92 protein-coding genes, 1 other RNA gene and 1 pseudogene are annotated in these 115,343 nt (G+C 72.9%); 58 read left to right on the top strand and 36 right to left on the bottom strand.

Going from position 1 to position 115,343, the window contains the following annotated elements:
* The first annotated feature begins 171 nt into the window (after positions 1–171).
* Positions 172–528, top strand: a complete 357-nt coding sequence (locus IEZ20_RS00475; protein WP_229895824.1) for a hypothetical protein — start codon at positions 172–174, stop codon at positions 526–528.
* 216 nt (positions 529–744) lie between these two features.
* On the opposite strand, the gene IEZ20_RS00470 is transcribed toward IEZ20_RS00475, so the two are convergent.
* Complete coding sequence (locus IEZ20_RS00470; protein ID WP_189294037.1) at positions 745–1,836, bottom strand: ATP-grasp domain-containing protein; 1,092 nt, start codon at positions 1,834–1,836, stop codon at positions 745–747.
* A 251-nt stretch (positions 1,837–2,087) separates the two neighbouring features.
* On the opposite strand from IEZ20_RS00470, the gene IEZ20_RS00465 reads away from it, so the two are divergent.
* Positions 2,088–2,681: a helix-turn-helix domain-containing protein gene (locus IEZ20_RS00465; RefSeq protein WP_189294036.1), complete on the top strand. Its 594-nt coding sequence runs from the start codon at positions 2,088–2,090 to the stop codon at positions 2,679–2,681.
* A gap of 108 nt (positions 2,682–2,789) precedes the next feature.
* Here IEZ20_RS00465 and IEZ20_RS00460 read toward each other — a convergent pair whose 3' ends face one another.
* Positions 2,790–3,815: a Strvi_7410 family MBL fold metallo-hydrolase gene (locus IEZ20_RS00460; protein WP_189294035.1), complete on the bottom strand. Its 1,026-nt coding sequence runs from the start codon at positions 3,813–3,815 to the stop codon at positions 2,790–2,792.
* A 146-nt stretch (positions 3,816–3,961) separates the two neighbouring features.
* On the opposite strand from IEZ20_RS00460, the gene IEZ20_RS00455 reads away from it, so the two are divergent.
* The 3 genes from IEZ20_RS00455 (at position 3,962) to IEZ20_RS00445 (ending at position 6,849) form a co-directional block, all read left to right on the top strand.
* Positions 3,962–5,413 carry an aldehyde dehydrogenase gene (locus IEZ20_RS00455; RefSeq protein ID WP_189294034.1) on the top strand — a complete coding sequence of 484 codons (1,452 nt, stop codon included), beginning with the start codon at positions 3,962–3,964 and terminating at the stop codon, positions 5,411–5,413.
* A gap of 3 nt (positions 5,414–5,416) precedes the next feature.
* Positions 5,417–5,650, top strand: coding sequence for a ferredoxin (locus tag IEZ20_RS00450; RefSeq protein WP_189294033.1), 234 nt, complete (start codon positions 5,417–5,419; stop codon positions 5,648–5,650).
* 122 nt (positions 5,651–5,772) lie between these two features.
* The gene (locus IEZ20_RS00445; RefSeq protein WP_189294032.1) at positions 5,773–6,849 is read left to right on the top strand and encodes an NAD(P)/FAD-dependent oxidoreductase; all 1,077 of its coding nucleotides are present in this window, start codon (positions 5,773–5,775) and stop codon (positions 6,847–6,849) included.
* Between the two features lie 400 nt (positions 6,850–7,249).
* Here the strand turns inward: IEZ20_RS00445 and IEZ20_RS00440 are convergent, their stop codons facing one another.
* Positions 7,250–7,870, bottom strand: coding sequence for a TetR family transcriptional regulator (locus tag IEZ20_RS00440; protein ID WP_189294031.1), 621 nt, complete (start codon positions 7,868–7,870; stop codon positions 7,250–7,252).
* A 220-nt stretch (positions 7,871–8,090) separates the two neighbouring features.
* On the opposite strand from IEZ20_RS00440, the gene IEZ20_RS00435 reads away from it, so the two are divergent.
* The 3 genes from IEZ20_RS00435 to IEZ20_RS00425 are packed head-to-tail and all read left to right on the top strand — an operon-like array spanning position 8,091 to position 11,340.
* Positions 8,091–9,515 (top strand): glycosyltransferase family 4 protein, encoded by a 1,425-nt coding sequence (locus IEZ20_RS00435; RefSeq protein ID WP_189294030.1) that lies wholly within the window; start codon positions 8,091–8,093, stop codon positions 9,513–9,515.
* Positions 9,509–10,273, top strand: coding sequence for a class I SAM-dependent methyltransferase (locus IEZ20_RS00430; RefSeq protein WP_189294029.1), 765 nt, complete (start codon positions 9,509–9,511; stop codon positions 10,271–10,273). Before IEZ20_RS00435 ends, IEZ20_RS00430 begins: the two co-directional genes overlap by 7 nt.
* Entirely contained in the window at positions 10,270–11,340 is a 1,071-nt protein-coding gene (locus tag IEZ20_RS00425) for a prenyltransferase/squalene oxidase repeat-containing protein (RefSeq protein WP_189294028.1), read from the top strand. Before IEZ20_RS00430 ends, IEZ20_RS00425 begins: the two co-directional genes overlap by 4 nt.
* A gap of 10 nt (positions 11,341–11,350) precedes the next feature.
* Here the strand turns inward: IEZ20_RS00425 and IEZ20_RS00420 are convergent, their stop codons facing one another.
* On the bottom strand, positions 11,351–11,644 hold the full coding sequence (locus IEZ20_RS00420; protein ID WP_189294027.1) for a hypothetical protein: 294 nt from the start codon (positions 11,642–11,644) through the stop codon (positions 11,351–11,353).
* Positions 11,645–11,889: 245 nt separating this feature from the next.
* Here IEZ20_RS00420 and IEZ20_RS00415 point away from each other — a divergent pair, with 245 nt between their 5' ends.
* Positions 11,890–12,483, top strand: a complete 594-nt coding sequence (locus IEZ20_RS00415) for a hypothetical protein (protein WP_189294026.1) — start codon at positions 11,890–11,892, stop codon at positions 12,481–12,483.
* On the opposite strand, the gene IEZ20_RS00410 is transcribed toward IEZ20_RS00415, so the two are convergent.
* The 5 genes from IEZ20_RS00410 to IEZ20_RS00390 all read right to left on the bottom strand — a co-directional run bounded on the left by IEZ20_RS00410 (position 12,480) and on the right by IEZ20_RS00390 (position 18,086).
* Positions 12,480–13,490: an LLM class F420-dependent oxidoreductase gene (locus IEZ20_RS00410; protein WP_189294025.1), complete on the bottom strand. Its 1,011-nt coding sequence runs from the start codon at positions 13,488–13,490 to the stop codon at positions 12,480–12,482. The genes IEZ20_RS00415 and IEZ20_RS00410 overlap by 4 nt on opposite strands.
* A gap of 105 nt (positions 13,491–13,595) precedes the next feature.
* Positions 13,596–14,414, bottom strand: coding sequence for a DUF5336 domain-containing protein (locus IEZ20_RS00405; RefSeq protein ID WP_189294024.1), 819 nt, complete (start codon positions 14,412–14,414; stop codon positions 13,596–13,598).
* Positions 14,415–14,497: 83 nt separating this feature from the next.
* On the bottom strand, positions 14,498–15,484 hold the full coding sequence (locus IEZ20_RS00400; protein ID WP_189294023.1) for an N-acetylmuramoyl-L-alanine amidase: 987 nt from the start codon (positions 15,482–15,484) through the stop codon (positions 14,498–14,500).
* 22 nt (positions 15,485–15,506) lie between these two features.
* The gene (locus tag IEZ20_RS00395; protein ID WP_189294022.1) at positions 15,507–16,157 is read right to left on the bottom strand and encodes a class I SAM-dependent methyltransferase; all 651 of its coding nucleotides are present in this window, start codon (positions 16,155–16,157) and stop codon (positions 15,507–15,509) included.
* 183 nt (positions 16,158–16,340) lie between these two features.
* On the bottom strand, positions 16,341–18,086 hold the full coding sequence (locus tag IEZ20_RS00390) for an MFS transporter (protein ID WP_189294021.1): 1,746 nt from the start codon (positions 18,084–18,086) through the stop codon (positions 16,341–16,343).
* Between the two features lie 205 nt (positions 18,087–18,291).
* On the opposite strand from IEZ20_RS00390, the gene IEZ20_RS00385 reads away from it, so the two are divergent.
* On the top strand, positions 18,292–18,831 hold the full coding sequence (locus tag IEZ20_RS00385) for a SigE family RNA polymerase sigma factor (RefSeq protein ID WP_189294020.1): 540 nt from the start codon (positions 18,292–18,294) through the stop codon (positions 18,829–18,831).
* On the top strand, positions 18,828–19,646 hold the full coding sequence (locus tag IEZ20_RS00380) for a hypothetical protein (protein ID WP_189294019.1): 819 nt from the start codon (positions 18,828–18,830) through the stop codon (positions 19,644–19,646). Before IEZ20_RS00385 ends, IEZ20_RS00380 begins: the two co-directional genes overlap by 4 nt.
* Positions 19,647–19,668: 22 nt before the next feature.
* On the opposite strand, the gene IEZ20_RS00375 is transcribed toward IEZ20_RS00380, so the two are convergent.
* Entirely contained in the window at positions 19,669–20,310 is a 642-nt protein-coding gene (locus IEZ20_RS00375) for a response regulator transcription factor (RefSeq protein ID WP_189294018.1), read from the bottom strand.
* A gap of 105 nt (positions 20,311–20,415) precedes the next feature.
* Between IEZ20_RS00375 and IEZ20_RS00370 the strand changes: the two genes are divergently transcribed.
* Together IEZ20_RS00370 and IEZ20_RS00365 are read left to right on the top strand one after the other, a co-directional pair.
* Positions 20,416–21,033, top strand: coding sequence for a TOPRIM nucleotidyl transferase/hydrolase domain-containing protein (locus IEZ20_RS00370; protein WP_189294017.1), 618 nt, complete (start codon positions 20,416–20,418; stop codon positions 21,031–21,033).
* 251 nt (positions 21,034–21,284) lie between these two features.
* Positions 21,285–22,838 (top strand): alpha-L-arabinofuranosidase B, encoded by a 1,554-nt coding sequence (locus tag IEZ20_RS00365; protein ID WP_189294016.1) that lies wholly within the window; start codon positions 21,285–21,287, stop codon positions 22,836–22,838.
* Here IEZ20_RS00365 and IEZ20_RS00360 read toward each other — a convergent pair.
* The gene (locus tag IEZ20_RS00360) at positions 22,816–24,147 is read right to left on the bottom strand and encodes a sensor histidine kinase (RefSeq protein WP_189294015.1); all 1,332 of its coding nucleotides are present in this window, start codon (positions 24,145–24,147) and stop codon (positions 22,816–22,818) included. The genes IEZ20_RS00365 and IEZ20_RS00360 overlap by 23 nt on opposite strands.
* A 296-nt stretch (positions 24,148–24,443) precedes the next feature.
* Here IEZ20_RS00360 and chsH3 point away from each other — a divergent pair, with 296 nt between their 5' ends.
* From chsH3 to IEZ20_RS00345, 3 genes are all read left to right on the top strand, one after another.
* Positions 24,444–25,301: an enoyl-CoA hydratase ChsH3 gene (gene chsH3, locus IEZ20_RS00355; RefSeq protein WP_189294014.1), complete on the top strand. Its 858-nt coding sequence runs from the start codon at positions 24,444–24,446 to the stop codon at positions 25,299–25,301.
* 147 nt (positions 25,302–25,448) lie between these two features.
* Positions 25,449–26,525 (top strand): Zn-dependent alcohol dehydrogenase, encoded by a 1,077-nt coding sequence (locus IEZ20_RS00350; protein ID WP_189294013.1) that lies wholly within the window; start codon positions 25,449–25,451, stop codon positions 26,523–26,525.
* A gap of 13 nt (positions 26,526–26,538) precedes the next feature.
* A complete protein-coding gene (locus IEZ20_RS00345) occupies positions 26,539–27,477 on the top strand; it encodes a 3-oxoacyl-ACP reductase (RefSeq protein WP_189294012.1) in 939 nt (312 codons plus the stop codon).
* Between the two features lie 58 nt (positions 27,478–27,535).
* On the opposite strand, the gene IEZ20_RS00340 is transcribed toward IEZ20_RS00345, so the two are convergent.
* Together IEZ20_RS00340 and IEZ20_RS00335 are read right to left on the bottom strand one after the other, a co-directional pair.
* Complete coding sequence (locus IEZ20_RS00340; protein WP_189294011.1) at positions 27,536–27,694, bottom strand: hypothetical protein; 159 nt, start codon at positions 27,692–27,694, stop codon at positions 27,536–27,538.
* A gap of 96 nt (positions 27,695–27,790) precedes the next feature.
* Positions 27,791–29,050, bottom strand: coding sequence for a hypothetical protein (locus IEZ20_RS00335; protein ID WP_189294010.1), 1,260 nt, complete (start codon positions 29,048–29,050; stop codon positions 27,791–27,793).
* A gap of 186 nt (positions 29,051–29,236) precedes the next feature.
* On the opposite strand from IEZ20_RS00335, the gene IEZ20_RS00330 reads away from it, so the two are divergent.
* Genes IEZ20_RS00330 through IEZ20_RS00320 form a run of 3 tightly spaced genes read left to right on the top strand, consistent with a single transcriptional unit; the run spans position 29,237 to position 32,165 of the window.
* Positions 29,237–30,073, top strand: coding sequence for a Nif3-like dinuclear metal center hexameric protein (locus IEZ20_RS00330; protein WP_189294009.1), 837 nt, complete (start codon positions 29,237–29,239; stop codon positions 30,071–30,073).
* Positions 30,074–30,087: 14 nt separating this feature from the next.
* A complete protein-coding gene (locus IEZ20_RS00325; protein WP_189294611.1) occupies positions 30,088–30,831 on the top strand; it encodes a zinc ribbon domain-containing protein in 744 nt (247 codons plus the stop codon).
* A 20-nt stretch (positions 30,832–30,851) separates the two neighbouring features.
* Complete coding sequence (locus tag IEZ20_RS00320) at positions 30,852–32,165, top strand: bifunctional RNase H/acid phosphatase (protein WP_189294008.1); 1,314 nt, start codon at positions 30,852–30,854, stop codon at positions 32,163–32,165.
* Here the strand turns inward: IEZ20_RS00320 and IEZ20_RS00315 are convergent.
* Positions 32,137–32,817: a bifunctional 4-hydroxy-2-oxoglutarate aldolase/2-dehydro-3-deoxy-phosphogluconate aldolase gene (locus IEZ20_RS00315; protein WP_189294007.1), complete on the bottom strand. Its 681-nt coding sequence runs from the start codon at positions 32,815–32,817 to the stop codon at positions 32,137–32,139. The two genes, IEZ20_RS00320 and IEZ20_RS00315, sit on opposite strands and share 29 nt — an antisense overlap.
* A 78-nt stretch (positions 32,818–32,895) precedes the next feature.
* On the bottom strand, positions 32,896–33,678 hold the full coding sequence (gene yaaA, locus IEZ20_RS00310; protein WP_189294006.1) for a peroxide stress protein YaaA: 783 nt from the start codon (positions 33,676–33,678) through the stop codon (positions 32,896–32,898).
* A 74-nt stretch (positions 33,679–33,752) separates the two neighbouring features.
* Here yaaA and IEZ20_RS00305 point away from each other — a divergent pair, with 74 nt between their 5' ends.
* Entirely contained in the window at positions 33,753–35,186 is a 1,434-nt protein-coding gene (locus IEZ20_RS00305; RefSeq protein WP_189294005.1) for an RNB domain-containing ribonuclease, read from the top strand.
* On the opposite strand, the gene IEZ20_RS00300 is transcribed toward IEZ20_RS00305, so the two are convergent.
* Both IEZ20_RS00300 and IEZ20_RS00295 read right to left on the bottom strand, forming a co-directional pair.
* Positions 35,173–35,739, bottom strand: a complete 567-nt coding sequence (locus tag IEZ20_RS00300) for a hypothetical protein (protein ID WP_189294004.1) — start codon at positions 35,737–35,739, stop codon at positions 35,173–35,175. The genes IEZ20_RS00305 and IEZ20_RS00300 overlap by 14 nt on opposite strands.
* Positions 35,736–36,482, bottom strand: coding sequence for a MerR family transcriptional regulator (locus IEZ20_RS00295; protein WP_189294003.1), 747 nt, complete (start codon positions 36,480–36,482; stop codon positions 35,736–35,738). The genes IEZ20_RS00300 and IEZ20_RS00295 overlap by 4 nt, the downstream gene beginning before the upstream one ends.
* Positions 36,483–36,676: 194 nt before the next feature.
* Between IEZ20_RS00295 and IEZ20_RS00290 the strand changes: the two genes are divergently transcribed.
* The 3 genes and pseudogenes from IEZ20_RS00290 to rnpB all read left to right on the top strand — a co-directional run bounded on the left by IEZ20_RS00290 (position 36,677) and on the right by rnpB (position 38,833).
* Positions 36,677–37,528: an AraC family transcriptional regulator gene (locus IEZ20_RS00290; RefSeq protein ID WP_189294002.1), complete on the top strand. Its 852-nt coding sequence runs from the start codon at positions 36,677–36,679 to the stop codon at positions 37,526–37,528.
* Positions 37,525–38,304 (top strand): annotated as a pseudogene (locus tag IEZ20_RS40645) (DMT family transporter); the annotation flags it as partial. The gene IEZ20_RS00290 and the pseudogene IEZ20_RS40645, both read left to right, overlap by 4 nt.
* 115 nt (positions 38,305–38,419) lie before the next feature.
* Positions 38,420–38,833, top strand: an RNA gene (rnpB, locus tag IEZ20_RS00280) — RNase P RNA component class A.
* A gap of 143 nt (positions 38,834–38,976) precedes the next feature.
* Here rnpB and IEZ20_RS00275 read toward each other — a convergent pair.
* From IEZ20_RS00275 to IEZ20_RS00255, 5 genes are all read right to left on the bottom strand, one after another.
* Positions 38,977–41,997, bottom strand: a complete 3,021-nt coding sequence (locus IEZ20_RS00275; protein ID WP_229895821.1) for a type I restriction endonuclease subunit R — start codon at positions 41,995–41,997, stop codon at positions 38,977–38,979.
* Entirely contained in the window at positions 41,994–43,262 is a 1,269-nt protein-coding gene (locus tag IEZ20_RS00270; RefSeq protein ID WP_189294001.1) for a restriction endonuclease subunit S, read from the bottom strand. The genes IEZ20_RS00275 and IEZ20_RS00270 overlap by 4 nt, the downstream gene beginning before the upstream one ends.
* Before the next feature lie 131 nt (positions 43,263–43,393).
* On the bottom strand, positions 43,394–45,757 hold the full coding sequence (locus IEZ20_RS00265) for a type I restriction-modification system subunit M (protein ID WP_189294000.1): 2,364 nt from the start codon (positions 45,755–45,757) through the stop codon (positions 43,394–43,396).
* An 837-nt stretch (positions 45,758–46,594) separates the two neighbouring features.
* On the bottom strand, positions 46,595–47,116 hold the full coding sequence (locus tag IEZ20_RS00260; RefSeq protein ID WP_189293999.1) for an NUDIX domain-containing protein: 522 nt from the start codon (positions 47,114–47,116) through the stop codon (positions 46,595–46,597).
* Positions 47,113–48,378 (bottom strand): NsdA family TPR-like regulatory protein, encoded by a 1,266-nt coding sequence (locus tag IEZ20_RS00255; RefSeq protein WP_229895820.1) that lies wholly within the window; start codon positions 48,376–48,378, stop codon positions 47,113–47,115. The genes IEZ20_RS00260 and IEZ20_RS00255 overlap by 4 nt, the downstream gene beginning before the upstream one ends.
* Positions 48,379–48,617: 239 nt before the next feature.
* Here IEZ20_RS00255 and IEZ20_RS00250 point away from each other — a divergent pair, with 239 nt between their 5' ends.
* The 4 genes from IEZ20_RS00250 to tgmC all read left to right on the top strand — a co-directional run bounded on the left by IEZ20_RS00250 (position 48,618) and on the right by tgmC (position 51,791).
* Entirely contained in the window at positions 48,618–49,040 is a 423-nt protein-coding gene (locus tag IEZ20_RS00250; protein ID WP_189293997.1) for an ATP-binding protein, read from the top strand.
* A 398-nt stretch (positions 49,041–49,438) separates the two neighbouring features.
* Positions 49,439–49,705 (top strand): putative ATP-grasp-modified RiPP, encoded by a 267-nt coding sequence (gene tgmA / locus IEZ20_RS00245; RefSeq protein ID WP_189293996.1) that lies wholly within the window; start codon positions 49,439–49,441, stop codon positions 49,703–49,705.
* Positions 49,705–50,670 (top strand): ATP-grasp ribosomal peptide maturase, encoded by a 966-nt coding sequence (tgmB, locus tag IEZ20_RS00240; protein WP_189293995.1) that lies wholly within the window; start codon positions 49,705–49,707, stop codon positions 50,668–50,670. The genes tgmA and tgmB overlap by 1 nt, the downstream gene beginning before the upstream one ends.
* A complete protein-coding gene (tgmC, locus tag IEZ20_RS00235; RefSeq protein WP_189293994.1) occupies positions 50,667–51,791 on the top strand; it encodes an ATP-grasp peptide maturase system methyltransferase in 1,125 nt (374 codons plus the stop codon). The genes tgmB and tgmC overlap by 4 nt, the downstream gene beginning before the upstream one ends.
* 660 nt (positions 51,792–52,451) lie before the next feature.
* Here the strand turns inward: tgmC and IEZ20_RS00230 are convergent.
* The 3 genes from IEZ20_RS00230 to IEZ20_RS00220 all read right to left on the bottom strand — a co-directional run bounded on the left by IEZ20_RS00230 (position 52,452) and on the right by IEZ20_RS00220 (position 55,402).
* Complete coding sequence (locus tag IEZ20_RS00230; RefSeq protein ID WP_189293993.1) at positions 52,452–52,742, bottom strand: hypothetical protein; 291 nt, start codon at positions 52,740–52,742, stop codon at positions 52,452–52,454.
* 117 nt (positions 52,743–52,859) lie between these two features.
* Complete coding sequence (locus IEZ20_RS00225) at positions 52,860–55,205, bottom strand: TOMM precursor leader peptide-binding protein (RefSeq protein ID WP_189293992.1); 2,346 nt, start codon at positions 55,203–55,205, stop codon at positions 52,860–52,862.
* Positions 55,202–55,402, bottom strand: a complete 201-nt coding sequence (locus IEZ20_RS00220) for a hypothetical protein (protein WP_229895819.1) — start codon at positions 55,400–55,402, stop codon at positions 55,202–55,204. Before IEZ20_RS00220 ends, IEZ20_RS00225 begins: the two co-directional genes overlap by 4 nt.
* Before the next feature lie 362 nt (positions 55,403–55,764).
* Here IEZ20_RS00220 and IEZ20_RS00215 point away from each other — a divergent pair, with 362 nt between their 5' ends.
* The 7 genes from IEZ20_RS00215 to IEZ20_RS00185 all read left to right on the top strand — a co-directional run bounded on the left by IEZ20_RS00215 (position 55,765) and on the right by IEZ20_RS00185 (position 62,387).
* Complete coding sequence (locus IEZ20_RS00215) at positions 55,765–56,448, top strand: tryptophan 2,3-dioxygenase family protein (RefSeq protein WP_229895818.1); 684 nt, start codon at positions 55,765–55,767, stop codon at positions 56,446–56,448.
* Positions 56,445–57,431, top strand: a complete 987-nt coding sequence (locus IEZ20_RS00210) for an alpha/beta hydrolase (protein ID WP_229895817.1) — start codon at positions 56,445–56,447, stop codon at positions 57,429–57,431. The genes IEZ20_RS00215 and IEZ20_RS00210 overlap by 4 nt, the downstream gene beginning before the upstream one ends.
* Positions 57,432–57,436: 5 nt before the next feature.
* The gene (locus tag IEZ20_RS00205; RefSeq protein ID WP_229895816.1) at positions 57,437–58,144 is read left to right on the top strand and encodes a 4'-phosphopantetheinyl transferase family protein; all 708 of its coding nucleotides are present in this window, start codon (positions 57,437–57,439) and stop codon (positions 58,142–58,144) included.
* 262 nt (positions 58,145–58,406) lie between these two features.
* Positions 58,407–59,966, top strand: a complete 1,560-nt coding sequence (locus tag IEZ20_RS00200; protein ID WP_189293991.1) for an amino acid adenylation domain-containing protein — start codon at positions 58,407–58,409, stop codon at positions 59,964–59,966.
* Positions 59,967–60,083: 117 nt separating this feature from the next.
* A complete protein-coding gene (locus IEZ20_RS00195) occupies positions 60,084–60,305 on the top strand; it encodes an MbtH family protein (protein ID WP_189293990.1) in 222 nt (73 codons plus the stop codon).
* A gap of 42 nt (positions 60,306–60,347) precedes the next feature.
* On the top strand, positions 60,348–61,286 hold the full coding sequence (locus tag IEZ20_RS00190; protein ID WP_189294607.1) for an ATP-binding cassette domain-containing protein: 939 nt from the start codon (positions 60,348–60,350) through the stop codon (positions 61,284–61,286).
* A 78-nt stretch (positions 61,287–61,364) separates the two neighbouring features.
* Complete coding sequence (locus IEZ20_RS00185) at positions 61,365–62,387, top strand: ArsR/SmtB family transcription factor (RefSeq protein WP_189293989.1); 1,023 nt, start codon at positions 61,365–61,367, stop codon at positions 62,385–62,387.
* 97 nt (positions 62,388–62,484) lie between these two features.
* On the opposite strand, the gene IEZ20_RS00180 is transcribed toward IEZ20_RS00185, so the two are convergent.
* From IEZ20_RS00180 to IEZ20_RS00160, 5 genes are all read right to left on the bottom strand, one after another.
* Complete coding sequence (locus tag IEZ20_RS00180; RefSeq protein ID WP_189293988.1) at positions 62,485–65,016, bottom strand: ABC transporter permease; 2,532 nt, start codon at positions 65,014–65,016, stop codon at positions 62,485–62,487.
* On the bottom strand, positions 65,013–65,810 hold the full coding sequence (locus tag IEZ20_RS00175; RefSeq protein ID WP_189293987.1) for an ABC transporter ATP-binding protein: 798 nt from the start codon (positions 65,808–65,810) through the stop codon (positions 65,013–65,015). The genes IEZ20_RS00180 and IEZ20_RS00175 overlap by 4 nt, the downstream gene beginning before the upstream one ends.
* An 88-nt stretch (positions 65,811–65,898) precedes the next feature.
* Entirely contained in the window at positions 65,899–66,423 is a 525-nt protein-coding gene (locus tag IEZ20_RS00170) for a flavin reductase family protein (protein ID WP_189293986.1), read from the bottom strand.
* Positions 66,420–67,712, bottom strand: coding sequence for a cation:proton antiporter (locus IEZ20_RS00165; protein WP_189293985.1), 1,293 nt, complete (start codon positions 67,710–67,712; stop codon positions 66,420–66,422). Before IEZ20_RS00165 ends, IEZ20_RS00170 begins: the two co-directional genes overlap by 4 nt.
* Before the next feature lie 28 nt (positions 67,713–67,740).
* On the bottom strand, positions 67,741–69,291 hold the full coding sequence (locus IEZ20_RS00160; protein WP_189293984.1) for a tryptophan halogenase family protein: 1,551 nt from the start codon (positions 69,289–69,291) through the stop codon (positions 67,741–67,743).
* Between the two features lie 304 nt (positions 69,292–69,595).
* Here IEZ20_RS00160 and IEZ20_RS00155 point away from each other — a divergent pair, with 304 nt between their 5' ends.
* The 12 genes from IEZ20_RS00155 to trpC all read left to right on the top strand — a co-directional run bounded on the left by IEZ20_RS00155 (position 69,596) and on the right by trpC (position 91,517).
* Positions 69,596–70,381: an AfsR/SARP family transcriptional regulator gene (locus IEZ20_RS00155; protein ID WP_189293983.1), complete on the top strand. Its 786-nt coding sequence runs from the start codon at positions 69,596–69,598 to the stop codon at positions 70,379–70,381.
* A 323-nt stretch (positions 70,382–70,704) separates the two neighbouring features.
* Complete coding sequence (locus IEZ20_RS00150) at positions 70,705–71,655, top strand: LysR family transcriptional regulator (protein WP_189293982.1); 951 nt, start codon at positions 70,705–70,707, stop codon at positions 71,653–71,655.
* A 78-nt stretch (positions 71,656–71,733) separates the two neighbouring features.
* A complete protein-coding gene (locus IEZ20_RS00145; RefSeq protein WP_189293981.1) occupies positions 71,734–72,012 on the top strand; it encodes an acyl carrier protein in 279 nt (92 codons plus the stop codon).
* Positions 72,013–72,044: 32 nt separating this feature from the next.
* Entirely contained in the window at positions 72,045–73,316 is a 1,272-nt protein-coding gene (locus IEZ20_RS00140; protein WP_189293980.1) for a beta-ketoacyl-[acyl-carrier-protein] synthase family protein, read from the top strand.
* Complete coding sequence (locus IEZ20_RS00135) at positions 73,316–74,404, top strand: beta-ketoacyl synthase N-terminal-like domain-containing protein (protein WP_189293979.1); 1,089 nt, start codon at positions 73,316–73,318, stop codon at positions 74,402–74,404. Before IEZ20_RS00140 ends, IEZ20_RS00135 begins: the two co-directional genes overlap by 1 nt.
* A 62-nt stretch (positions 74,405–74,466) precedes the next feature.
* Entirely contained in the window at positions 74,467–75,213 is a 747-nt protein-coding gene (fabG, locus tag IEZ20_RS00130; protein ID WP_189293978.1) for a 3-oxoacyl-ACP reductase FabG, read from the top strand.
* Between the two features lie 50 nt (positions 75,214–75,263).
* The gene (locus IEZ20_RS00125; RefSeq protein WP_189293977.1) at positions 75,264–75,968 is read left to right on the top strand and encodes a 2-hydroxychromene-2-carboxylate isomerase; all 705 of its coding nucleotides are present in this window, start codon (positions 75,264–75,266) and stop codon (positions 75,966–75,968) included.
* Between the two features lie 84 nt (positions 75,969–76,052).
* Entirely contained in the window at positions 76,053–87,377 is an 11,325-nt protein-coding gene (locus tag IEZ20_RS00120; RefSeq protein ID WP_189293976.1) for a non-ribosomal peptide synthetase, read from the top strand.
* Positions 87,378–87,552: 175 nt separating this feature from the next.
* Entirely contained in the window at positions 87,553–88,428 is an 876-nt protein-coding gene (locus IEZ20_RS00115; protein WP_189293975.1) for an ABC transporter permease, read from the top strand.
* A 17-nt stretch (positions 88,429–88,445) separates the two neighbouring features.
* On the top strand, positions 88,446–89,693 hold the full coding sequence (locus IEZ20_RS00110; RefSeq protein ID WP_189293974.1) for a cytochrome P450: 1,248 nt from the start codon (positions 88,446–88,448) through the stop codon (positions 89,691–89,693).
* Position 89,694: 1 nt separating this feature from the next.
* Positions 89,695–90,645, top strand: coding sequence for a TauD/TfdA family dioxygenase (locus IEZ20_RS00105; RefSeq protein WP_189293973.1), 951 nt, complete (start codon positions 89,695–89,697; stop codon positions 90,643–90,645).
* A gap of 86 nt (positions 90,646–90,731) precedes the next feature.
* On the top strand, positions 90,732–91,517 hold the full coding sequence (gene trpC / locus IEZ20_RS00100) for an indole-3-glycerol phosphate synthase TrpC (protein ID WP_189293972.1): 786 nt from the start codon (positions 90,732–90,734) through the stop codon (positions 91,515–91,517).
* A 253-nt stretch (positions 91,518–91,770) separates the two neighbouring features.
* Here the strand turns inward: trpC and trpD are convergent, their stop codons facing one another.
* Entirely contained in the window at positions 91,771–92,841 is a 1,071-nt protein-coding gene (gene trpD / locus IEZ20_RS00095; RefSeq protein ID WP_189293971.1) for an anthranilate phosphoribosyltransferase, read from the bottom strand.
* Between the two features lie 144 nt (positions 92,842–92,985).
* Here trpD and pdxR point away from each other — a divergent pair, with 144 nt between their 5' ends.
* Positions 92,986–94,368 carry a MocR-like pyridoxine biosynthesis transcription factor PdxR gene (gene pdxR, locus IEZ20_RS00090; RefSeq protein WP_189293970.1) on the top strand — a complete coding sequence of 461 codons (1,383 nt, stop codon included), beginning with the start codon at positions 92,986–92,988 and terminating at the stop codon, positions 94,366–94,368.
* Positions 94,369–94,373: 5 nt separating this feature from the next.
* On the opposite strand, the gene IEZ20_RS00085 is transcribed toward pdxR, so the two are convergent.
* Both IEZ20_RS00085 and IEZ20_RS00080 read right to left on the bottom strand, forming a co-directional pair.
* Positions 94,374–94,955, bottom strand: coding sequence for an anthranilate synthase component II (locus IEZ20_RS00085; protein ID WP_189293969.1), 582 nt, complete (start codon positions 94,953–94,955; stop codon positions 94,374–94,376).
* Between the two features lie 14 nt (positions 94,956–94,969).
* Positions 94,970–96,514, bottom strand: a complete 1,545-nt coding sequence (locus IEZ20_RS00080) for an anthranilate synthase component I family protein (RefSeq protein ID WP_189293968.1) — start codon at positions 96,512–96,514, stop codon at positions 94,970–94,972.
* A gap of 243 nt (positions 96,515–96,757) precedes the next feature.
* On the opposite strand from IEZ20_RS00080, the gene IEZ20_RS00075 reads away from it, so the two are divergent.
* Positions 96,758–98,119, top strand: coding sequence for a class II 3-deoxy-7-phosphoheptulonate synthase (locus IEZ20_RS00075; RefSeq protein WP_189294606.1), 1,362 nt, complete (start codon positions 96,758–96,760; stop codon positions 98,117–98,119).
* 26 nt (positions 98,120–98,145) lie between these two features.
* Here the strand turns inward: IEZ20_RS00075 and IEZ20_RS00070 are convergent, their stop codons facing one another.
* On the bottom strand, positions 98,146–98,877 hold the full coding sequence (locus tag IEZ20_RS00070) for a thioesterase II family protein (RefSeq protein ID WP_229895815.1): 732 nt from the start codon (positions 98,875–98,877) through the stop codon (positions 98,146–98,148).
* Positions 98,878–99,098: 221 nt separating this feature from the next.
* On the opposite strand from IEZ20_RS00070, the gene IEZ20_RS00065 reads away from it, so the two are divergent.
* From IEZ20_RS00065 to IEZ20_RS00020, 10 genes are all read left to right on the top strand, one after another.
* Positions 99,099–100,178, top strand: coding sequence for a pyridoxal-phosphate dependent enzyme (locus IEZ20_RS00065; RefSeq protein ID WP_189293966.1), 1,080 nt, complete (start codon positions 99,099–99,101; stop codon positions 100,176–100,178).
* A complete protein-coding gene (argH, locus tag IEZ20_RS00060; RefSeq protein WP_189293965.1) occupies positions 100,175–101,641 on the top strand; it encodes an argininosuccinate lyase in 1,467 nt (488 codons plus the stop codon). The genes IEZ20_RS00065 and argH overlap by 4 nt, the downstream gene beginning before the upstream one ends.
* Before the next feature lie 71 nt (positions 101,642–101,712).
* Positions 101,713–102,957: an ATP-grasp domain-containing protein gene (locus IEZ20_RS00055; RefSeq protein ID WP_189293964.1), complete on the top strand. Its 1,245-nt coding sequence runs from the start codon at positions 101,713–101,715 to the stop codon at positions 102,955–102,957.
* Entirely contained in the window at positions 102,954–106,274 is a 3,321-nt protein-coding gene (locus tag IEZ20_RS00050; protein ID WP_189293963.1) for a non-ribosomal peptide synthetase family protein, read from the top strand. Before IEZ20_RS00055 ends, IEZ20_RS00050 begins: the two co-directional genes overlap by 4 nt.
* Complete coding sequence (locus IEZ20_RS00045; protein ID WP_189293962.1) at positions 106,271–107,164, top strand: GHMP family kinase ATP-binding protein; 894 nt, start codon at positions 106,271–106,273, stop codon at positions 107,162–107,164. The genes IEZ20_RS00050 and IEZ20_RS00045 overlap by 4 nt, the downstream gene beginning before the upstream one ends.
* Positions 107,165–107,251: 87 nt before the next feature.
* Entirely contained in the window at positions 107,252–109,456 is a 2,205-nt protein-coding gene (locus IEZ20_RS00040; protein ID WP_189293961.1) for an MMPL family transporter, read from the top strand.
* Between the two features lie 52 nt (positions 109,457–109,508).
* Positions 109,509–110,702 (top strand): sensor histidine kinase, encoded by a 1,194-nt coding sequence (locus IEZ20_RS00035; protein ID WP_189293960.1) that lies wholly within the window; start codon positions 109,509–109,511, stop codon positions 110,700–110,702.
* 57 nt (positions 110,703–110,759) lie between these two features.
* Positions 110,760–111,407 carry a response regulator gene (locus IEZ20_RS00030; RefSeq protein ID WP_189293959.1) on the top strand — a complete coding sequence of 216 codons (648 nt, stop codon included), beginning with the start codon at positions 110,760–110,762 and terminating at the stop codon, positions 111,405–111,407.
* Positions 111,408–111,523: 116 nt separating this feature from the next.
* Positions 111,524–112,753, top strand: a complete 1,230-nt coding sequence (locus IEZ20_RS00025; protein WP_189293958.1) for a sensor histidine kinase — start codon at positions 111,524–111,526, stop codon at positions 112,751–112,753.
* Between the two features lie 80 nt (positions 112,754–112,833).
* Positions 112,834–113,442 carry a response regulator transcription factor gene (locus tag IEZ20_RS00020; RefSeq protein ID WP_189293957.1) on the top strand — a complete coding sequence of 203 codons (609 nt, stop codon included), beginning with the start codon at positions 112,834–112,836 and terminating at the stop codon, positions 113,440–113,442.
* A 69-nt stretch (positions 113,443–113,511) separates the two neighbouring features.
* On the opposite strand, the gene IEZ20_RS00015 is transcribed toward IEZ20_RS00020, so the two are convergent.
* Positions 113,512–114,126 (bottom strand): NADH oxidase, encoded by a 615-nt coding sequence (locus tag IEZ20_RS00015; protein WP_189293956.1) that lies wholly within the window; start codon positions 114,124–114,126, stop codon positions 113,512–113,514.
* Between the two features lie 47 nt (positions 114,127–114,173).
* The gene (locus IEZ20_RS00010) at positions 114,174–114,986 is read right to left on the bottom strand and encodes an AfsR/SARP family transcriptional regulator (RefSeq protein ID WP_189293955.1); all 813 of its coding nucleotides are present in this window, start codon (positions 114,984–114,986) and stop codon (positions 114,174–114,176) included.
* Positions 114,987–115,343 lie beyond the last annotated feature (357 nt).

The raw sequence follows: 115,343 nt of genomic DNA, 5'->3' as shown, positions 1-115,343 counted from the left end.
CCTGCGGAGGCCGAGGGGTGGCTGTGCGCACAGGGGGGTGGTGAGCGGGGTCACGGCCGGGCGGGGCCGGGGGAGGCCCGGCCACCGAGGGCAACGCGCCGATGTTGCCGCCTCCGAGGGCCCCGGTGATGATGGGCTCCGCCCTGCGCCCCCCACGCGGAGACGCACGACATGCACCGGATGTACCGGGAGTTCCTCGCCCCCGGCGACGAAGAGGTCCTCGAAGCGACGGGCAAGTGGCCGGACACCGATGAAGGCGGCGCGCGCGTCCTTACCTGGTGCGAGGGCGGCGGGGAGTCGCTCGTCCTCTCCTACGACGTCCTCGCCAGGTCGGTCAGGGTGCGCTGGTCGCGTGGTGGTGAGGTGCTGCTGGACGTCTTCCGCGAGAGCGCGACACGGTTGTCCTTCACGTCCGGCCCGTCGGCCAGGCAGGCTTCGGTCGACTTCCACATGGGCGCGTGCGCCGGCGTGCTGGAGGTCCAGGTGGCCCCGCACTTCTCCGTGCGGGACCGCCTCCTCTTCCGGTGACGGTGGCGGACGTCCCCGCCACGCCCCGGCCGGCTGCCGCCGGACTCCCCTCCTAGGGGGTTTCGTTTGGATCAGCCCGGGTCCGCGACGCCCGGCACGGCACCTCGCCGCGTTGTCGGACCACCCGAGTACGCCCAGTACGCGGGTGATCCTCCGCCTTGCGATGCACCGCACCGGACGCCGCGGCCTGATCCGACCTGATCCAAACGAAACCCCCTAGGCCGCGTGGACGTCCGGGGCCGGGGCCACCGTCACCGTCAGGTGGCGGGCCAGGCGGCGCAGGGCTTCCTCGCAGGCCGTCGGGTCCTCGCCCGTCGCCACCCACCGGGCCAGTCGGTCGGTGACGTCCGCGTGGGGGGCCGCTGTCACCGGGTCGCCGGGGTGGCGGGTGAGGAGCATGTGGTCGGCGGACGGGTCGTGTTCGGCGGCGGGGTCCAGGTGGAGGTGGGTCAGGCGGCCGGTCACGGTCGGGTAGGCGAACTGCACGGCGGCGGCGCGCTGCCGGGTGGGGGTGAGGTCCGGCTGGTCGCCGGTGGCCAGGGCGGCCGCGGCCGTGGCGAGGTCGACGCCGGTGGCCCGTTCGACCAGCAGCGGGATCAGGTCGCCGGGCAGGTGCGGGGCGACGGCCAGGACGCGGGGGCCGCGGGCGGTGAGTCGTAACGTGATGTGCGCGACCGTGTGGGTCAGGGCCAGTGCGCGTGCCGTCCGTTCCACGCACGTGCGCAGGAAACGGTTGTGCAGGAGCCCGTCGTGGGCGTGGACGTGGTGCCGCAGCGGGCTGCGGGCGGGCGGCGGACCCGGGGTCGTCCGGGTGAGCGCGACGATGTGGACCTCGTCGTCCAGGACGACCGTCTCGGCGGAGACCAGGGGCCCTTCGCCGTCCCGCGCCTGCCCTGTGTTCCCTGCGTCCGGTGTGTCCCCCTCGTCCCGGGGGCCGGTCGTCGGCAGCCGGCTGCGGTGCAGCAGGGTCCGTAACGCGACGGGATCGGCACAGGCCGCGGCCGTCTCGTACGGCAGGCCCGGTAACCCCAGCCGGGCGGTGATCCGCGCGGCGGTGGTCAGGTGCGCTCGGGACCAGGTCAGGACGCCGGCCACCGGATGCCCGGCCGCGTACGCGAGCACCGCCTCGGTCGTGTGCGCCTCCCGCGCCGGGTCGGCCGTGAGGTACCCGGCCAGATACGGGCGGGTCCAGGCGGGCGGATCCGGGTCGACCAGGACCACCGGGCGGACCGCGGCGATCCGCGCCAGCGGGAACTCGTCGCAGGAGTCCCGGCGGCCGGCCCCGAGGAGCACGACGGGCTGCGCCATGGATGCCTGGGCCTTCCTCGGGAGAGGGCGGACAAGAAACACCCCGGGTGCCGCTCCCCCATAGGCGGCACCCGGGGTGGGTCGGATCTTGCTCTCCGTGCAGCGATCCTCACCCACGGCGGCATGAACTGTCAACGATAGCTGCGTAATTAGGCAGGGACCCTTGCCGCATCTGGTAGCCGAAGGGGCGAACGGGTAGCCTCGCGGTCAGCCAAGCCATCGAACGGACGACGCGCCCAGGGGGGACCTCGGTGAGTGACGCCTACGCCTCCCTGGCCGAAGTCCTCGACCGGCTGGGCGAGTTGACCGGCCGACCCGGCCGACTGCCGGAGACCCTCGACGTGGCGGGCCTGTCCTACCGGACCGGCATCCCCGTCGGCGTCGTCGTGGAACTGCTCTCCGGCGGCCGCGCGCCCGAGACCGGCCTGGCCCAACGCGTGCGCCAGCGCCTGGACTTCATCCGGGAGAGCCGGCGCCGGCCGGACGGCAAGCGGTACTCGCTGGACGAGCTGGCCAGGATCGCCGGAACCAGCCGGCAGTGGCTGAGCGAGTGGCGCAAGAGCGGCATGCCGAGCCTGGAACACGCCGACCGGCTGCGGCGGTTCTTCGGCCTGCCCGCGGGTTTCTTCACGGCGGACGAGTCGGAGGCGCTGCACGAGGCGCTGCAACCGGTGCTGCAGAGCCTGGAGGCGGAGGCGGACCCGCTGCTGCGGCTGCGCGAGAGCGGACTGATACGCCTGGCCGCCCGGGCCCCGCAGATGAACGCCCGCCAGCTCGCCACCCTGGCCGACCTGGCCGAGATGATCATCGCCTCGGAGCGGGCGGAGGGCAACGGGGGCGCCTGAACGGTCCGCTGCCATTCCGGCTGCCTGTTCCCCCGGTCGCCTGCCCCCCCCCGGACTGTCTGCCTGACGCCCGTCCGCCTGGCCCCTGGCGGGCCGGCGGCCGGCTCCTCACACCGCCGTGTACGCCACCGGCTCGCTCCCCGGTACCGGCTCCGCGCGGCCCTGCTTCACCAGGCGGCGCAGGTGGGACTCCGCCTCCGACACCGCGATGGTGCGGGAGCCGTAGGGGATGTCGGACCAGGGGCGGTTCCACTCCATGCGTTCGGCGAGCTGCCAGGGGGTGAGGGGCTCGGCGAGGAGGGCGAGGAGGTTGGACAGCCGGCCCTCGTGGTGGTCGAGCAGCGCCCGCACCCGCGCCGGGGCGTCGGTGAAGGGGTGCTGGTGGGCCGGGAGGATCTCGGCGGGGGTGAGCCGGGCGATCCGCTCCAGGGAGTCGAGGTAGTCACCGAGGGGATCCGTGACGGTCGCGTCGTCGGGGTCCTCGTACAGGCCGATGTGCGGGGTGATCCCGGGCAGCAGGTGGTCGCCGCTGAACAGGCGGCCCCGGCCGGGGAGGTGCGCCGGGTGCTCCTCCTCCAGGTGCAGGCAGACATGGCCCGGCGTGTGCCCCGGCGTCCAGACGGCGCGCAGCCGGCGGCCGGGCAGGTCGAGGAGTTCCCCCGGGACGATCTCCCGGTCGGGCAGGGCGGGGGAGAGGCCGGGCAGGGCCCGGGCGCGGGGTGCCCGCAGCGGCGCCACGTGCGCCTCGGGCGCCCCGGCCGCCGTCAGTTTGGCCGCCATGTACGAGAACCAGCGCTCCGGCCGGGTCTCCCGCGCCCGGCGCACGATCGCCGCGTCGGCCGCGTGCAGCGCCACCCAGGCACCGGACGCCTCACGCACCCGCGCCGACAGCCCGTGGTGATCGGGGTGGTGATGGGTGATGACGACCCCGTAGACCTCCCCGACCGCCGTACCGCAGCCCGCGAGGCCCGCCACCAGCGTGTCCCAGGAACCCGGGTCGTCCCAGCCGGTGTCGATGAGCACCGGGCCCCGGTCGGTGTCCACCACGTACACCAGCGTGTGGCCGAGGGGGTTGTCCGGGATGGGCACCCGCACCGACCGCACGCCCCCGCCGTGATCGAACGCCGTCACCATCCGGATCCCCGCCCCTCCACCCTCCGCCCCCACGGCCATTGCCCACTATAACTAGAACTGGTATCAGTTCTGAAACAGCGTCAGAAACCAGTGCCGGGCCGCCGGAAGCGGCGGGTGCGGTGCGGTGCGGTGGGAGGCAGTCGGTCATGACCGAGCTCGTGGAACACGGACAGCTGTTCATCGGCGGCGAGTTGACCGACCCGCTGGGCCGGGACGTCATCGAGGTGGTCTCGCCGCACACCGAGGAGGTCATCGGCCGGGTGCCGCACGCGTCCCGGGCGGACGTCGACCGGGCCGTGGCCGTCGCGCGCCGTGCCTTCGACGAAGGGCCCTGGCCGCGCGCCACGCCGGAAGAGCGGATCGAGGTCGTCACCCGCATCAAGGACGGCATCGCCGCCCGGCACGAGGAGATCGCCCGGGTGATCTCGTCCGAGAACGGCTCGCCGTACTCCTGGAGCGTCCTCGCCCAGGCGCTCGGCGCGATGATGGTGTGGGACGCGGCGATCCGGGTCGCCCGCGACTTCACCTACGAGGAGCGCAGGGACGGTGTGCTGGGCCCGATCCTGGTCCGGCGCGAACCGGTGGGCGTGGTCGCCGCGGTCGTCCCCTGGAACGTCCCGCAGTTCGTCGCCGCCGCGAAACTGGCGCCCGCGCTGCTGACCGGCTGCACGGTCGTCCTCAAGCCGTCCCCCGAGTCCCCGCTGGACGCCTACCTCCTCGCCGGGATCGCCCGCGAGGCCGGCCTCCCCGAGGGCGTGCTGTCCGTCCTCCCCGCCGACCGCGAGGTCAGTGAGTACCTGGTCGGCCACCCCGGCGTCGACAAGGTCTCCTTCACCGGCTCGGTCGCGGCCGGCAAGCGCGTGATGGAGGTCGCCGCCCGCAACCTCACCCGGGTCACCCTGGAACTCGGCGGCAAGTCGGCGGCGCTGGTGCTGCCGGACGCGGACGTCCAGGCGGCCGTGGCGGGCATCGTGCCGGCGGCCTGGATGAACAACGGGCAGGCCTGCGTCGCCCAGACCCGCATCCTGCTGCCGCGCGCCCGCTACGACGAGTTCGCGGACGCCTTCACGGCTGCGGCCGGCGCCCTCAGGGTCGGCGACCCGCTCGACCCCGCGACCCAGGTCGGTCCGCTGGTCGCCCGCCGCCAGCAGCAGCGCAACCTGGACTACATCCGCATCGGCCAGGAGGAGGGCGCCAAGATCCTCACCGGTGGCGGCCGTCCGGCCGGGCTGGACCGCGGCTGGTACGTCGAACCCACTCTCTTCGGCGACGTCGACAACACGATGCGCATCGCCCGCGAGGAGATCTTCGGCCCGGTCGTCTGCCTCATCCCGTACGGCGACGAGTCCGAGGCCGTGAAGATCGCCAACGACTCCGACTACGGCCTGTCCGGCAGCGTGTGGACGGCCGACACCCGGCACGGCATCGACATCGCCCGGCAGGTCCGCACCGGCACCTACTCCGTCAACACCTTCAGCCTGGACATGCTCGGCCCGTTCGGCGGCTACAAGAACTCCGGCCTGGGCCGGGAGTTCGGCCCGGAGGGGTACGGGGAGTACCTGGAGCACAAGATGATCCACCTTCCGGCGGGGGCGTGACCCATGGGCGACCGCTGGCACGTCGAGGTCGACCGGTCGGTGTGCATCGGCTCCGCCCAGTGCCTGCACCACGCCCCGGCCGGCTTCCGCCTCGACACCGCCCGCCAGTCCCACCCCGTCGAGCCGGACACCGACGCGAGCGAACAGATCCTGGAAGCGGCCGAGAGCTGCCCGGTGGAGGCGATCGTGATCACTCTGCCGGGGAGCGGGGAGGCGGTGTTTCCGCCGGAGGAGTAGGGGTGGACGGCGTTCCTCACGCCTGCTTTCACTGTGTGACGGGGGTCACATACGCCTCGTGTCACGGCCCGCGGTGCCTGTCTCGTCCCGGATGCGAAACGTTGCTTCGACAGGAGGCCGAGATGAAGGTCGTGGTGGTGGGTGCCGGTTACGCGGGGACGTTCGCGGCGAACCGGGTGGCCAAGCGGGTGAAGGGTGCCGAGGTCACCGTGGTCAACGAGCGGCCCGAGTTCGTGGAGCGGATCCGGTTGCACCAGCAGGTCGCCGGGACCGCTGTGGCGGCCACGCCGCTCACCTCGATGCTGGGGGCCGGCATCGCGTCGCGGACCGGGACCGTGGAGAAGATCGGCGACGGTGTCGTCACCCTCGCCGACGGGGAGAGCATCGGGTTCGACTACCTCTTCCTCGCCGTGGGCAGCACGGTGCGGCCGCTGCCGGGCACCGTTCCGGTGGGCACCTGGGAGGGTGCGGAGCAGGCGCGGGCCGCGCTCGCCGCGCTTCCGGCGGGGAGCACCGTCACCGTGGTCGGGGGCGGGGCCACCGGCATCGAGACGGCGACCGAGGTGGCCGAGGCCAGGCCCGGTCTGCGGGTGCGGCTCGTCGGGGCGGCGGTCGCCGACTGCCTGTCCGGCCGGGCGCGGCAGCGGGCCCTCGCCGCGCTGCACCGGCTCGGGGTGGACGTCGTGGACGACGGGGTGGAGGAAGTCGTCGCGGAGGACGGGGGGTTCGGCGGTCTGCTGCGGCTGCGGTCGGGGCGGGAGATCGGGTCCGACCTGACCCTGTGGGCGATCGTCGCGGGCGTGCCCCCGCTCGCGGAGCGCAGCGGCCTCCAGGTCGACGCGGGCGGCCGGGTCGTCGTGGACGAGTTCCTGCGCAGCGTCAGCGACCCGAGGGTCTTCGCCATCGGCGACTGCGCGGGCGTACCCGGCACCCGGTTCGGCTGCCAGACCGCCGCCCCGCAGGCCGGTGCCGCAGTCGAGGCCATGGCCCGGCTCGCCGAGGGCCGCGCGCCGGAGCCGTACGCGGTGCGCTATGTGGCCCGGTGCGTCAGCCTCGGCGGCAAGGACGCGGTGGCCCAGTTCACCCAGAGCGACGACACGCTCCGCGACCGCCACATCAAGGGACGCACCGCCCTGCTGTTCAAGAAGGTCGTCTACGTCGGCACGAAGTACGGCACCCGCAAGGCGGTCGGCGCCTGAGCGCGGGGAGCGCCGGCTGCCGCTGGTCGCAGGCGCAGGCGCAGGCGCGGGCGTCGGTCGGAGGCGTCGGCCGGAGGTGAGCCGTTCGTGTTGTTGGCAAATGGTGTGAATTGAACGGTTCCGTCAGGCGTCATCCGTTCTATGCTGGTATCAGCCTACGAGGCGAGTGAGGGAGTCCCACCGGAGTAGCCGACTTGGGCGAGACGCACAGGCATCCGCCCGGGCCGACAGCGACGGTAGGGCTGAGAGGCCGGAAGGCAGCAGTCAGGCCGGACGGCGACCCCCATCACCTGATCCGGACCATGCCGGCGAAGGGAACCCGTCTCGTAGGTCTTCTTCTGCCCTCTTCGCGCTGTGTCCGGGCGCCGCGGCACCGGCGGCGGGGATCGGCGGCGGGGGATCAGCGGCGGGGGCCGGGGGTCGTGAGGTCGATCAGGCGGCACACCGTCTCGATGTCTATCTTCACCTGGGCGATCGAGGCGCGCCCCGACAGCCAGGTGACCAGCGCCGAGTGCCAGGTGTGCTCGATGACCCGGACCGCGGAGAGCTGCTCGGCGGTGGGGTCCGCCAGGCCCATCGCGTCCAGGATGATCGCGGTGGTCTGGCGGGAGACCTGGTCGACCTCCGGGGAGACGCTGCGGTCGGCGAAGGTGAGCGCGCGGACCATCGCGTCGGCCAGGTGCGGCTCGCGCTGCAGGGCCCGGAACGCGCGCATCAGGGTCTCGGCGACGCGCTCGGCCGCCGTGTCGCCCGTGGGCGGCTTCTTGCGCAGGGTGCCGTGCATGTGCTCCAGCTGGTCCTGCATCGTGGCGACCAGCAGATGCACCTTGGACGGGAAGTAGCGGTACAGCGTGCCCAGCGCCACCTGGGAGGACTCGGCGACCTCGCGCATCTGCACCGCGTCGAACCCGCCCCGGCTGGCCAGCTGGGCGCTGGCGTGCAGGATCCTGCGCCGACGGGCCTCCTGCCGCTCGGTGAGAGAGGGAGAGGCCGGACGCGAGGTGCTGGCTTCCGCAGGCATGGGTCCCGTTCCGTGACAGTCGGTGAGGGGGTCTGTAGGGCTCGTGATCGGACGGCCCGGCAGGGCCGTGCGCCGTGGCGCGAATCACCTGATCCACTGCTCACAGCGCCCCTACCTGCCGGTAGATTCAGAGGCTCTTGAACGATCAAGTCTGAAACTTGTTCTAGATTAGCGTCCCGTCGTAGTCTCGCGGGACAGTGCAGGCAGAAGGGGGCACGGAGTGACCGCTGAGGCCCGGGAAGCGGGTGCCGGCCAGGAACCCGCTGCCGACGGGATGCGACCGCTCGACATCGCGCTCCTCACCTATAAAGGGAACCCGTTCTGCGGGGGCCAGGGTGTCTATGTGCGGCACCTCTCGCGCGAGCTGGCCCGCCTCGGCCACCGCGTCGAGGTGATCGGCTCGCAGCCGTACCCCGTCCTCGACGAGGGCTACCCGCGCCTCACCCTCACCGAGCTGCCCAGCCTCGACCTCTACCGCCAGCCCGACCCCTTCCGCACCCCGAAGCGGGAGGAGTACCGGGACTGGATCGACGCCCTGGAAGTGGCCACCATGTGGACCGGCGGCTTCCCCGAGCCGCTGACGTTCTCGCTGCGCGCCCGCCACCACCTGCGCGCCCGGCGCGGCGAGTTCGACGTCGTCCACGACAACCAGACCCTCGGCTACGGCCTGCTGGGCGACATCGGTGCGCCCCTGGTCACCACGATCCACCACCCGATCACCGTGGACCGGCAGCTGGAGCTGGACGCCGCCGACACCTGGCAGCGCCGCTACTCGGTGCGCCGCTGGTACGCCTTCACCCGCATGCAGAAGCGCGTCGCCCGCCGACTGCCCTCGGTCCTCACCGTCTCCGGCAGCTCCCGCCAGGAGATCGTGGACCACCTCGGCGTCCGCGGCGACCGCGTCCACGTCGTCCACATCGGCGCCGACACCGACCTGTTCGCGCCGAATCCGGCCGTGCCGGAGGTGCCGGGCCGGATCGTCACCACCTCCAGCGCCGACGTGCCGCTGAAGGGGCTGGTGTTCCTCGTGGAGGCGCTCGCGAAGGTGCGCACCGAGCACCCGGCCGCGCACCTCGTCGTCGTCGGCAAGCGCCCGCAGGAGGGCCCGGTCGCGCAGGCGATCGAGCGGTACGGCCTCGAAGGCGCCGTCGAGTTCGTCAAGGGCATCTCCGACGCCGAACTGGTCGACCTGATCCGCTCCGCCCAGGTGGCCTGCGTGCCCTCCCTGTACGAGGGCTTCTCGCTGCCCGCCGCCGAGGCCATGGCCACCGGCACCCCGCTGGTCGCCACCACCGGCGGCGCCATCCCGGAGGTCGCGGGCCGTGACGGCGAGACCTGCCTGGCCGTACCGCCCGGCGACGCGGGAGCGCTGGCCGCCGGGCTCGGCCGGCTGCTGGGGGACCGTGAGCTGCGGGCGCGGCTCGGGGCGGCGGGCCGGGAGCGGGTGCTGGAGAAGTTCACCTGGGCCCGCGCCGCCGAGGGCACCGTGGCCCACTACCGCGAGGCCGTCGCCCGCTCCGCGGGCCCCCGCCGCGACGCCCGCTCCGCGGCGGGCGACAGCCGCTCCGCGGCCCCGACCCCCGGCCGCTCCGCGGCTGCGGCAAGTGTTGCAGGCGTCTCCTCCGAAAGCAGGGCCACGTGCTGACCGTCGACTTCTCCCGGTTCCCGCTCGCACCGGGCGACCGCGTCCTGGACCTCGGCTGCGGAGCCGGCCGGCACGCCTTCGAGTGCTACCGGCGCGGCGCCCAGGTCGTGGCCCTGGACCAGAACGGCGAGGAGATCCGCGAGGTCGCCAAGTGGTTCGCGGCGATGAAAGAGGCCGGCGAGGCACCGGAGGGCGCCACCGCCACGGCGATGGAGGGCGACGCCCTCGCCCTGCCCTTCCCCGACGAGTCCTTCGACGTCGTCATCATCTCCGAGGTGATGGAGCACATCCCCGACGACAAGGGTGTGCTCGCGGAGATGGTGCGCGTCCTCAGGCCCGGCGGGCGCATCGCGATCACCGTGCCGCGCTACGGCCCGGAGAAGATCTGCTGGGCGCTGTCCGACGCCTACCACGAGGTCGAGGGCGGCCACATCCGCATCTACAAGGCGGACGAGCTGGTCGCGAAGGTCCGCGAGGCGGGCCTGAAGCCGTACGGCACCCACCACGCGCACGCCCTGCACTCGCCGTACTGGTGGCTGAAGTGCGCGTTCGGCGTCGACAACGACAAGGCGCTGCCGGTGCGGGCGTACCACAAGCTGCTGGTCTGGGACATCATGAAGAAGCCGCTCGCCACCCGGGTGGCCGAGCAGGCGCTGAACCCGCTGATCGGCAAGAGCTTCGTGGTCTACGCGACCAAGCCGCACCTGCCGCGCCTCGCCGAGACCGGTGCCGAGACCTCCGAGGCGGGCGGCCGGTGACCACTCCCCGGACAGAACACCTGGTCCTGCCCGGGGTCCTCACCGCCGAGCAGGCCGCCGCGACCGTCGCCGGCATCCTCGCCGTGCAGCGGGAGGACGGGGCGATCCCGTGGTTCCGCGGGCACCACCTCGACCCGTGGGACCACACCGAGGCCGCCATGGCCCTGGACGCGGCCGGTGAGCACGAGGCCGCCGAGCGGGCCTACGGCTGGCTCGCCCGGCACCAGAACGAGGACGGCTCCTGGTACGCCGCCTACGCCGACGGCGCCCACGACGACGTCACCGACCGGTCCCGCGAGTCCAACTTCGTCGCCTACATAGCCGTAGGCGTCTGGCACCACTACCTGTCCACGGGCGACGACACGTTCCTGGACCGGATGTGGCCGACCGTCTACGCGGCCGTCGAGTGGGTGCTGCGGCTCCAGCAGCCCGGCGGGCAGATCGGCTGGCGCCGCGAGGACGACGGCACGCCGACGGCGGACGCCCTGCTCACCGGCAGCTCCTCCGTCCACCACGCCCTGCGCTGCGCGCTCGCCATCGCCGACCAGCGGGAGGAGCCGCAACCCGACTGGGAGTTGGCGGCCGGGGCGCTGCGCCACGCGATCCGCCGTCACCCCGAGCGCTTCCTGGACAAGGACCGCTACTCGATGGACTGGTACTACCCGGTCCTCGGCGGAGCGCTGACGGGCGTGGAGGCCAAGGCCCGCATCGAGGAGTCCTGGGACCGCTTCGTCGTCCCCGGCCTGGGCGTGCGCTGCGTGGTGCCCAACCCGTGGGTGACCGGCGGCGAGTCCAGCGAACTCGCGCTCGCCCTGTGGGCGGTGGGCGAGTCCGACCGGGCCCTGGAGATCCTCCAGTCCATCCAGCACCTGCGGGACCCGGACAGCGGCCTGTACTGGACGGGCTACGTCTTCGACGACGACGCCGTCTGGCCCCGCGAGCTGACCACCTGGACGGCGGGTTCCCTCCTCCTGGCCGTGGCCGCGCTGGGCGGCCACGAGGCCACGTGCGCGGTCTTCGGCGGCGAACACCTGCCGACGGGCCTGGACCCGGACTGCTGCGACTGATCCGCGCCGCTCAGTGCCGGTGCATCCGGTTGGCTATGGCGTGGCCGACGAAGAGGTAGACGACGGCGGCGAGGCCGTATCCGGCGACGACCCGGGCCCAGGCCTCGTCGAACGTGAAGAGGTCGTGGGACCAGCCGGCCAGCCAGGAGGCCGCGTCGTGGACGAACTGCACCAGGCTGTTGGCCCGGTTGGCGTCCAGCAGGTACATCAGGATCCACAGGCCGAGGATCAGCGCCATGACGTCGGCGACGACCGCGATCACCGTACCGGCCTGATTCGCACCGTTGCGATATCGAGGGGACATACCTTCCGGATTGCCGGGCGGGGTGCGGTGAAACCCCCGATACGGCCCTGACACCCCCCGGAGACGCCCCGTACGGCACCCCGAGAGACGCCCCGTACGGCACCCCCGAGAGACGCCCCGTGGGGGACCGGGGACACGACCCGTACGGGACCCGGACGGTGTCCCCCGAGTGGCGGATCCGGTCGGCTCGGGTGAGGCTGCCGGAGGAAGCAGACCGCTCGGGGAGGACATGTCCGGAGGACCTCGTGCCCGTACCGATACGGCGCCTCTTCGTGGCGCTCACCCTGTGCTGTGCGCTGGTGGCCGGTGCCACCGCCTGCGGCAACGAGAACAGTGCGAGCAGGACGAAGGACACCGCGGCGGTTGAGGCCCAGCCCGCCGCCGACACCCCCAGTCCGACCGTCGGCACGCCCAGCCCGACCACGTCCGCGGAACGCCAGAAGTTCGCCAAGACACGCTTCGTGGCGAACGCGGGCCTCGCCGCCGGCGCGGTCTACCAGTGGATCGTGAAGCCCTGGAAGGCCGGCACCTTCAAGAAGGGCGCCAAGGGCCGCAAGCTGGCCCTGGTCAAGGCCGGCCTCGCCGGAGCCTTCGCCTACAACCGGCTCAAGGCGGCCCAGCGCAACGCCCAGGGCGACCCGCTCCTCTCCAAGGCCCTCGCCCCGCTCAGCTCCGGCATCGACGCCCTGAAGAACCTCCCGTCCAGGCTCCGCAAGGGCGACGAGGGCGCGGCGAGTTCCTTCAACGACGTCATCGGCGACGTCAAGGACGCGGGGCAGAGCGCCGGCGCCCCGGTCAAGGACCAGGTGCCCTCCACCTCCCAGCTGACCAAGGGCTAGGAGTTCAGCTCGGCCAGCACCCGCAGGCTGTGCGGGTCCGGTGACAGGGCCAGCAGGTCCGTCACCGGGCCCGCGCGCCACAACTCCAGCCGTTCGGCGATGCGTTCACGGGGCCCGACCAGGGAGACCTCGTCGGCGAAGGCGTCCGGCACGGCCAGCACGGCCTCCTCCCGCCGCCCGGCGAGGAACAGCTCCTGGATCCGCCGCGCCTCGGCCTCGTACCCCATGCGGGCCATCAGGTCGGCGTGGAAGTTGCGGGCCGCGTGCCCCATGCCGCCGATGTAGAAGCCGAGCATGGCCTTCACGGGCAGCAGCCCCTCCGCCACGTCGTCGCACACCGTCACCCGTGCCATCGGCGCCACCATGAACCCTTCCGGCAACGTCCGCACCGCGTCCCCGTACACCTCCGGCCGGCTCGGCGCCCAGTACAGCGGCAGCCAGCCGTCGGCGATCCGGGCCGTCTGGGCGACCATCCGGAGGCCCTCGGCGCCCAGCAGGACGGGGAGGTCGCCGCGCAGGGGGTGGGTGATCGGCTTGAGCGGCTTGCCGAGCCCGGTGCCGTCCGGCCCCCGGTAGGGGAGGGGATGGAACCGCCCCTCCACCTCCACCGGCGCCTCCCGCCGCAGCACCTGCCGTACGGTGTCCACGTACTCCCGGGTCGCGGTCAGCGGCGACCCCGGGAACGGGCGGCCGTACCAGCCCTCCACCACCTGCGGCCCGGAGAGCCCCAGTCCGAGCAGCACCCGCCCGCCGGAGAGGTGGTCCAGGGTGAGCGCGTGCATCGCGGTGGCGGCCGGTGAGCGGGCGGCCATCTGGGCAACCGCCGTACCCAGCCGGATCGTTGAGGTCTGTGCGGCGATCCAGGTCAGCGGCGTGAAGGCGTCCGAGCCCCAGGACTCCGCCGTCCACACCGAGTCGTACCCGAGCCGCTCCGCCTCCCGGGCGAGCGGCACATGACGGGCGTCGGGACCGCGCCCCCAGTACCCGAGTGCGAGACCGAGCCGCATACGCCTGCCTCCTGACGTACCGTCAGATACCAGCGGTGCGGGCGACTGTACGACAACGGCCCCCCGCCCGGAAGGGCGAGGGGCCGCTTGTGCCCGGCGTCCGGCTCAGCCGCGCTGGATGCCGGAGGTGTCCTGGAGCACGCCACGACGGCCGTCCTGGGTCTGCGCGACCAGCGCGGTACCGCGCTGCTCGACCGCCAGGTACCAGGTACCCGGCGCCAGTTCGGCGATCGGCGTCGGCGAGCCGTCCTCCGCGAACAGCGGGCGGGTCACCGGCACGGCGAACCAGTACGGCGAGAAGTCCGCGGCCGGAGCCTGCGCGGCCGGGACGCCCGGAGCGGGGGTCTGGGCGGCCGGCGGCTGCTGGCCGAACGGCTGGCCCGGCTGCGGCTGCGCACCGTACGGCTGCTGCGGCTGGGCACCCGGGTAGCCGTAACCACCGGGCGGCTGGGCGCCGTAGGGCTGCGGGGCGACCGGCTTGGCGGCCGGGACCAGGGGGGCCTGGAGGGCGGGGACGAGCGGGGTGGCGACGGCGCCCGCGGCCAGCAGCAGCGCGGCGATCAGGCCGAGGATCAGGCCGGCGCCGGCGTCGACCTTGAACAGCTCGTTCTCGTCGAGGGCGCCGAGCGGGTCGACGATCGTCCAGAACGACGTCCAGGCGGCGAAGACCGTGAAGGCGACTCCCACCTGGCCGAGGTCGAGGCCGACGACCTTGCGGGGCTGCGCCAGGGCACGAGCGAGGACGATCAGGACCGCGCCGACGATGCCGCCGACGTACATGCTCATCACCAGGCCCAAGTTGTCCCAGGCGTTGGGGATGTCGCTGCCGTCGCTGTCGAACGTGTCGAGGAACGACGCGATGAACAGCACCACCGCTGCTCCGATCACCACGCCGTCGCCTCTAGTGAGGGAGCGGATATTCACTTCAGGTCCTTCGTAGGTCGTCTCGTCGTCGGTAGACACTACCGTCCGCAAGATCCGGCTGTCCGGCCGGTTCCGCCCGCCGGTCAGGACCGACGCAGGAAACTCACGATTCCCTCAGAGATCCCCTGCGCGGCCTTCTGCCGCCAGGCTCCGCTGGTCAGCAGCGCCGCGTCCTTGCTATCGCGCATGTTGCCGCACTCGATGAACACCTTGGGAACCGTTGACAGATTGAGACCGCCCAGGTCCGTACGCGTGACGAGACCGGTACCTTCGCCCAGGTAGTTGGAGGGCGGTTCGCCGGTCTCGCGGAGGAACGTGCCCGCGATGCGCACCCCGAGGTCGTGGGAGGGGCCGACGATGGGACGGGTGTCGGCGGCACCCGCGTGCACGGACCCCGGCAGGATGACGTGGAAGCCGCGGTTGCCGGGGGCGGAGCCGTCGGCGTGGATCGAGACGGCCGCGTCCGCGCGCGCGGTGTTGCCGATCCGGGCCCGCTCGTCCACGCACGGCCCCCAGGCCGGGCTGTCCCCGTCGCGGGTCAGCTTCACCGTCGCGCCCTGCCGCTCCAGGAGCGTGCGCAGCCGGTGGGCGACGTCCATGCTGAACCGCGCCTCGGTGTAACCGTCGTTGGTGGACGTCCCGGTGGTGTCGCACTCCTTGTGGTTCGTTCCGATGTCCACCTGGCGGTTGATCTCGGCCGTGTGGCGGAAGTTGCCCGGGTTGTGTCCCGGGTCGATCACCACGACCTTGCCCTTCAGCGGGCCGGTGCCGCCCGGCCGGTCCGAGGGGGTACCGGACACCTTGCCGTCGTCACCGGCAGAGGTGTGCGGGGAGGCGTCCGGGGATGCGGCGGTGGAGGCGCTGCCGGGCGCGGAGGACAACGGGGAGGCGCTGGAGGCCGGCGCGGGGGAGGCCGTACGGACCTCGGCGCCCGAACCGCCGCCCACCTCCTCGTACACCAGCCAGCCGAGCAGAGCACCGGGCACCAGCGCGGCGAGCGCCACGGTCAGCGGGCCCCGGCGGGGCCGGCGCTGCTGCGGGGGATCGAATTCCGGTCCTGTGTACGACACGTCTGCGACTCTAACCGGGGCCTCAGATCCCCGCTCCCGTTCGCCGCAGGACACGCAGCGAGCCGGTCGCCGAGACCTCCGTGAACGCCCCGGAACCAAGGGCCCGCAGGTACACCCGGTACGGCGCCTGACCCGTGAACTCGTCCTCCGGATGGGGGAAGACGTCGTGGATGACGAGCAGCCCGCCCTCGGCCACGTGCGGCGCCCAGCCCTCGTAGTCGGCGCCGGCGTGCTCGTCGGTGTGGCCGCCGTCGACGAACACGAACCCGAGCGGGGAGTTCCACACCGCCGCTATCTGCGGGGAGCGGCCGACGACGGCGACGACGTGCTCCTCCAGGCCCGCCCTGTACAGCGTGCGCCGGAAGGCGGGCAGCGTGTCCATCAGGCCGATCTCGGGGTCGACCGTCTCCGGGTCGTGGTAGTCCCAGCCGGGCTGCTGCTCCTCGCTGCCCCGGTGGTGGTCGACGGTCAGCGCGGTGACCCCGGCCGTGCGCGCCGCGTCGGCCAGCAGGATCGTGGAGCGCCCGCAGTAGGTCCCGACCTCCAGCAACGGCAGCCCGAGCCGCCCGGCGGTGACGGCCGCGTCGTAGAGCGCCAGCCCCTCGTCGACGGGCATGAACCCCTTCGCCGCCTCGAACGCGGCCAGGATCTCGGGCTGGGGAGCGGCGGGCATGGGGCGCCTTTCGGTCGTAGGGCAGTCGGAGCGCCCATGCTGCCGCACCCCCGGTCACAGGGGTGACCGGGGGTGCGTACGGTGCCCGGAAGGGGCGTGGGGCCGGGTCCGGCGCGGGGCTCCGCGCGGGCCCGATGGACCGGGACGGTGCCGCGGCCGCCGGACGGCGGGACCAGGCACCCGTCAGGCGTTCACGGACTCCCCGGGCAGCGAGAGATCCAGATCGACGGCCCGCTCCTCACCGGAATGGCTGGCCGAGGAGGCCAGCGGCCCGTGCCCGGCGGCCCGGGCGGCCAGCACGTACGCCCCCTGCGCCGGCACGGCCAGCGCGTAGCTGCCGTCCTCGTCGGAGACCGTCGCACCGGCCTGCCGCCCCCGCCGGTCGATCAGGGTGACCTTGGCCCGGGCGACGGGCGCGCCGCCGGCGTCGAGGACCCGTCCCCGGAACCCCCGCAGCACCTCCTCGGCCCGCTCCAGGTTGGCCTCCTCCTCGCTGCTCGCCCGCAGCTGCGTGTGCTGCGGACCCGGCCGCGCGGCCTTCGGCAGGAAGATCGCCAGGAGCAGGCCCACGGCGACCGCCGCGGTGGCGATGAGGAAGGAGACCCGGAATCCGTGCATGGTCGGGATCTCGACGCCGCCCACGTCGTCCGCGGTGTTGGCCAGCACCATGCCGATGACGGCGCTGGACACCGACGTACCGATGGACCGCATCAGGGTGTTCAGACCGTTGGCCGCGCCGGTCTCCGAGGCCGGGACCGCGCCGACGATCAGCGCGGGCAGCGAGGAGTAGGCGAGGCCGATGCCGGCGCCGAGGACCACGGAGGTGACGACCGTCTGCCAGGCCGCGTCCATCAGGCCGAGACCGCCGCCGTAGCCGATCGCGATGACCAGCAGGCCGGTGATCAGGGTGACCTTGGGGCCGTAGCGGGCGGACAGGCGGGCGTAGACCGGGGCGGTGAACATCATCGTCAGGCCCAGCGGGGCCACGCACAGGCCGGCGACGACCATGGACTGGCCGAGGCCGTAGCCGGTGGCGGTGGGCAGCTGGAGCAGCTGGGGCAGGACGAGGGAGACGACGTAGAAGCTGACGCCGACCATGATCGAGGCCAGGTTGGTGAGCAGCACCTCGCGGCGGGCGGTGGTGCGCAGGTCGACCAGGGGCGCCGGGACGCGCAGCTCGTACACGCCCCACAGCAGCAGGACGGCGAGGGACCCGGCGAACAGGCCGAGCGTCGTGCCCGACGACCAGCCCCAGTCGCTGCCCTTGGTGATCGGCAGCAGGAGCAGCACCAGGCCGGTGGACAGGCCCAGCGCGCCGAGCAGGTCGAAGGAGCCCTCGGCGCGCATCGGGGACTCCGGTACGGCCACGAGGGTGAGGACGATGGCGAGCGCGCCGAGGCCGGCGGCGCCGTAGAACAGGGCGTGCCAGTCGGCGTGCTGCGCGACCAGGGCGGCGGCGGGCAGGGCGAGGCCGCCGCCGACGCCGATCGAGGAACTCATCAGGGCCATGGCCGAGCCGAGCTTCTCGCGGGGCAGCATGTCGCGCATCAGGCCGATGCCGAGCGGGATCGCGCCCATGGCGAAGCCCTGCAGGGTACGGCCGGCGATCATGAGGAGCAGCTGGCTGGTGACCGCGCTGACCAGGGCGCCGACCACCATCACGGCGAGGCTGAGGACCAGCATGCGGCGCTTGCCGTACAGGTCGCCGAGCCGGCCCATGATCGGGGTGGCGACGGCGCCGGACAGCAGGGTCGAGGTGAGGACCCAGGTGGCGTTGCTGGGGGCGGTGTCCAGGAGCTGCGGCAGGTCCTTGATGACCGGCACGAGCAGCGTCTGCATCACCGCGACCACGATGCCCGCGAACGCGAGCACGGGGACCACGGCGCCGCCCGCTCTCCGGGTGGGCTGGTCGGTCGTCGTGTCTGGCATGGGGTGAGGCCTTCCGCGTGTCATAAGTGCCGGGTAAACCTCGTATGCACAGGCAACTATTCCGTTGCTTCGGGCCTCTAACGAATCCTTGACCGTTTCATGGGTTACTGACGCGGCGTCACCGCGCGAGGGGAGAAATCTCCGTGCCGACCGGGGCAACGGTCCGGGCGGTCCATGGACTCCTTTAGACATCTAGGAGGTGCCCATGGGGGACGGGAAGCAGACTCGGAACGAGGAGTTCCAGAGCTTCGTGGTCGGCCGCTGGCCGCGGTTGATGCGTACGGCATTTCTCCTCACGGGGGAGCAGCACGCCGCCGAGGACCTGGTCCAGTCGACGCTCGAACAGGTCTACGTGGCCTGGCGCCGCGTCGGCGGCGCGGACGACCCGGAGGCGTACGTACGGCGCGTGATGATCAACGCGCACGCGCGCAGACACCGCCGCAGGCTCAGGGAGTTCCTGGCGCCGAAGGACGACTCCGGCCTGGTGCGCGAGGTGGCCGACACCGGCGACCGGATCGCCCAGGCCGACGACCGCAGCGCCCTGCTCCAGGCGCTCGCGCAACTGCCCGCCCGGCAGCGGGAGGCGGTCGTGCTGCGCTACTGGGAGGACCTGACGGAGACACAGGCGGCGGAGGCGATGGGCTGCTCGGTCGGCACGGTGAAGAGCAACGCGGCCAAGGGGATCGCGAAACTCCGCGCCATACCGGGACTGGCCGACATGGTGACGCACGGAGGGCGGAAGTGATGAGCGCGGACCGGGAGAACCACGACATGACACAGACGGACATCGCCCTCCTGCTCGCGGACGCGGCGGACGAGGTCGAGATCGGCATAGCCCCCGTCCAGGCCGTCATCCGCGGCGGCCGGCGCCGCAAGGCGCGGCGCTGGGCGGTGGCGGCGGCCACGGCCCTGGTGCTGGCGGGTTCGACGGGGGCCACGCTGGCCTTCGCCGGGCTGCCCGGAGAACACGCCGACCGGGGGACGTCGGTGGCGTCCCGCCCGGCCTCCGCGGAGGAGAGACATGTGTACGCCCCGCAGCGGACGGAGCTGGCGCGGGGGACCGAGCGCGGCAAGGAGTGGCGGGTCTGGGTTGAGGTGTGGGGGGCGCCGCGCGACACGCGGGAGGCGGTCCGGCAGTTCGACGCGATGAGGCGGGCGGGCCTGCGGCCGGCGGTGGACAAGGCCGCCGACCTCGTCGGCAGGACGTCGTACTTCTCGATGCGGTCCTACGGCGACGGCCGCTCCCTGGTGGTCATGTTCGACACGCACCGGAGGGTCGACCGCCTCTCGGGCACCGACCTCATGGCCGCCGCCGTCCCCCTCGAGGAGGTGCGTCCCACGGCTCCCGAACGGCTGGTGGTCGGGCATGTGGCGAAGACCGCCCGGGAGGTCACCTGCCGCTGGAAGGACGGCAGCTCCACCGTGGCCCCGCTGGAGGGCCCCGCCGGCCACGGCGGCACCTCGCTGATCCGCCCGGTGGCCGGCTACCCGGGAGGGAACTGGTTCGTGTGCATCGCCCCCCAGGGAACGGCCTACCAGGACGCCGAGGTGACGAGGTGACCCGCCGAGGGGGCCGTGCCGCTCACAGCCAGCCCTGCTGCCGGGCCTCCCGCACCGCCTCGGCCCGGTTGCGGGTGCCGGTCTTGCCGATCGCGGAGGAGAGGTAGTTGCGGACGGTCGACTCGGACAGGTGCAGCCTGGCGGCGATGTCCGCGACGGTCGCCCCGTCCACCGACGCCTGCAGTACCTCGCACTCGCGGGCCGTCAGCGGACTGGGTCCGGCGCTGAGCGCGGCGGCGGCCAGCGCCGGATCGACCACGGTCTCCCCGGCGAGCACCCGGCGGATCGCCGCCGCCAGCTCCTCCACCGGCCCGTCCTTGACGAGGAAGCCGGCCGCCCCGGCCTCCATGGCCCGGCGCAGATAGCCCGGGCGGCCGAAGGTGGTGAGGATCAGCACCCGGCAGTCGGGCGCCTGGTCCCGCAGCTCGACCGCCGCGTCGAGGCCGCTCATGCCCGGCAGTTCGATGTCCAGCAGGGCCACGTCCGGGCGGTGCGTGAGCACGGCGTCCACGATGCCGCTGCCCGCGCCCAGCTGGGCCACGACCTCGATGTCCGCCTCCATGCCGAGCAGCAGGGCGAGCGCGCCGCGCATCATGCCCTGGTCCTCGGCGAGCAGCACCCGGATGCACTTCGCGGGCCGGTGGTCCCGGGGCATCTCGTTCATGGGGGCCAGCGTACGGCGGGGCCAGGGGAGCGGGCTTCCTCAGGCGCCGGGCTCCCGGCGGTCATTGCCTACCGCGGGGCCCGGAAAGGGCGGAGACTCGGTCCCATGGCTGACATGGGGGCGTTTCGGGAAGCGGTCACCGCGTGGGCGGCCGGTGGCTCCGGCGGGCCCGCGCGGGAGCTGGCGGGGCGGCTGTCCGTCCGGGCGGTCGTGCTGCTCGAAGGGCTGAGCGACGCGGCGGCGGTCGACGCGCTGGCCGCGAGCCGGGACCGGGACCTGGCGGCCGAAGGGGTCTGCGTGCTTCCGATGGGCGGGGCGATGAACGTCGGTCGCTTCGCCGGCCTCCTCGGGCCGTCCGGACTGGGGTTGCGTCTCACGGGGCTGTGCGACGAGCGGGAGCGCGGCTACTACGCCCGCGGCTGGGAGCGGGCCGGTGCGGCACCGCACGGGTTCTTCGTCTGCGCGGCCGACCTGGAGGACGAGCTGATCCGGGCGCTGGGCGTGCCCCGGGTGCGGGAGCTGGTCCGGGCGGAGGGTGATCTGCGCGCCCTGCAGACCTTCCTGCGCCAGCCCGCGCAGCAGGGCCGCAGCGCGGAGCAGCAGGTGCGGCGCTTCCTCGGCACGAAGAAGGGGCGGAAGATCCGCTACGGCCGCGTCCTCGTCGAGGCGCTCGACCCCGACCGCGTCCCCGCTCCGCTCGACGGCCTGATGGCCGGCCTGTAAAGACTCGGCATGGTCCGCTGCGGCGGGGGTTGACGGCACTCGGCGGGGCCCAAACAATCGCCCCTGCGTTTCTCGCAATTCCCGTCCCATTGCGCAGATGAATGAGTTCGGTATTTCGGTCGAACAACGTTCGGGATATCGGACGCGCGCCACGCGCGTGCTGCCCGACCCCAGCCCCACGACGACAAGCCTCCCTCCACGGCAACAAGCCCACCCCACGACGACAAGCCTCGCCCCGCGACGAACCCGAGGTGCCCACCGTGCTGTTGAGAACCCCCCGCGCACTCCTGTCCCTCCTCGCCGTCTGCGCCGCCCTGGCCGCACTGCTCCTCGGCGCCGGCGCGCCCCCGGCCGCCGCCGCGGGTTCGCTGCCCTGTGACCTCTACGCCGCCGCCGGCACGCCCTGTGTCGCCGCGCACAGCCTGGTCCGGGCGCTCTACACGTCGTACAACGGGCCGCTGTACCAGGTGCAGCGAGCCAGGGACGGGGCGAAGACGAACATCGGTCTGCTGTCCGCCGGCGGGTACGCCAACGCCGCGGCGCAGGACTCCTTCTGCTCCGGCACGACGTGCGTCATCACCGAGATCTACGACCAGTCCCCGCGCCACAACGACCTCACGGTCGAGGGTGCCGGCGGGGCCGGGGCGGCCGATGTGGGGGCGCCCGCGGACGCCCTGCCGGTGACCGCCGGCGGCCACCAGGTCTACGGCCTGGAGATCTCCGCCGGCATGGGCTACCGGGACAACTCCACCTCGGGCGTGGCCGTGAACGGGCAGGCCGAGGGGATGTACATGGTGACCTCGGGCACCCACGTCAACAACCGCTGCTGCTTCGACTACGGCAACGCCGAGACCAACAACATGGACACCGGCAACGGCCACATGGACGCCATCAACTTCGGCACCGAGTGCTGGTTCTCACCCTGCTACGGACAGGGGCCGTGGGTGCAGGCCGACCTGGAGAACGGGCTGTTCCAGTCCGACGCCGGCCACAGCAGGAACACCGCCGACACCGGGACCGGACCGCTTCCTTTCGTGACCGCGCTGCTGAAGAACAACGGCCAGAACCATTTCGCGCTGAAATACGCGAACGCCCGGTCGGGCGGGCTGACGACCACCTATTCCGGGGGCGAGCCCACCGCCGGCGGTTACTCGCCGATGCACCAGGAGGGCGCGATCGTCCTCGGCACCGGCGGTGACAACAGCAACGGTTCCATCGGCTCCTTCTTCGAGGGCGTGATGACCGCCGGGATCCCGACCGACGCCGCCGACGACGCCGTCCAGGCCGACATCGTCTCCGTCGGCTACGGCGGCCCGACCGGCAGCACCGGCACGCTCGGCCCCGGCTCGGAGATCTCCCTGCGCGCCACGACCCCCTGCTGCACCGGCGACTACGTCCGCCACCAGAACGACGCGGCCGTCATCTCCCCGGTGACGTCGAGCAGTTCGTCCCTGGACAGGAACGACGCCACCTGGATCGTCCGCCGCGGGCTCGCCGACAGCTCCTGTGTCTCCTTCGAGTCCCGGAACTACCCCGGTGACTTCCTGCGCCACTACGACTACCGGGTCCGCCGGCAGCCCATGGACGGCACCGCACAGTTCCGGGCCGACGCCACCTTCTGCCCGCAGACCGGCAAGAGCGGCACGGGTACCTCGTTCGCGTCGTACAACTACCCGACGAGGTACCTGCGCCACTACGACCACAACCTCTACATAGCGAGCAGCGGCGGATCCAACGCCTTCGACAGCGCCGCCTCCTGGACCGACGACGTCAGCTGGGCGGTCACAGCGCCCTGGGCGCCGTAGCCGCCGACGGCACCGGCTCGTCACCGCCGGCCGGTAGGTCGGCGGTGACGGTGAAGCCGCCGCGCGGCGCCGGGCCGGCCGTCAGGGAGCCGCCCGCCGCCGCGAGGCGCTCGGCCAGCCCCTTCAGCCCGGTACCGCCCACCCCTCCGCCGGGGAAGGCGCCGGAGCCCGTATCGGCGTCCGTGCCGGTGCCGGTGCCGGTGCCGGCGCCCGTGCCCGTGCCCGTGCCGTCGTCCGTGACCGTGCCCGTGCCGTCGTCCGTGACCGTCAGCCGGACCCGCTCGGCGGCCCCCGTCACGGTGATCTCGCAGCGGCTCGCGCGGCTGTGCCGGACGACGTTGGTGACCGCCTCGCGCACCACCCAGCCGAGCAGCGCCTCGGTCTGCGGGTCGAGCGGCGCCCCGGACTGGCGGACCACCACCCGCACGCTCGCCGCGTTCAGCGCCGACCGGGCCCGGGCCAGCTCGGTGGCGAGGCTGCCCTCCCGGTAGCCGGTCACCGCCTCCCGTATCTCGGTGAGCGCCTGCCGCCCCACCGACTCGATGTCCGAGATCTGCGCCAGCGCCGCGTCCATGTCGCGCGGGGCCAGCCGGCGGGCCGCCTCCGACTTCACCACGACCACCGACAGCGTGTGCCCGAGCAGATCGTGCAGATCCCGGGAGAACCGCAGCCGCTCCTGCTCCACCGCGCGCCGGGCCAGCTCCTCGCGGGCGGCCCGCAGTTCCCGTACCGCCTCCGACAGGCTGAGGATCGCGGCGGTCACCATGGCGGAGATGAAGGTGCCGTAGCCGATGCTGGTCGCGTCCTCCCAGCCGTCCTGGACGGCGGAGACGGCACCGGCGTACACCGCGAGCAGGATGCCGGTGCGGCCCAGCCACGGCCCGCGCAGGACGGCGCCGGTGGCCAGGCCCAGCAGCGGGAAGAACATCAGCCAGCTGCCGCCGTAGCCGAGGGCCAGGCCCGTGGTCAGCAGGCCCATCAGGCCCAGCGCCACCCGGGTGGACACCGACTGCCGCTTGGCCCGGTCGAAGGCGCGGAAGGTGACGTAGACGTAGAGCGAGTTGAAGGCCAGCAGGCCCAGGCCGCCGATCCACGGGTCCGGGGTCCGGCCCTGGAGCAGGTTGGAGAAGGAGCCCATGCCCATCAGCAGCCAGGGCAGCAGGGCGAAGCCGGTGGGCGGCGGGCCCGGATGGTCCACGGCCTCGCCGCTCCGCCGGGCCGCCCTGACACGCCGCGTCTCCGCCCGCCACGCCGGCCGTTGGGACTGCAAGGCCGCCGGCCGGCAGCGCAGTCTCCGCCACCACGTCATATCGGTGTCCCCCGTTCGAACCGTTCGTCTCTCCCCGCCCGGTCGCGGCGGGGCAGCACAGCGTACGGATCGAACGGTACGGAACGGGGCCCGGCCCCGGCAGAGACGCATGTGGGGAGTCGGGCAGTACACATGTCCCGAGCTGACGCGGCGTCAGGAGCCTTCACAACTGCGGAGCGCTCGGCTATACAGAGGGCGCCGGACTGGAACGCGTTCTAGATCCGCTCGTGGACGACCTCGGTGCGGCCGACGGTGCGGACGTCCGCACCGAGGTCTTGAGACCCGTCAGGAGCCCCATGCCCATCGACGCAGCCCAGGCACTCGCCGCCGGACCCCGGTCGGGAGAGATCTCCTGGACGCGCAAGGACGTCCTGCTCTACCACCTCGGCATCGGCGCGGGCGTCCCCGCCACCGACCCCGACGAACTGCGCTACACCCTGGAGTCCCGCCTGCACGTCCTGCCGAGCTTCGCCACCGTCGCGGGCGCCGGCTCACCCGGGGTGATCAGCGGACTGTCCATGCCGGGCGTCGACGTCGATCTCGCCAAGGTCCTGCACGGCGGCCAGACGCTCACCCTGCACCGCCCCATCCCGGTCGAGGGCACCGCCACCGCCACCAGCCGCATCGCCGCCGTGTACGACAAGGGCAAGGCCGCCGTCCTCGTCATGCGCACCGAAGTGAGAGACGCCGACGGCCCGTTGTGGACCAACGACGCGCAGATCTTCGTACGGGGAGAGGGCGGCTGGGGCGGCGACCGGGGGCCGTCCGCCCGGCCGGAACCGCCCGCCGGGGAACCGGACCGGGTCGTCGAGCGGCACCTGCGCGAGGACCAGGCGCTGCTCTACCGCCTGTCCGGCGACTGGAACCCCCTGCACGCCGACCCCGAGTTCGCCAAGCCCGCCGGCTTCGAACGCCCCATCCTGCACGGGCTGTGCACCTACGGCGTCACGCTCAAGGCGGTCGTGGACACCCTGCTCGGCGGCGATGTGGGCCGGGTGCGGTCGTACACCGCACGGTTCGCCGGGGTCGTGTACCCGGGGGAGACCCTGCGGATCCGGATGTGGGCCTCCGAGGGCTCCGTGCGGGTCGCCGTGAGCGCCGTCGAACGGGACGACGCGCCCGTCCTCGCCGACACCGTCGTCCAGCACTCCTGAGCGGCCGGGAGACCGCGAGACCGCCGGACCGCGAGACCGCCGGGGACGGTCGGCGGGTGTGAGACCGCGAGCGAGAGACCGCGAGTGGGAGACCGAGAGAGACCGCGGGTGACAGTCCGCGAGTGAGAGACCGCGAGGGGAGCCGCAATGCGCGCAGCCGTACTGCACGAGATCGGCCAGGAGAAGCTGGAGGTCCTCGACGACGTCGAGGCGGTGGGCTTCGGTCCCGGCAAGGTCAGGATCCGGGTGCGCGCCACCGGGCTGTGCCACTCCGACCTGTCCGCGATGAACGGGGTGCTGCCCCAGCCGGCCCCCTTCGTCCCCGGTCACGAGGGCGCCGGGGAGATCCTGGAGGTGGGGGACGGCGTACGGCACCTGAAGCCGGGTGACCGGGTCGTGCTGTGCTGGCTGCCGGCCTGCGGCGCCTGTCCGGCGTGCAGGCGCGGGCAGACCCAGCTCTGCCTGGCCGGGTTCATGAACGCGGGCACCCCCAACTTCCGGCGCCCCGGCGGCGACCTGTTCGGCTTCGCGGGCACCGGCACGTTCGCCGAGGAGGTCGTGGTCGACGCCGGCTGCGCCGTGCCCGTCCCCGAGGACGTGCCCTTCGACATCGCCGCCCTGATCGGCTGCGGGGTGACCACCGGACTCGGCGCCGCCCTCAACACCGCCGACGTGGCGGCCGGTTCGTCGGTCGCCGTCATCGGGTGCGGAGGCGTCGGCATCTCCGCCGTACAGGGGGCGCGGCTGAAGGGCGCCGCCGAGATCGTCGCCGTCGACCCGGTCGCCTCCCGGCGCGAGTCCGCCCTGAGGTTCGGTGCGACCAGGGCGGTTCCACCGGAGGAGCTGGCCGACGCCAGGCAGCAGGTCACCGGCGGCGAGGGCTTCGACTACGTCTTCGAGGTCGTCGGCAGGTCCGCCACCGCCCGCACCGCCTACGAGAACACCCGGCGCGGCGGCACCCTCGTCGTGGTCGGCGCCGGCGCCATGGACGACTTCCTGCGGCTCAACATGTTCGAGCTGTTCTTCGACGAGAAGCGCATCCTGCCGTCCCTGTACGGCGGCGGCGACGTGCTGCGCTCCTACGAGCGCACGATCGCCCTGTGGCGGGCCGGCCGGGTCGACCTGGCCGGCCTGATCACCCACCGGGTGCCGCTCGCGGAGATCGACGAGGCACTGGACCAGATGCGCACCGGGACCGCCCTGCGCACCTGCATCGAGATCTGAGGGAAGCCGGCTGATGTCACTGCCACTCGAGGGACTCTCCGCGATCGTCACCGGCGCCGGGCGCGGGCTCGGCCGGGCCGAGGCCCTGGAACTCGCCCGGCTCGGCGCGGCCGTCGTCGTCAACGACTTCGGGCAGCCCGGCCGGGACGGCTCGGGCGCGGCGTCGGCGGGCCCCGCGGAGCAGGTCGCCGAGGAGATCCGCACGGCCGGCGGCACCGCCGTACCGCACACCGGGGACGTCGCCGACTTCCGGCAGGCCGGTGAGCTGGTCCGGCTGGCGGTCGAGGAGTTCGGCAAGCTGGACATCCTCGTCAACAACGCCGGCATCCTGCGCGACCGCATGGTCTTCTCCATGACGGAGGACGAGTGGGACTCCGTGATCCGGGTCCACCTCAAAGGCCACTTCAACACCACCCGGTTCGCCGCCGCGCACTGGCGGGAGCGGTCCAAGGCGGCCGGGGCGGCGGTGTACGGGCGGATCGTGAACACCTCCTCGGAGGCCTTCGTGGCCGGTTCCGCGGGCCAGCCCAACTATGCGGCGGCGAAGGGCGGGATCGTCGGCCTGACCACCTCCACCGCCCTCGCCCTCGCCAAGTACGGCGTCACGGCCAACGTCATCTGCCCGCGCGCCCGGACCCGGATGACCGAGGACGTCTTCGCGGGTCTGCGGGAGCCCGGCGAGGGCCTGGACCCGCTGGCCCCCGCGCACGTCGCCCCGCTCGTCGGCTACCTGGCCTCGCCGGCCGCCGCCGGGATCAGCGGCCAGCTGCTCGTCGTCCACGGCGGCATGGTGGCCGTACTCGAACGGCCGCGCGTTGCGGCCAAGTTCGACAGCAAGCAGGAGACCTTCAGCTACGACGAACTCGACGCACTGCTCACCCCGCACTACGCCGCCCGGCCGCGGGGCGAGACGTTCGCGGCGGCGGAGGTGCTGGCGCTCAGGCGGGGGTGAGCAGGGGTACGGCGAAGGGGGCGTCCGCCCGGCGAACGCCCCCTCTTCTTCACTGCCGTCAGGCAGCCGCCTCGGCCGCCTCCTGGACCGGCTTACGGTGCCGGCCGTGCGGAGTCGACTCGTTCTCCTGGGCCGCTACCGGACCCCGGTGCCGGCCGTGGCCGGCGGTCTCGTAAGAGTCGGCAGACAGCTGCTCAGTCGTGCTGGTGTCGCTCATCGGACGTATTCACCCCGTCAACATGATCTTTCGTACAGCCGGGCGAGTGTAACCGGCGCACCACGGTCCGAATCCAGGCGCACACGCCAACCGCCACTAGTTCGTTACAAGACGTGCCAGAGGCGCCTGTTGCAACGGAACGGGACGGGTCGCCGCCGGCACCGGAGGATCCGCTTCCGTCACCGGAAGGTTCGCTTCCGTCGCCGGAAGGTTCGATTCCGTCAGCGCCGGACGCGCTGCCGCCACCGCCGCTTCCTCGTCCGCCGCCACGGGGTCCGGGTGCGCAGCCGCCGCCCCCTCCGCCACCCGGGGCATGTCCGCCACGTCGGCCGTCTCGGCGGCGCCGGCGACATCCGTCACCCCGCACGGCGCCGTCCGCGTGGCGTACGGCAGCCGCAGCACCCCGTCCCGGGTCCACACCCCGGCCCCCGCGAGCCAGCCCTCGGGCGCCGCGAGATGGCGGACCCGGCGTTCGGCCGGCCGCCAGGTCCCCACCCAGCTGCCGAACGCGCCGTCGAGCCTGAGGCCCACCGCGCAGTTCTCCGGCATCAGCGCCTGGCCGGGCTGGATCGCGAACGGGGTCACCGCGCACTCCGGCATCCGAAGGCACTCCGGGAACCGCACCGGCAGGGTGCTGCCGAGCACCCCCCAGCCCAATCGTTCCTGCCCGGGGGAGGGCGCGTCGGAGGAGATCAGCAGCAGGCCGCTGTCCGGGTCGGCGAGCAGCAGCCGGTCGTCGCTGCCGTCCGCGATCTGCAGCAGCGGCGAGACCTCCCCGTGCTCCAGGTCCACCACGACCGTCTTGGTGCGCCCGCCCAGTTCCCGGTCGAGCGCCAGCATCCGCCCGGCACCGTCCAGCCAGACCCCGCCGGAGCAGCGCCCCGGCACCTCGGCGAGCCGCTCGGGCCCGAACGCACCGCCCGCCACCAGCCACACCACGCCGGAGCGCGGCCCGGCCGCGAGCGCGTACGCCCGTACACCCCCCGGCGCCGGCGGCAGCAGGGTGAGCCGGGTGCCGGGCTCCGGGCACTCCACCGCCCCCAGCGGCAGCTCCCCGGTGCCGGGACCGGTCGGGTACAGCAGCGAGAAGGCGTGCCGCCCGGCCACCAGCCGGTGGATCAGCACCCGCCCGTCGCCCATCGGCTGCACCTCGGTGCCGGGCTCCTCCGGCTGGTTGCCGGGCAGCGGCACGGCGTACGGCTCGGGGCCGTCCAGGGTCCAGCGCTCCGGGAACCAGGAGTCGCCCTCGCGTGCGAGCCGGGCGGCGTACGCGCCGTCCGCCGTGATCACACACCCCGCCTCCGGCATGCCGTCGGCTCCCTCCGCGGACGGGGCTTCGATCGCACAGGCCGTCATCGCTTCGTCACCTCCGGCGACGAAGCTAGTTTTCGCACGCACAGGCGGGGGACCGGCCCTCTCCGGCTTCACACGTACGGGTGGCGCAGAAGCGATTCTCCTGAGGAACCGGGGCGTGTGTGCTGACCGGGGTCAGACCGGACGCATGCGGTACAGCCCCGGCGAACAGCCAGGTAGCCTTGGGCCGTGCCCCGTCTGTCTGAAGTCATCGCCGCGCTGGAGAACCTGTGGCCCGCTGAGCGGGCCGAGTCCTGGGACGCGGTCGGCACGGTGGTGGGAGACCCCGGTCAGGAGGTCACCCGGGTGCTGTTCGCCGTCGACCCCGTGCAGGAGATCGTCGACGAGGCGGTGAAGCTCGGCGCCGACCTGCTGGTCACCCACCACCCGCTCTACCTGCGCGGTACGACCACGGTCGCGGCCACGCACTTCAAGGGCCGGGTCGTGCACACGCTGATCAAGAACGACATCGCGCTGCACGTCGCCCACACCAACGCCGACACCGCCGACCCGGGTGTCTCCGACGCCCTGGCCGGAGCCCTCGGCCTGAGGGTCGTACGCCCCCTCGTGCCGGATCCCTCCGACCCGCACGGCTGCCGGGGCCTGGGCCGTGTCTGCGAACTCGACCACCCGCTCACCGTCCGCGAGCTGGCCGCCCGGGCCGCCGAGCGGCTGCCCGCCACCGCGCAGGGCATCCGGGTGGCCGGCGACCCCGAGGCCGTCGTCCGCACGGTCGCCGTCAGCGGCGGCTCCGGCGACAGCCTCTTCGAGCACGTCCGCGCGGCCGGCGTCGACGCCTTCCTCACCGCCGACCTGCGCCACCACCCGGCGTCCGAGGCGGTGGCCCAGAGCCCCCTCGCGCTGCTCGACGCGGCGCACTGGGCCACCGAGTGGCCCTGGTGCGAGCTGGCCGCGAGCCAGCTCGACGAGATCTCCGACCGCCACGGCTGGGACCTGCGCGTCCACGTCTCCAAGACGGTCACCGACCCCTGGACCGCCCACGCGGCGTCCACCACCTCTAGCTAAACAGGAGCCCCCAACTGAACGCCGCGCCCGCCGACCAGATCCGCCTCCTCGACGTCCAGGACCTCGACGTCCGCCTCCAGCAGCTCGCGCACAAGCGGAGGTCCCTGCCGGAGCACGCCGAGATCGAGTCGCTGACGAAGGACCTCACGCAGCTGCGCGACCTGCTCGTGGCCGCGCAGACCGAGGAGAGCGACTGCGCCCGCGAGCAGACCAAGGCCGAGCAGGACGTCGACCAGGTGCGCCAGCGCGCCGCCCGCGACCAGCAGCGCCTGGACTCCGGCGCGGTCACCTCGCCGAAGGACCTGTCCAACCTCCAGCACGAGATCGCCTCCCTCGCCAAGCGGCAGGGCGACCTGGAGGACGTCGTCCTGGAGGTCATGGAGCGCCGTGAGGCCGCGCAGGAGCGGGTGACCGAGCTGACCGAGCGGGTCGGCTCCGTCCAGGCGAAGATCGACGACGCGACCGGCCGGCGGGACGCGGCGGTCGAGCAGATCGACACCGAGGTCGCCTCGGTCACCAAGGAGCGCGAGGTCGTGGCGGCCTCCGTCCCCGCCGACCTGCTGAAGCTCTACGACAAGCTGCGCGCGCAGCAGGGCGGGATCGGCGCGGCCAAGCTGTACGCCCGCACCTGCCAGGGCTGCCGGCAGGAGCTGGCCATCACCGAGCTGAACGAGATCCGCGCGGCGGCCCCGGACACGGTGGTCCGCTGCGAGAACTGCCGCCGCATCCTGGTGCGCACGGCCGAGTCGGGTCTGTAGGGGCGTTGGGGGCGCTGGGCGTGCGCGAGTTCATCGTCGAGGCCGACGGCGGGTCGCGGGGCAACCCCGGGCCCGCGGGCTACGGGGCCGTGGTCCGTGACGCGGCGACGGGGGAGACGCTGGCGGAGGCGGCCGAGTACATCGGCGTCGCCACGAACAACGTCGCCGAGTACCGCGGTCTCCTGGCCGGCCTGCGCGCCGCCCACGCCCTCGACGCCGGCGCGGCGGTGCACGTCCGCATGGACTCCAAGCTCGTCATCGAGCAGATGTCGGGCCGCTGGAAGATCAAGCACCCCTCGATGAAGCCCCTGGCCACCGAGGCCCGCGCCGTGTTCCCGCCGGACCAGGTCACCTACGAGTGGATCCCGCGGGAGCGGAACAAGCACGCCGACCGCCTGGCCAACGAGGCGATGGACGCGGGCGCGAAGGGCCGGCAGTGGTCCCCGTCCGAGTCCAGGGCGGCCCTGGACGCCCCGTCCGCCGTCCCGGAGCCGTCGGGTCCGCCGGGGGACGCCGCGGCGGGCGCGGCGAAGGCCCGCGCGGCGCTGGCGGAGGGCCGGTCGGCCGGTCAGGTGAAGCCGGTGGCCGCTGCGGCCGAGGACGATGTCGAAGCGGAAGCGGTACGCGAGACGGAGGCCGCCGCAGCGTCACCTTCCGGCGAGCGGCACCTCTCCAGCACCCCCGGCTGGAGCGCCGCCCCCGACCTCGGCGCCCCCGCCACCCTCGTCCTGCTCCGGCACGGCGAGACCCCCCTCACCCCCCAGAAGCGCTTCTCCGGCAGCGGCGGCACCGACCCCGCCCTGTCCGCGGCCGGCCGGGAGCAGGCGCACCGTGTCGCCGAGGCACTCGCCAGGCGCGGCACGGTCCAGGCGGTCGTGGCCTCCCCCCTCGCCCGTACCCGCGAGACCGCGGAGATCGTCGCCGCCCGCCTGGGGCTGGAGGTGGCGGTCGAGGACGGCCTGCGGGAGACGGACTTCGGTGCCTGGGAGGGCCTGACCTTCGGCGAGGTCCGCGAGCGCCACCCGGAGGACCTGAACGCCTGGCTCGCCGACCCGGAGGCCCGCCCCACCGGCGGCGGCGAGAGCTTCGCCGAGACGGCCACCCGGATCGCCGCCACACGGGACAAGCTGGTCGCCGCGTACGCGGGCCGCACGGTCCTGCTGGTCACGCACGTCACCCCGATCAAGACCCTGGTCCGCCTCGCCCTCGGTGCCCCGCCCGAGTCGCTGTTCCGGATGGAGCTCTCGGCGGCCTCCCTGTCGGCGGTGGCGTACTACGCGGACGGCAACGCGAGCGTCCGGCTCTTCAACGACACGTCCCACCTGCGCCCCTGAGCCGGCCGGCCGGCCCGAGCCCGGCCGCCGCCCGCGCCAGCTCCTCGATCCGGTCCCAGTCCCCGGCGGCCACCGCCTCCGCCGGGACCATCCAACTGCCGCCGACACAGCCGACGTTGGGCAGGGACAGGTACTCCGGCGCGGTCTCCGGCCCGATCCCGCCCGTCGGACAGAACCGGGCCTGCGGCAACGGCCCGGCCAGCGACCGCAGATAGGCCGTGCCGCCCGCCGCCTGTGCCGGGAAGAACTTCATCTCCCGCACCCCCCGTTCCAGCAGCGCGACCACCTCCGAGGCGGTCGACACCCCGGGCAGGAACGGCACCCCGGACCCGCGCATCGCCGCCAGCAGCGCCTCCGTCCACCCCGGACTGACCAGGAACCGCGCCCCGGCCGCCGTACACGCCTCCACCTGCTCCGGGGTGACCACCGTGCCCGCGCCGACCACCGCCTCCGGGACCTCGCCGGCGATGGCGCGCACCGCCTCCAGCGCCGCCTCCGTCCTGAGCGTCACCTCGATCGCGGGCAGTCCGCCCGCCACCAGCGCCCGCGCGAGCGGTACGGCGTCGGCGGCGTCGGCGAGCACGACCACGGGCAGGACGGGGGCGAGGTCCAGGACGGAGGCAGCCGGAAGCGAGGGCAGCGGCGAGGTCATGCCCTCATCGTGCCCAGCGGCAGCGCTACGCGCAATGGTCGTTGCGTATGTTGCAACGCCGCCCGGAGGCGGCCGGTCTCAGTGGACCTCGTCCACCAGCACATCCAGCGCCCACGCCCTGCCCGCCTTCCCGGGCGCCTCCGCCTCCACGACGTACCCCAGCTCGCGCAGCGCCGCCACCAGCCCGGCGGGATCCTCCGGCACGGCACCGGCGGTCAGCAGGCTGCGGACGATGCGGCCCTTGGTCGCCTTGTTGAAGTGGCTGACGACCTTCCGGGTCGGCGCGTGCAGCACCCGTACCGTCGCCGTCCGCCCGGCCACCTCGCCCTTCGGCCGCCACGCCGCCGCGTACGCCGAGGACCGCAGGTCCAGCACCAGCCCCTCCCCGGCCGCCTCCGGGAGCACCTCGGCCATCGGCGTCCGCCAGTGCCCGGCCAGCGCGCCGAGCCCCGGCAGCTTCACGCCCATCGAGCAGCGGTAGGAGGGGATCCGGTCCGTCACCCGCACGGCGCCCCACAGCCCGGAGAACACCAGCAGCGAGTCCGCCGCGCGCCGGCGGGCGGCCGCGTCCAGCGTGGCCAGGCCCAGGGCGTCGTAGAGCACACCGGTGTAGATCTCCCCGGCGGGGCGGGTGCCGGCCGTGCGCAGCCCGGCGTTCTTCGCGACCTCGCCGCGCAGCCCCTCGCTCAGCCCGAGCACCTCGCGCGCCTTCTCCCCGTCGGCGGCGCACAGCTCCACCAGCTCGCCGAGCACGGCCTCCCGGGCGGCGGTCAGCCCCGGCAGGGACAGCGACCGAAGCTCCAGCGGGGCGCCCTCGCCCGGGTTCGCCTTGCCTTCCGAGGGCGGCAGCAGGACCAGCAACACGTACTCCTCACGTAGACCTCCGCGCCAGGGTACGGCGTGCCGCCCGCCCGGCCCCGGCCTACGCTCGCTGTATGCCCCGCCGCAGGATCCGCGCCACCGGCGCCCCCGAGGCCCCGCTCCGGGCCGCGCTCGCCGCGCTCCGTGCCGAGCTGGGCGTCCCGGAGGACTTCCCGGCGGAGGTCCGGCAGGCGGCCGAGGAGGCGGCCAGGGACCCCGCGCTGCCGCTGGGCGACGCGACGGACATCCCCTTCTTCACCCTGGACCCCCCGGGCTCCGAGGACCTGGACCAGGCCGTCCACCTCTCCCGGCAGGGCACCGGCTACCGCGTCCGGTACGCCATCGCCGACGTCGCCGCCTTCGTCGTACCCGGCGGCCCGCTGGACGCGGAGGCGCACCGGCGGGTGACCACCCTGTACTTCCCCGACGAGCGGATCCCCCTGCACCCCGCCGTGCTCGGCGAGGGCGCGGCCAGCCTGCTGCCCGGCCAGACCCGGCCGGCCGTGCTGTGGACGACCGACCTGGACGAGGCGGGCCGCGCCCTTGCCGTGGACGTGCGGCGGGCCCTGGTCCGCAGCCGGGCCCGGCTCGACTACGCGGGCGTCCAGCGCGACATCGACGCCGGGACGGCCGAGGAGCCGGTCGCGCTGCTCAAGGAGGTCGGCCGGGCGCGGGAGCGGCTGGAGGCCGAGCGCGGCGGCATCTCCCTGCACGTGCCCGAGCAGGAGATCATCGAGTACGACCACGCCTACGCGCTGCGCTACCGCGCCCCGCTGCCCGCCGACGGCTGGAACGCGCAGCTCTCGCTGCTCACCGGCATGGCCGCCGCCGATCTGATGCTCGCCCACGGCGCCGGCATCCTGCGCACCCTGCCGGCCGCTCCCGACGGGGCGGTGGCCCGGCTGCGCCGTACCGCGATCGCCCTGCACATCGACTGGCCGCACCACATGTCGTACGCGGCCCTCGTGCGCCGCCTGGACCCGTACGACCCGCACCACGCGGCCTTCCTCCAGGAGTGCACCACCCTGCTGCGCGGTGCCGGGTACACCGTCTTCCAGGGCGGCGGGCTGCCCGCGCACACCCTGCACGCGGCCGTCGCCGCGCCCTACGCCCACTGCACCGCCCCGCTGCGCCGCCTCGCCGACCGCTACGCCTCGGAGCTGTGCCTGGCCGCCGCGGCCGGGCAGGACCCGCCCGACTGGGTGCTCGCCGCGCTGGACGCGCTGCCCGCGCGGATGGCCGAGGGGTCCCGGCGCGCGGGCACGGTCGAGCGGGAGTGCGTCGACATCGTGGAGGCGGCCCTGCTCAAGGACCGGGTGGGGGACGTCTTCGACGGCTGTGTGGTGGACGTCGACGAGCACGACCCGACCGTGGGGACCGTCCAGGTGCTCACCCCGGCCGTCATCGGCCGGGTCGAGGGCGACCGCCTGCCGCTCGGCGAACGCCTGCGGGTCCGCCTCGCCCGGGCCGCTCCGGGCACGGCGAAGGTCCTGTTCACCGTGGTGTGAGGGCCTGGACGAGGGCGCCGGGGTCGTCGGCGTACAGCCGTACCGTGCCGACCCGCCGGCGGCGGCCGAGGAGGCTCGTGTGGACCACGGGCCCGGCGAGTTCGAGCGTCACCGTGGTCTGGGAGCCGACGGGGAGGTCCAGCGCGTCCTCGGCGGGCTCGTGCGTGGTCCGGGTCTCCCGGCGTACGGCGGCGATCCGGTCCAGCGGGATCCGCAGGTCCACGTGGGCGCCGTACCGCACGCGCAGCGCGTCCCGGGTCAGCACGTGCGGGCGGACCACGCAGGCCGCGTGCAGGCCGACGACGAACAGCACGGTGTAGACGTCCAGCACCAGCATCACGTCGTGCGCCACGGGCATGTCGCGCAGCATCACGGCCACGCCGGCCGTCTCCACCACGCACACGAAGGCCAGCCCCAGCATCGTCGCGCCCTGCCCGCGCGCGTACCCGAACGCCCGCCCGCCGGCGGTGCCGTGGGTCCGCCGCGCCAGCCACAGCGCCAGCCCGGCGAACAGCCGCATCTCGTGCCGGGCCAGCCGGTACACCACCGTCATGTCCCCTCCCCGGTGAGGATCTTCAGCGTACGACGGACCACCTGGGCCTGGGCGGGGGCGAAGTCGGCGTAGAGGGCACGCAAAAAGCCGGAGTCGGCAGGTGGTTGACGATCCGTCAGCAGATCGCCGGGTACGCAGTCGGCCAGCGCCCGTGCCGCCCGCTCCACGCGCGGGTCGTCGGGGGAGGCGTCCGCCAGCGCGTCCAGCAGCGCGTACGCCTGCCGGGCCCGCGCCACCGCGTCGGGGTCCTCCAGGGCGCCGCGCAGCGCGGAGAGCAGCCGCTCCCGCTCCTCGGGCGGCGCCCCGGCGTCGACCAGGGCGAGGATCTCCCGGTCCTTGGCGGCCATGGGGGAACCGTCGGCGGGCAGCGCGGCGAGCAGGCCGGCCAGCTGGGGCGACACGGGCCCCTCGGCGGGCAGCTCCCCGGCCTCCAGCAGCGTCCGCAGCCGCCGGCGCCGCTCCCGGATCTCCGCCTCCTGCCGGGCCAGGTCCGCGTCCAGCTCGGTCAGCACCTCGGCGAGGTCCTTGCCGGCCTCGTCCGCGAGCACGTCCCGGACCTCGCCGAGCCCCAGGCCCAGCTCGGTCAGCCGCCGGATCCGGGCGAGGACGACGGCGTGGCGCAGCGTGTACTCCCGGTAGCCGTTGGACAGCCGCTCGGGTTCGGGCAGCAGCCCCAGATGGTGGTAGTGCCGCACGGTCCGCGTCGTGACGCCGACGGCGGCGGCGAGTTCTCCGATCCGCATGGGATCAGTACAGACGTTGACGCTGCGGCAGGGTCAAGGGCGGTCGCGCCGCGGCGGCAGGGCACGGCCGGGGTGGACGGCCGGCGCCGGCCCCCGGCGGGACGTGGCGCACGGCATGGAAGCGGGCCTCGTGGCGTTGTACCCATGGAGGGGAGCACGGCGGGGGCCGTGCGAAGCGAAGGGCGGAGAGGTCGATGGGGGAACAGGCGTCGTGGACGCGGACCCGGCTGGGCCGTTGCGGGCCGCCGCTCGACCTGCTCACCGCCAGCTTCCGCCGGCACGTGTACGCCCCGCACGCCCACGACGAGTACACGATCGGCGTCTGTGTCGGCGGCTCCGAGATCATCGACTACCGGGGCGGTCACATCCGTACCGGGCCGGGCGCGATCGTCGTCCTGGAACCCGGTGAGACACACACCGGCGGCCCCGGCAACGCCACCGACGGCTACGCCTACCGCGCCCTGTACGCCGATCCGTCCCTGCTGGCCGACGGCACCCTCGGCGGCCTGCCGCACTTCCGTGAGCCCCTCATCGGGGATCCCGCGCTGGTCGCCGCCCTGCGTACCGCCCACACGCGGCTCAGCGCCCGCCCCGACGACCCGCTGGAGACCGAGTCCGTCCTGCCCTGGCTGCTGACCGCCCTGACCCACCGCCACTCCACGGCACGCCCGGTCCCCGACCGGGTCCCCGGCGCCGACGCCATAGCCCGCACGGTCCGTGACCGTCTCGCCGACGAACTCACCGACCCGCCCTCCCTCGCCCTGCTCGCCGCGGACCTCGGCCTCTCCCGCTACCAGCTCCTGCGCGCCTTCCGTACGACGATGGGCATACCCCCTTACGCCTGGCTCGCCCAGCACCGGGTGACCAAGGCCCGCGTCCTGCTGGAGACCGGCCTGCGCCCCGCGGAGGTGGCCCCCCTCGTCGGCTTCGCCGACCAGGCGCACCTGACCCGCTGGTTCCGCCGGGTGCTCGGGGTGACCCCGGCGGCCTACCGCAACAGCGTTCAAGACACCCCCGGACCGGGAGGCCGACACTCGGCCGCATGACTGCACGCGGCTGGTTCCTGTTCTCCCTGATGGGAGTGGTCTGGGGCATTCCCTATCTGATGATCAAAGTGGCGGTGGACGCGGTGTCCCCGCCGGTGGTCGTGTTCACGCGGTGCGCCCTCGGCGCGCTCCTGCTGCTCCCGTTCGCCCTCCGCCAGGGCGGCCTCATGGCCGCGACACGCGCCCACTGGCGCCCCATGCTGGCCTTCGCGGTCCTGGAGATCATGATCCCCTGGTTCACCCTCACGGACGCCGAACGGCACCTGTCCAGCTCGACGGCGGGCCTGCTGATCGCGGGCGTGCCGATCGTCGGCGTGGTCCTGGCCCGGCTGCTGGGTGACACGGAACGCCTCGGCGTCCGCCGCGTGACCGGCCTGGCCCTGGGCCTGGCAGGCGTGACGGTCCTCACGCTCCCGCACCTCACGGGCGGCGACGCCCGCTCGCTGGCGGAGGTCCTGCTGACGGTCCTGGGCTACGCCACCGCCCCGCTGATCGCGGCCCGCCGCCTGAAGGAGGTCCCGTCCCTGCACCTGACGGCCGCCTGCCTCACCCTGGCCGCCCTGGTCTACGCCCCCGCCGCCGCGCTGACCCGCCCGTCCGCCGTGCCCGCGCCCACCGTGCTGGCCGCACTGGCCGGACTGGGCGTGATCTGCACGGCGGTGGCCTTCGTGGCCTTCCTGGAGCTGATCAAGGAGGCCGGCCCGACCAGGGCCACGGTCATCACCTACGTCAACCCGGCGGTCGCGGTGGCGGCGGGCGCGCTGTTCCTCCACGAGCCGCTGACCCTCCCGGTGCTGGCCGCGTTCTCCCTCATCCTGGCCGGCTCGGTCCTGGCGACGGCCGCCGGTCCACGGCGGGGCAGCCGCCCGGTACCATGGTCGGCACGGCAGACGAGCCGGGCGGACGGCCGCGTGGAGTCCCCCTAGGGGGCTTCCCGAGGAACGTCCGGGCTCCACAGGGCAGGGTGGTGGCTAACGGCCACCCGGGGTGACCCGCGGGACAGTGCCACAGAAAGCAGACCGCCGGGGATCTCGGTCCTCGGTAAGGGTGAAACGGTGGTGTAAGAGACCACCAGTGCCCAGGGTGACCTGGGCAGCTAGGTAAACCCCACCCGGAGCAAGGTCAAGAAGGGGCCGCCTTTCGCAAGAGGGGCGTCCCTGCGCGGACGATCGAGGGCTGCCCGCCCGAGTCCGCGGGTAGACCGCACGAGGCCGGCGGCAACGCCGGTCCTAGATGGATGGCCGTCGCCCCGGCGTCCGCGAGGACACCGGGGAACAGAACCCGGCGTACAGCCCGACTCGTCTGCCATCGAGGCCCTGACCAGGGGAAACTACCTGGTTAGGGCCCCAGTCCATGCTGTGGGAGTTTCCACCTGTACCTGCGGTTTTCAGAGTTCCCACGTGGTTGCGCGATTGCCGGGACGGCCAGTGCGCCACATAGGTCTTCAATCAGCTTTCCGAGTCGCCGCTAGATTTGGAGGGAATGGCGCTTTCGGCAGGAGTGGGATCGTACGTCTCCCGAAACACCGTCTCCGTCAGCCACCGCTTGAACGCGGGATTGCCCGCGAACTGGCGGTACAGCTCGGTGTCGGACTTCAGGAAGGTGGCGATTGCCCGCTGCACGGCAGCGTCGCTCTCCACCCGGGCGTTCTGCTCGTCGTTGTACCGCTGGGCGTTGATGTAGTCCTTGTCCTCCCGGACTTTGGCTGGGATCTCCACGGCGATCAGGTGCCGTATCCGGTCTTTGTCGGTCCAGGGGATGTTGCCGAAGAGCTGGTTGAACTCTTCCAGGATGATCGAGGCGGGCTTCAGCTCCGGCTCGCCCCTGTGGCCTACGGCGGTGGGGGCGGTGGTCGTCAGCTCGGCGTCCTCCTCCCCAAGGGTGATGCTGATCGCTGCCTGTTGCTCGGCCCGGTAGCTGTCGAGGTCAACCGTTTCCAGGATGCCGCGGGACAGGTCCTCCTCGATCGGGGCCGGAAGCTTGGGGATGAGGAAGGTCAGCATGATCGACAGCTTCAGCCACTCGGGGTTGCGGTAGGGGAGGATGCCAGCCAGGTAGTCGTAGGTGCGGACGAACGCCTTGGCCGTGCCCTTGAACTCGACCTGCTGCTCCTCACTGTCGAGTTCCTGGTAGCTGACAACAAGCTGGTCGAGGAAGGCCTCCAGACGCGAGCGGGGCTCCTTGGCGAGGAACATCTCGACGAACTGGTCGATGTCCTCGCGGTCGTAGACGCCGGCTCCATCGAGGACCGCGCGCAGGTCGTGAAGCGTGTTCGGGTCGACAGCGTCCGCGAGCGTGGTGGTGCGGTACCACTTCGCGAAGGACTGCTGGATCCCGTCTGCCTTGTTGTAGAAGTCGAGGACCGCGACGTCGTGCTTCTCCGGGTGGGCGCGGTTGAGTCGGGAGAGGGTCTGCACGGCACGCACGCCGGATAGGGGCTTATCGACGTACATGGTGTGCAGAAGCGGTTCGTCGTAACCCGTCTGGAACTTGTCCGCGCAGACCAGAATGCGGTAGGGATCCTCGCGGAACGTCGTCTCGATCGCGTTGCTTGGGAAGCCGTTGAGGCTTGGCTCAGTGACGTTCTGGCCGCCGTACTCGTGCTCGCCGGAGAACGCGACAATTGCCCGGTAGGGGCTGCCCAGCTTCTTCAGGTACGCGTTGATGGCGGAGTAGTAGGCCAGCGCTCGCGGGATGCCGTCGGCCACTACCATGGCACGGGCTTTGCCGCCGATCTTCCTGGACCGGATCACATTGTCCAGTAGGTGGTCGACCATGATCGACGCCTTCGTCTCAATCGCGTGGCTGTGCCCTTCGACATAGCGGCGAAGCTTCTTCGCGGCCTTCTTGGCGTCGAATTCAGGGTCGTCCTCGACCGACTTGACGAGCTTGTAGTAGCTCTCGACCGTCGTGTAGTTCTTCAACACATCCAGGATGAAGCCCTCTTCGATCGCCTGCTGCATCGTGTAGACGTGGAAGGGGTGTTTGCGTCCGTCCGCGCCCTCACGGCCGAAGTACCCGAGCGTCCTGGGCTTGGGGGTGGCCGTGAACGCGTAGTAGCTGGCATTGGCGAGGAGCTTCTGGCTGTCGATGATCTTATTGATCTTGTCCTCGGTCGTCTCCTCCTCGGCGTCTTCGGCCGCAGCTCCGAGGGCGCCGCTCATCGCATGTGTGGTCTTGCCACCCTGCCCGGAGTGCGCCTCGTCGATAATGATCGCGAACTTCCGGTCGCGGTGCGTGTCGCCGATGTCCTGCAAAATCACCGGGAATTTCTGGACCGTGGAGATGACGATCTTCGTGCCGTTGGCCAGGGCCTCGCGCAAATCCTTCGACTTGTCGGCATGCTTGACCAGAGAGCGGACTTGCGTGAATGCCTTGACCGTGCGCTCGATCTGCCTGTCCAGGTTGATCCGGTCGGTCACCACGATCACCGCATCGAAGGCAGGCGAGTCGTCGGTACCGAGCCCGACCAGCTGGTGCGCCAACCAGGCGATGGAGTTGGACTTGCCGCTGCCGGCCGAGTGCTGGATCAGATAGCGCTGACCCGCACCGTTCTCCTCGCTGTCCGCGAGAAGGCGGCGAACGACATCGAGCTGGTGGTAGCGCGGGAAGATCTGCCGCCGCTTCTCCCTCTTGGTCTTGGGGTCCTTCTCGACGAGCCGGGCGGCGTAGTGTTCGATGATGTCGGCGAGACTCGCGGGAGACAGAATGTCTTGCCAGAGGTAGGCGGTCTTGTAGCCCTCCGGGTTGGGCGGGTTGCCAGCGCCGCCGTTCCAGCCTTTGTCGAAGGGGAGGAACCAGGACTTCTTGCCCGCCAGCCGGGTGCAGAACCGCACCGAATGCTCGTCGACCGCAAAATGCGCCAGGCAACGGCCGTCGTGAAAGAGTGGCTCGTTTCGGTGGTCGCGGGTGTTCTTGTACTGCTCGACGGCGTCCTCGACGGTCTGCTTGGTCTGGTGGTTCTTCAGCTCGAACGTCGCCAGTGGCAGTCCGTTGACGAAGATGGCCAGGTCAAGTGCTCGCTGGGTCTCGTCCTGGCTGTACCGCAACTGGCGGGTTACGCTCCAGCGGTTCGCGCGATGCCGCTCCTCGGCCACGGCGTTGCCCGGGGAGGGAGTCGCCCCGTAAAACACGACTTCGAAGGAGCCAGCGCTGGTGGAGTGACTCAATCCCTTCCGCAGTAGATCCACGACACCATGCTTGGTGATGTGCCCCTGGACGCGATTAAGGAACAGGGCACGCGTCTCGGACCTCGGGTTGCTGAGTTCGAACGCCGCGGCAACCTGCGGCTGCGTCTTCTCCAAAAACGCCTGGAGCTGCTCCGTGTCGATGGCCCGGCCCCGGTCGTACGCCTTGGGAGACCCCTCGATCCAGCCTCCCGCCTCCGAGGTCATGTCGGCGACGATGTCACGTTCGAGGGCAGCCTCGCTCATATCCGTGCCGCCATACAGGGTTCCTTTGCCGCTCACATCGACTCCTCGGGCAGGTCGTCACCGTCCAGGTCAGCGTTCAGCCCGTCCTCGTCGGCGGCGTACGCCGCCGTCAGGTCGGGGTAGTGCGGGTCCGCGTCGGGCAGCGTGGCTGCGGCGGCACGGACGTCGAGCTTCCCGGTGACCACGTCAGCGGTCAGGCGAGTTTGGTACTCGCGTAGGAGGGAGATCTCGCGCTCGGCGCGAGAGATCGCCGACTCGATTCGACGCGTTTCCTGGGCTGCGTATCGCTCGATTTGAGCCTGGACATCAATAGGAGGGACAGGTACCCGAGTGGACTTCACTTCGGCCAGGCCAAGCCCCTGCTTCGTCCCGCCATACTCGCTCATCTTGAATTGCTGTTGGCCTGAGTGTGAGTGCAGAGCCAGCCCCAGGAAGCCGGAGCTAACCAAGTCTGGGCGTGGCCTGATCAACGCCACGTGCTGGTTCACGTAGGAGGGAAATTCCGGATCCTCTCGCACAAGCCCAACATTTCCGGTCATGGCGCCAGTGATGCAGACGAGCAAATCGCCGACTCGCACCCGTGTGCGTACGCCTTCAGCGTTGTTTGGGATCGTGACACACTGGACCCTGTCCAGCTTGAGTGACAGTCGCTTCCCGATGTTTCCGCTTTGAAGAAACCAGTGCCCAGAGTCGGAATAGTACTTGGCCCATCCGCGAGATCCGGAAGTGACAAGGCTCGTAATTCTGCGGAGCTCCAGCGACTTCCAGTAATCGGGAGACGACGTACCACCAGGGACTCCGCAGGTCACGGCACGCTGGATGACTGATGCCCGTTGCTCGTCCAGCAGACTCACAAGCCTCTGCTTAGCGCGGATCGCCACTCCGACCCTGCGCTCGACGTGCCGCACGTACTTAACGATGGCTTGCTGTTCCTCGAGAGGGGGATGAATCAACGTAATATTGAGGAACTTGTCGGCGTAAAGGCGGAGGCGTGAAGAAGTGACCCCAGTTGAATTGACTCGGTACTCGCTGGCATAGGCTGGAAGCCTGAGGAGACGGTCAAGGTACGCAGAGTCGAACGTCTGCGGGTTGCGTGGCCTGTACACCCCGTATGAGGGGCTGACCAATCCTGTTCCATGCGAGACGCCGAGGGCCGCCATCCAGGCCCACATGGTGTTCACGACCACGTCACCGGGCCGGCAAAGTTTATGCCCTGAGTATGATGCGGCGACCATGGTCACATTTCTGTGGCGCCTAGGCCTCACCCCAGTGAGGTGTGAAACAGAGAGCTGCTCCTCCATGCCAGAGTGGGAGCGCTCATCCACTTCTCGCAGGTAGAACTTTGCGCGACGTTCCTCCCAGTGACTGGGGATATCGCCGAGTCCGGCAACAGCAGAGGATGTGTACTTGGGGTACGGGGACGGACTGCTGTTCACTGAGCGCCCCCTGCGAACAGGTCGCCCAAGAGTCCTTCGGTCTCTTTTTCTAGCGCTACGATGTCCGCCTGGATCTCCTCCAGGCTCCGCAGTACCGGGGGCTTGTAGAAGTACCGAGCGAAGTTGATCTCGTACCCCTTCTTGGTCGCGCTCTTCTTGATCCACGCATCCTCTGCGTACGGCAGTACCTCGCGACGGAAGAAGGCTTCGATCCCGCCCGGTTCCAGCAACGGCACCTGCTCCGTGTCGCGCAGTTCGCTGTCGGGCTCGTACTCGACTACCAGAGACTGGGGCCTTGTCGACTTGGTGTCCCCGATCTCGTACAGCCCATAGAGAGGACGCTCGGTTGTGCCGGCCTTGTGGCGCTTGAGGATCACGGGCTTCGCAGACTCGTTGCGCCAGCTGACGCCCCGCAGGAGGACCTTGCGGTCGGTTGCGCTGAGCTTGAGGCCGAGCCGCCCCATCGCCTCGCCGGCCTGCCGGTCGAACTCGTTGTAGTCATGGAAGGTCTGGTCGCCGAGCTCACTGAGCAGGGCCAGGCCGACGTTGACCAGTTGGCCGTCTCGCTCCCACGTCTTCGCGTTCAGCAGCTTCTTGCGTGCGGCGTCCTTAAGAACCGGCACGTCGGCATCCACATCATCCTCGTCTGAGCCGGCCGTGCGCGCCCACAGCTCCAGCTGTTCGCGCACCTGATTGGAGATGCTCGCAAAGTCTGTGAAGAGGTCGTCGCCGAACTTCTCGTACAGCAGCTCCCTCGCCTCAGCCTCGCCGGAGGCGAAGCGCAGGGCCTCCACGCGTTCCTTGGTGAACTGGCTGCTGAGGCGTAGTGGCCGCTCGACCGTGATCTTCCAGTAGCCGAACTCCTCGTTCGGGAAGATCTTGGACCGTTCCGTGTCCTTGAAGTCCTGGAACGCCTGGGTCACGCGCTCGATGTCCGCAGGGGACAGCTCGCAGTTCTTGCTGCCCAAGTTCTTGCGCAACGGGGTGGACCACCCGGTGGCGTCGATCAGCTGGACCTTGCCCTTGCGGGCCTCGGACTTCCGGTTGGTGATCACCCAGATGTAGGTGGCGATGCCGGTGTTGTAGAACATGTTCAGCGGCAGGGCGACAATCGCCTCGAGCCAGTCATTCTCGATGATCCACCGTCGGATGTTGCTCTCCCCGCTGCCCGCGTCCCCGGTGAAAAGGGAAGAGCCATTGTGGATCTCCGCGACGCGGCTGCCCAGGGGCGAGTCGGTCTTCATCTTGGAGATCATGTTCGCGAGGAACATCATTTGGCCGTCACTGGAGCTTGTGACCAGCGATGATGGTGTGGTTTCGCCGTCAAAGGTGACGTTGAACCGGGGGTCGGTGATGTTCGCCTTCCCGCCCAGTCGCTCCTGGTCGGCCTTCCAGCTCTTGCCGTACGGCGGGTTGGCGAGCATGAAGTCGAAGCGCCGGCGGGGGAAGGCGTCGTTGGAGAGCGTGGAGTACTCAGGGCCGCCCTTGATGTTGTCGGCGGCGTCGCCGTCTCCCTTCAGCAGCATGTCGGCCTTGCAGATGGCATAGGTCTCGGCGTTGATCTCCTGGCCGTACAGCCGGGTGACAATGTCCGTCGCGCCGTGCTGGGCGGACAGCTCGCGCAGAGTCTCCTCGGCGACGGTGAGCATGCCGCCCGTGCCGCACGCGCCGTCGTAGAGCAGGTAGGTGCCACCCTTGATCTTGGGCGCGATGGGCAGGAACATCAGCCGGGTCATGAGCTTGACCACGTCTCGCGGGGTCCAGTGCTCGCCGGCTTCCTCGTTGTTTTCCTCGTTGAACCGGCGAACCAGGTTCTCGAAGATCGTTCCCATCGCGTGGTTGTCGAGGCCGGGCAGCCGTACCCGGCCGTAGGCATCGAGCACCGGCTCGGGGGAGAGGTTGATCTCCGAGGAGAGAAACTTGTTGATCAACATACCCAGGGTGTCGTTACGGGACAGTTTGGGGATCTGGTTACGGAACTCGAAGTTGTCGAGGATCTCCTTGACATTGGGCGAGAACCCGTCCAGGTACGCCTCGAAGTCACTGCGCAACTGCTGGGCGGTGGTCCGCTTTGAGAGCTTCTGCAGGGTGAAGGGAGATGTGTTGTAGAACGCCTCCCCTGCCGCCTCCCGCAGAGGGAAGTCCTGCTCCTCAGGGTCGAGCAGCCCCATGTCTTTGAGGTCCTGGTGGGTCTGGAGGACGGCGTCCTTGGTCTTCTCCAGCACCGCGTCGAAGCGCCTGAGCACCAGCATGGGGAGGATCACATCGCGGTACTTACCGCGCACATACACATCCCGCAGAACATCGTCCGCGATCCCCCAGATGAAGCTTTCAATGCGACTCTGCTGCGCGCTATACACCCTGTGACCGACTCCCCTGGGACCGTGATGGCCCTGCTCGGACCTGCTGCATCACGTGATCTCGACTACCTGGGAAAGGGTAGTGGAGGGCACTGACACTCGGGTCCGAACGTGAGCAGCACGGCTGGCCGTGGGGGCGAGGATGAGTGATCTTTATGCCGCACGCTGCTGAACGAGCAGAACCCGCCCTTCCCGGACCACGATGGCAGCAGCAACATCACGCTCGTCATCGGCGTTCACGAGGTGTGCCCGCGCTCTGACAGACGGCTCCACGTCGGCAAGGTCACGGGAGCCGCGGAGCAGATAGTCTCTGAGGATGGGTGGTCCAACCTCCGACGGCCCGTCGACTGGCAGGACACCAGCTACGAGTGGGAGGAACTGCCCGAGGAGCTTCGGCACAAACTGTCGGTCCAGCACGATGTCGTCGACCTGACCGCCGTACAAGCCCTCATAGAGGGCTCGGGTTGACCGATGAGCAACTGTCCGACGAAGCCGAGGCTACCGTGAGCGCCTCGAGTGCAGAGCTGTCGGCTCGCACCGCCCGTCGGAAGCTGGAACTTACCGAACCGGATCAGGCGCTCACGGAGCGCCTCAATGTGCACAGCGTTTCGTGCCTGCGCGAGGTGCGCGACCTGAGGGGAGGCCGTGAGACGAGAAGCAGCTTGTGTTCTACGGACCGCCTGGAACGGGCAAGACACACCTGGCGCTCGCCCCTTTTCGCGTATTGGCGAGCCTCGCTGGGTCTCGGTCCGCACCGGTTCGAACGGGATCGCGCGGCTACTTACGTAGCTATGAAGGCAGCCATGCCTCGAGGTCAGAGCTGGGCGACACGCATTGTCATATGAGGGGTGCGCCGTCGCGGAGGTACAGGGGCCGTCCCGCGTCCAGTGCCTTCAGAGCGTGCTCGAACCGGCGCCGGGTGCGGTCCCGGAGGCGACCGGCGGCTTCGGCGGCCGTGACGAAGGCTGCTTCGGACAGCTCGTCGTCTCGTGGCCGTAGCCGGTCGGCCTGCTCCTCGTCCAGGGTGCCGCCATCGAAGATGAACGCGAGCTGATCATCCCAGGGACCGTGCGGGGCCACCCAGTCCACCACCAGCAGTCCGAGCAGCGTGAAGCGTATGCCGAGTTCCTCCCTCAGCTCACGGCGTGCCGTGTCCTCCGGCGGCTCGTTGGCCTCCGCCATCCCGCCGGGCAGATCCCATCCCGGTTTGTAGGTGGGGTTCACCAGGAGCACACGGCCGGACGGGTCCCGCAGCAGCACATCGGCCGCCACGCGCTTGCGGGCCTGCTTGGCGTTGCCCTCCGCGAGGTACGCGTTCCACGCGTCGGTGTCGGCGGGATCGGGTGCTGTGGGCCTCATGGGGTGGTGCCTCCCGGGGACGGCGGGATCAGATCAGCCAGCAGGAGCATTCTGGCGCGGCGTGCATCATCGAACCGCGTCAGGTACTCCCGGACCGGCCGGTACCCCCGGTGCGGCTCCAGCAGCCGTCGTAACCTGTCAAGCTGCTGCACCACCCGGACCGAACCGAGGGTCGGGCTCGTACTGAGCAGGTCGTGGCCGACGCTCACTGCGGCGTCCAGGTCACCCCGCCGCACGTGGATGTCCACCAGGCTGATCCGGCTGAGAGCCAGGGACCGCGCCCGCCCCGCCTCGCGCAGCGCAACAGCTTGTTCGGCGTGCAACAGCGCCTCGTCGTACTGCTCCAGGTCACGCAGGATCAGAGCTGACTCGCTGGCCAGCGCGGCGGTGTCGAACGGGCTCAGCCACGGGTGTTCAGCAGCGGGCGAAGCCTCCAGGTCGCGGAGCGCGGCCTCCAGCGCGTGGGCGGCCGGGGTGCGCTGAGACGCGACCGCCAGCGCACGCGCCTGCATGGTGTGCAGCCGCGCTGTCAGCGCGGGAATCCGAGGTCCCTGCGCGGCCAGTTCGAGCCCGGTCCGTGCCCAGCCGACCGCCCTGGCCGCATCCCTGGTCTCAAGGGCAAGGTGGCTGCTGCTCGCAGCGACGTGCGCGGCCAACGGGAGGTCACCAGAGGTGTGGGCCAGAGGGAGAGCGCGGGCGAAGTGCTGGGCCGCGCGGTCATCATGACCGGAGTCGTGAGCCATCCAGCCCGCCATCTCGGTCAGCGCGGCTGCGGCGGCGAACACCTGCGGACCGCTGCCGATGTCGACCAGCCGGGGCGCCACCCGGTCCGACAGGTGCCGGATGACAGCCCCGTACAACCTGCCGCCGCCGGTCTGCCGGTCAGCGCTGCGGAAATGGTCCATTGCCACCAGGTCGTCACCGTCCGGCGGCGGCCGGTCCGTCCGCTCGTGCTCGGCGGTCGCCGGCGCGGGTTCCCACGAGCGTCGAGCCAGCCCCAGCAGATGGCCGGGGATGTGGAAGGCGTCGGCGATCTGCTCGAACAGGGTCAGCTTCTCCACCCGGCTCTTGCCGTTCATGTAGTCGTAAAGCCGCCCCTGCGTGATGTCGACGGCGGCAGCGATGCGCCGCGTACTGACACCGCGCGCATTGAGCATCCGGAACACCGCCCCCATGTCCCGCTCGGCGCACACATGGAGCAGGCGTTCATCCCCGAGCAGACCGGCGACGACCTCACGCGGGTCCGGTGACCGACGGTCCATCTGCAACTCCCGCGGGTAGCGAAGGGAACCGATGGTAAGCCCAACGCCGCTGATTTGACTCCGCGTTGGAGTCACCTTCTGGAGTCTCCCCATCCCCTTCTCCACGCGTTGACTGACTGCCAGCCGCCGGGAGGCGCACCCGTGAACGCACCTCGGCGCCGCACCGCCAGCAGGCTTCTCCCCGAGGCACGCGGTCGGGGCCTCCCTCCAGCCGCCCAGACCAAGGCGTGACGACGACCATGACCAACGAGCGAGTGAGTCCAGGGCAATACCCGCGCCAGAGCGCCACCCTCGCGAGCGAGGCCGCCAGTGTTCCGGTGGCGCGTCAGATAGTCCGCGAGGCATGCGCGGAGTGGGGCATGGACCAGGACGCCGCAGAGACCGGCACGCTCCTTATCTCCGAAATCGTCACCAACGCAGTCCGCCACGGTCACTCTCACAGCGTCCGGGTGATCGCCGAGCAGCCGAGTCCTGACCGGCTCCGCGTCGCCGTGGTCGACAAGTCCCGCCGCGTGCCCGAGCTGCACATCGTCGGACCAGACGCCATCGGCGGCCGTGGCCTCCTCCTGGTCGACGCCCTCTCCGACCGTTGGGGAACCGATCTCCTTCCCTGGGGTAAGCGGGTCTGGGCTGAGATCGCGATCAAGGTCGGTAACCAATGATCGGCCGCCACCGCATGCCTCAAGCCGACGGGATAACCGCCGGCACCGGGCTCCTGGGAGCCGTCGCCATTGGGCTCGGGCTGGTGGTGTCCATGGTCTTCGACGAAGTCCACACGGAGTCTGCCCCGAATACCTACTCCGTTCCCGACAAGGAGCCGCACGGAGTGGCTCTCGCCACACCGGAGCGTCCTCCGTGCTGGTGTGCGCAGCGGTCCCTCAAACGCGAGGGGGACCGCAACGGCCGCCCGCCCTATCCCCTGGGGCGGATGGCCCAACTACCTCTCGGGCCGGGGCACAACGCTCGTTCACACCAACTGCCCCGGCTGAGCCCCTCTCGCCGTCCGGAAGCCCCGGGCGGCGGCTGCCACTGTCGGATCACCTGAGAGACGAGGAGAATCATGCAACAGCCCTTGACGTCACTGGATCAGGCCAAGCCCTGGGGACTCGGACGCATGCGGCCCTACCCGACTGCGGCCGTCCTCTCCGCCGCCCAGCCCGTCCTCGACCCGCACACGCAGGTCCCCGCATGGGTCGGCCCCGACGGCGCACCGCTGACGGCGGAGGCCAAGCACAAGCGGTCGGAGACGTCGAAGGAGACGAGCACGAAGACCAGCCTCGACGGCACCCCGGACCAGGGCAGCGACCAGAACGGGGACTCTGACTGATGGCTGTGGGTGGGCCGCCCGTCCTCGTCGTCACGCGCCTGGACGACGCGACTGCGGACGAAGTGATCACCGAACTGAACCAGCGTCGCGTGCCCGTGGTCCGCCTGGACCCCGGCGACTTCCCCCGCGAGGTGACCCTGTCCGGCACCTTCGCCGGCATCGGGACCGGTGGCATTCTCGCCACCATCTCCCGGAGCGTCGACCTGGGGAACGTCCGCTCGGTGTACTGGCGGCGGCCCACCCCCTACACCGCCGACCTCGCCATGGACGAGCAGACCGGTCGATGGGCCGTCGAAGAAGCCCGCTACGGGCTCGGCGGCATTCTCGCCGCTCTCCCCGGTGCGCACTACCTGAACCACCCATGGCGCAACCGGGACGCCGAGTACAAGCCGGCACAACTGGCCACGGCTGCCGCCTGCGGCTTCTCCGTGCCACCCACGCTCATCACCAACGACCCCGACCGGGCCCGCACCTTCGTCGCCGAACATGGGCCGGTCATCTACAAGCCGCTCAGGGAAACCGAGTACACCGACGACACCGGCCGCGCGCTGACCGTGTGGATCGAGGACGTCACCCCATGCCAGATCGACAGCCATCTACGGCACACTGCACACCTATTTCAGCAGCGCGTCAGCAAGTCCGCCGACATCCGCCTCACTGCCGTCGGCGACCACCTCACCGCCGTCCGTATCGATGGTTCACCTGGCGTGGACTGGCGCCGCCACTACGACCGGCTTGCCTACACCCCCGTGCCCGTCCCCCCGGCCATCGTCAAAGGCGTACGCGCCTACCTCGATGCTTTCGGACTCACCTTCGGCGCCTTCGATTTCGGCTTAGACCGTGATGGCGTCTGGCACTGGTATGAGTGCAACCCCAACGGTCAATGGGCCTGGTTCCCCGACCACATCACTGCTCCCATCAAGCACGCCATCGCCGACCGCCTACAGCATGGAGCACCCGCATGACCGACCCCGCCGACCTGCGCCGCCAACTCGCCGCCGCCGTCCCTGTGGACGACCCGGCATGGCGCACAGCCCTCGAAACGGTGCCCCGCGAACTCTTCCTGGGTAACGGCCTGTTCCAGTTCGACGGACGCCAGTGGACCCCCGTGCACCGCGACCGGACCGATCCCGGAAAGTGGTTGGGGCTCGTCTACCAGGACACCACCTGGGTCACCCAGGTCGACGGCACCACCGCCGTCGACGCCACCGGACCCGTCACCGGCCGCCCCACCTCGTCCAGCACGCTGCCCTCCCTGATCGTGCGCATGCCCGACGTCGCCGGGATCAGCGAGGGTCACAAGGTGCTGGAGATCGGCACCGGCACCGGCTATTCCACCGCTATCCTGTGCAGCCGCCTCGGCGACAAAAACGTGTACTCCATCGAGTACGACCCGGGCCTGGCCGCCGCGGCGGCCGACCACATCCACGCCGCCGGATATCACCCCACCCTGATCACCGGCGACGGCCTCGCCGGACACAAGGACGACGCCGAATACGACCACATCGTGGCCACCTGCGCCGTCCGCCACATCCCCCCAGCCTGGCTGTACCAAGTACGCGCCGGCGGAACCATCACCACGACCATCAGCGGATGGATGCTCGCCTCCGGACTCGTCCGCCTCACCGTCCAGGACGACGCCACCGCCACCGGTCGTTTCCAACCCGACCAGATCAGCTACATGCTCGCCCGTCCCCACGAACGCCCACCCCGACCCACCTTCCAGCAGCATCCCGGTCACACCCGCGCCACCCGCGTGAACCCCGCACTCCTGGAAGACTGGACCGGGCAGTTCCTCGCTCAGCTCGCCGCACCGTCCGCCGAACTCATGACCACCGGCACGGGCGTGATCCTCGTGGACGTCGCCACCGGGTCACAGGCGTGGACCGAACCGGCCGGAGACGGCTGGACCGTGCACCAGCACGGCCCTCTTCGCCTCTGGGATCAGGTGGAAGACGCTCTCACCATCTGGCAGGACGCGGGCTCACCCCCACACTCGGACCTCGGCCTGACCGTGGACTTGGACGGCACCCAACGCGTGTGGCTCGGAACACCCGACGGTCCTTCCTGGAACCTGCCGGTCTGACCTACCCATCACAAGAGCGTCCGTCACCAAGCTGGGGGCGGGTGCCGTCCGGACGGCACCGGGGCTGGGCCACTCGTTACGTAGCCAACAAGGTAGCCATCAAAGCGCCCTTCCTGGACGTTTGTGCAGGTCATAGCGACGTGGTGACTCTCCCCGGCGTACAGCCCGACTCGTCTGCCCCCTAGCGTTACTGGCCGGCGAAACGCAGGCCGGGCGCCCCTTTTCCCGCGTAGGGGCGGGTCTATCCGGCCCCTGGTACACACCGACTCAAGCAGCCATGCCTCGGGCGCCGGATCTGGGCGACACGCATCCTCACGTGAGGGGCGCGCCGTCGCGGAGGTACAGCGACCGCCCCTCGTCCAGGGTGCCGCCCTCGAAGATGAACGCGAGCTGGTCGTCCCAGGGACCGGATCAGAGCGGACTCGCTGGCCGGCGCGGCGGCGTCGAACGGGCTCAGCCACGGGTGATCAGCAGCGGGTGAAGCCCCGAGGTCGCGGTGTGCGGCCTCCAGCGCGTGGGCGGCCGGGGTGCGCTGAGCCCCGACCGCCAGCGCACGCGCCTGCATGGTGTGCAGCCGCGCCGTCAGCCCGGGAATCCGAGGCCCCTGGGAGGCCGGTTCGAGCCCGGTCCGGGCCCAGCTGACAGCCCTGTGCGGGGCCGTCAGCGGTTCCGCTCGTAGTCCCAGAAGCGGCGGGCGGAGCGGCCCTGCCGGAGCTGGAAGACGGCGCCGGCGAGGAGGGCGTGGGCGGCTGTCGACCGTGGCACCGGGTCGAGCTGGGGCGAGTCGACGGTGACCTGCGCCTGGCACGCGAGGTCCGAAGCCGCCTCCAGCGCGGCATGGACGCGTGAGCGGTGCCAGGCGTCCCGGTCCTCCGGCACGGGTCCACCGGAGGTGTTCTCCACCGCCTGGGCGAGGGCGTGCACGGCCTCTTCCAGCGTCGCCCCGTTCATGAACACGTGCCCGTCGCCCGGGTCACCGGCCTCCGTGGGCGCCGGTGCGAGCGCCGTCCCGCCCGGCGTGCGGCCCGACTCGTCCGCCCCTCGTCCCGCCCACGGCCGGTGCCGGCGTCACACGAACAACGGCACCGGATTCAGGTCCTCGTACGCCGTCGGTTCCGTGAGGCGGCCCAGGGTCACCGGTACGTCGAAGAGGCGGCCGGGGGCGAAGCGGGACCAGAAGTGGCGTAGGCCCGGGACGATCACCTTCACCACCGGCAGGTCCAGGTCGGGGCGGCGCTGGTCGAGGACCAGGAGTTCCAGGCCCTTGGCGCGGACCAGGTCGGTGACCGCGTGGACGTCGTCCAGGAGGTCGGGGCGGTGCGGGGTGTGCCAGTGGGCGGGGGTGCGCGGTGCCGTCCGGGGGTCGGGGGTCAGGTAGGGCTGGTTGGCCGCCGTGGCGTGCTGCCACCAGTGGTGTGGTTCGGGGTCGTGGACGCGGTAGCCGGAGCCGTCGGGGCGTGCGTCGCAGACCGCGGGGAGGAGCTGGCCCATCTCGGTGAGGGCGCGGCGCAGGGCGATCCGCGGGTCGAAGTGGGCGCCGAAGCCGAAGATGACGTCCTGGGCCGGCTTGTCGCGGCGGCGGGACAGCGCCGCCATGACCGGGATGCCGAAGTCCGAGGTCAGGTCGAGGACCCAGAGGTCCCGGCGGACGCGGTGGTACCCGTCGCGCAGCCGGTCCACGTACGGCTCGTCGAAGGCGTCCAGGTCGACCGCGGGCTGGCGGGTGCGGTTGTACCACCACAGGGCGACCGCGTCCCGCTCGACCAGTTCGAGGAAGCCCTGCAGGAGCGCGTCCTCGGGGCTGCTGCCGGCGGCGTTGCCGTTGGAGTCGGCCCACAGGCCGTCGTCACCGTGCTCCGGTGCGCTCCCGGCACCTCCGAAATAGAGCAGGGACGTGGGCAGCAGGCGCCGGGTCTGCTGGGTCAGGGACCAGACGGGGGTCCAGTCGGTCGGCCGTCTCTCGTCAAAAGGGGCGCTGACGTGCTGGAATCGGGAGTGCGCCGCGTTCCAGCGCTCCCGCTCGGCGAACTGGCGCCCCGCGTACAGCTGGCAGTCGTTCGGGTGCACGGCCACCGGGCCGAGATCGCGGTACGAGGCCCGTATCACCGGTTCGTCGCCGTGCCGGGTCCCGCTGTAGCGCTCGACCGCCTCGCACAGGGCACTGGTACGGGCCTCCGTCTCGGTCAGGCCCTTGCCGCCGCTGAGCGCGCGCAGCCCGGAGCGCAGTCCGGCGAGCGTCGCGGACCCCATCGCCAGGTTGTGGCCGGAGACGTAGGAGGTCACGAAGTCGGGGCAGCCGCCCGCCGGTCTGATCTCCTTGACGACACCGGTCACCGGGTTCACCAGGTGGCCGTACCGGTCGAGCATCTGCCGGGCCGTCAGCGCCCGGTGGCCGCTGCCGTCGGTGACCGCCTTGGGGCGTGGGGCGGGCCGGAACGGGGCGCGCACCTGCCGGGCGACCAGGCCGGGGTCCCCGCACTCGGGGCACTGGGGACGCCGGCTCACCGGATGGGAGGCGGTACGCAGCCGGGCCGTGTCCAGCGTGCGGATGTGGCCCTGCTCCGGATCGCGCACCCCGGCCAGCCACTTCGCCGTCTCCAGGACGGCCAGGCCGGCGGCCAGGGTGCGGCCGGTGGCCAGGGACGCGACGGGGCGGGGCAGCGGCCCGTCGAGCCCGAGGGCCCGCTGTACCGGCACCTCGGACCGGCGGTGCCCGCGCAGCCGTACGGAAAGACAGTGCCAGCAGGGGCTGTCGGCGTCCGCGGGCCGGAACACCGGGCCGACCCAGGGGTCCGCGCCGCACAGCGCGGCCAGCAGCCAGGGCCGCCCGGAGGCGCGGTGCGCCGCGTCCACGGCGGCGAGCTGCGGCGCCAGGTAGTCGTCGCACAGGACGAGGGACAGGTCGGCGTCGCCTCCGGGCGGGGCGAGGGCGATCCCCTCGGCGCGGCAGGCCTCGATCACGGCCGCCTGGGACACGCCGGGCAGCGCCTCGACCGCGACGGTGGCGCCCGCGAGGGCGGTCGCGGCGCGGACGCCGTCCAGGCCGATCAGGTCCCAGTAGGCCTCGGCCGCCGGGTCCGTGTGCTGCTGCCCGGGAGCGCTCCAGCGCAGCAGGCCCGCACCGTCCAGGGCGCGCAGCGCCGCCTCGGCGTCCTCGTCGCCGAGGACCGGGGCGGCCTCGCTGAGCACGGCGCGCGGGCTGCGCGAGCCGTCGAGGAGCGGTACGAGGACCTCGGCCTGGGGGCCGTGCAGTGCGGTCACGCCGCGGCGTGACACCAGGTAGGTGGCGTCGTCCGGCAGGACCGTGGGGCGCAGATGGCCCTTGAAGCCCACCAGGACTCCGTCCCCCGCGGCGAGCACGGGGGACCGGTCGGTCCGTCCTGACCGGTCCGTCCGTCCTTCGGGGGGCGTCATGCGTCGAGCCGTCCCGCTCTCCGCGCGGGGGCCGGGACGGCGGCCTCGGCCTGGATGCAGAACGTGGAGAGCGCGACCGCGTGGTCCGCCGCCGAGTCGAGGTCCTCGATCACGAGGGCGGCCCGGGCGGGGCGGGAGGGAACGGCGCCGTCGGCGCCGGCGGCCTTCAACTGGATCCCGGAGGAAAGCATGTTCATGACAGTCTTGTCCCTACTGGTAAGTCGTTCCCGGTGGTGAGAGGTGCTGGTGAGAAGTGCTGGCGAGAGGGTGGTTCGGGTGTTCTGCCGTTGCTCGTCGTGCTCCGCGGTGTTCCTGGGAACGATTCTGCGAAGTTGGCGCAACTGCGCCCAGTGCCGGTGTCATCACTGCGAGATGAAGAATTCATGCGGCCGGAACATCGGGCGTTCCCAGGTGGTCCTTTAAGGCTCCGCTTGATCACGGTGATCGGGGGGCGGCCCCGTGGCTACGCTCGCGGGACCACCCCACCCGCCCTGTCCGCGTTCCCTCCCCGGGCTTCGCACGCGAGGAACACGCGAGGAAGAAGGCCCCCGTGAATGCCGTGACCACAGCCCCGCCCTACGGCCAGGTGCTCCGGCTCGACGAGCTGTTGAGCGCCGCCCGCGTCCACGACGACGACGTGGACCACGTCCTCTTCATGGCCACGCACCAGTCCTGCGAGATCCTCTTCGCCGTCGTCACGCGCCACCTGGAGGAGGTGCGCGCGGCGCTCGACGCGGGCGACGCGGACCTGGCCGTACGCCGGGCCGCCCCGCTGCCCCGGATCATGTCCGTGCTGACCGGGCACTTCGACGTGCTGGCGACCCTCACCCCGGCCGCCTTCCAGGACATCAGGACCGCCCTCGGCGACGCCAGCGGGTTCCAGTCCGCGCAGTGGCGTGAGATCGAGTTCCTCTGCGGCCTGCGCGACACCCGCTACCTGACCACCGCCGGATTCACCGAGCAGGACCGGGCCCGGCTGCTCGCCCGGCTGGAGGAGCGCTCGGTCGCGGCGGCCTACCGGGAGTTCGCCGGCACCTGCGCGGACCGCGCCGCCGTCGAGCGGGTGCGCCTCGCCCTCCTGGAGTTCGACGAGACCACGGCCGTCTGGCGGGCCCGGCACGGCGCACTCGCCGAGCGCTACCTCGGCACCGCCGCCGGAACCGCCGGGTCCGAAGGCGCCGCCTACCTGTGGCGCGCCGCCCTGCGCAGGGCCCTGCCCGAGGTCTGGACCCCCCTGTCGTGACCGCCGTCGACGCGACTCCCGGTGCCGCGAACCCCGGCACCGCAACGCCCGCCGACGCAACCCCCGGCACCGTCGCCTCCGGCACCGCAACGCCCGCCGACGCAGCCCCCGGCACCGCCGCCCCCGACCCCGCCGCCCCCCGCACCGCCCGTAAGGGGCTCGACCGCACCGACCTCGACCGCGCCTACTCGCCCAGCTCGCGCGTCACCGACCTCGGCGTCCACCTCACCCGGTACGCCACCGACAGCGCCCGGGCCCGCGCCGAGCTGACCGTCCACCTGGACCTGCCCTGCGGTCCCCGGCCCGAGCAGCGGCTCGACCTGTTCCCGGCCGCCGACCCGGGCGCCCCGCTCTTCGTCTTCGTGCACGGCGGCTACTGGCAGGAGCTGAGCAAGTCCGAAGCCGCCTTCGCCGCCCGGGACTTCGTGGCCGCGGGCATCTCCTTCGCCGCGCTCGGCTACGGCCTCGCACCGCGCCACCGCATGCGTGACATCTCCGCCGCCGTCAGCGACGCGCTGCACCGCATCGCCACCGGACACGCCCCGCTGCCCATCCGGCCGAGAGCCGTTCACCTCGGCGGCCACTCCGCCGGGGCCCACCTCGTCGCGAGCGCGCTGCTCGACGCCGCCGACCGGCAGGCGCCCGGCACGTTCGCCTCCGCGACGCTGCTCAGCGGCGTCTACGACCTGGAACCCCTGCGGCACACCTACGTCAACGACGCCCTCGGCATGGACGCCGGCGAAGCCCGCGACTGCAGCCCGCAACTCCGCATGCCTGCCTGCCTGCCCCCGCTCGTCGTCGCCCTCGCCGAGAACGACACCGACGCGTTCGCCGCACAGCACCACAGCTTCGTCGCGGCGGCCCGCGAGGGCGGCACCGAGGTGACCGATCTCGTCGTCCCCGGACGCCACCACTTCGACCTCCCCTTCGACCTCGCCGATCCGGACACGGTGCTGGGCGCCGCGGTGCTGCGGATCCGGTGATCCCGGTGCGCCGGCCGCTGGTCCAGGAGTTGCTGCCGCCGTACGCCGTCGGGGCCGAGACCCGCGCCGACGCCCCGGACGAGGTCCTGCACCCCGAGGAGCGGGCCGCGGTCGCCGGGGTGAGCGAGGGACGGCGCCGGGAGTTCGCCACGGTCCGCGGCTGCGCCCGGCGCGCCCTGACCACGCTCGGGCACGCCCCCGTACCCCTGGTCCCGGACCCGAGGGGCGTACCGTGCTGGCCGGCCGGGGTCGTGGGCAGCATGACGCACTGCCGTGGGTACCGGGCCGCCGTGGTGGCGTGGCGGCGCGACGTACGGGCCCTGGGCGTGGACGCCGAGCCGTCACTCCCGTTGCGCGAGGGGGTGCTGCGCACGGTCTCACGGCCGGAGGAGCGCGAACGGATCGCCTTCTTGCAGGCGGAGCACCCTCACGTCGCCTGCTGGGACCGGCTGTTGTTCTGCGCGAAGGAAGCCGTGTTCAAGGCGTGGTTTCCCCGGACCCGGCGCGAACTGGGCTTCCGGGACGTGGTGGTCGCGTTCGGCGGGGCCGGGCGGACGTTCCGCGCCACCGTCGTCACCGCCGAGGGGCCCGGGGAAGGCCGAGACCTGGACTTTGCCGAGGGCCGCGGCGACGGCCGTGACTTCGACGGTCGCTGGGTCGCCCGGGACGGGCTCCTCGTCGCGGTCGCCTTCGCCGGTGCGACTGACCGGTGAGTTTCGGCGGGGGCTTAAGGGCGTGGTGAGGGCGGTACCGCGGTTTTTACGCTGGCGTCGCCCGGAAGTCCGCGCCCGTCCGCGCCGCCCCGTCCGCGCCGCCCCGTTCGTCCCCACCCGTTCTGCCCCTCTGTTCCTCCCCACCGATGCCGCCGCCCGTCCCCGCCGGTCCCGTCCCCGCCGGTCCCGACCCGCCCGTCCCCGCCGGTCCCCTCCCGGATCGTCCCCGCCCGTCCCTCCCGTCGCCGTCCCAGGAGCAGCCATGGCCCACGTCCCGCATCCCAGCTCTGTGTCCGGCGCGGTGCGCCCCGTCGCGGAGGCGTCCGTCGTCCACATGATCCTCCGGCACGCGCGGACCCGGCCCGACGCCCTCGCGGTGCGCTCGACCCAGAAGCGGCTCACGTACCGGGAGTTGTGGCGCAGAGCCCTCGTCGTCGCGGCTGCCCTGGACGAGGCCGGGGTCGGGGCGGGGGACCGGGTGGCGCTCCTGGCCGGCCGTACCCCGGACACCGTGGTGGGCGCCCTCGCCGTGATGGCGCTGGGCGCGGCGTACGTACCCATAGACCCCGAGCACCCGGGCGACCGTACCGCCGCCGTGCTCGCGGGGGCGGCCCCCGCCGCGCTGCTGCACTCCGGCCCCGGCGGGACCGAGGACCTGGCCGCGCCGGCGTCGATGCCGTACGTCGACATCGCCGCCCTCCCGGACGTCGACGCGCCCGGTCGGGGGGACGCCCTGCCGGGCCCGGAGGACATCGCGTACGTCGTGTTCACCTCCGGTTCGACCGGTACGCCCAAGGGTGTCCAGGTGCCGCACGCCTCCCTCGCCAACTACGTCTCCTGGTGCGGTGACCTGGTCGGCTCCGAGGGCATGGGCAGCCCGCTGTTCGGCAGCCTCGGCTTCGACCTGGCGATGACCTCGCTGTGGGTGCCGCTCGCCCAGGGGCGCACCGTCGTGACCGTCGCCGGGCTGTGGGACCAGCGGACGCTGTTCGGCGAGCGCCCGGACGACCCGTACACCTTCGTGAAGATGACGCCCTCGCACGCCCGTTTCTTCGACGTCCTCGCCGAGCCGCCCCGCTACGACCGGGTGACGCGGCTGCTCATGTTCGGGGGCGAGGGGCTCGACCCGGCGCTCATCGCCTCCCTGGGCGACCGCCTCGACGGGGTGCGCCTCGTCAACCACTACGGCCCGACCGAGACCACCATCGGCTGCTGCGCGTTCCGCTTCGACCGTACGGCGCTGCCCTCGACGCCCACCGTGCCGATCGGCCGGCCCGCCTGGAACACCCGGGCGTACGTCGTGGACGAACAGCTGCGTCCGGTGCCGGCCGGCGGCCCCGGTGAACTGGTGATCGCCGGGCGGGCGGTCGCCGCCGGCTATCTCGACCCGAAGCGGTCGGGGAACCGTTTCATCGACGAGGCCGAGCTGGGCGGGCCGGCCGGGCGCGCCTACCGCACCGGCGACGTGGTGGAGCTGCGCCCCGACGGCACGCTCCTCCATCTGGGGCGCGCCGACGACCAGTTGAAGGTGAACGGCCACCGGATCGAACTCGGCGAACTCCGCCACCACGTGCTGTCCGTGCCGGGCGTCGCGGACGCCGCCTTCGACATCGTGCGCGGCCCCGTCGACACGCTGGAGCTGTTCGTACGGCCCGTCGCGGCGGGCGGCGCCGGCGACCTGGCCGGCACGGTCCGCGCCGCGCTCGCCTCGGTGCTGCCCTCGGCCCTGGTGCCGGAGGCCGTGCACACGGTGCCGGAGATCGTCGTGAACGCCAACGGCAAGTGCGATGTGGCGGCGACCCGTTCGCTCGTGCGGGGGTGAGTCCGCTCCGGCGCCGTCAGCGAGTGGTCAGTGATCCGTCAGCGCCGGTCGGGATCCTTGAGATGCCCGGACGAAACGAACGGGCGATCGAATCGGACACGACCTGGAGCGTGCGACGTGGCGAACCCCTTTGACGATCCGGACGGAACCTTCCTGGTGCTGGTCAACGACGAGGGCCAGCACTCCCTGTGGCCGGCCTTCGCGGAGCGCCCCGCCGGCTGGACGGTGGCCCTGGACGAGACCTCCCGCGACAAGGCGCTCGCGTATGTGGAGGAGCACTGGACCGACCTGCGCCCGCGCAGCCTGCGCGGTCCGTCCGCCGACGCCCCGGCCGCCTGACGGGTCCGGCCGGGGCGGGGCGAGGGAGCGGCGGTGACAGCGGTGGAATGGGCGATCGAGGCCGAGGGCCTGTACAAGCGGTACGACCGGCGGCAGGCGTCCGGCGGAGTCGATCTGGCGGTGGCCCCGGGCACCGTGCTCGGCCTGCTCGGCCCGAACGGGGCGGGCAAGACGACCACCGTCAGGATGCTCTCGACCCTGCTCGCACCCGACGGCGGCCGGGCCCGGGTGGCCGGGTACGACGTGGTGCGCGAGCCGGCCGAGGTACGGCGGCGCATCGGGCTGGCCGGGCAGTACGCCGCGGTGGACGACATGCTCACCGGGCGGGAGAACCTCGCCCTCATCGGCACCCTGAACCATCTGGGACGCCGGGCCGCGCGCGCCCGGGCGGCCGAGCTGCTCGACCGGTTCGAGCTGACCGCCGCCGCCGACCGCCCGGCGCGCACCTACTCGGGCGGCATGCGGCGCCGCCTCGACCTGGCCGCCTGCCTGGTGGCCACCCCGTCGGTCCTCTTCCTCGACGAGCCGACCACGGGCCTCGATCCGGTCAGCCGCTCGCAACTGTGGGACGCGGTGCGGGAGTTGGTGGCCGACGGTGTGACCGTGCTGCTGACCACCCAGTACCTGGAGGAGGCCGACGTCCTCGCCGACCGGATCGCGGTCATCGACACCGGCCGCGTCATCGCCGAGGGCACCCCCGAGGAGCTGAAGCGCAAGGCGGGGGAGGAGCGGCTGGAGGTGTCCCTCACCCGGCCGGACAGCGTGGCCCGGGCCGCCGAGGCGCTGCGCCGGGTCGCCCCCGGTGAGCCCTCCGTGGACGCCGACGACGGCACCGTGTCGATCGTGCTGAGCGACGGCATGGAGAGCATCGAGGCCGCCGCGGCCGCGCTGCGGCAGGCGGACGTCACGGTCGCCGACTTCGCGCTGCGCAGGCCCACTCTGGACGACGTGTTCGTCTCTCTCACCGGCAAGTCGGTCTAGGCGTACGGCGGTCGGTCGCCGTACGTCCGGTCGCCGTACGGCGACCGACGCCAGCAGCACATCCACGGGGGCTTTCCCATGCAACGCATCCACTTCACCCCTGCCGATTTCGCCCGGGTCCGGCTGCGCACGAGTGCCGGCCCGGTCGTGGAGAGCGCCTTCGCGTACGGGCTGCTCGGGCGCGGCGTCAGCGCGCCGTACGCCCGCTGGCGCAGCCAGGTCGGGGAGCGGCTCACCCAGTGGCCGCTGCCGCTCAGCGGCGGCAGCGCCGCGCCCGGTCTCGACGGGCTGCTCGACCTCATCGAGCGCAGCGCCCGCAGCGTCAGCACCGAGGCGCCCGCCGCCCGGACGGCGCCCGGGCCGCTCCTCCATCCCGCGGCCGGCGACCTGTCCCTGGTGTGGCGGGCCGCCGTGGCCCCCTACTGGGAGCAGCTGCTGCACTACCTGGAGGCGGAGTGCGAGGCCCGTGGCCGCGTGCTGATGGCCGGCGGCGTCGAGCTGCTCCTGGCCACCCTCCACTCGAAGATCACCTGGCGGTCCCCGGTACTGGAGATCGCGGACGGCCCGGACGAGGACGTCAGCCTCGACGGCCGCGGCCTGGTCCTGGCCCCGTCCGTGTTCCTGGCCCACCGGCCGGGCCGGATCACCCGCCGGCGCGCCGAGAACGGCCCGGTCGTGCTGGCGTTCGCCGCGCCGCCGGACACCCACCAGGCCGCCGGGCTGTGGGACGAACCCGACGACAGCGGGCAGTCGCTCGGCGCGCTCGTCGGACAGACGCGGGCCGCCGCGCTGCACGCCCTGCGCAGCAGCTGCACGACCAGTCAGCTCGCGGACCGGCTCGGCATCTCGGCGGCGGGCGCCAGCCAGCACACCGCGGTACTGCGCCGGGCGGGCCTCATCACGACCCGCCGCATCCGCAACATGGTGCTGCACACCCTGACCCCGCTCGGCGTGGCCCTCCTCAAGGGCATGTCCCCGCGCCCGGCGGCCCCCACCGCCGTACGCGTCCCGGCCCGCCGCCGTGCGGCGGGCGCGGTGGTACGGCACCGGGACCCGCACCCGGTGGTCGACCTGACGGCACGCACGACCCCGGCGGCCTGAGGGACCTCGGCGGCCTGAGGGACCCCGGCCCGCCGGCAAGCGGCGCCCGGCACGGAGATCCGTGCCGGGCGCCGCTGTCGTGCGGAGGGGGTCCGGGTCACTCCTTGATGCCCGCCATGTCCCCGGGCCGTCCCCGCAGCACCGCCCCCGCCGCCAGCAGGGTCGTCGCCAGGGTCAGCGCCGCCGCCCCGGCCAGCACCACGACGAGGATCCACGGGGAGCCGCCGGGCAGCGCGGTGCCGAGGACACTCATGCTCAGCGGCACCAGCGTGGCCACGGCGACCAGGAGGCCGAGGACGATGCCGGCCAGCGCCACCAGGGACGCCTCCACGGTCATCATCTGCAGGACCTGCCGGCGCGTGGCCCCGACGAGCCGCTGGAGCATGAACTCCTTGCGCCGCTCGGTCGTCGCGAGGACCTGCGTGTTGATCAGGGCGAGCGTCGCGTAGCCGACGACGACACCGAGGACCAGGTACGCCATCCACGCCTGCGTGTCGTCCGCCTTCGCCCGCGCCGCGGTCAGCACCTCCGTCCCGCTCACCCGCAGACCGGGCTGCTGCCGCTCCAGCCGTGACAGGTTCTCGGTCAGCTGGGCCGGGGTCGTACCGGCGGCGGCGCGCACCATGATCTGCGGGACGAGTCCGCCGTCGGTGTGCCCGAGCAGCACCGACGCCGGGACGAGCGCGGTCTCGTACCCGCGCCGCCCGTCGACGGTGGCGACCAGCCTCAGCCTGACCTGGGTACCGTCGCCGAGGCGCATGGGCACCAGGTCGCCGAGCCGGCGGTCCTCGGCGTACCGGGCGGGAAGGGCGACGGAGTCGCCGTCCAGGGCGGTGAGGCTGCCGCTCACGGCGCGGTACGCCGTCGTCCGGTCCAGGCCCTGGGGGGTGACGCCCTGCAGGGACAGCTCGGTGGGCTGCGGCCCCTTGTCCTCACCGTCGGCCGGCCGCATCGGCCGGTCCGGCTCGATGTAGCCGGTCGTGGGGATCTGCGCGGACGCCGCCGCCACGCCCGGCTGCCTGCGGACGGTGTCGACGAGGCCGAGCGGCAGTCCGCCGGAGGCCGACGTCACGACGACATCCGCGCGCAGGTTGTCGTCGAACGCCTTCTGGGCGCCCTCGGACTGGGTCGTCTGCATGTACATCAGGCCGATGGCCAGGCCGCTCGCCAGCATGACCGGCATCACGGCGGAGGCGAGCCGGGCGGTGCGCGCCCGCGCGTTGTGCGCGGCCAGCTCACCGGCGAGTCCGGACACCTTGCCGACGGGACGGCGCAGCACGGCGACGATGCCGCGTACGACGACGGGACCGAGCAGCCCGAACGCCGCCGCCCACACCATCGCCGCCGGAGTGGCGACACCGGCCGCGTCGGGCCCCGCCGAACGCGAGGTGCCCCAGGCGAGGGCGGCGCCCCCGACCAGGCACAGCACCCCGACGACCAGCCGGAACGCGCTGAACCACCGGCGTTGCAGCGTGGCCTCGGCCAGCGCCTCGGTCGGCCGGGTCCGTGCCGCGGACTGCGCCGCGATGTAGGCCGAGCCGACCGCGGTGAGCAGCGCCGTACCGACACCCGCGATCACGGGGACGGATCCGGCCCGGTACGCGATCGCGTCGGGTACGACGCCCGCGTCCGCGAACGCGTCCAGGAGCCAGTGCCCGAACCGGGGTCCCGGGATCACCGCGAGGCCGGTGGCGACGACCGCGAGGACGAGGGTCTCGCCGAGGATGAGCCGGCGCAGCTGCCCGGGCGTGGAACCGATTGTGCGCAGCAGGGCCATCTCGCGCTGCCGCTGCTGGATGGAGAGACCGAGGGTGCTCGCCACCACGAAGATCGTGACCATCGCCGACAGGCCGCCGAACGCGGCGGCGAGCGGGATCAGGTCGCTGCCGTCGGACACCACGTCCGGGTTCTCGGCGCGGCCGCGGTCGTCCCCGGTCAGCACGGTGACCTGGGCGTCCCCGACGGCCTCGCGGACGGCGGCGGCGACCTTCCGCGGGTCGGCGCCGGAGGCCGGGAAGACGCCGATGGTGTCGGTCCTGCCGACGAGGCCCGCGACGGTGGCGGCCTCGGCGTCCTTGAGGAAGACGTCCGTGCCGTCGTCGGGGCCGGCGGCCAGGCCCGAGACCCGGTAGCCGTGCTCGGTGCCGTGGACGAGGAGCCGGATCCGCTCGCCGGTCCGCACGCCCGCGCGCTCCGCGAGCGCCCTGCCGAGGACGATCCGGCCGTCCGTGGTGGGCGCCGTGCCGTCGGTGAGCCGGTACGGGGAGAGCTTCGCGGAGGACCAGCCGTGGCCGGTGACCGTGCCGCCCCGGGCGAGCGCCGCCGGGAACGAGATGTCCTGGACCGCCGAGCCGACGCCGGGGACCTTCGCGATCCGGTCCGCCAGCGCGGCGTCCATGCGGAGCCGCTCGGGGAAGACCAGCTCCTGCCGCGTGTGCCGGTAGTTCTGGTCGCCGGTGACGACGACCGGTGCGGCGGCCAGCCGGTGCGGCGGGGCCGCGCTGTGGATGCCGGTCTCCAGGAGGCCGCCGGACCCGATGACGATGACGGCACCGGCGAACAGGGCCAGGAACGAGGCGAGGAAGCCGCCCTTGTGGAAGCGCAGGGTGCGCAGCGCGATCCTGATCACCGGCTCACCTCGTGCCCGGTCTGCCGGATCGCGAGCGGGTCGCCCCACGTGCCCAGCTTCTGCATCTGCTCGGTGATCTGCTCCACGGTCGGCCGCTCCAGCGCGCCGATGAGCCGGCCGTCGGCGAGGAAGACGACCCGGTCCGCGTACGCGGCGGCCACCGGGTCGTGCGTGACCATCACGATGGTCTGGCCGACGACGTCCACCGACTGCCGCAGCAGGGTGAGGACCTCGGCGGCGGTACGGGTGTCCAGGGCGCCCGTCGGCTCGTCACCGAAGATCACCGCGGGTTTCGTGACGAGCGCCCGCGCGAGGGCGACGCGCTGCTGCTGGCCGCCGGACAGCTCACCGGGGCGGCTGCGCCGCTTGCCGGACAGCCCGACCTGCTCCAGGACCTGGTCGACCACGGCCTTCTTCGGGCGGGCGCCCGCGAGGCGCAGCGGAAGGGTCACGTTGTCCACCACGCTCAGCGCCGGCAGCAGGTTGAACGCCTGGAAGACGAAACCGATGCGCTCGCGGCGGAACGTGGTCAGGGCCTTCTCCCGGAGCGAGCCGATGTCCACCCCGTCCAGGTGCACGGAGCCGGAGGACGGCCGGTCGAGGCCGGCGGCGCAGTGCAGGAACGTGGATTTGCCCGAGCCGGAGGGGCCCATGACGGCGGTGAACGTGCCCCTCTCCAGGCTGATGCTGACGTTGTCGAGTGCGGTCACCCGGTTCTTCGATCCGCCGTAGAGTCTGCTGACGGAGTCGAGCCGGACGACCGGCTGGGCAGGCGGGTCCTGTGTCCCGATCATGGGCTGTCCTTTGGCCGTGAAAAGGGGTGGCTGGGGTCGGGGGCGCGGGGCGCGCCACCGCGGCGGTGACGCGCCCCGCACCCGGTGGTCAGGGGGTCACGGGCCAGGCGGCGAACCGCCGCAGCCCGTACAGGAGCGGGGGCCGCGCGCTCGGCCGGCGGATGTCCCGCACACGTCCGTAGACGGTCACGTGGTCGCCCATCCGCTGGGTCAGGGCCACCGTGCAGTCCGCGATCGTGTGCGCGTCCCGGGGGAGGTGCGGTCCGGCGCCGTCGGCGGTCCGCTCCCAGGGGGTGACCCGGAAACGCTCGGGGTCCCCGGAGGCGAACAGTTCGGCGACGCCCTGGGCGTCCTCGTGCAGCAGGTTCACGGTGAACTCGCCGGAGGCGAGGACGGCCCGGAGCGTGGGGCTGCCGTCCCTGAGGCACACCAGGAGGGTCGGCGGGTCGAGTGCGACGCTGCACACCGACGAGCACGTCATCCCCCACGGGGTGCCGTCGAGGTCCTCCGCGGCGATCACGGCGACCCCGGTGGGGAAGCCGCTCATCATCGAGCGGAAGCCGTCGCACAGGGCGGCCGTGGCCGCTGTCGTCCGGATGGTGGACTCGGTCATCGGGTACTGCTTTCTGTCGCCGCGGCGACCGGTTCGACGGCGGGAGCAGGCTCGGGGGCGCTCGTGCCGCGGTCGAGGAGACCGAGCAGCGGACCCGTCGCGGCGGTGGTGGCCACCGCCATCAGGGTCAGCGCGAGCACCAGGGGAGCGGTGAGGATTCCCGCGCTCAACCCGGCCTGGAGCACGATCAGTTCGGTGAGTCCGCGCGCGTTCATCAGCACCGCGATCCGGCGGGAGTCCCCGCGCGGCCGCCCGCCCAGACGCGCGCCCAGGTAGCCGCCGATCCCCTTGCCCGCGGAGGCGAGCACGACGGTCACCGCGATCAGGGCCCAGGAGACCTTCGAGAAGGCCTCGCCCAGGACGGTGATCCCGGTGACGACGAAGAACGCGGGCACGAGCGCCCGCCCGGTCCGCGTCAGCCGGGCGACGGCCGGTTCCCACGGGCTGTCGTCACCCGCCGGTATCGCGAAGCCCACGAGGGCGGCACCGAGGATCGCCGTCATGCCGAGGTGCTCCACGGTCAGCGCCACGGCCAGAGCCACCGCCCCGAGCACCACGGCGGCCGTCCGCGGACGGCGGGCACAGGCCCGCCCCGCCACCGGGACGCGGACGCCGTACCGCACGGCGAGCGCCCCCGCCGCACCGAAGCCCAGGGCGAGCACCGAGTGCAGGAAGCCCGTCGCGCTCCCGGAGCCCAGGCCGATCGCCAGCATGCACAGCAGCCAGCCCACCGAGTCGACGGCGACGGCCGCCGCCAGGGCGAGCCGGCCGGCCGGCGTGGCGCTCAGGCCGCGGTCGGCCAGGATCCGGGCCAGCACGGGCACGGCCGTGATCGACATCGTGACGGCGACCATCAGCACGAACGCGGGCAGCGGGGCGTCCCCGCGCACCGCCGGGTCGTCCTGGAGCAGGACGAAACCGGCGAGCAGGGTGCCCGTGACCAGGGGCGGGACCAGCGCTCCGGCCGCCACCCAGAGGGTGGAGCGCCGGTCGACGCCGGAACCGGCCCGCAGTTCGTGGGCGAGCCCGACGAGGAACAGCACGAGCCCGGCCTTGGCGACCAGCTTGAGCGCGTCGAGGACGGAACCGGGCAGCACCGCGTCGAACGTGTCCCGACCGAGCAGGTGGAGCACGGCGGGTCCGGCGAGAAGACCCACCACGATCTCACCGATCACCTCGGGCTGGCGCAGCCGCCGCGCCGCCGCACGGCCCGCGCGGGCGAGCAGCAGGACGACGGCGAGCAGCGCCACCAGGTGCCCGGCACGGCCCAGGAGCTGGAGGAAGTCCATCGCGCGGGACCTTTCGGGCGTCGGGCGGTCAGGCTTGCGCGGCGAAGTAGTCGTACGCCTTCGGCAGCGTCTCGGTCAGCCGGCGTGTCTTGTCGCGGATGGCGGCGAACTCCCGCTCCGCCGCGCCCGGGTCGGCGAGGGCGAGGGCCGGTGAGGCCTGCACCTCGATGCCGCCCATGCCGAGCAGGACGCACATGTACGAGTACGGCGGCAGGCCGTGGTAGTAGGGGTAGATCGTCTCCGAGTCGGGAAGCTGGGTCTTCCACTTCTCGATGCGGGCCGCCAGCTCGTCCGGCACCCGGCGGGTCTTCGCGTCGCGCCAGTACTGCGTGTCGTTGCGCTTCGCGGAGACGTAGTGCAGGACGAGGAACTCCCGTATGCCGTCCATGACGTGGGCGACCGAGTCGTTGTACAGCCGGCGCTGGACCGGGTTCCAGGACTCGTCGGGGAAGTTCTTGGCGAGTTGTTCGATGGCGTGGTGGATGAAGAAGATGCCGGTGGACTCCAGGGGCTCCACGAAGCCGCTGGACAGGCCGATCGCGACGCAGTTGTTCACCCAGGAGTTCTCGCTGCGGCCGATGCGCATCTTGATGTGGTTGGCCTCCACGTCCGCCGCGGCCGGGCCCACGAACTCGCGCAGCGTGCGCTCGGCCTCCTCCGGGGACAGGTAGTCCTTGGCGTACACGTAGCCGGTGCCGATCCGGCCCATCAGCGGGATCGTCCAGATCCAGCCCGCCTCCTGGGCGGTGGCCGTGGTGCAGGGCAGGATGCCGCGGGACTGCATGTCCATCGGGACCTGCAGCGCCACCGCGCTGTCGTTGGGCAGGGTGTCCGCGTAGGAGACGAACGGGGTGCCCAGCGCCTGGTTCAGGAGCAGACCGCGGAACCCGGTGCAGTCCACGAACAGGTCGCCCTCGATGTCACCGTGCTCGGCCGTGGTGACCGTGGAGATCCAGCCGCGCTCGTCCAGGTTGACCTTCTTCACGTCGTCCGTGATGTGCTTCACGCCGCGCTCGACCGCGTAGGTCGTCAGGTACTTGGCGAGCAGCGCCGCCTCGAACTGGTAGGCGTAGGGGAACTGCGTCTTGCCCTGGTGCTCGGACATCGTCAGGCCCTGCATCTCGTCCGCGCCCTCGTCGAAGGGCTGGTCGATCAGCGAGCCGTCCAGGTGGCGCGGGCTGAGCCCGGCGTCGATGACGGACGGCATGACGAAGCAGTCCTTGTCGAACCGGTCCGTCGGACCCGTCTTCAGCCACCAGTCCGCCAGCGGGAAGCCGTTGACCGACCGCATCTGCTCGAACGGGTGGTAGAAGTAGTGGCCCTCCTCGCGCCAGTTCTCGAACCGGACCGCCAGCTTGTACGTCGCGTTGCACGCCGGCATCCAGTCCTTCTCCTTGAGCCCGAGGAACTCGAAGAAGTGCCGGATGTCACTGAACGTCGCCTCGCCGACGCCGACCGCGCCGACATTGCCGGACTCCACCAGCGTGATGTCGATGCGGTCACCGAAGGCGGCCTTGAAGTACGAGGCCGTCATCCAGCCCGCTGTTCCGCCGCCGACAATGACCAGTCTGTTGAGCATGGGGTGACTCCTGTTCGTTGACCGACTTCCGGACATGGCAGGAGCCTAGGAATCGGCACCGGGGCACAACAGGTCGTTAAGCCACGGCTGAAAAACGCATGGTGCGTCGGTTCGATGGCCGGAATCCGGTCGGCGTCAGCGGACCGTCAGCGGCATTCGGCATTATGCCCGCGTGCCGCGCGCCCCGGCAAGGGGCCCCCATACCATGCGGACGCTCATGGGCGACGCGGATGGTATTTCCCCTGACCGGTGGACACGGGTGATATTTAGGCCCTCCAACCGACGAGTTACGGGGGCGTTGCTCATGGACATACAGGTTCTCGGTTCGGTTTCCGTGCGGTACGGCAATCGACAGCACGCGGTGGGGTCGAAGCGTCTGACGGCGATCCTCGCGCTGCTCGCGCTCTCGCCGGGACGCACGATCCCGGCGGACCAGCTGGAGGACGAGCTGTGGGCGGGCCGCACGCTCGCCAACGCCCGCAACGCGCTGCAGGCGAGCGTCGGCCGGCTGCGCAGGTACCTGGAATCGATCACCGGCCGGCGCGGCGACGAGCTGATCCGCACCGTGGGCGGGGGGTACCAGCTCGGTGTCCCCGCCGACCGGGTGGACGCCCACCGCTTCCGGGAGCTGGCGCGCAGCGGCGCCGACCTGGTGGCGAGCGACCCGGCGCTGGCCGCCGTAGCGCTGGAGGAGGCCCTGTCCCTGTGGCGCGGACTCGCCCTGATGGACGCCCACGACGGCCTGCGGGTGCGTATCGCCGCGGCCGATCTGGAGGAACGGCGCATCACCGTGTACGAGGACCTGACCACGGCGCGGCTCGCGGTGGACCCGCACCGGATCTCGCTGCCGGAACTGCGCGGGACGGCCGCCGAACACCCCGAACGGGAGCGGCTCACCGAACTGCTGATGCTGGCGCTCTACCACGCGGGACGGCAGGCCGAGGCCCTCGACGTGTTCCACCGCGCCCGCCGCAGGCTCGCCGACGAAATGGGGCTGGAACCGGGCCGTGCGCTGCACCACGCCTATCAGGCGATTCTGCAGCAGGACGACATGCTCGGCGAACCGCGGCAGGTTCTCGCCCACCGCTGAGGGATTAACACGGACATCGCCGAGGCATTACCGGAGAACAACTGAAAAGCGACTGGAGAAATACTGAGGGACGACTGAAGGATGGCTGAAGGACGACTGAAGGACCGCTGAAGGGTCACTGAATAAGGCCTGAATAAGGTCTGAAGGGGCACTGAGGGCGGACTGGGGAAGTAGGGGGAAACCCCAAGAGGAGGGTTGCCGTCCGCTGCCGCGGGGTTACCGTGGAACGGCAGTGGACATTCCGTCCGTCCGGGACCTGATCATCCGGTCAGGCCCCGGGCGGGCGGATTCCGTTTGCCTGCTCCGAAACATTGAGGCGGCTCATGGACATCGAATTGAGGCATGCGCGGATCGTCGTCACGATAAGTGAAGCCGGAAGCATCTCCCGCGGCGCGAACGAACTCAGCCTTCCCCAGCCGAGCCTCACCGCCCAGCTCAGACGCATCGAACGGGCCCTCGGCGGTGAACTCTTCGAGCGCTCCCGCAGCGGTGTCACCCCGACCCCGCTGGGCGAGCGCCTGATCCCGCTCCTCGGCGACCTCGTACGACGGGCCGACGAGATCAACGCCCAGGCCGGCCGGGCCACCGCCGGCCACCTGCGCCTGGGCAACACCGAATGGACCCCGCCCACCCTCGGCGACGCCCTGCAGAGCGTGCTGCCCGGCACCGCCGTGCTGACCGAGACCCTCTCGCCCGACGCCGCGGTGGCGGGCGTGCGCCGCGGCACGCTCTCCGTGGCCCTGGTACCGGGCCCCGCCCGGCTGTCCGCCCCCGCACCCGATCCCGCCGAACCCGCCCTCGGCAGCGTGACGGTGGTGCGCGAACCCGTCTGGCTCGCGCTGCCCGCGGACCCGGGGCGCGCCGAGGACACCTGGGTGCGCTACTCGCGGGAACACTGGCTGCACACCGTCGAGGAGCGGCTGCTCGCCGGGCCCGGCCGGCCCGGTACCGCCCGGGTGCTGCACCACGTCAACACCCAGCGCGAGGCGATGACCTGGGTGGCCGGCAGCGGGGCCGCGGCCCTGGCCACCCCCTCCGGAGCCACCCCCGACATACGGCTGACCCCGCTGGCCGACACCGAGCTGGTCGAGATGCAGCTGGTGTGGCGGCGCGGCGCGGTCACCGAGGAGACCCTGCGCCGGCTCGTGCACGCGGTGCGCGACTACTACTGCGGCTACGCCCGCACGATCCCCGGATACTGGCGCTGGCTCGTCGAGCACCGCGCCGAACTCCCCGAACTCCAGCCGTTCCTCACCGGATCCGCCGCCTCCTGAGACCTTGGGGCAGAGCCTGGCGGCAGGTGTCAGCGACTCGTCAGTGAACGGTCAGCGGCATCGGCCAGCATCGTTGACATGACGACAACACACGAACTGAACGCCGGGGACCGAGCCAGGATCAAGGGCATCATCTGCGACATCCTGGAGATCGAGCCGGAGGACATGACCGACACCAGCCGCTTCAAGGAGGACCACGAGGCGGACTCGATGGGCGCCATCGAGATCCTCTCCCAGCTGGAGCGGGCCTTCGGCACCGACATCGACCAGGCCGAGCTGTCCCGCATGGTCAACCTGGACGGCGTCGTGACCGTGGTCGGCGAGGCCGTCGCCGCCCAGTCCGCTCGGGCCAACTAGCCACCGCCGCCCCACGGATGCGACGGGAGCGCATGGTGCACGACGACGAGCAGCAGCCACGCCGAGTGGTCATCACCGGCCTCGGCACGGTCACCAGCATCGGGCTCGGAGCCCCGGCCTTCCTGGACGGGCTGAAGTCCGGCCGCAGCGGGGTCAAGCCCCTCACGGCCTTCGACACGACCGGCTTCGCGCACGCCAACGCCTGCGAGGTGGCCGACTTCGCGCCGGGCGACTGGATCCACCACGTCGACCCCCGGGAACTGGGCCGGGCCACCCAGTTCTCCGTCGCGGCGGCCAACATGGCCGTCGCCGACGCCGGCCTGACCGCGCGGGAACTGCGCGAGCGCAGGGTGCTGGTCTCGGTCGGCACCACCGACGCCGAGTCGCGCGACCTCGACACCCTGGTCGGCACCCAACTCGCCGAAGGACCCGAGCGGTTGTCGCCCGGCGTGGCCCGCCGGGCGCAGGCCGGGCGGCTGTCCAGCGGCATCGTCCGGGAACTCGGCCTGGTCGATGTCGAGGCCCTCACCATCCCGACCGCCTGCGCGGCCGGCAACTACGCGATCGGCAGCGGCTTCGACGCCATCCGGTACGGCGAGGTGGAGGCCGCGCTGTGCGGCGGCGCCGACGCCGTCTGCCGCAAGACCTTCACCGGCTTCTACCGCCTGGGCACCATCGCCCCCGAGGTCTGCCAGCCCTTCGACATCGACCGCAAGGGCATCCTCACCGGCGAGGGCGCGGGCGTCCTCCTCCTCGAAAGCCTGGAGTCCGCCCTCGCCCGCGGGGCGCGGATCTACGCCGAGGTGCTCGGTTACGGCCTCAACTGCGACGCCCACCACCCGGTGGCCCCCGACCAGGACAGCCTCGCCCGGTGCATGGAGGTCGCCCACCGCAACGCCGGGGTGGCGCAGGAGGACATCGACTTCATCTCCGCGCACGGCACCGGCACCCGGGCCAACGACGTGACGGAGGCCGGAGCCATCCGGCAGGTCTTCGACACCCCGCCGCCCACCGTCTCCATCAAGTCGATGATCGGCCACTCCATGGGCGCGGCCAGCGCCCTCGCCGCGGCGGCCTGCGCCCTCGCCCTCACCGAGGGCTTCATCCCGCCGACGGTCAACCACCGCGAGACGGACCCCGAGTGCGGCCTGGACTGCGTACCGAACGAGGCCCGCCCCGCCGAGCTGAACGTCGTGCAGAACAACGCGCTCGCCTTCGCGGGCAACAACGCCGTGCTGATCCTCGGCCGGATGAACCGCACACGGCGCACCGCCCGCCCGGAGCCCCTGAAGGAGGCCGTGTGATGCCGTCGTCCCTCGTCATCTCCGCCTGGTCGGCGATCTCCCCCTACGGCGTGGGCAACGCCCCGCTGCGGGAGGGGCTCGCCGAGGGGCGCGACGCGATCGCCGCCCTCGACCACGACACCTACCCCGTGCCCTTCGGACAGGCCGCCCTGGTACCGGACTTCAGCGCCGCGAAGTACGTCGGCAAGAAGGGCACCCGGACCATGGACCGGGTGACCGCGCTCGCCGTCACCGCCGTCGGCGGCCTCGTCGGCGCCATCGCCGGGGAACTCCAGGCCCGTCCCGAGCAGACCGCCCTGGTCCTCGGCACCGGCTCCGGCAGCGTCCAGAGCATCATGGACTTCACCAAGGACTCCCTGTCCGGGGAGCGCCCGTACCACGTGGAGCCCGCCCGCTTCCCGAACACCGTGATGAACCGGGCCGCCGGGCAGAGCGCCATCTGGCACCGGATCAAAGGCCCCAACACCACGGTCGCGGGCGGCGCGCTGACCGGTCTGCTCGCCCTCAGCTACGCGCTGCGCCTGCACCGCGGCGGCCACTGCACCCGTGTGCTGTGCGGGGCCGCCGAGGAGTTCTCCACCCAGCGTGCCTGGCTGGAGTGGCACGGGCGGGCCGAGGAGGAGCGCCGGACCCCGCTCGGCGAGGGCGCGGCCGTGTTCCTGGTCGAGCCGGCCGAGGACGCCACCGCGGCCGGCCGCACCGTCCTGGCCCGGATCGCGGGCACCCGCTTCCGCGCCTACCGGGAACCCGACGGCATCCGCGACGCCCTCACCGCCTGCGTCCGCAGCACCCTGGACGCCGCGGGCGTGGCGCCCGGGTCCGTGCGGTTCGTGGCCCCGCTCGGCGGCGGCGGAAAACCGGCCGCCGAGGAGGAGCAGGCCGTCACCGACGCCCTGCCCGGCGCCGACCCCGCCTGGATCCGGCTGCGCGAGCACCTCGGCGACACCTCCGCCGCGGCCACCGCGCTCCAGCTGGCCGCCGTGCTCGCCGCGGCCGGCGGGCAGGGCCTCGGCCCCGGCGAGGCGGCCCTGGTGACCGGTGTCGAGCCGGACGGCCAGGTCGGCTGCGCCGTCTTCACCGGCGTGTGAGCCACGCGGACCGGCCGCCGAAGCGGCCGACACCCACCCCAGAGCCCTCAGGAGAGACCAGCATGTCCGCAACCGACCGGCCCGTCGCCCTCGTCAGCGGCGGCTCGCGCGGTATCGGCCGCCACGTGGTGACCCGGCTCGCCCGCGACGGCTACGACGTGGCGTTCTGCTTCCAGTCCAACAAGGAGGCCGCCGACGCCGTCGCCGAGGAGGCCGGCGCCGCGGGCGCCCGGGTGTACGCCGCGCGCACCGATGTCGCCGACCACGACGCCGTGCACGACTTCGTCAAGGCCGCCCAGCGCGAACTCGGCCCGCTGCGCACCGTGGTGTCCTGCGCGGGCATCGTGCGGGACAACCCGCTGGTCATGCTCGCGCCGGCCGACTGGGACGCCGTACTGCGGGTCAACCTCGACGGCACCTACAACCTCTGCAAGGCCGGCGTGTTCGCCATGATGAAGCGCAGGTCCGGCTCGGTGGTCACCCTGTCCTCGGTGGCCGGTGTCTACGGCAACGCCACGCAGGCCAACTACTCGGCGACCAAGGCCGGGATCATCGGCTTCACCAAGGCACTCGCCAAGGAGTCCGGCCGCTACGGCATCCGCGCCAACGCGGTGGCGCCCGGCTTCATCGACACCGACATGCTCTCCGGCCTCGCCGACGACCACGTCAGGAAGATGACCGAGCGGATCCCGCTCGGCCGCCTCGGCCGCCCCGAGGAGGTCGCCGACCTGGTGGCCTTCCTCGCGTCCGACCGCGCCTCGTACATCACAGGACAGGTATTCGGAGTCGACGGCGGCCTCGTCGTCTGACCGGAAAGCCGTCCGACCGGAAAGCCGTCCGACCGGAAAGGGGCACCACCATGCCCAAGAACAAGACGCCGCGGTTCTACTTCTCCCTGCGCAGCCCCTACTCGTGGCTCGCCTACCGCACGGTGATGAGCGAGCACCGGGACCTCGCCGAGCGCCTCGAATGGGTGCCGTTCTTCGAGCCCGACCCGCTGAGCGCCCGGCTCATGGAGGAGCAGGGCGGCCGGTTCCCGTACTCGGAGATGTCCCGCGAGAAGAACCGCTACGTCCTCCAGGACATCGGCCGCCTCACCAAGGCCCGCGGGATCAAGGTCACCTGGCCGGTCGACCGCGACCCGGTGTGGGAGGTCCCGCACCTGGGCTACCTCGTGGCCGCCGCCCAGGGCCGCGGCCACGACTACATCGACGCGGTGTACCGGGCCAGGTTCGGCCAGGGCCGCGACATCTGCGACCCGCGCACCATCGAGGACATCGGCTGGGAGCTGGGCATCGACCCGCAGCGCCTGTCCCGCGCCAGCGACCAGCCCGAGCTGCGCGCCGAGGGCATCCGCATCCTCCTCGACGTGTGCAAGGACGGTGTGTTCGGCGTCCCGTTCTTCGTGCACGGCTACAGCCGCTTCTGGGGGATCGACCGGCTCGACGCGTTCGTGGAGCACCTGCGCTCCCAGGAGGAGCCGGCCGCCGGGATACCGCGCGAGCTGACCGCGGTCGGCATCGGCACGGCCACCGACGACGGACACGCGGGCGGCTGCGGCTGACCCGCCGGCCCCCCGCACAGCCACCCCCCACAACCCACCCATCGACTACGGCGTGACTTCAGTGACCTTCGCTAGGGGACTGCTATGACATCCGTTCAGACGGCCGGCCTGCCGCTCACCGCCGGCCAGAAGGACATCTGGTTCGACGCGAAACTCTCCGGCGGGGGCGCGACCTACAACACCGCCATCTACTGGGACATCCGCGGACCGCTCGACCCGGACCTCTTCCGCACCGCCCTCGCCCGGCTGGCCGAGGAGTCGGAGTGCCTGCGCGTCCGGTTCGACGACCGGGGCGGTGAGCCGCGCCAGTTCGTCGAACCGCTCGGCGCGCTGCCGCTGACCGTCACCGACGTCCAGGCGGCCCCCGACCCCGCGGCCGCCGCCGAGCAGGCGATCCGCGCCGACCTCGCCGTACCCTTCCCGCTGGACGAGGCACCGGACCAGGGGCCGGGCGACGGACCGTACGTCCCGCTGTTCCGGCTGAGCGTGTTCACGCTCGGCCCCGAGCGCACCTTCTTCTGCCTGCTCAACCACCACCTCGTCTCCGACGGCTTCAGCTACGTCATCTACTTCCAGCGGCTCTCCGAGATCTACGGCGCCCTGCTCGACGGCACCTCGCCGGACGACAACCGCTTCCCCCCGCTCGCCGCCCTGGTCGAGACCGAGGCGGCGTACACCGCGTCACCGAAGGCCGAGCGCGACGCCGCCTACTGGCAGCGGCAGGTCGGCGACGGGCCCGAGCTGATCAGCCTCGCCACCCGCGACGCCGAACCCGCCCAGACCTTCCACCAGGAGGGCACCGTCCTGCCCGAGCGCACCGCCGGGCTGCTGCGCTCGGTCGCCTGGGAGTCCCGGGTGACCTGGCAGACCACGCTCGCCGCCGCGCTGGGCGCCTACACCGCGCGCACCGCCGGCACCGAGGACGTGCTGCTCGCCCTGCCGGTGACGGCCCGCGTCGGCGGCACCATGCAGCGCGTCCCCGGCATGGTCGTCAACAACCTGCCGCTGCGCCTGGCCGTGCCGGCGCACACCACACGCGCCACGCTGCTGGCCGAGACGTACCAGACGTTCTCCCAGAGCCTGAAGCACCAGCGCCACCGCGTCAGCAGGATCCGCCGGACGATGGGCCTGCCCAGCGACGACCGGCGGCCCTTCGGCCCGTTCCTCAACATGATGCCGCAGGTCGAGAAGCTGGCCATCGGCCCCTGCGAGGCCACCATCTACAGCCCGTCCACGGGCCTGGTGGACGACCTGGAGTTCACCGTCGCCGACAAGGGCGAGGCGGGCATCGGAGTCGACCTCAGCGGCAACACCGCACGCTACGACCGCGCCGAGGTCCGTACCCACCTCGACCGGTTCACCGCCTTCCTGGGCGCCTTCCTGGAAGCCGCGCCCGACGCCCCGCTCGGCGGCCTGGACCTGCTCACCGCCGACGAGCGCGCCGACCTCTCGGCCACCCTCACCGGGCCCGTCCGCGAGACGCCCTACCGGGGCGTCGTGGAGCGCGTCCGGGAGCAGGCCGCGCGGGCGCCGCACGCGGTGGCCGTCACCGACGACGGCGGCAGCATCGACTACGCCGCACTGGTCGGCCGGGCCTCCGCCGTCTCCCGCCTGCTGACCGGGCACGGGCCGGTGGCCGTCCTCACCGAGCCGGGCCGTGACTTCGTCACCGCCGAACTCGCCGTCCTCGGCGCCGGACGCGCCTTCGTGCCCCTCGACCCCGGCGCCCCGGCCGCCCGGCTGACCGCGCTGCTGCGCGACAGCGGCGCCGGTTTCCTGCTCACCCAGGACGAGCACACCGGCCTCGCACACCGGATCACCGCACCCCTGGACGCGCCGCTGCCCGTGCACGTCCTGGACGGCCGTACCGACGCCGCCGACGACCTGGCCCCCGTCACCGGCGGCCCGCTCGACCTCGCGTACGTCATCTACACCTCCGGCTCCACCGGCAAGCCCAAGGGCGCCATGGTGCAGCGCGGCGGCATGGTCAACCACCTCCTCGCCAAGATCGAGGAGTTCGGGCTGACCAGCGCCGACGCGCTCGTCCACAACGCGCCCGTCACCTTCGACGTCACCGTCTGGCAGACCCTGACGACCCTGCTCGTCGGCGGCCGGGTGCGCGCCTTCGCCCGCGGCGACATCGCCGACCCGGACGTGCTGTTCCCGGTCATCGGCGCCGAGGAGCTGACCGTCATCGAGGTCGTGCCGTCCCTGCTGCGCGCCACCCTCGACGTCTGGGACGCGGCCGGCACCGCACCCGCCCTGCCGGCCCTGCGCTGGATGATCTCCAACGGCGAGGCGCTCCCCGCCGACCTGTGCACCCGCTGGTTCGCCCGCTACCCGGACATCCCGCTCGCCAACCTCTACGGCCCCACCGAGTGCTCCGACGACGTCACGCACGCCTATCTCACCGGCCCCGGCGACCTCGACGCGCCCGTCGTGCCGATCGGCCGGCCGCTGCGCAACACCCGCCTGTACGTCCTCGGCGCCGACCTGCGGCCGGTGCCCCGCGGTGTCCAGGGCGAACTGTTCATCGCCGGCCGGGGCGTCGGCCGCGGCTACCTCGCCGACCCGCGCCGCACCGCCACCACGTTCCTGCCCGACCCGTTCGCCGCCGACGGCTCCCGCATGTACCGCACCGGCGACCACGTCGTGCTCCGGCCCGACGGACAGCTCGCCTTCGTCGGGCGCGTCGACCACCAGGTGAAGATCCGCGGCCAGCGCATCGAACTCGGCGAGGTCGAGACGGCCCTGCGCGCCCTGCCCGGCATCGCCGACGCGGTGGCCGCCGCCGTCACCGACCCGGCCGGACAGAAACGGCTCGTCGGCTACGTCGTCGGCGACGGCGCCCGCCCGGACACCGCCGCCGCCCGCGCCCTGCTGGCCGAGCGGCTGCCCGGCGCCCTGGTGCCGACCGCCCTCGTCGCGCTGGACGAACTGCCGCTGACCGCGCACGGCAAGGTCGACCGCAAGACCCTGCCCGCCCCCGACTTCGGCGCCCCCACGCGGGGCCGCGCCGCCCGCACCGACGAGGAGCGGATCCTGTGCACCGTCCTCGCCGAGGTCCTCGGCCTGCCGGAGGTCGGCCCCGAGGACAGCTTCTTCGCGCTCGGCGGCGACAGCATCAGCTCCCTCCAGGTGGTCAGCCGGGCCCGCGGGGAAGGCCTGGTCGTCACCGCCCGCGACGTGTTCCGGCACCGCACCCCCGCGGCCATCGCCGCCGCGGCCGGCCGCGCGGAGCGGACGGCACCCGCCGCCGAGGAGGACGGCGTCGGCGAGGTCGGACTCCTCCCGGTGGCCGACCAGCTCCGCGAACTGCTCGCGCGTCTTCCGGAGGAGACGCAGGAGTTCGCGCAGTACGCCACCGTCACCGTGCCCGCCGAGGTGGACGCCCCCCGGCTGGAGCGCGCCCTCCAGGCCGTCCTCGACCGCCACGACACCCTGCGCCTGCGCCTTGCCACCCCGGTGCCGGGACTGTGGTCCCTGAGCACGCAGCCCCGAGGCGGCGTCGCCGCCGCCGACGTGCTGCGCACCGCCACCCTCCCGGCCGACGGCGACCGCCGGGCCCGCCTCGCCGGGGAACTGGCCGCGGCCCGTGCCCGGCTGCGCCCCCAGGACGGCCTCGTGGCCCAGGCCGTGCTGCTGAGGGACGAGGACACCGACGCCCCCGGCACGCTCCTCCTCGTCATCCACCACCTCGCCGTCGACGGCGTCTCCTGGCGGATCCTGCTGCCCGACCTCCGCGCGGCCTGGGAGGCCGTCGCCGCCGGCACCGAGCCGCGGCTGGACGCCGTACCGACCTCCTACCGGCGCTGGGCGAAGACCCTGTCCGAGGAGGCGCGCACCGCGGACCGGGTGGCGGAACTGCCGCTGTGGACCGAGCAGCCGGCCGGCGAGTCCGTCACGCTCGCCGAGCAGCCGCTGGATCCCGCCCGCGACGTGCACGGCAGCGCCGGCACCCTGCGCGTCGAACTGCCCGCCGAGGACACGGCGGCCCTGCTCACCACGGTGCCCGCCGCCTTCCACGCCGAGATCAACGAGGTCCTGCTCACCGGCCTCGCCCTCGCCCTCGCCGACCGCGCCCGCCGCGGCGGCTCCCCCGTCACCCGCGCCCTGGTCGAACTGGAGGGACACGGCCGCGAGCAGATCGCCGGGGACCTGGACCTGTCGCGCACGGTCGGCTGGTTCACCAGCGTCTACCCCGTCGGCCTCGACGTCGGCCGGCTCGACTGGGACGACGTGTGGCAGGCCGGCCCGTCCCTCGGCGCCGCCCTGAAGCGGACCAAGGCCACCCTGCGCGCCCTGCCCGACCACGGCATCGGCCACGGCCTGCTGCGCCACCTCAACCCGCAGACCGCGGCCGTCCTCGCCCGCACCCCCGTACCCCAGCTCGCCTTCAACTACCTGGGCCGGTTCACCGCGAGCGGCGGCGACTGGTCCATGGTGGCGGGCGGCGCCGGACAGACCGCGGCCCCCGGCACCCCGCTGCGCCAGCCCGTCGAGGTCGTCGCCGTCACCGAGGACCGCCCCCAGGGCCCCGTCCTGGTGGCCGACTGGACCTGGGCCTCCGCCCTGCTCGACGAGGCCGACGTACGGGACCTGGCGGAGACCTGGTTCCGCGCCCTGCGGACCCTCGCCGCGCACGCGGAACGGCCGGGCGCCACCGGCCGCATCCCGGCCGAGTTCCCGCTCGTCCACGTCGAACAGCGGGAGATCGACGCCTACGAGGCCGAGCTGCGCGGTGTCACCGACATCCTGCCGCTCTCCCCGCTCCAGCGCGGACTGCTCTTCCAGGCCGAGTTCGACCGGCAGGGCATGGACGCGTACACCCTCCAGGTCGTCATGGACATCGGCGGCCCCCTCGACCGCACCGCCCTGCGCGCCGCCGCCGAGGCACTCCTCGCACGCAACCCGGGCCTGCGCGCCTGCTTCCGCGAGCGCGACACCGGCGACCCGGTCCAGCTGATCCCCGACCGCGTCGCCCTGCCCTGGACCGAGGTCGACCTGACCCACGTCGACGCGGCCGAGGTGGACGCCGAGGCCGCCCGCCGCACCGACGAGGAGTGGCTGCACCGCTTCGACGTCACCCGCGGCCCGCTGACCCGGTTCACCGTCTACCGGATCGCCGACGACCGGCACCGCGTCGTGTGGACCACGCACCACATGCTGGTCGACGGCTGGTCCCTGTCCGCCGTGCTCGCCGAGGAACTCGTCACCCTGTGGGCCAACGGCGCCGACACCGGCGCCCTCGCCCGCGTCGCCCCCGCCCGGCGCTACCTGGAGTGGTCGGCGGCGCAGGACAAGGAGGCGGCCCGCGCGGCCTGGCGGGCCGAACTCGCCGGCGTGGACGGCGCCACCCGGCTGGGCCCCGCCGACCGCGACCGCGTCTCCGTGCTGCCCAGGACCCTCGTCGCCGGCATCCCGGACCGGGTCACGGACGCGCTCACCCGCTGGGCGCACCGCCGCGGCCTCACCCTGAACACCGTGATGCAGGGCGCCTGGGCGGCCGTCCTCGGCGCCCTCACCGGACGCGACGACGTCACCTTCGGCGCCGTCGTCTCCGGCCGCCCGGCCGAACTGCCGGAAGTGGAACGGATGGTGGGCGCGTTCCTGCACACCCTCCCGGTCCGGGCCCGGCTGGACGCCGCGCGGCCCTTCGAGGCGGTGCTCGCCGACCTCCAGGACCGCCAGCTCGGCCTCGAACCCCACCACCACCTGGGCCTGGCCGAGGTCCAGAGTTGCGCCGGCACCGGCGAGCTGTTCGACACCGTCGTCAGCTTCCACAACTACCCGACGGGCGCCCTCGACCGCATCGGCGAGCACATCCCCCAGCTGACCATGCTCGGCTGGACCGCCCGGGTCGTCGCCGAGTACCCCCTGGCCATCGGCGTCTTCCCCGGCGCGGACGGGCAGCTGCGGGTCGAGGCCCAGTACCGGCCCGACGTGTTCACCGAGGAGCGGACGGACGGCTTCGTCCAGCGCTTCCTGCGCTTCCTGGAGCGGCTCGCCGCCGACCCCGGCGTCCCGTTCGGCCGCGTCGACACCCTCGACGACTCCGAACGCCACCGGCTCACCCGCACCTGGGCGGGCGTCGACGCCGCCAGGCCCGAACCCGCGGCCCTCGCCACCGACGCCTTCGAGCGGTGGGCCGCCCGCTTCCCGGACAAGCCCGCCGTCTCCCTCGGCGCCGACGTCCTCACCTACAGCGAGCTGAACACCCGCGCCAACCGGCTCGCCCGGCTCCTCGTCTCCCGGGGAGTACGCGCCGAACAGCCGGTCGCCGTCCTGCTGCCGCGCTCCCCGCAGCTGGTGGTGGCGGCCCTGGCCGCGCTGAAGGCGGGCGCCGTGTTCCTGCCCGTCGACGTCGACTACCCGGCCGACCGCATCGGCTACCTCCTGGCGGACGCGCAGCCCGCCGTCCTGCTCACCGACACCGCGACCGCGGCCCGCCCTGCGGGACTGCCCGAGCTGCCGGGCCTCACCGACACCCCCCTGCTCCTGGACTCGCCCGGGACCGCGGCGGAGCTGGCGGACCTGGCCGGCACCGACCTGACCGGCGCCGGGGACCGGCACGAGGCGCTCGACCCCCTGCACACCGCGTACATGATCTACACCTCCGGGTCCACCGGCCGCCCCAAGGGGGTGACCGTGCCGCACACCGGGCTGATGGCGATGGTCGACAGCCTCACCGAGCGGTTCGCACTCGATCAGGACGTACGCGTCCTGCAGTTCGCGTCCTTCAGCTTCGACGCCTCCGTCTTCGGCATCATGCTGGCCCTGCTCAACGGCGGCACCCTCGTCATCGCCGACGAGGAGCACCGCACCCCGGGACGGCCGCTGGTCGACTTGATCAACGACCAGCGGATCAACCTGGCCGCGCTGCCGCCCGTCGTCGTCGGCGCGCTGCCCGAGGGCAGCACGCTCCCCGCGGACCTGCGCATGGTGGTCACCGGCGAGGCCGTACCCGCAGAGGTGGTCGACCGCTGGGCGGGCTCGGTGCGGATGTTCAACGGGTACGGGCCCACCGAGGCCGTCGTGGGCTGCACCGTCAGCGGACCGCTCGTGCCCGGCCGCGGCCGCCCGCCGATCGGCCGCCCGACCGCCGCCCACCGCGTGTACGTCCTGGACCGGGCGCTGCGCCCGGTGCCCGCCGGATCCGCCGGCGAGCTGTACGTCGGAGGCGGCCTGGCCCGCGGCTACCTCGGCCGGCCCGATCTGACCGCCCTGCGGTTCGTACCCGACCCCTACGGGCCGGCCGGCAGCCGCATGTACCGCACCGGCGACCTGGTGCGCTGGCTGCCCGACGGCGAACTCGACTACCTGGACCGCACCGACGACCAGGTGCAGCTGCGCGGCATCCGCATCGAACTCGGGGAGATCTCCACGGCCCTGACGGCCATGCCCGGCGTCGAGCAGGCGGCCGTCGTGATGCGCGAGGACGAGGTGGGCGAGCGGCGCCTGGTCGCGTACGTGGTCGCCGCCGGAGCGGCCGCCGGGGCGGACACCACGGTGCTGCGCGACCGCCTCGTACAGGAACTGCCCGACTACATGGTGCCGTCCGCCGTCGTCGCCCTGGACGCGCTCCCGCTGACCACGAACGGAAAGCTGGACCGCGCCGCCCTGCCCGACCCCGAGCTGGGCGCCGGCGCACGGGGACGCGCCCCGCGCACCCCCGTCGAGGAGATCCTGTGCGGCCTGTTCGCCGACATCCTCGGCCGCGAACGGGTCCACGCCGACGACGACTTCTTCGAGATCGGCGGGCACTCGCTGCTCGCGACCCGCCTGGTCAGCCGGGTGCGCAGCGTCCTCGGCGCCGAACTCCCCATCCGCGCCCTCTTCGAGGCCCGCACCGTCGCGGCGCTCGCCGCCCGCGTGGCACAGGCCGACCGGGCACGCCCCGCACTGGCGCCCGCGCCGGCCGGGGCCGAGCGGCCACTGTCCTTCACCCAGCAGCGCCAGTGGTTCCTCAACCGCCGCGAGGGCAGCGCCGACGGCTCCTTCAACTCGGTGCTCGCCTTCCGGCTCACCGGGCGGCTCGACGCGGACGCCCTCCAGGCGGCACTGCGCGACCTCGCCGAACGGCACGAGGTGCTGCGCACCGTCATCCCGGACACCGACGGGGTGCCGTCGCTGCGCGTCCTGGACACCGCCGCGGGCGCGCCCGCGCTGAAGGTGGTGTCGGTCCCGGCCGGCGAGGTGCGGGCGGCGGTGGCCGCCGAGGCCGACCGCGGCTTCGACCTCACCGAGGAGACACCGCTGCGCGTCCGCCTCTTCCCGGTGGGACCGGGCGAGTGCGTGCTGCTGTTCGTGATCCACCACATCGCCTTCGACGGCTGGTCGATGGGCCCGTTCCTCGGCGACTTCGCCGCCGCCTACCGGGCCCGGTGCAAGGGCCGCGCCCCTCGCTTCGAACCGCTGCCCGTCCAGTACGCCGACTTCGCCGTCTGGCAGCGCGAGCTGCTCGGCAGCGACGACGACCCGGACAGCCTCGCCGCCGAGCAGCTCGACTTCTGGCGCGACGCACTCGCGGGCCTGCCCGAGGAGACCCCGCTGCCCGCCGACTTCCCCCGCCCCGAGCGGGGCACCCGGACCGGCGACGTGGTCCTGTTCGACGTGGACGCCGCACTGTGCTCGGCCGTCGGCGAACTGGCCCGCTCCACCGGCACCACCGAGTTCATCGTCTTCCAGGCGGCCCTGTCGACGCTGCTGACCCGGCGCGGCGCGGGCACCGACATCCCGGTGGGCGTCTCGGTCGCCGGCCGCACGGACGACGCGCTCGCGGACGTCGTCGGCATGTTCCTCAACACCCTGGTGCTGCGCGGCGACACCGGCGGCGACCCGACCTTCCGCGAACTGCTCGACCGGCTCCGGGAGACCGACCTCGCCGCCTTCTCCCACCAGGACGTGCCGTTCGACCAGGTGGTGGACGCGCTGCGGCCCGCCCGGGCACTGAACCGGCACCCGCTGTTCCAGGTGTCGCTCACCGTCCAGTACGACGGCGTACGCGACCTCGGCCTGCCCGGCCTGACCGCCCGCCCCGAGTACGTCCCGTCCCGGCAGGCCAAGCTGGACCTCGTCGTCGAACTGGTGCCGGCGTACGACACGGACGGCATGCAGGGCCTGCTGACCTTCAGCGAGGACCTGTTCACCCGGGAGACGGCCGAGGGCCTCGCGGCGCAGTTCACGCAGGTGCTGCGGAACGCGGTGGCCGATCCGGACGTACGGATCGGGGACCTGGAGATCGCGGGAGCGGACGCGCCCACGGCCCCGGAGCGGTCCGACGACGGCCCGGACGACGGAGACGACGGGGACGACGGGGACGGCGGCGACGCCTTCGCCGGCATCGTGCGGCAGCTGCCCGGGACGACCCTGCTCGACCTGTTCGCCGCGCGGGTCGCCGAGGCCCCCGACGCCGTCGCCACCGGCAGCGGACCGCAGGCGCTGTCGTACACGGAACTCGACCGGTACGCCGACGACCTCGCGCACACCCTCGTCGCGGCCGGCGCCGGCCCCGAGCGGACCGTGGCACTCGCCGTGCCGCGCGCCGCCGACCAGGCCCTCGCGGCCCTCGCCGTCCTCAAGGCGGGCGCGGCCTACGTGCCGCTGGCCGCGGACGAACCGGCCGACGCGGTCCGCGCCCTGTTCGCCGACGTCGACCCGGTGTGCGTCCTGACCACCGCCGGCCTGGCCGGACGCCTGCGGACGACCGGGGTGCCGGTGCTCGTCCTCGACGTCGCGGGGCTGCGCACCGGGGCCGCGGTGCCGGACCCCCGGCCCGGGCCGGCCACGGCCCGGCCCGCACAGGCCGCGTACGTGATCCGCGGCGGCGCCACGGGCACCGTCGTGGAGCACCGCACGGCCGCCGCCCACGTCGCGGCCGCCCTGGACGACGGACGGCCGGGCGAGGCGGGCCTGTTCGGGGCGCTGCTCGCCGGCACCGGCGTCGCCACCCGGGAGCGCCCGCCCGCCGCGTGGTCCGCACCGGACACCGTCCCGGCCGACGCCGCCCGGTGGCCCGCCCACGGCTACGTCCTGGACGAGGCGCTGCGCCCGGCCGCCGAGGGCGAGCTGTACCTCGCCGGCGCGGCCGTCGCCCGGGCCTACGCGGGCCGGGCCGCGGCCACCGCCGAGCGGTTCGTGGCCGACCCCTGGGGCGGGGCCGGGGCGCGCATGTGGCGGACCGGCCGGAAGGTGACCCGCGACGCGGCCCTCCCCGCGGAGCCGGCCGTTCCGTCACCGGACACCGCCGCGGACGCCGACGCCGATCCGGTCGTGGCGCGGTTGTGCGCGATCGTGGCCGAGGTGGTCGGGGCCGAGTCCGTGGGCGCGGCGGAGAACTTCTTCGAGACCCGGTCGATGGACAGCATGAAGTCGCTGCGACTGGTGGCGCGGGCCCGCAAGGAGGGCATCGAGATCACCATCGCGGACGTCTTCCGGCACCAGAACGTCGCGGCCCTCGCGGCGGGACTGCACCCGGAACCTGCACCGCAGCCCGCCCCCGAGGCGCCTGCTCCCGAGGCGCCGGCACCCGCGATGCGCACCACCGTACGGGCCGTCGCCGAGGCGATCGCGGAGACCGACGAGCAGGAGGACGCCGACACCTTCGCGCCGCTGCTCACGATCCGGCCCACCGGCGAGCGCCCGCCCGTCTTCTGCGTGCACTCCGGTGTCGGACTCGCGCTGTCCTACCTGCCGCTGGCCCGGTACATCGGGGCGGAGCACCCCCTGTACGGCCTCCAGTCCCCGGCGGTCGTCGCCGGCGCACCGCTGCCGGACAGCATCGAGGACAACGCCGCCGCGTACGTCGAACTGATCCGGCGGGTCCGCCCCGAAGGGCCCTACCACCTGTTCGGCTGGTCCTACGGCGGCCTGCTCGCCTACGAGATCGCCGTGCAGCTCAGGGCGGCCGGCCAGGAGGTGGGACTGCTCGCCAACCTCGACGCCTACCCCCGTACCGACGTCGTCGACGAGCGGGACGTCCAGGGCTCCCTCACCTGGCTCCTGGAGGGCATCGGACACGACCCCGCCGAGTTCGCGGGCCGCGACCTCACCCCCGCCGACCTGGTGGACGTGCTGCGGCGCGACAACAGCCCGCTCGCCAGGCTGGGGGAGGAGCGGATGAGCCGCATGGTGGACCTGATGGCCCGCCACCAGGTCCTCAACACCCGCTACCGACCCGGCCGGTACGACGGTGCGATGCAGCTCTTCCTCGCCGACCGCTCGCCCTGGGGCGACGTCACGGACAAGGACCGGCTGTGGGAGCCCCACGCCCGGGGCCCGGTCACCGTCCACCACGTCGACTGCGGGCACGACGACATGCTCACCGGCCCGAACCTGGACCGGATCGGCCGTGCCGTCGCCGCCGAACTCGACCGGCTGCACGCCGCGTCGGACGGGAGCGACCGGTGAGGGCGGCGGCCTCCCGGGCGGCGACCCGCGCGGCCGCCGCCCGGCGGCGCCGGGTGTGGGCCGCCGCCCGCCGGGCCGGCCGGAAGGGCGCCCTCGCGGCGTCGGACCCCGGCGCCGCGCGGAGCGGCACACGGCGCACGGCACCGCCGACCACCCAGGACGATCGGAGTCCGGCATGACGACCACCCTCCCCCCGGCGCCGTCCCCCGCGGCGCCGACCCCCGGCCGGGCCCCCGCCCCGACATCCCCCGTCGGCGGGGCCCGGCCGGGCCTGAGGACCTTCACCACCGAGGTGCTGGCCGTCCTGGGGCGCAGGCTGCGGCGGCTGCGCCGCGGCCCCGGCCGCGCCATCGGCGTCGTCCTCAACCCGCTGGTGTCGATGGTGCTGCTCGGCTATCTGTTCCGGGACGCCATCACCCTGCCCGCGGGCGGCAGTTACGTCGAGTACGTCTTCGCCGGCGGCGCCGTCCAGGTGGGACTGGCCTGTGTGGGGCCGACGGCCGTGTCCATGGCGATGGACCTGCAGGGCGGCATCGTGGACCGGTTCCGGTCCCTGCCGATCAGCCGGTCCGCCGTGCCCCTCGGACACACCGCCGCGGACCTGCTCACCGCCCTGGCCGCGCTCGTCGTCACCACGGGAGCCGGTCTGCTCCTCGGCTGGCGCTCGCACACCGGCCTGCTGCCCACGCTCGGCGGGTTCGCCCTGATCGCCGCCTTCACCTACGTGATGCTGTGGCTCGGTGTGCTGCTCGCCACCACCCTGCGCAGCATCGAGACGATCAGCGTCGTCGCCCCGTTCATCGTCATCGTGCTGCCCTTCCTGTCCAGCGCCTTCCTCTCCCCGCAGTCCATGCCCGGCGCGGTCCGCCCGATCGCCGAGTGGAACCCGGTCAGCGCCGTCATCGCCGCCTGCCGCGACCTGTGGGGCAACCCCGCCACCACCGGGCCCGGCTACGTCGGCGAGCACCCGCTGGCCGTGGTCGCCGTGACGCTCGGCACGCTGTTCGCCGTCTGCGTCACCGTCAGCCTGCGCCGATTCAGCAAGCCCTGAGCAAAGGACCCTCCACCATGCCTGTCACCGAACGCGCGGCGGCGCCGGAGCCCGCCGCGCTCGACCTCACCGATCCCCAGACCTTCCTCGACGTCGACCAGCACGCCATGTGGCGCAGGTTCCGCACCGAGAGCCCCGTGCACTGGCACCCCCCGGGCCCCGGCACCCCCGGCTTCTGGGTGATCTCCCGGTACGAGGACGCGGTCGCCGTCTACCGGGACAACAAGCGGTTCACCTCCGAGAAGGGCACCGTGCTCACCACGCTGCTGCGCGGCCACGACTCGGCCGCCGGCAAGATGCTCGCCGTCACCGACGGGGTGCGCCACCGCGAGATCCGCAACCTGATGCTGAAGTCGTTCTCCCCGCGCGTCCTCGCCCCCGTCGTGGACGGCGTCCACCGGCACACGCGGCAACTGCTCGGCGCGGCCGTGGCGTCGGACCGGGTCGACTTCGTCACCGACGTGGTCGACCACATCCCGATGCACACCATGGGCGACCTCCTCGACATCCCGGCCGCCGACCGCCCGCAGCTCGTCGAGTGGAACACCCGGACGCTGTCGCGGCACAGCTCCGACGAGAGCGAGTTCGAGTCGCTCATGGCGCGCAACGAGATCCTGCTCTACATCTCCCAGCTCGCCGCCGAACGCCGGGCGGACCCGGGCGACGACGTCCTCAGCACGCTCGCCACCGCCACCGTCGACGGCAAGCCGCTGAGCGACGACGAGATCGTCCTCAACAGCTACAGCCTCATCCTCGGCGGCGACGAGTCGACCCGGATGTCCATCATCGGCGGCCTCATCGCCCTGGCCGGGAACCCGGAGCAGTGGCGCCGCCTGAAGAGCGGCGAGGTCACCTCCGAGTCGGCCACCGAGGAGATCCTGCGCTGGACGACGCCCGCCATGCACTTCGGGCGCCGCGCCCTGGTCGACGTACCCCTCGGCGACCAGGTCATCAGGGCCGGGGACGTGGTCACCCTGTGGAACGCCTCCGCCAACTTCGACGAGGACGTCTTCACCGACCCGTACACCTTCGACGTCGGCCGCAGCCCCAACAAGCACGTCGTCTTCGGCCACGGCCCGCACTTCTGCCTCGGCGCCTTCCTGGGCCGGGTCCATGTGAACGCCATGGTGGAGGCGCTGCGCGCCATGGTCGCCGACATCGCGCTGCTCGGCCCCCCGCAGCGCCTCTACTCCAACTTCATCCAGGGCTACAGCGGTCTGCCCGTCGCGCTGGGCGCGGAGCCGGCCGGCGAGGAGGTTCGCTGAGATGCGGCACGAGATGCGGACCGCGGGAGGCACCAGGCTCGCGGTCCTCCACACCGGCACCCCGGCCGGCACCTGGGACGAGGCCCGCTGGGACGAGGTACGCGGCCGGGTGCGGACGCTGCTCGACACCTGCGGCGTGGTCATGCTGCGCGGCGCGGGCATCCCCGACACCGCCGCGTTCCACGCCGCCGTCAGCGGCTTCGGCCGCGACCTCATCGGGAGCTACCGCGGCGGCAACACCCCCCGCACGGCCCTCTCCGACGGCGTCTTCACCTCCACCGAGTATCCGGCGCGCTACGACATCTCCCTGCACAACGAGCTGTCGTACGCCCGCAAGTGGCCCGACCGGCTGTACTTCTGCTGCCTCGACGCCCCCGACACCGGCGGCGCCACCCCGGTCTGCGACGGCGAGGCCCTGCTCGGCGCGCTCTCGCCCGGGCTGCGCGAGCGGTTCGCCGCCGGCGTCGTCTACCGGCAGTACCTGCACGGCGGCGCCGGTCTCGGCAAGTCCTGGCAGGACACGTTCGAGACGGACGACAAGGCGGTGGCCGAGGAGTTCCTCACCGCCTCCGAGGCCGAGTTCGAATGGACCGGCGACGGCGGCCTGCGGGTGCGCCAGCACCGCCCCGGTGTCATCAAGAACCCGCGCACCGGCCGCGACACCTGGTTCAACCAGGCCGACCAGTGGCACCCGTCCAACCTCCCCGACGACGAGGGGGAGCTGCTGATGTCGCTGACCGAGTCGGTGGACGACCTGCCGCACTGGGTGACGTACGCCGACGGCACACCCCTGTCCGACGCGGACCTCGCCGAGGTCCGCGCGGCCCAGCGGGCGCACAAGCTGGCCGAGCCCTGGCGGCGGGGCGACGTGATGATCGTGGACAACCCGTCCGTGCTGCACGGCCGGGAGGCGTTCACCGGTACCCGCAAGGTCGTCGTCTCGATGACCTGAGCGCGACGGAACGAGGGGCCCGGCGGGTGCGCCGGGCCCCTCGGCACAGCACACCGAGGCAGGACGGACAGAACGGGGGCGTACGGATGACAGTGCTCGACGACATCGTGGCGGGGGTCCGCGAGGACCTCGCCGAACGCCGGCGAACCGTGCCGGAGCGGGAGCTGGTACGGCGGGCGGCGGCGCGCGGCCCGGGGGCGGACTGCGTGCCGCTGCTGCGCGCGGCGGACGGACGGCCGAGGATCATCGCCGAGGTGAAGCGGGCCAGCCCGTCCCGTGGACCGCTGGCCGAGATCACCGATCCGGCCGCGCTGGCGGCGGAGTACGAGAAGGGCGGCGCCGCCGCGGTCAGCGTGCTCACCGAGCGCCGCCGGTTCGGGGGCGGCCTCGCCGACCTGGACGCCGTGCGGGCCAGGGTCACCCTGCCGGTGCTGCGCAAGGACTTCGTCGTGGACCCGTACCAGGTGTGGGAGGCCCGGGCGCACGGGGCGGACCTGGTGCTGCTGATCGTCGCCGCGCTCGAACAGCCGCTGCTCACCGACCTGTCGGCGCTGGCCGCGGAGGCCGGCCTGACGGCGCTGGTGGAGACCCACGACGAGGCGGAGGCGGAGCGCGCCCTCGCCGCCGGGGCGCGCGTGGTCGGCGTCAACGCGCGCGACCTGAAGACCCTGCGGGTCGACCGCTCGACGTTCGCCCGGGTGGCCCCGCTCCTGCCGGCCGACGTCGTGCGCGTCGCCGAGTCCGGGGTGCGGGGGGCCGCCGACGTGGCCCGGTACGCGGAGCTGGGGGCGGACGCGGTGCTGGTGGGGGAGGCGTTGGTGACGAGCGGCGACGGCGCGGGTGCGGTGGCGGCGCTGACGCCGGGCGGCTAGGCGTCTGCGGGGTTCCGTGCGGGGCCGGGTGCGGGTGGCGTGGGGCTGGTCGCGCCCGCGCGGCGGTAGCCGCACATCGTCACAGCCCCGCGCCCCTGAGGCGATGCGGCTTCGCCGCTGCCTCCCCGATGGGATGCCGCAGGAAGTGCGTATCTCAGGGGCGCGGGGCCGTGTGGATAGGCGGCTACCGCCGCGCGGGCGCGACCGGCCACGAACAACCCGCACCCGCCCGGCGGCGCAGCCCCCCCCGCGCTCAGGCCACCGCCACCGTGTCCCCGCGCACCGCGCGCATCCTCTCCGCCGAGACCGTCACCCACCGGTCCAGCACCGCCGCCGCCGCACCGGAGTCGATGGCCCGGGCCGCGCGCCGGACGCCGGCGGCGAGGCGCTCGGTCAGGGAGCCCGGGCCGCCGTCGAACACGGCCAGGCCCGCCGCCGCGGACAGGAGCACCGCGTCCCGGACCGGGCCGGCCGCGCCCGCCAGGACCTCGCGGGCCACCCGGGCGTTGTGGACCCGGTCCCCGCCGCGCAGCGCCTGTGCCGGGGCCAGGGGGACGCCGACGTCCCGCGGATCGAACGTCTCCCGGCGCACCGCACCGCCGGACACCGACCACACCGTGGAGGTAGTGGTGACCGTCAGTTCGTCCATCCCGTCGTCACCGCGGAAGACCAGCGCGTCCGTGCCCCGCCGCGCCAGCACCTCGGCGATGCGCCGCGCGAGCACCGGGTCGGCGACCCCGACCGCCTGGGCAGCGGGCCGCGCCGGGTTGGTCAGCGGGCCGAGGGCGTTGAACACCGTCCGGACACCGAGTTCGCGGCGCGGACCGGCGGCGTGCCGCATCGCCGGGTGGAACAGCGGGGCGAAGCAGAAGGTGATCCCGGTCTCCGCGACGATCCCGCCCACCTCGCCGGCCGGCAGGTCGAGCGACACCCCCAGCTCCTCCAGCACGTCCGCCGACCCGCACGCCGAGGACGCGGACCGGTTGCCGTGCTTGACGACGCGGGCGCCGGCCCCGGCCGCCACGAGCGCCGACATCGTGGAGATGTTCACGCTGTGCGAGCCGTCGCCGCCGGTCCCGACGATGTCGAGGCAGCGGCCCGGCACCGTCAGCGGCAGCGCGTGCCGCAGCATGCCGCGGACCAGGCCCTCGATCTCTGCGGCCGTCTCGCCCTTCGCGCGCAGCCCCATCATCAGCGCGGCGAGCCGGGCGGGACCGGCCGCGCCGGTCATCGCCTCGTCCATCGCCCATTCGGCCTGCCGCGCGGACAGGTCCCGGCGGTCCAGCAACGTGCTCAGCAAGTGCGGCCAGTCGTTCACGGACATCTCCTCGTGGGCGAAGGGACGAAGGAATCAGAGGAAAGCGCTCCTCAGTCTGGGAAATGCGCGGACCGTATTCCAGACCAGTGCCGAGCCGTTGATGCAGTCCAATTCCGCCTCCACGGAAAACAGGGAAGGGAATCGAGTGTCATGCACGTCGCGATGAAAGTCGTACGGGACTCCGCCGTCCCGCTGACCTCCCAGATCCAGCGGTTCATCAAGAGCGAGGTGGCGGCCGGCGTCCTGCACCCGGGCAGCCGGCTGCCCTCCAGCCGCAGCCTCGCCGACGAACTCGGCGTCTCCCGCAGCGTGGTCGTCGAGGCGTACGGACAGCTCGTCGCCGAGGGGTACCTGGAGGCGGTGCAGGGCGCCGGCACCCGTGTCGTGCCGCACCTGGGGCCCGAGCCGGTCGTCCCGACCCTCCTGGACGACGGCCGGGTGCCCGACGTGCGCTGGGACCTGCGCCCGGGCGCCCCCGTGTTCCCGCACTTCCCGCGCCGCGACTGGCTCACCAGCTACCAGCGGGCCCTGCAGTCCGCCGACCCCGCCGACCTCGACTACCCGCCGCCTGCCGGGGTGCCGGCCCTGCGCGTCGAACTCGCCCACTACCTGGGCCGGGTGTGCGGGGTGCCGGGCACACCGGACCAGATCATGGTCGTCGCGGGCTTCGCCCAGACCCTCGGTCTGCTCGGCGCGGCACTGCCCGAACTGGGCGTGGACGCGCTCGGCATGGAGAACCCGGGACACCCCCGGCAGCGCCGGTTCGTGCGCGAGTGCGGGCTGCGGCCGGTGCCGCTGCCGGTCGACGCGGAGGGCATCGACGTCTCGGCGCTGCGGGCGTCCGGGGTGCGGGCCGTCCTCGTCACCCCCGCCCACCAGTACCCGACCGGGGTCACCCTGTCCGCGCGGCGCCGCGCCGAACTGGCCGCCTGGGCGCGGGAGACCGGCGGCTGGATCGTGGAGGACGACTACGACGGCGGCCTGTGGTACGAACGCGGGACGCCCCGGCCGCTCGCCCTGCGCCGGCTCGCCCCCGACCACGTCGTCTACGCGGGCACCGCCAGCAAGACCCTGGCCCCCGGGCTGCGCCTGGGCTGGCTCGCGGCCCCGCGCGCCGTCCTCGACCCCCTGCTGCGCGCCCGCGCCCGGCACGACCTGGGCACCGACAGCCTGGCGCAGCTGGCGTTCGCGGAGTTCCTGCGCAGCGGCCTGTACGACCGCCATCTGCGCCGCCTCAACTCCCTGTGCCGCGACCGAAGACAGGTGCTTCAGGCGGCGGTGCGCCGGCACCTGCCCGGTGCCGTGGTGCTGGGCCCGGCGGCCGGCCTGCACGCCTGCATACGGCTGCCCCCGCGCACCGACGAGGCGGCACTGGTCGCGGGGGCGCTGCGCCGCTCCGTCCTGGTGCGCGGGGCGGCGGCCTTCCACGCGCGGGCGGGGGAGGGCGCGCCCGCGCTGGTGGTGGGGCACGCCCAGCTTCCGCGCACGGGCATCGAGGAGGCGATCGCGGAGCTGGGCAAGGTCCTGGGCTGACGCCGTCAGCCGACCGGGGCGGACCGCATCCGCAGGAAGTTGCGCATCATCGTCAGGCCGCCCGTGGTCATCACCGACTCCGGGTGGAACTGCACCCCCTCCACGGGCAGGGTCCGGTGCCGCAGGCCCATCACATAGCCGTGGTCCGCAGCGACGGCCGTGGTCACCAGTTCGTCCGGCAGTGGATCGGCGACCAGGAGGGAGTGGTAGCGGGTCGCCTCCACGGTGTGCCCGAGCCCCTGGAACAGGCCCGCGCCGTCGTGCCGTACGGTGCTGGTCCGGCCGTGCATCACCTGCTCGGCCACCTCGATCCGCCCGCCGTACGCGAGGCCGATGGCCTGGTGCCCCAGGCACACCCCGAGCACCGGCACCCGCCCCGCGAACTCGTGCACCAGCTCCACGTGCCCGGAGTCGGCGGGATGCCCCGGGCCGGGCCCGAGCACCACGGCGTCCGGTTCCAGGCCCGCCAGAGCGGCGGGCGTCCGGGTCAGGGAGCGGACGACCCGGGTCTCCGCTCCGAGCGTGCGCAGGTACTGGTCGATGATGTGCACGAAACTGTCGTAGGCGTCGATCAGCAGAACCCTCATGGGCGCGTCCCCTCTCACAGCAGCTCCTCCCCGGTCAGCGCCCAGTAGGCGGCGCCCATCTTCGCCAGCGTCTCCCGCCACTCGGCCTCCGGCTCGGACTGGGCGACCATGCCGGCGGAACTCTGCGTGGAGTACGCCGTGCCGTCGTACACGACCGTGCGGATGCACAGGGCCAGCTCGGCCCAGCCGCGCACGTCGATCAGCCCGACCGCGCCCGCGTAGGCGCCGCGGCCCTCGCCCTCCAGCCCGTCGATGACCTCCATGGCGCGCACCTTGGGCGCCCCGGTCATCGTCCCGGCGGGGAACGTCGCACGCACCGCCTGCCACACGTCCACGTCCGGCTCCAGCCGCCCGGAGACCGTCGACACCAGGTGGAAGACGTGCGAGAAGGTCTCCACCTCCATCAGCCGCTCCACCGGCTGGGTGCTGGGGCGGCTGACCCGGCCGATGTCGTTGCGGCACAGGTCGACGAGCATGATGTGCTCGGCCTGCTCCTTCACGGACTCCCGCATCTCCTTGACGCGGCGCCGGTTCTCCTCCTCGTCGCGGCAGCGCCGGGCCGTGCCCGCGATGGGCCGCATGACGATCTCGTCGCCCGCCCCGCCGTACGCCCCGCCGTCCGTTCCGTCCTCCGGTTCGATCCGGAAGAACAGTTCCGGGCTCGCCCCGATCAGGGTGTCCCCGGCCCGCGGCAGCACGTACATGTACGGCGACGGGTTCCGCTCGCGCAGCCGCCGGTAGACGTCGAGCGGCTCCAGGTCCGTGGTGACGTCGATGCGGTGCCCGATCTGGATCTGGTACAGGTCGCCGACCCGGAGGTGCTCCAGGCAGCGGTCCGCCCAGCCCAGGAACGTCTCCCGGTCGACGCTGTCGCGCACCGAGCGGGGCGCGGGCGCCCCGGGCGCCCCACCGGGGCCGGACCCGGCCGCCGCGGCGGCGGCAACGGCCACGTCGGCACCCGGCCCCGCCTCCGCGAACTCCGGGGCGTGCGCGCGCAGGTGGCGCGGCGCGCCGCCCGCGACGTCGTACCAGACGGTCTCCCGGAAGAGCGTCAGCGTGATGTCCGGGCCGTGCGGCTCCTTGGACCGCTCCGGCAGTGTCTCCATGTGCCACGCGGACTCGTACGCGAAGGTGGCCAGGAAGCCGAACGCGTAACCCCGCGCGGGCACGTCGCCGCTCACCTCGAAGACCCGCTGGGCCCGGCCGAGCGCCGCCCAGAGCATGTCCTGCCCGGTGAAGCGCAGCCGGTACGGGCCGGGTTCCGGTCCCGGGGCCCGGTCCCGGGCACATCCCGCGGCCCCGGCGGCCCGGGCGAGCGCCGCCGCCACCGCCGGAACGCCGTCGATGTCGAGGTACCGGTCGTACACCCGGATCTCGGCGAGCCGCCCGACGCCCACGGCGGCCGAGCGCCGGTCCTCGCCGGCACCGGCCAGGCTCTCCAGGAGGAACACCTCGTCCGAGGGGCGGCCCCCGGTCAGCCGGGTGTAGAGCGCGAGCGGTTCGTGCCGGGGGACAGGGGCGGAGCTGACGTGCACGTCGATGGTTTCCCTTGCGGTCAAGACGAACTCCCCACCTTTGTTCTTTCGATGTGTTCTTTCGATGTGTTCTTTCGATGTGTTCTGCCGGTGTGTTCTGCCGAGGTGTGACGAGAGTCAACCAACCGGTCCGTGAACGGGGCCAGACCAATTCCGTGGGACCGATACGGTCCATTTCTCCATTACTTGACCGGGCGCAGGGAGCGGATATGTAGTGGGCGCACATTCGGCGCACATACGGAAGGCACACGCATGGCCACCGAAGTGATGGAAAAGCCCGAACGGCACACCGCCGATTCCGCCGCGGCCGCGGACTCCTGGCGCGCGTTCCCCGCCGCCCAGCAGCCCGACTGGCCCGACCCGGCCGCGCTGCGCGACGTCACCGGCCGCCTCGCCGCGGCCGCCCCCCTGGTCACCGCCGGCGAGTGCGACGCCCTGCGCGGGCGCATGGCCGCCGTCGCCCGCGGCGAGGCGATCCTGCTGCAGGGCGGCGACTGCGCCGAGACCTTCGCGCAGGTGACCGCCGACTCGGTACGGCGCAAACTGAAGACGCTGCTGCAGATGGCGGTCGTCCTCACCCACGCCACCGCGCTGCCCGTCGTCAAGGTCGGCCGGATGGCGGGGCAGTACGCCAAACCGAGATCGAGCCCGGTCGAGCGGCAGGACGGGCTGACCCTGCCGTCGTACCGCGGCGACGCCGTCAACGGCCTGGAGTTCACCGCCGAGGCCCGCACCCCCGACCCGGCCCGGCTGCACACCATGTACGAGGCGTCGGCGCGCACCCTCGGCCTGGTCCGCTCCCTGACCACCGGCGGCTTCGCCGGCCTCAGCCAGGTCCACGCCTGGAACCGGGGGTTCGTGGCCAGCTCACGGGCGGGCCGGCGGTACGAGGCGCTCGCCGACGAGATAGGCCGCAGCCTGGCCTTCATGCGCGCCTGCGGCATCGACACCCGGGAACTGGGCACCGCCGACTTCTACGTCAGCCACGAAGGGCTCCTCCTGGACTACGAGGCCGCCCTCGTCCGCACCGACCCGGAGACCGGCCGCGCCTACGCCGGCAGCGGGCACCTGCTGTGGATCGGGGAACGCACCCGCCAGCCGGACGGCGCCCACATCGAGTTCTTCTCCCGCCTCAGCAACCCGATCGCCGTGAAGCTCGGCCCGGCCGCCACCGCCGACGACGCGCTGAAGCTGATCGACCGCCTCGACCCGCGGCGCGAGCCGGGCCGCCTCACGTTCGTGGTCCGCGCGGGCGCCGACCGGGTGCGGGACGTGCTGCCGGTCCTGGTCGAGAAGGTCGACGCCGAGGGGGCGCGGGTGTGCTGGGTCAGCGACCCGATGCACGGCAACACCACCACCGCGCCCAGCGGCCACAAGACCCGCCGCTTCGAGACGGTGCTCGACGAGGTGCGCGGCTTCGTGGAGGTCCACCGCGCCCTCGGCACCCACCCGGGCGGCATCCACGTCGAGCTGACCGGCGACGACGTCACCGAGTGCGTCGGCGGCGGCAACCCGCTGCTGGCCGAGGACCTGCCGGCCCGGTACGAGACGGCCTGCGACCCGCGCCTGAACCACACCCAGTCGCTGGACCTCGCCTTCCTGCTCGCGGAGATGTACCGCGACCGGTGACCGGCGGGCGCACCGGGAACCCCGGGTCACGGCAGCCCGGCTCCCCCTCGGGGCGCCTGGAGCGTCCGCGTCACCAGCTCGTGCGGCGGGTCCTGCTCCAGGTAGAAGTGCTCCCCGGGCAGTGTCCGGAACCGGAACGGACCCCGGGTGACCTCGCGCCAGGCCGCCGCCTGGGCCGCGCTCACCCGGGGGTCCGAGGCGCCGACCAGCGCGGTGACCGGGCAGACGAGGGGCTCGGCGGGACCGCGCCCGTACCCGGCGAGCATCCGGAAGTCCGCGCCGATGTAGGGCAGGACCAGATCCGTGAACGACCGGTTGCGCAGCAGCCCCGGGTCGGTGCCGCCCAGTTCCAGCAGGGTCCGGGTGACCGCCGCCTCGTCCCAGGTGGTCGCCGCCGCCGGGTCCGGCAGATGCAGCTGCGGGGCGCGGGCCCCCGAGGCGAACAGGTGCTCCACGGCGCGGCCCGCCGCCTCCAGGGCCCGCGCCGTCTCGTAGGCGACGGTCGCGCCCATGCTGTGCCCGAACAGGGCGAGCGGCCGGGAGTCGTCCTCGCCCAGCAGCTCCGCCGCGATCTCCCGGGCCATCGGCGCCAGTTCGGTGGCGTACGGCTCACCGAACCGCTCGGCGCGCCCCGGGTAGCACACCGCGAGCACCTCCACCGGGCCGAGGGCCTTGCCCCAGCCGCGGAAGAAGTAGGGCGAGCCGCCCGCGTACGGGAAGCACACCAGGCGCCGCTCGGCGAAGGGTCTCGGTTCCACCACTTGTGTCCACAGCATCCTGCCCCCAGGGGTCGTCGCTCGCTCACGCACTCACCGGTGCCCCGGCCATGCTCGTGCGCCGCGCTGACACCCCGCTGACACGGCAGCCCCCGCCCGCACTGTCAGCCGCCTGTCAGGGCCGCTCGTCAGCATGGACGGCACGGGCCTCCTGCCGTCAGCGGCAGGACCCGTCCCGTCCCCCGACCCACCCCAGGAGCATCATGCCGCCGGCCACCTCGACGTACCCCTCCATCACCGAGGCCATCATGATGCCGCGCCTCGTCCGGCTCGGCTCCAACCTCTACGGGGCGGTCTTCACGCTGATGAAGCTGCTGCCCGCCCACTACATCCTGCAACGCGCCAGGGACCGGGGTGAGCTGGGGCCCGACACGGTCATCGTGGAGACCACCTCCGGCACCTTCGGGCTGGCCCTCGCCATGCAGGCCGCCCTGCTGCGCCGCAAGCTGATCCTGGTCAGCGACCCGGCGATCGACGCCCACCTGTACCGCAGGCTCACCGACCTCGGCGCCCGCGTCGAGATCTGCCAGGAGCCCTCCCCGGTCGGCGGCTACCAGACGGCCCGCCTGAACCGGCTCGCCGAGATCCGCGCCGAACTCCCCGACACCTTCTGCCCCGAGCAGTACAGCAACCCCGACAACCCGCGCTCCTACGGCGCCGTCGCCGACCAGCTGCAGCGCACCCTCGGCACGGTCGACTGCCTCGTCGGCCCGGTCGGCTCCGGCGGCTCCATGTGCGGCACCACCCGCGGCCTCAGGGTCCGCACCCCGCACACCGTCGCCCTCGGCGTCGACACGCACCGCAGCGTCCTGTTCGGCCAGGAGGACGGCCCGCGCGAGCTGCGCGGCCTCGGCAACAGCCTGTGGCCGGCCAACCTCGACCACAACGTCTTCGACGAGGTCCACTGGCTGTCCGCCGCCGAGGCCTACGCCAGCACCCGCGCGCTGCACACCCGGCACGCCCTGTTCCAGGGCCCGACCAGCGGTGCCGCCTACCAGGTCGCCCGCTGGTGGGCCGAGCGCAACCCCGACCGCACCTGCGTGGTGATGCTCCCCGACGAGGGTTACCGCTACCAGGCCACCGTCTACGACGACGCCTGGCTCGCCGCCAACGGCCACGCGGCGGCGGACCGCCCGGCCGAACCGCTGCGGGTCACCGAGCCGGGAGCCGCCGGGGAGCGCTGGTCCCGGCTGGTCTGGCGCCGCCGCGGCTACGACGCGGTGCCTGGCGTGGTCCCGCGGCCCACCGGGGACCAGGCGCCGGTGGACGGAGTGCTGTCATGAGCGGCCGCGACCCCGGGGCCCAGGACACCGGCCGCCTCACCCGCACCCTCGCCCCGCGCACCCGCCGCATCGTCTACGGCGAGCAGGGGCCCGACGACATCCGCCGCGAGCTGGAACCCATCACCACGGTCGACCTCGCGCACATCGTGATGCTCGTGCGCAGCGGGCTGCTGCCGGGCACCGCCGGAGCCCGCCTCGTCACCGCCGTCCGCGAGCTGCGGGACAGCGGCTTCCGCGCGCTGGACGGCCTCGACGCGCCGCGCGGCGCCTACCTCATGTACGAGGGCCACCTCTCCGACGCGCTGGGCGCGGACGTCGGCGGCAAGCTGCACACCGCCCGGTCCCGCAACGACCTCAAGGCGACCGTCACCGCGATGCGGCTGCGCGACGAACTCACCGGCCTGTACCGGGAGCTGATGCGCCAGCAGGGCGTGCTGCTCGCACGGGCCCGGGCGCACGCCGACGTCGTCATGCCCCTCTACACCCACTTCCAGCCCGCGATGCCGGTCAGCTACGGCTACTACCTCGCGGGCATCGCCGCCGCCCTGGACCGCGACCTCGCCGCGCTGGCCCACACCGTCGACGAACTCGACCGCTGCCCGCTGGGCGCGGGCGCCGTCGCCGGCACCGACCTGCCCATCAACCCGGAGCACACGGCCGCCCTGCTCGGCTTCACCGCGCCGCCCCTGCACGCCACCGACGCCGTCGCCGCCCGCGACACCCTGCTGCGCGCACTCGCCGTCGTCGCGTCGGCCGCCCTCACCCTCAGCCGGCTCGCCACCGACCTGCAGCTGTGGAGCACCCAGGAGTTCGGCTTCCTCCACTTCCCCGAACGGCTCGTCGGGGGCAGCTCCGCGATGCCGCAGAAACGCAACGCGTTCCTGCTGGAGCACGTCAAGGCCAAGGCGGCGATCGCCGTCGGCGCGTGGACGGCGGCGGCCTCCGCCATGAAGTCGACCCCGTTCACGAACTCCATCGAGGTCGGCACCGAGGCCGTCTCCGTCGCCTGGCCCGCCCTGGCCGCCGTACGGGACCAGATCCTGCTGGGCCAGGTGCTGGTGTCCGGCGCGCGCCCGGTCGCCGAGCGGATGGCGGACCGCGCCCGGGAGGGCTTCGTGACGGCCACCGTGGTCGCCAACCGGATGGTCGCGCAGGGCGTGCCGTTCCGCACCGCCCACCATGTCGTCGGCGCGGCCGTGCGCCGCGCGGTCGAGTCCGGCGAGACCGAACTCACCGGCCTCGACGGGACCGGGCTGCCGGAGCTGCACGAGGTCGTCGCGGACCTCGACCGCGGCGGCGGCCCCGGGGAGTGCGCCAAGGTGGTGGACGCCCTGCGCGGCCGGCTGGCCGGGCACGCCCGGTGGGCCGCCGCCCACCGGGCCCGCCTGCGCGAGGCCGCCCGCCGGCTGGACGACGAGGCGGCGGCGGTCGTGGCGCGGTACGCGCCCGGAGGCGTCGGGTGAGCGGCGGCTGGTTCGTGTATCTGTACGGCGCCCTCGCGCGAGCGGGGCGCCGTCCGAGGGAGAGGCGTGCGATGAACGGCAGATGGATGGCGTTCCTGGAGAGCAACACCACCGGCACGGGACGGGAGTTCTGCGCGGCGGCCCGCGCCCGCGGTCTGCGGCCCGTCCTGCTCGCCCGCGACCCGGGACGGTACCCGTACGCGGCCGAGGACGGGATCGACACCCGGACCCTGGACACCACGGACCCCGACGCGGTGCTGCGCACCCTGGCCGGCCTCGCCGACGACGCCGGCCTCGCCGGTGTCACCTCCAGCTCCGAGTACTACGTCGCGGCGGCCGCGCGGGCCGCGGCCCGGCTCGGCCTGCCCGGACCGGACGGCGACGCGGTGGAGGCCTGCCGCGCCAAGGACGTCCAGCGCGCACGGCACCGCGCGGCGGGCGTGCCGGTGCCGGGGTTCGCGACCGTCACCGACCCCGACGCGGCCGTCGCCGCCGCACGGTCCATCGGCCACCCCGTCGTGCTCAAGCCGGTGAGCGGCTCCGGCTCGGTCGGCGTACGGCTGTGCCGCGACGACGACGACACCCGCGCCTGGGCCCACCGGCTCCTGGACGACACCCCGGACGCCCGCATCCTGGTGGAGGAGGCGGTGTCCGGACCGGAGTTCTCGGTCGAGACCTTCGACGGCGAGGTCGTCACCGTGGTCGCCAAACACATCGGCCCCGCCCCCTACTTCGTGGAGACCGGCCACGACGTCCCCGCCGTCCTCCCCGAGCCCACGGCCGGGGCCCTGGGGGAGACGGCCGTACGCGCCGTCACCGCGCTCGGTCTCGGCTGGGGCGCCGCCCACACCGAACTGCGCTGGTCCAGCGGCGGCCCGGTCGTCATCGAGGTCAACCCCCGCCTCGCGGGCGGCATGATCCCGGTCGCCGTCCGCGCCGCCCTCGGCGTCGACCTCGTGGACGCCGTGGTGGCCCGGGCCGCCGGGCTGCCCGCCGCGGACCCGGTGCCCGGCACCGGCCACGCCGCCGTCCGCTTCGTACGGGCCACCCGCGAGGGCCGGGTCAGCCGGGTGCGGGGACTGTCCGCGGCGGCCGCCGCCCCCGGCGTCCTCGCCGCCCGCGCGACCACCGCCGTCGGCCGGGACGTCCGGATCACGCACTCCTTCCAGGACCGCCTGGCGAGCGTGGTGGCCGCGGCCCCCGACTCGCCGCGGGCGGCCCGCCGCGCCCTGGCGGCCGCCGACCTCGTCGAGATCGACCTGGACCCGGCTCCCGCCGCCCCGCACCCCACACGAGAGAGGGCCTCCGTCCGATGAGCGAGACCACCGTCCCCGGTGGGGGACCCGAGGAGCACACCGGCCTCCCGGCCCCCCGCGCCGAGACACCGCCCGCGCCGGGGCCGGCCGAGTTCACCGCCACCCTCCCGCGCTGGCGCGCCCCCCACGCCGGCGGCCCCGGCACCGCCACCCACCGCGCCCCCCTGCCCCCCGGCCTCGCCGACGCCCTGGACCGCACCGCCCGCACCCTCGGCACCGGCCTGCCGTCCCTCCTGCTCGCCGCGCACGCCCGCGTCCTGGCCACCCTCACCTCCGAACAGGGCGTCGTCTCCGGCCACGTACCGGCCCGGCAGGGGAGCGCACCGCGGGCGCTGCGCCTCACCGTCGCCCCGTCCACCTGGGCGGAGCTGGCCGACGCCGTCGGCAGCGCGCCGCACACCACCGGGCCCCACGACGCCGTACTGGACCTGTCCGGGCTCGCGACCGGCACGCCCGGCGCGGGCCCGGACGCCGTGGTGCGGTTCGCCTGGGTGCGCGACGGCCAGGGCCTCACCCTGCACGTCACGTACGACCTCGGCGCCTTCGACGGCGACCACGCCCGGCGGCTCGCCGGATACCAGCTGGCCGCCCTGCGGCTGCTCACCGAGGACCCGTCCGCCCGCCACGACCGGCAGAGCCTGCTCACGCCCGAGGAGACCGCGACCCAGCTCTACGCCCTCGCCGGGCCGCGGGTCGACGCGCCCGCCCACACCGTCGTCGACCTGTTCCGGCAGCGGGCACGGCAGGACCCGCGCGCTCCCGCCGCCGCCCACGGCGCCCGCACCTGGACCTACCGGGAACTGGACGAACGCTCCGACCGCGTCGCCCGAGCCCTGGCGGCGGCGGGCGCGGGCGCCGAGGACGTGGTCGCCGTCGTCATGGACCGCACCCTGGACTGGATCGCGAGCGCCCTCGGCGTCCTCAAGGCGGGCGCCGTGTACCTCCCGATGTCCCCGGACCTCCCCGCGGAGCGGGTGGCCGTCCAGCTGGACGAGGCCGTCTGCGTGCTGGCCCTCACCGACGACCGCGGCGAAGCCCTCGTCCGCACGGCCTGCGCCGAACTCGACGACGGCCCGGCCGTCCTCACGGCCCGGCACGTCGAGGACGCCTGCGGCCACCCCCTCCCGGAACCGCCCACCCTGACCCAGGCCGCGTACATCTACTTCACGTCCGGCTCCACCGGCACCCCCAAGGGCGCCCTGTGCGAGCACGCGGGCCTGGTCAACCACCTCCACGCGAAGACCGACGACATGGGGCTCGGAGCGGGCCCCGGCCAGGTCGTGGCGCAGACCGCGTCCCCGGGCTTCGACATCTCCCTGTGGCAGTTCGCGGCGCCGCTGTCGGCCGGCGCCACCGTGCGCATCGTCGACACCGACGTCCTGCTCGACGTGTCCGGGTTCCTGGACGAGCTGGTCGCCGGCGGCGTGACCGTGGCGCAGACCGTGCCCGCCTACCTCGACGTCCTGCTGCGCCACCTGGAGCGGCACCCGCGTGACCTCCGCCCCCTGCACACCCTCTCCGTCACCGGCGAGGTCCTCGGCCACGAGCTGGTGCGCCGCTGGTTCGCCGCCCAGCCGGGCATCCGCCTCGTCAACGCCTACGGCGCCACCGAGGTCTGCGACGACACCATGCACGAGGTCCTCGACGGCGTCCCCGAGCACGGCTTCGTCCCGCTCGGCCGGTCCCTCAGGAACGTCAACCCCTACGTCCTCGACCACAACCTCCAGCTCGTCCCCCTCGGCACGACCGGCGAGATCGCGTTCTCCGGCGTCTGCGTGGGCCGCGGCTACATCAACGACGAGGACCGCACCCGGCAGGCCTTCGTCCCCGACCCGTTCCGCGCCGACACGCGCATGTACCGCACCGGCGATTTCGGCCGGTGGCTGCCCGACGGCCGCCTCCGGTTCCTGGGCCGGCACGACGAACAGGTGCAGATCCGCGGCTACCGCATCGAACTCGGCGAGATCGAGCACCGGCTGGCGGCCATGCCCGGCGTACGGGAGGCCGCGGTCGTCAGCGACGGCGACCTGGGCGCCGCCCGCGTCCTCACCGCCTTCTTCACCGCGGACGGCACGGACCCCGGGCCGCCCGACGCCGCCCGGGCCCGGGACTTCCTCGCGGCCCTGCTGCCCGACTACATGGTGCCGACCTACTGCCACCGGCTCGAACGCCTCCCGCTCACCCCCCACGGAAAGGTCGACAAGGCGGCACTGGGCGAACTCGCCGCCACCCTCGGCCACGGCGGCGCCGCCCGGACCGCCCCCGCGACCGCCGACGAGCGGCGCCTCGCCGTGGCCTGGGCCGAGGTGCTCGGCGTCCCGCTGGAACGCATCGGCACCGACGACGCCTTCTTCGCGCTCGGCGGCACCTCCCTGGCCGCCGCCCGCCTCATCGCCCACCTCGGCCGCCACCTGACCGTCGCCGACCTGGTCGCCCACCCGGTCCTCGCCGACCTCGCCCGCGTCCTGACCCGCCGCCGCGACGGCGAGCCGGGCCGGGAACGGCACAACAGGCTGCTGCACCCGCTGCTGGAGGTGCGCAGCCCGCACCACACCCTGGTGTGCTTCCCCTACGCCGCGGGGAACGCGGTCAACTTCCGGGCGCTCGCGGAGGAGCTGAAGGACGACGGCATCGCCGTGTACGGCGCCGAACCGCCCGGCCACGACTTCACCGCCCCCGACGAACCCCTCCAGGACGTGCCCGAGCTGGCCCGCCGGGCCCGCGACGAGATCCTCGACCGCATCGCCGGCCCCGTCCTGCTGTGGGGGCACTGCGCGGGCGCCGCGACCGCCCTGGAGACCGCCCGGCTCCTGCAGGAGGCGGGCCGGCCCGTCGAGCGGGTCTTCCTCGGTGCCCAACTGCTGTCCGGCACGGCAGGGTTGCGGTCGGAGCTGGCCGCACTCGCGGCGGTGGACCGGCCCACCCTGCTGGGCCGGCTCCGCGGCGGCCGGGCGTTCGTGGAGCTGGACGCCTACCAGCCGGAGCGTGCCGCGGTCGCCGACCGCGCCTACCGGCACGACCTCGCCACCGCCCACCGGCACCTCATCCGCCTCCAGGAGCACCCGGACCCGCGCCGCCTGGCCGCCCCGGTGGACGTCGTCGTGGCCCGCGACGACCCGCAGACCGCGGACGCGGCGCGCGCGGCCGGCGCCTGGCGGACCCTCGCCGAACACGTCACCCTCCACCAACTGGACGACGGAGGCCACTACTTCGTCGGCACCCGGCCCGCGCTCAGCGCGGCGCGCGTACGGGCGGCACTCACCCCCGAACCCGCGCCCGGGCGCCTGCCGGACCTACGAGAAAGGACGCACACGTGACCACGATCGACCACCGCCGGGTGGCCGCCACCGGCGTCAGCACCGCCTTCGGCACCTTCGGTGAACTGCTGCAGGGCGTGCTGCCCGAGGACGACGGGGACTTCCTGGTCACCCTGCCGGTCGCCCGCTGGTCCACCGCCCGCTTCGAACTCACCCCGGACGATCCGGAGGTGACGGTCGGCCCCGCGCACAAGAAGAAGGCGCTGCGGCTGGCCCGGATGATCCTGGACGACTGCGGAGCACCCGGCGGCGGGGTGCTGCACCTCGACAGCACCCTGCCCGAGGGCAAGGGACTGGCCAGCTCCTCCGCCGACCTGGTGGCCACGGCCCGCGCCGTCGCCAACGCCCTCGGCGCCCCCATGCCGCACCGCCGTATCGAGACGTACCTGGCGCGCATCGAACCCACCGACGGCGTCCTGTACCAGGCGATCGTCGCCTTCCACCACCGCAGTGTGCGGCTGCGCGCCCGGCTGGGCTCGCTGCCCGCGATGACGGTCGTCGGCATCGACGAGGGCGGCGCCGTGGACACCGTGGCCTTCAACGCCATACCGAAACCCTTCACCGCGGCCGACCGGCGGCAGTACGCCCGCCTCCTCGACCGCATCACGCACGCCGTGGCCCGCCGCGACCTCGCCGAGGCCGGCCGGGTCGCCACCGAGAGCGCCCGGATGAACCAGGTGCTGCGCCACAAACGGTCGCTGGAGCCGATGATCCGGATCTGCGAGGACATCGGCGGGCTCGGTGTCGTCATCGGCCACAGCGGCACCTCGCTGGGCATCCTGCTGGACACCGGCGCCCCCGGCCACGTCGGCCGGCTCGCCGCCGCCGCGCAACGCTGCCAGGAGCTGGAGGGCAACGTGACGATCTACCACACCCTCAGTTTCCACTGAGCCGCACGGGGGTCCACCGGGTGGTGGACCCCAGGTTCAACCGGTCGCTGCTGTCGCCGGCACACCCCCCGCGAAGAGCATGGACGCATGAAGAATCTTCCCGTACGCATGGCTCGTTGGAGCGCCGCCCACCCCTGGCGGGGCATCGTCGGCTGGCTCGTCTTCGTCGTCCTCTGCCTCGGCATCGGCATCTCCGTCGGCACCAACGCGGCGACCACCGAGGACTTCCGCATCGGCGAGGCGGGACGCGGCGAGGAGATCGCCGCCGAGGGCGGGCTCCAGCAGCGCCCCGTCGAACACGTCCTGATCACCGCCAAGCCCGGCAGCGGATCGTTCGACATGGGCGCCGCCGACGCGGCCGCCGCCGACGTCGCCGCCCGGATGCGGGGGCTCGCCGAGGTCCGCTCGGTCGCCGACCCCGTGCACAACGCGAAGAACACCGCCGTCCGCGTCACGGTCACCCTGAAGGGCCCCGAGCTGGAGGGCAAGAAGCACGTCGACCCGCTGCTCGCCCAGACCGCCGCCGTCCAGAAGGCCAACCCCGGCCTGCGGATCGAGGAGACCGGCTCGCCCTCCATCAGCAAGGGCGTCGACGGACTGCGCGGTGACGACCTCTCCCGCACGGAGGTCATCGCCCTGCCGGTCACCCTCATCACCCTGCTGCTGGTCTTCAGCTCCATCGCCATGGCGCTCGTACCGCTGCTGCTCGCCCTGTCCTCGATCGTGGCGGCCGTGGGCCTGTCGATGGTGGCCTCGCACGTCTTCCCCGACGCGGGCGTCGGCACCAACGTCATCCTGCTCATCGGCCTCGCCGTCGGCGTCGACTACACCCTCTTCTACCTCAAGCGCGAGCGTGAGGAACGGGCCCGGGCGGGAGGCAGGCTGAGCCCGCAGGCCGTGGTCGAACTCGCCGCCGCCACCTCCGGCCGGGCCGTCGTCCTCTCCGGTCTCGCCGTCGCCGTCTCCAGCGCCACCCTCTACCTCGCCGACGACGTCATCTTCTCCTCCATCGCCACCGGCGCGATCGTCGTCACCCTCGTCGCCGTCGTCAGCTCCCTGACCGTGCTGCCGGCCCTGCTCGCGAAGATGGGCATGCGCGCCGAGCGCCGGGCCGAGCGCCGGGCCGCCCGCGGGCTCGCGCCGAAGAAGCAGAAGGCGCACCGCACCGGCCCCGGCCGGCTGACCGCCGCCGTGCTGCGCCCCGTCGCCAAGCGCCCCGCCGCCACCCTCACGGTCACCGTCCTCGCCCTGCTCGCCCTGGCCGCCCCGGTCCTCGGTCTGAAACTCACCGACATGGGCCGCGAGACCCACTCCCGCTCCATCGTCGCCATGCAGGTCTACGACCGCCTCAACGCGGCCTTCCCCGACCTGAAGTCCATGCACCAGGTCGTCGTCCGCGCCGACGCCGACCGCTCCGCCGAGGTCACCGCCGCCCTGCGCGAACTCGCCGCGGACGTCAAGGACGACCCGCGCCTGAGCGGCACCTCCACCCTGACCACCTCGCCGGACAAGCGGATCAGCATGCTCCAGCTGCAGGTCCCGCACTACGTCAGCTCCGACGAGGCCCAGAGTTCGCTGAAGGACATCCGCCGCACCTACGTCCCCGAGACGGTCGGCAAGGTCGAGGGTGCCGAGACCGCCGTGACCGGTGACGTCGCCCGCTACACCGACTACCCGACCCACCAGGAACAGAAGCTGCCGCTCATCATCGCGGCCCTCCTCCTGGTCACCTTCGGCATGACCGTCTGGGCGTTCCGCTCCGTCGTCCTCGGCCTGGTCGGCATCGTCCTCAACATGCTGTCCGCCGCCGCCTCGCTCGGCATCCTGGTCATGGTCTTCCAGCACACCTGGGCCGAGGGCCTCGTGGACTTCACCTCCACCGGGTCGATCGGGTCCCGTGTCCCGCTGTTCCTCTTCGTGATCCTGTTCGGCCTGTCGATGGACTACCAGGTGTTCGTGATCAGCCGGATCCGGGAGGCCGCCCTGCGCGGAGTCCCGACCCGCAAGGCCGTCATCGAGGGCATCGGCAGCTCGGCCGGCGTGGTCACCAGCGCCGCCGTGGTCATGGTCACCGTCTTCGCGAGCTTCGCGGCCCTGCACCTGATCGAGATGAAGCAGATCGGTTTCAGCCTCGCCGTCGCCGTCCTCCTGGACGCCTTCGTCATCCGCATGCTGGTCCTGCCGTCCCTGATGCTCCTGCTCGGCGAGGCCAACTGGTGGCCCTCCAAGGGAGTCCGCCGCGCCCGCACCGCCGCGGAACCGGCCGCCCGCCCCCTGGAACCCGTCCGGTGACCGCCGCCGCCGATACGATCTCCCAACGCCCTTGCGAATGAGGTGAATCAGCGTGTCCCAGTGGCAGCAGCAGCCGAGCGACCGGCTCACCCTGGACCGGATCCGTCGCTGGAACCTGGCGGGCTGGATCCTGCTCGGCCTGCTGCCGACGGCCGTCGCCGTGGCCGACCGGTCCCCGGCCCGCAAGTTCTGGCTGCTCGGCCTGCTCGCCCTGATCGCGCTGTGCCACACCGCCACCCTCACCCGGCCCCGCAACCGGGTCCTGAACCGCCGCACCTACCTCGGCGTCCTCGCCCTCGTCCTGGGCGCCAGCTCCTACCTGCTCGACGGAGGGGCCGCCTTCTACGTGGTGTCCCTGCCGCAGTTCTGGCTCTTCACCCGCGTCCCCCGCGAAGCGGTCGCGTTCAGCGGTGCGGCCGCCGCCCTCACGGTGTTCGGCGGCACGCTCGGCCAGGGCTGGAGCCCCCAGTTCCTCACCGGCAACGCGGTGTTCACCGTCATCGCCTACGCCGCCGGGGTCGGCCTGGGCCTGTGGATGCACCGCTTCATCGGCCAGAGCAACGAGCGGCAGGAGCAGCTGACCGCCGAACTCGTCCTCACCCAGGAGGAACTGGCCGCCGCATACCAGCGCCAGGGCGCGGCCGAGGAACGCGAGCGCATGGCCCGGGAGATCCACGACACCCTCGCCCAGGGCTTCGCCTCCATCGTCGTGCTCGCCGAGGCCGCCCGCGCCGCCGTCGACGCCGACCCCGGACGCTGCGCACAGCAGCTCGCCTCCATCGAGCAGACCGCGCGCGAGAACCTCACCGAGGCCCGGGTCCTCGTCGGCTCCGTCCCGGCGAGCGGCGTCGCACCCGGCTCGGTCGCCACCACCCTGCGCCGGACCCTGGACCGCTTCGTCCAGGACACCGGCCTCACCGTCACCGCCGAACTGCCCGACATCGACCTGGACCAGCGCACCCGCGTCGCCCTGCTGCGCTGCACCCAGGAATCCCTCGCCAACGTGCGCAAGCACTCCGGCGCCTCCACCGTCGGGGTCGTCCTCACCGAGGTCCCGGGCGGTGTCGAGCTGGAGATCACCGACGACGGCAACGGGTTCGTCGTGGAGGAGTCCCGTGGTTTCGGCCTCGTCGGCATGCGCCGGCGGCTCGCCGAACTCGACGGTGAACTCACCGTCACCAGCTCCCTCGGGGACGGCACCCGCATCCTCGCCACTCTTCCCACGCAGAGCCACGCACAGGGCTGAGGCCCGGCCCCGGCTCCCGCCGGGCCGTCGTGGCCGACCGACCGCGAAGGACACCAGATGACCGACACCGACAACGACCGGATCCGCGTGGTCGTGGTGGACGACCACGCCGTGATGCGCGCCGGGGTCGTCGCCCTGCTGACCGGCGAGCCCACCATCGAGATCGTCGGCGAGGCGAGCGACGGACGCGAGGGCGTCGACCTGGTCCGGCGGCTCGCCCCCGACGTCGCCCTCCTCGACCTGCGCATGCCGGTGCTCGACGGAGTGGCCGCCACCACCGAGATCGTCGCCCTGCCGGTGCCGACCCGGGTGCTGATCCTCACCACGTACGACACGGACGTGGAGATCGAACGGGCGGTGGAGGCCGGCGCCGTCGGCTACCTGCTCAAGGACACCACCCGGGAGCAGCTCGCCGACGCCATCCGCTCGGCGGCGCGCGGGGAGACGGTCCTCGCGCCCAAGGTCGCCGAACGCCTCGTGGCCAGAATGCGCCGTCCGGAACCGGTCGCTCTCACCGCACGGGAACGCGATGTGCTGCTCGCGGTCGCCGACGGGCTGTCCAACGCCGAGATCGGCCGCCGCCTGGTCATCGGCGAGGCCACGGTGAAGACCCATCTGCTGCGGGTCTTCGCGAAACTCGACGTCAGCGACCGTACGCGGGCCGTCGTCGTCGCCCTCGAACGGGGCCTTCTCGCCCGCTCCTGACAATCCGTGCCCTCTACACGCATAACTGTCGCGAGCGCACAACTCCTTACGTGATCCACATCTCCCTCGCTTATGCTCCGCACGGGTGGCGCTGCGTGAGAGGGGATGCGAACGTGATGTGCCGACACAAGTCCTCGCCAAAGGCGACCGAGGGCGCCGGGCAGCCGGACGCACTGCTCGTCAGAAGCGGCAACCTCCCCGCCCCCCGGCTGGGCCGGCTCGTGCTCCTCGCCGCGCTGCTGTGCTACTTCAGCATCACCCTGCTCAACATCCTCAGCTCGCACGCCTCGGTGGCCGAGGCGGGCGTCGCGGTGGTCTGCCTGTTCGGCATCATGACGCTCCAGCTGCTGCACTCCAGACCCGGTGCGCAGCTGGAGCCGGCGTCCCGCAAGACGGTCACGCTGAGCATCCAGGCGCTCCTCACCTACCTGCCCTTACTCGTCTTCCGCACGCAGTGGGGCTCGATGGCCGGGTTCCTCGCCGGCTCCCTGCTGCTCCTCCTGCCCCCGGGCCGGGCCTGGCTCATGTACGCGGTGGTGGGCGCCTCGATGCTCATGCCGCCGCTCCTCGCCGACCTGCCCCTGGTCGAGACGTTCTACTACGTCCAGTCCACCCTGCTGACCGGCCTCGTGGTCTTCGGCCTGACCCGGCTGGCCGACCTGATCCGCGTCCTGCACGAGACCCGCGGCGAACTGACCCGCGTCGCGGTCACCCAGGAACGCCTCCGCTTCGCCCGCGACCTGCACGACCTGCTCGGCTACAGCCTCTCCGCGATCACGCTCAAGGGCGAGCTGATCCACCGCCTGCTGCCCGCCCACCCGGGCCGCGCCAAGGCCGAGGTCGAGGAGGTGCTCACCATGTCCCGTCAGTCGCTGGCCGACGTGCGCAGCGTGGCCAGCGGATATCGTGACATGTCCCTGCAAGACGAGATCAGTTCGGCCCAGTCCGTGCTCAGCGCCGCCGACGTGCGCGTCGACGCACAAGTCCGCGTCGGAGAGCTGGAACGCGAACTGGACACGGTGTTCGCGACGGTCCTGCGCGAGGCGGTCACCAACGTGCTGCGCCACAGCCGCGCCACCTACTGCGAGATCACCGCCGAACGCACCACGGACCGGGTACGGCTCACCATCGTGAACGACGGTGTGGCGAGCGGCTACCGGGACTCCTCCCCGCACAGCGGCAGCGGCCTCGGCAACCTGCAGACCCGGCTGAGCGCCGTCGGCGGCACGCTCACCGTGCACCAGGGCGACGACGGAACGTTCCGTCTCGCGGCCCGCGTGCCCGAGCGGAGGAGCTCCGGCACCGCGCTGACCGCCGACGCGGACGACGGCCAGTCGGCCGCCTGAACCCGGACCAGTCTGCTGAACCGGTGCAGTTGATAGGGTGACGAGCATAGATCGCTTTGCCAAATGGGGGTGGCGTTGCGGTGATTCGGATACTGCTCGCAGAGGACATGAACATGGTCCGCGGGGCGCTGGTCGCCCTGCTGAGCCTGGAAAACGATTTCGAGGTCGTGAGCGAGCTGGAACGCGGGGACGAGATCCTCGACGCCGCGCTCAAGGTCAAGCCCGACATCGCCGTGATCGACATCGACCTGCCGGGCCTGGACGGCCTCAGCGCCGCCACACAGATCCGTGAACGACTACCCGCCTGCAGAACGTTGATGCTCACCAGCCTCGGCCGTCCCGGCACCCTGCGCCGCGCCCTCGCCGCGGAGGTCGACGGGTACCTCCTCAAGGACGAGTCGCCGGCCGAACTCGCCCACGCCATACGGCGCGTGGTCGCCGGCCACCGGGTCATCGACTCCAAACTCGCGCTGGCCGCGTGGAGCGGTACGGAGAGCCCGCTCACGGACCGGGAGACCGAGGTACTGCGCCTGGCCGCGGAGGGCTCGGAGGCCAAGGAGATCGCCGGCGCGCTCCACCTGTCCACGGGGACCGTGCGCAACTACCTGACGACGGTGGTCGCGAAGCTGAACGCCCGCAACAGGGTGGACGCGATCCGCATCGCCCGCGACGCGGGCTGGCTGGTCTAGCGCGTCGGGTCCCGCCGCCGTCGCTCACACCGGTACGTACGCGCCGCCTGCTCCGTGCCGTACTCCGCCCTACTGCGCGTCGTCCACCGGAGCCGCCATTCCGGCCGCCGCCAGATAGCGGATGATGCCCTCGGTCATCTGCGGCGGCAGCGGCAGCGAGGCCGACGCCTTGTCCGGGGTGACCGGCCAGGCCAGCATCGCCGCCACGAGAGCCGCCTCCGGCCGGTGCAGCACCACCACGTGGCGGCCGCCGACGGCCTCCAGCGACAGACCCGCGGCCTGCCTGGTCAGGACGACATGCCGGGGCAGCTGCACGGGACGCTGGCCCGGCAGCCAGACCAGCGCCAGCGGGGCGTCGTGCGCCACCGGGAACACCGACAGGAGCGGACCCCTGAGATCGTCGACGCCGAGGGTGCGCACCACCAGATGGGAGAGCCTGCTCAGCGCCGGCAGCATCACCGCGTACAGGTCGACGTGCTGCTCCGCGGCGTTGGCGAGGGACACCGGACCCAGTTCCATCCGCCGCAGAGCCTCCTGCACCGTGGCGCAGGGCCGCTTCACGTAGTCGACCCCCCAGCGGCTCTTCAGCACCACCTGGTCGTTCTCGTCGTCGCGCTCCACGATCACGTCCTCGGACAGCGACCACAGATGGACCGTGACGGCGGCAGCGGGCGTGTCTTGCATGATCTACCTTTTCCTGTCAGGAGAGCCTGGCGGGCCTGGCGCGCCGACTACAGCGGGGCCAGCGTGCGCAGCGGGGCGTCGAGAGGCGGCTCGCCGGCCAGCACCCGGCAGTGCAGCTCCTGGAGCCGCCGTGACGGCTCGATCCCCAACTCCCGCACCGACGTCTCCCGCAGCCGGCGGAACGCCTCCAGCGCCTGCGACGGACGACCGCTGCGGCAGAGGGCCACCATGAGCTGGGCGTGCAGGTTCTCCTGCAACGGGTGCAGGGTGGTCAGCGCGGTCAGCTCGCTCACCAGACGGGCGTGGCGGCCCAGACGCAGCTCCGCGTCGATGCGCGTCTCCAGGGCGGCGATCCGCATCTCGTCCAGCCGCAGGGCCTCGGCACGCAGCGCCCCCGACGCCCGTACGTCACCCAGCGCCTGCCCTCGCCACATCGCGAGACCGTCGGACAGCAGGCGCACACCCCGGTCGTCCTGATCGTCGGCGATCGCCTGGTGACCCTGCTGCACCAGACGCTCGAACTCCCGTGCGTCGACCCGGACCTGCGGCATCTGGAGCTGGTACCCGCTGTGACCGCGCAGAAGGATCCGCTTGGGGTCGATCCGGGGCGTGAGCCGGGAGGCCGCGGGGGCGATGCGCTGCCGCAGCTGCTTCACGTACGTCTGCACGGCCGCGGACGGGCCGGTCGGCGGGCACCCCTCCCACAGGCCCTCCGCGATCGAGGCCATGCTCACCTCGTGCCCGGTGTCGATCGCCAGCAGCGCCAGGAGCCTGCGCTGCTTGGCCGCGGTGGGGACGATGGACGCACCGTCGATGCACGCCGTGAACGGTCCCAGGAGCCCGATGTCCAGATGCGCCATGCCAGTTCCCCTCTCTCCGGATGGCGTGAGCCTGGCACGAGGGGCCGAGCGGCCGACAGTGACAGCCCCACAAGAAGGGAATGATTGTTAAAGGCCGTACATATGAGAACTTCACGTCCCCCGAACCGCTTCCTGCCGGGCACCTCCGAAACGCAGCCGGGCATACCGTCGGCCGCCGGGAAGGGTACCGGCGGCCGACGGGTGGGGTGACTACTGGCAGGCCTCGCAGGACTCGGGGTTCTCCAGGGAGCAGGCGATCACCTCGGGGTCGGCGGCCTGCTGCGCCGGGACGGTGGCACGGGCGGCGCGGGCGATGCGCGTGGCGGGGCGGGAGCGCAGGTAGTACGTCGTCTTCAG

Origin of the sequence: Streptomyces cinerochromogenes, from assembly GCF_014648635.1 — a bacterium.
GTDB classification, from domain to species: Bacteria; Actinomycetota; Actinomycetes; order Streptomycetales; family Streptomycetaceae; genus Streptomyces; species Streptomyces cinerochromogenes.
This window is presented reverse-complemented; position numbering and strand designations above follow the sequence as displayed.

What these genes read in the sequence shown, in the direction of transcription:
- IEZ20_RS00475 (WP_229895824.1), top strand. Translation starts at nt 172, where the DNA reads ATGCACCGGATGTACCGGGAGTTCCTCGCCCCCGGCGACGAAGAGGTC.
- IEZ20_RS00470 (WP_189294037.1), bottom strand. Translation starts at nt 1,836, where the DNA reads ATGGCGCAGCCCGTCGTGCTCCTCGGGGCCGGCCGCCGGGACTCCTGC.
- IEZ20_RS00460 (WP_189294035.1), bottom strand. Translation starts at nt 3,815, where the DNA reads ATGGTGACGGCGTTCGATCACGGCGGGGGCGTGCGGTCGGTGCGGGTG.
- IEZ20_RS00455 (WP_189294034.1), top strand. Translation starts at nt 3,962, where the DNA reads ATGACCGAGCTCGTGGAACACGGACAGCTGTTCATCGGCGGCGAGTTG.
- IEZ20_RS00450 (WP_189294033.1), top strand. Translation starts at nt 5,417, where the DNA reads ATGGGCGACCGCTGGCACGTCGAGGTCGACCGGTCGGTGTGCATCGGC.
- IEZ20_RS00445 (WP_189294032.1), top strand. Translation starts at nt 5,773, where the DNA reads ATGAAGGTCGTGGTGGTGGGTGCCGGTTACGCGGGGACGTTCGCGGCG.
- IEZ20_RS00440 (WP_189294031.1), bottom strand. Translation starts at nt 7,870, where the DNA reads ATGCCTGCGGAAGCCAGCACCTCGCGTCCGGCCTCTCCCTCTCTCACC.
- IEZ20_RS00420 (WP_189294027.1), bottom strand. Translation starts at nt 11,644, where the DNA reads ATGTCCCCTCGATATCGCAACGGTGCGAATCAGGCCGGTACGGTGATC.
- IEZ20_RS00410 (WP_189294025.1), bottom strand. Translation starts at nt 13,490, where the DNA reads ATGCGGCTCGGTCTCGCACTCGGGTACTGGGGGCGCGGTCCCGACGCC.
- IEZ20_RS00395 (WP_189294022.1), bottom strand. Translation starts at nt 16,157, where the DNA reads ATGCCCGCCGCTCCCCAGCCCGAGATCCTGGCCGCGTTCGAGGCGGCG.
- IEZ20_RS00390 (WP_189294021.1), bottom strand. Translation starts at nt 18,086, where the DNA reads ATGCCAGACACGACGACCGACCAGCCCACCCGGAGAGCGGGCGGCGCC.
- IEZ20_RS00385 (WP_189294020.1), top strand. Translation starts at nt 18,292, where the DNA reads ATGGGGGACGGGAAGCAGACTCGGAACGAGGAGTTCCAGAGCTTCGTG.
- IEZ20_RS00375 (WP_189294018.1), bottom strand. Translation starts at nt 20,310, where the DNA reads ATGAACGAGATGCCCCGGGACCACCGGCCCGCGAAGTGCATCCGGGTG.
- IEZ20_RS00370 (WP_189294017.1), top strand. Translation starts at nt 20,416, where the DNA reads ATGGCTGACATGGGGGCGTTTCGGGAAGCGGTCACCGCGTGGGCGGCC.
- IEZ20_RS00360 (WP_189294015.1), bottom strand. Translation starts at nt 24,147, where the DNA reads ATGACGTGGTGGCGGAGACTGCGCTGCCGGCCGGCGGCCTTGCAGTCC.
- chsH3 (WP_189294014.1), top strand. Translation starts at nt 24,444, where the DNA reads ATGCCCATCGACGCAGCCCAGGCACTCGCCGCCGGACCCCGGTCGGGA.
- IEZ20_RS00350 (WP_189294013.1), top strand. Translation starts at nt 25,449, where the DNA reads ATGCGCGCAGCCGTACTGCACGAGATCGGCCAGGAGAAGCTGGAGGTC.
- IEZ20_RS00345 (WP_189294012.1), top strand. Translation starts at nt 26,539, where the DNA reads ATGTCACTGCCACTCGAGGGACTCTCCGCGATCGTCACCGGCGCCGGG.
- IEZ20_RS00340 (WP_189294011.1), bottom strand. Translation starts at nt 27,694, where the DNA reads ATGAGCGACACCAGCACGACTGAGCAGCTGTCTGCCGACTCTTACGAG.
- IEZ20_RS00335 (WP_189294010.1), bottom strand. Translation starts at nt 29,050, where the DNA reads ATGACGGCCTGTGCGATCGAAGCCCCGTCCGCGGAGGGAGCCGACGGC.
- IEZ20_RS00315 (WP_189294007.1), bottom strand. Translation starts at nt 32,817, where the DNA reads ATGACCTCGCCGCTGCCCTCGCTTCCGGCTGCCTCCGTCCTGGACCTC.
- IEZ20_RS00305 (WP_189294005.1), top strand. Translation starts at nt 33,753, where the DNA reads ATGCCCCGCCGCAGGATCCGCGCCACCGGCGCCCCCGAGGCCCCGCTC.
- IEZ20_RS00300 (WP_189294004.1), bottom strand. Translation starts at nt 35,739, where the DNA reads ATGACGGTGGTGTACCGGCTGGCCCGGCACGAGATGCGGCTGTTCGCC.
- IEZ20_RS00295 (WP_189294003.1), bottom strand. Translation starts at nt 36,482, where the DNA reads ATGCGGATCGGAGAACTCGCCGCCGCCGTCGGCGTCACGACGCGGACC.
- IEZ20_RS00290 (WP_189294002.1), top strand. Translation starts at nt 36,677, where the DNA reads ATGGGGGAACAGGCGTCGTGGACGCGGACCCGGCTGGGCCGTTGCGGG.
- IEZ20_RS00270 (WP_189294001.1), bottom strand. Translation starts at nt 43,262, where the DNA reads ATGGAGGAGCAGCTCTCTGTTTCACACCTCACTGGGGTGAGGCCTAGG.
- IEZ20_RS00260 (WP_189293999.1), bottom strand. Translation starts at nt 47,116, where the DNA reads ATGAGGCCCACAGCACCCGATCCCGCCGACACCGACGCGTGGAACGCG.
- IEZ20_RS00255 (WP_229895820.1), bottom strand. Translation starts at nt 48,378, where the DNA reads ATGGACCGTCGGTCACCGGACCCGCGTGAGGTCGTCGCCGGTCTGCTC.
- IEZ20_RS00250 (WP_189293997.1), top strand. Translation starts at nt 48,618, where the DNA reads ATGACCAACGAGCGAGTGAGTCCAGGGCAATACCCGCGCCAGAGCGCC.
- tgmA (WP_189293996.1), top strand. Translation starts at nt 49,439, where the DNA reads ATGCAACAGCCCTTGACGTCACTGGATCAGGCCAAGCCCTGGGGACTC.
- tgmB (WP_189293995.1), top strand. Translation starts at nt 49,705, where the DNA reads ATGGCTGTGGGTGGGCCGCCCGTCCTCGTCGTCACGCGCCTGGACGAC.
- tgmC (WP_189293994.1), top strand. Translation starts at nt 50,667, where the DNA reads ATGACCGACCCCGCCGACCTGCGCCGCCAACTCGCCGCCGCCGTCCCT.
- IEZ20_RS00230 (WP_189293993.1), bottom strand. Translation starts at nt 52,742, where the DNA reads ATGAACGGGGCGACGCTGGAAGAGGCCGTGCACGCCCTCGCCCAGGCG.
- IEZ20_RS00225 (WP_189293992.1), bottom strand. Translation starts at nt 55,205, where the DNA reads ATGACGCCCCCCGAAGGACGGACGGACCGGTCAGGACGGACCGACCGG.
- IEZ20_RS00220 (WP_229895819.1), bottom strand. Translation starts at nt 55,402, where the DNA reads ATGAACATGCTTTCCTCCGGGATCCAGTTGAAGGCCGCCGGCGCCGAC.
- IEZ20_RS00200 (WP_189293991.1), top strand. Translation starts at nt 58,407, where the DNA reads ATGGCCCACGTCCCGCATCCCAGCTCTGTGTCCGGCGCGGTGCGCCCC.
- IEZ20_RS00185 (WP_189293989.1), top strand. Translation starts at nt 61,365, where the DNA reads ATGCAACGCATCCACTTCACCCCTGCCGATTTCGCCCGGGTCCGGCTG.
- IEZ20_RS00175 (WP_189293987.1), bottom strand. Translation starts at nt 65,810, where the DNA reads ATGATCGGGACACAGGACCCGCCTGCCCAGCCGGTCGTCCGGCTCGAC.
- IEZ20_RS00170 (WP_189293986.1), bottom strand. Translation starts at nt 66,423, where the DNA reads ATGACCGAGTCCACCATCCGGACGACAGCGGCCACGGCCGCCCTGTGC.
- IEZ20_RS00165 (WP_189293985.1), bottom strand. Translation starts at nt 67,712, where the DNA reads ATGGACTTCCTCCAGCTCCTGGGCCGTGCCGGGCACCTGGTGGCGCTG.
- IEZ20_RS00160 (WP_189293984.1), bottom strand. Translation starts at nt 69,291, where the DNA reads ATGCTCAACAGACTGGTCATTGTCGGCGGCGGAACAGCGGGCTGGATG.
- IEZ20_RS00155 (WP_189293983.1), top strand. Translation starts at nt 69,596, where the DNA reads ATGGACATACAGGTTCTCGGTTCGGTTTCCGTGCGGTACGGCAATCGA.
- IEZ20_RS00150 (WP_189293982.1), top strand. Translation starts at nt 70,705, where the DNA reads ATGGACATCGAATTGAGGCATGCGCGGATCGTCGTCACGATAAGTGAA.
- IEZ20_RS00145 (WP_189293981.1), top strand. Translation starts at nt 71,734, where the DNA reads ATGACGACAACACACGAACTGAACGCCGGGGACCGAGCCAGGATCAAG.
- IEZ20_RS00140 (WP_189293980.1), top strand. Translation starts at nt 72,045, where the DNA reads ATGGTGCACGACGACGAGCAGCAGCCACGCCGAGTGGTCATCACCGGC.
- IEZ20_RS00135 (WP_189293979.1), top strand. Translation starts at nt 73,316, where the DNA reads ATGCCGTCGTCCCTCGTCATCTCCGCCTGGTCGGCGATCTCCCCCTAC.
- fabG (WP_189293978.1), top strand. Translation starts at nt 74,467, where the DNA reads ATGTCCGCAACCGACCGGCCCGTCGCCCTCGTCAGCGGCGGCTCGCGC.
- IEZ20_RS00125 (WP_189293977.1), top strand. Translation starts at nt 75,264, where the DNA reads ATGCCCAAGAACAAGACGCCGCGGTTCTACTTCTCCCTGCGCAGCCCC.
- IEZ20_RS00120 (WP_189293976.1), top strand. Translation starts at nt 76,053, where the DNA reads ATGACATCCGTTCAGACGGCCGGCCTGCCGCTCACCGCCGGCCAGAAG.
- IEZ20_RS00115 (WP_189293975.1), top strand. Translation starts at nt 87,553, where the DNA reads ATGACGACCACCCTCCCCCCGGCGCCGTCCCCCGCGGCGCCGACCCCC.
- IEZ20_RS00110 (WP_189293974.1), top strand. Translation starts at nt 88,446, where the DNA reads ATGCCTGTCACCGAACGCGCGGCGGCGCCGGAGCCCGCCGCGCTCGAC.
- IEZ20_RS00105 (WP_189293973.1), top strand. Translation starts at nt 89,695, where the DNA reads ATGCGGCACGAGATGCGGACCGCGGGAGGCACCAGGCTCGCGGTCCTC.
- trpC (WP_189293972.1), top strand. Translation starts at nt 90,732, where the DNA reads ATGACAGTGCTCGACGACATCGTGGCGGGGGTCCGCGAGGACCTCGCC.
- trpD (WP_189293971.1), bottom strand. Translation starts at nt 92,841, where the DNA reads ATGTCCGTGAACGACTGGCCGCACTTGCTGAGCACGTTGCTGGACCGC.
- pdxR (WP_189293970.1), top strand. Translation starts at nt 92,986, where the DNA reads ATGCACGTCGCGATGAAAGTCGTACGGGACTCCGCCGTCCCGCTGACC.
- IEZ20_RS00085 (WP_189293969.1), bottom strand. Translation starts at nt 94,955, where the DNA reads ATGAGGGTTCTGCTGATCGACGCCTACGACAGTTTCGTGCACATCATC.
- IEZ20_RS00075 (WP_189294606.1), top strand. Translation starts at nt 96,758, where the DNA reads ATGGAAAAGCCCGAACGGCACACCGCCGATTCCGCCGCGGCCGCGGAC.
- IEZ20_RS00065 (WP_189293966.1), top strand. Translation starts at nt 99,099, where the DNA reads ATGCCGCCGGCCACCTCGACGTACCCCTCCATCACCGAGGCCATCATG.
- argH (WP_189293965.1), top strand. Translation starts at nt 100,175, where the DNA reads ATGAGCGGCCGCGACCCCGGGGCCCAGGACACCGGCCGCCTCACCCGC.
- IEZ20_RS00055 (WP_189293964.1), top strand. Translation starts at nt 101,713, where the DNA reads ATGAACGGCAGATGGATGGCGTTCCTGGAGAGCAACACCACCGGCACG.
- IEZ20_RS00050 (WP_189293963.1), top strand. Translation starts at nt 102,954, where the DNA reads ATGAGCGAGACCACCGTCCCCGGTGGGGGACCCGAGGAGCACACCGGC.
- IEZ20_RS00040 (WP_189293961.1), top strand. Translation starts at nt 107,252, where the DNA reads ATGAAGAATCTTCCCGTACGCATGGCTCGTTGGAGCGCCGCCCACCCC.
- IEZ20_RS00030 (WP_189293959.1), top strand. Translation starts at nt 110,760, where the DNA reads ATGACCGACACCGACAACGACCGGATCCGCGTGGTCGTGGTGGACGAC.
- IEZ20_RS00025 (WP_189293958.1), top strand. Translation starts at nt 111,524, where the DNA reads ATGTGCCGACACAAGTCCTCGCCAAAGGCGACCGAGGGCGCCGGGCAG.
- IEZ20_RS00015 (WP_189293956.1), bottom strand. Translation starts at nt 114,126, where the DNA reads ATGCAAGACACGCCCGCTGCCGCCGTCACGGTCCATCTGTGGTCGCTG.
- IEZ20_RS00010 (WP_189293955.1), bottom strand. Translation starts at nt 114,986, where the DNA reads ATGGCGCATCTGGACATCGGGCTCCTGGGACCGTTCACGGCGTGCATC.